77 protein-coding genes are annotated in these 100355 nt (G+C 49.4%); 44 read left to right on the top strand and 33 right to left on the bottom strand.

What is annotated here, in order from left to right:
• Window positions 1-7 precede the first annotated feature (7 nt).
• A complete protein-coding gene (locus ACXAG2_RS16905; protein WP_474868908.1) occupies window positions 8-3019 on the bottom strand; it encodes a TonB-dependent receptor in 3012 nt (1003 codons plus the stop codon).
• 543 nt (window positions 3020-3562) lie between these two features.
• On the opposite strand from ACXAG2_RS16905, the gene ACXAG2_RS16910 reads away from it, so the two are divergent.
• From ACXAG2_RS16910 to ACXAG2_RS16920, 3 genes are read left to right on the top strand one after another with little or no spacing between them, the layout of a single operon-like run.
• Complete coding sequence (locus tag ACXAG2_RS16910; RefSeq protein ID WP_474868910.1) at window positions 3563-4147, top strand: gluconate 2-dehydrogenase subunit 3 family protein; 585 nt, start codon at window positions 3563-3565, stop codon at window positions 4145-4147.
• A gap of 14 nt (window positions 4148-4161) precedes the next feature.
• Window positions 4162-5889, top strand: coding sequence for a GMC oxidoreductase (locus ACXAG2_RS16915; RefSeq protein WP_474868912.1), 1728 nt, complete (start codon window positions 4162-4164; stop codon window positions 5887-5889).
• Window positions 5886-6812, top strand: coding sequence for a sugar phosphate isomerase/epimerase family protein (locus ACXAG2_RS16920; protein WP_474843328.1), 927 nt, complete (start codon window positions 5886-5888; stop codon window positions 6810-6812). The genes ACXAG2_RS16915 and ACXAG2_RS16920 overlap by 4 nt, the downstream gene beginning before the upstream one ends.
• A gap of 86 nt (window positions 6813-6898) precedes the next feature.
• Here the strand turns inward: ACXAG2_RS16920 and ACXAG2_RS16925 are convergent, their stop codons facing one another.
• On the bottom strand, window positions 6899-7552 hold the full coding sequence (locus ACXAG2_RS16925) for an SDR family oxidoreductase (RefSeq protein ID WP_474843330.1): 654 nt from the start codon (window positions 7550-7552) through the stop codon (window positions 6899-6901).
• 389 nt (window positions 7553-7941) lie between these two features.
• Between ACXAG2_RS16925 and ACXAG2_RS16930 the strand changes: the two genes are divergently transcribed.
• On the top strand, window positions 7942-9453 hold the full coding sequence (locus ACXAG2_RS16930) for an acetyl-CoA hydrolase/transferase family protein (RefSeq protein ID WP_474868914.1): 1512 nt from the start codon (window positions 7942-7944) through the stop codon (window positions 9451-9453).
• Window positions 9454-9519: 66 nt separating this feature from the next.
• Here the strand turns inward: ACXAG2_RS16930 and ACXAG2_RS16935 are convergent, their stop codons facing one another.
• From ACXAG2_RS16935 to ACXAG2_RS16945, 3 genes are all read right to left on the bottom strand, one after another.
• Window positions 9520-10398, bottom strand: a complete 879-nt coding sequence (locus ACXAG2_RS16935) for a carboxylesterase family protein (protein WP_474843334.1) — start codon at window positions 10396-10398, stop codon at window positions 9520-9522.
• A gap of 11 nt (window positions 10399-10409) precedes the next feature.
• Complete coding sequence (locus ACXAG2_RS16940; protein WP_474868916.1) at window positions 10410-12023, bottom strand: glucoamylase family protein; 1614 nt, start codon at window positions 12021-12023, stop codon at window positions 10410-10412.
• Window positions 12024-12124: 101 nt separating this feature from the next.
• Window positions 12125-15034, bottom strand: a complete 2910-nt coding sequence (locus ACXAG2_RS16945) for a TonB-dependent receptor domain-containing protein (protein WP_474868918.1) — start codon at window positions 15032-15034, stop codon at window positions 12125-12127.
• Window positions 15035-15737: 703 nt separating this feature from the next.
• Here ACXAG2_RS16945 and ACXAG2_RS16950 point away from each other — a divergent pair.
• On the top strand, window positions 15738-16793 hold the full coding sequence (locus ACXAG2_RS16950) for a LacI family DNA-binding transcriptional regulator (RefSeq protein WP_474868921.1): 1056 nt from the start codon (window positions 15738-15740) through the stop codon (window positions 16791-16793).
• 40 nt (window positions 16794-16833) lie between these two features.
• Here ACXAG2_RS16950 and ACXAG2_RS16955 read toward each other — a convergent pair whose 3' ends face one another.
• The 6 genes from ACXAG2_RS16955 to ACXAG2_RS16980 all read right to left on the bottom strand — a co-directional run bounded on the left by ACXAG2_RS16955 (window position 16834) and on the right by ACXAG2_RS16980 (window position 24590).
• The gene (locus ACXAG2_RS16955) at window positions 16834-18030 is read right to left on the bottom strand and encodes an MFS transporter (RefSeq protein ID WP_474868924.1); all 1197 of its coding nucleotides are present in this window, start codon (window positions 18028-18030) and stop codon (window positions 16834-16836) included.
• An 18-nt stretch (window positions 18031-18048) separates the two neighbouring features.
• Entirely contained in the window at window positions 18049-19368 is a 1320-nt protein-coding gene (locus ACXAG2_RS16960; RefSeq protein WP_119502407.1) for a mechanosensitive ion channel family protein, read from the bottom strand.
• Between the two features lie 80 nt (window positions 19369-19448).
• Window positions 19449-20933, bottom strand: a complete 1485-nt coding sequence (locus ACXAG2_RS16965) for an AMP-binding protein (RefSeq protein ID WP_474868926.1) — start codon at window positions 20931-20933, stop codon at window positions 19449-19451.
• A 14-nt stretch (window positions 20934-20947) separates the two neighbouring features.
• Window positions 20948-21784, bottom strand: a complete 837-nt coding sequence (locus tag ACXAG2_RS16970) for a p-hydroxycinnamoyl CoA hydratase/lyase (RefSeq protein WP_474843346.1) — start codon at window positions 21782-21784, stop codon at window positions 20948-20950.
• Between the two features lie 44 nt (window positions 21785-21828).
• Window positions 21829-23226 carry an aldehyde dehydrogenase gene (locus ACXAG2_RS16975; RefSeq protein WP_474847430.1) on the bottom strand — a complete coding sequence of 466 codons (1398 nt, stop codon included), beginning with the start codon at window positions 23224-23226 and terminating at the stop codon, window positions 21829-21831.
• Between the two features lie 26 nt (window positions 23227-23252).
• Window positions 23253-24590 carry an MFS transporter gene (locus ACXAG2_RS16980; protein ID WP_474868929.1) on the bottom strand — a complete coding sequence of 446 codons (1338 nt, stop codon included), beginning with the start codon at window positions 24588-24590 and terminating at the stop codon, window positions 23253-23255.
• A gap of 455 nt (window positions 24591-25045) precedes the next feature.
• Here ACXAG2_RS16980 and ACXAG2_RS16985 point away from each other — a divergent pair, with 455 nt between their 5' ends.
• On the top strand, window positions 25046-25462 hold the full coding sequence (locus ACXAG2_RS16985) for a Dabb family protein (RefSeq protein ID WP_474843352.1): 417 nt from the start codon (window positions 25046-25048) through the stop codon (window positions 25460-25462).
• 148 nt (window positions 25463-25610) lie between these two features.
• Complete coding sequence (locus ACXAG2_RS16990; RefSeq protein WP_474868931.1) at window positions 25611-26483, top strand: 5'-methylthioadenosine/S-adenosylhomocysteine nucleosidase; 873 nt, start codon at window positions 25611-25613, stop codon at window positions 26481-26483.
• Window positions 26484-26535: 52 nt separating this feature from the next.
• Here ACXAG2_RS16990 and ACXAG2_RS16995 read toward each other — a convergent pair whose 3' ends face one another.
• The 3 genes from ACXAG2_RS16995 to ACXAG2_RS17005 all read right to left on the bottom strand — a co-directional run bounded on the left by ACXAG2_RS16995 (window position 26536) and on the right by ACXAG2_RS17005 (window position 30227).
• Window positions 26536-27501, bottom strand: a complete 966-nt coding sequence (locus tag ACXAG2_RS16995) for a carbohydrate kinase family protein (RefSeq protein ID WP_474868934.1) — start codon at window positions 27499-27501, stop codon at window positions 26536-26538.
• 40 nt (window positions 27502-27541) lie between these two features.
• Window positions 27542-28882, bottom strand: a complete 1341-nt coding sequence (locus tag ACXAG2_RS17000) for a carbohydrate porin (RefSeq protein ID WP_474868937.1) — start codon at window positions 28880-28882, stop codon at window positions 27542-27544.
• A 136-nt stretch (window positions 28883-29018) separates the two neighbouring features.
• On the bottom strand, window positions 29019-30227 hold the full coding sequence (locus tag ACXAG2_RS17005; protein ID WP_474868940.1) for an ROK family transcriptional regulator: 1209 nt from the start codon (window positions 30225-30227) through the stop codon (window positions 29019-29021).
• Window positions 30228-30417: 190 nt separating this feature from the next.
• Here ACXAG2_RS17005 and fucP point away from each other — a divergent pair, with 190 nt between their 5' ends.
• On the top strand, window positions 30418-31749 hold the full coding sequence (gene fucP / locus ACXAG2_RS17010; RefSeq protein ID WP_474868943.1) for an L-fucose:H+ symporter permease: 1332 nt from the start codon (window positions 30418-30420) through the stop codon (window positions 31747-31749).
• A gap of 144 nt (window positions 31750-31893) precedes the next feature.
• Here fucP and ACXAG2_RS17015 read toward each other — a convergent pair whose 3' ends face one another.
• Window positions 31894-32583: a hypothetical protein gene (locus tag ACXAG2_RS17015; RefSeq protein WP_474868946.1), complete on the bottom strand. Its 690-nt coding sequence runs from the start codon at window positions 32581-32583 to the stop codon at window positions 31894-31896.
• A 183-nt stretch (window positions 32584-32766) separates the two neighbouring features.
• Complete coding sequence (gene leuA, locus ACXAG2_RS17020) at window positions 32767-34422, bottom strand: 2-isopropylmalate synthase (protein ID WP_474868948.1); 1656 nt, start codon at window positions 34420-34422, stop codon at window positions 32767-32769.
• Window positions 34423-34577: 155 nt separating this feature from the next.
• Here leuA and ACXAG2_RS17025 point away from each other — a divergent pair, with 155 nt between their 5' ends.
• The 4 genes from ACXAG2_RS17025 to ACXAG2_RS17040 all read left to right on the top strand — a co-directional run bounded on the left by ACXAG2_RS17025 (window position 34578) and on the right by ACXAG2_RS17040 (window position 39519).
• Window positions 34578-35039: an Lrp/AsnC family transcriptional regulator gene (locus tag ACXAG2_RS17025; protein WP_119502445.1), complete on the top strand. Its 462-nt coding sequence runs from the start codon at window positions 34578-34580 to the stop codon at window positions 35037-35039.
• A 220-nt stretch (window positions 35040-35259) separates the two neighbouring features.
• A complete protein-coding gene (locus ACXAG2_RS17030; RefSeq protein ID WP_474868951.1) occupies window positions 35260-35511 on the top strand; it encodes a trehalase family glycosidase in 252 nt (83 codons plus the stop codon).
• Between the two features lie 180 nt (window positions 35512-35691).
• On the top strand, window positions 35692-36261 hold the full coding sequence (locus ACXAG2_RS17035) for a DUF2780 domain-containing protein (protein WP_474868954.1): 570 nt from the start codon (window positions 35692-35694) through the stop codon (window positions 36259-36261).
• Between the two features lie 84 nt (window positions 36262-36345).
• Window positions 36346-39519, top strand: a complete 3174-nt coding sequence (locus tag ACXAG2_RS17040; RefSeq protein WP_474868957.1) for a DUF748 domain-containing protein — start codon at window positions 36346-36348, stop codon at window positions 39517-39519.
• Between the two features lie 10 nt (window positions 39520-39529).
• Here ACXAG2_RS17040 and ACXAG2_RS17045 read toward each other — a convergent pair whose 3' ends face one another.
• Genes ACXAG2_RS17045 through ACXAG2_RS17065 form a run of 5 tightly spaced genes read right to left on the bottom strand, consistent with a single transcriptional unit; the run spans window position 39530 to window position 46016 of the window.
• A complete protein-coding gene (locus ACXAG2_RS17045; RefSeq protein WP_474868959.1) occupies window positions 39530-40981 on the bottom strand; it encodes an efflux transporter outer membrane subunit in 1452 nt (483 codons plus the stop codon).
• Between the two features lie 13 nt (window positions 40982-40994).
• Window positions 40995-42113 (bottom strand): ABC transporter permease, encoded by a 1119-nt coding sequence (locus ACXAG2_RS17050; protein ID WP_474868962.1) that lies wholly within the window; start codon window positions 42111-42113, stop codon window positions 40995-40997.
• Window positions 42114-42116: 3 nt separating this feature from the next.
• On the bottom strand, window positions 42117-43262 hold the full coding sequence (locus tag ACXAG2_RS17055) for an ABC transporter permease (protein WP_474868964.1): 1146 nt from the start codon (window positions 43260-43262) through the stop codon (window positions 42117-42119).
• Window positions 43252-45024: an ATP-binding cassette domain-containing protein gene (locus ACXAG2_RS17060; protein ID WP_474868967.1), complete on the bottom strand. Its 1773-nt coding sequence runs from the start codon at window positions 45022-45024 to the stop codon at window positions 43252-43254. The genes ACXAG2_RS17055 and ACXAG2_RS17060 overlap by 11 nt, the downstream gene beginning before the upstream one ends.
• A 2-nt stretch (window positions 45025-45026) precedes the next feature.
• Window positions 45027-46016, bottom strand: coding sequence for an HlyD family secretion protein (locus ACXAG2_RS17065; protein WP_474868970.1), 990 nt, complete (start codon window positions 46014-46016; stop codon window positions 45027-45029).
• A gap of 120 nt (window positions 46017-46136) precedes the next feature.
• On the opposite strand from ACXAG2_RS17065, the gene ACXAG2_RS17070 reads away from it, so the two are divergent.
• The gene (locus ACXAG2_RS17070; protein WP_474868972.1) at window positions 46137-46766 is read left to right on the top strand and encodes a CerR family C-terminal domain-containing protein; all 630 of its coding nucleotides are present in this window, start codon (window positions 46137-46139) and stop codon (window positions 46764-46766) included.
• A gap of 27 nt (window positions 46767-46793) precedes the next feature.
• Here the strand turns inward: ACXAG2_RS17070 and dld are convergent, their stop codons facing one another.
• From dld to cspE, 3 genes are all read right to left on the bottom strand, one after another.
• Window positions 46794-48527, bottom strand: a complete 1734-nt coding sequence (gene dld / locus ACXAG2_RS17075) for a D-lactate dehydrogenase (RefSeq protein WP_474868975.1) — start codon at window positions 48525-48527, stop codon at window positions 46794-46796.
• Window positions 48528-48583: 56 nt separating this feature from the next.
• Window positions 48584-49894, bottom strand: a complete 1311-nt coding sequence (locus tag ACXAG2_RS17080) for a DEAD/DEAH box helicase (protein WP_474868978.1) — start codon at window positions 49892-49894, stop codon at window positions 48584-48586.
• Window positions 49895-49981: 87 nt separating this feature from the next.
• Window positions 49982-50188 (bottom strand): transcription antiterminator/RNA stability regulator CspE, encoded by a 207-nt coding sequence (gene cspE, locus ACXAG2_RS17085; protein ID WP_303572635.1) that lies wholly within the window; start codon window positions 50186-50188, stop codon window positions 49982-49984.
• Between the two features lie 390 nt (window positions 50189-50578).
• On the opposite strand from cspE, the gene ACXAG2_RS17090 reads away from it, so the two are divergent.
• Window positions 50579-52666, top strand: coding sequence for a putative bifunctional diguanylate cyclase/phosphodiesterase (locus ACXAG2_RS17090; RefSeq protein WP_474868980.1), 2088 nt, complete (start codon window positions 50579-50581; stop codon window positions 52664-52666).
• Window positions 52667-52678: 12 nt separating this feature from the next.
• Here ACXAG2_RS17090 and ACXAG2_RS17095 read toward each other — a convergent pair whose 3' ends face one another.
• The 3 genes from ACXAG2_RS17095 to ACXAG2_RS17105 all read right to left on the bottom strand — a co-directional run bounded on the left by ACXAG2_RS17095 (window position 52679) and on the right by ACXAG2_RS17105 (window position 55410).
• A complete protein-coding gene (locus ACXAG2_RS17095) occupies window positions 52679-53095 on the bottom strand; it encodes a hypothetical protein (RefSeq protein ID WP_474868983.1) in 417 nt (138 codons plus the stop codon).
• A complete protein-coding gene (locus ACXAG2_RS17100; RefSeq protein WP_474868985.1) occupies window positions 53095-54297 on the bottom strand; it encodes a hypothetical protein in 1203 nt (400 codons plus the stop codon). Before ACXAG2_RS17100 ends, ACXAG2_RS17095 begins: the two co-directional genes overlap by 1 nt.
• A 72-nt stretch (window positions 54298-54369) precedes the next feature.
• Entirely contained in the window at window positions 54370-55410 is a 1041-nt protein-coding gene (locus tag ACXAG2_RS17105) for a PLP-dependent cysteine synthase family protein (RefSeq protein ID WP_474868988.1), read from the bottom strand.
• 249 nt (window positions 55411-55659) lie between these two features.
• On the opposite strand from ACXAG2_RS17105, the gene ACXAG2_RS17110 reads away from it, so the two are divergent.
• Window positions 55660-55902 carry a TIGR03643 family protein gene (locus tag ACXAG2_RS17110; protein WP_474868990.1) on the top strand — a complete coding sequence of 81 codons (243 nt, stop codon included), beginning with the start codon at window positions 55660-55662 and terminating at the stop codon, window positions 55900-55902.
• Window positions 55903-55983: 81 nt separating this feature from the next.
• Here ACXAG2_RS17110 and ACXAG2_RS17115 read toward each other — a convergent pair whose 3' ends face one another.
• Together ACXAG2_RS17115 and asd are read right to left on the bottom strand one after the other, a co-directional pair.
• Window positions 55984-56715: a 3-keto-disaccharide hydrolase gene (locus ACXAG2_RS17115; protein WP_474868993.1), complete on the bottom strand. Its 732-nt coding sequence runs from the start codon at window positions 56713-56715 to the stop codon at window positions 55984-55986.
• Window positions 56716-56918: 203 nt separating this feature from the next.
• Complete coding sequence (gene asd / locus ACXAG2_RS17120; protein WP_474847392.1) at window positions 56919-58040, bottom strand: aspartate-semialdehyde dehydrogenase; 1122 nt, start codon at window positions 58038-58040, stop codon at window positions 56919-56921.
• Between the two features lie 374 nt (window positions 58041-58414).
• Here asd and ACXAG2_RS17125 point away from each other — a divergent pair, with 374 nt between their 5' ends.
• From ACXAG2_RS17125 to cyoE, 8 genes are all read left to right on the top strand, one after another.
• The gene (locus tag ACXAG2_RS17125) at window positions 58415-58654 is read left to right on the top strand and encodes a hypothetical protein (RefSeq protein WP_474868995.1); all 240 of its coding nucleotides are present in this window, start codon (window positions 58415-58417) and stop codon (window positions 58652-58654) included.
• A 5-nt stretch (window positions 58655-58659) separates the two neighbouring features.
• Window positions 58660-59031 (top strand): Na+/H+ antiporter NhaC family protein, encoded by a 372-nt coding sequence (locus tag ACXAG2_RS17130; protein WP_474868997.1) that lies wholly within the window; start codon window positions 58660-58662, stop codon window positions 59029-59031.
• A gap of 408 nt (window positions 59032-59439) precedes the next feature.
• Complete coding sequence (locus ACXAG2_RS17135; protein WP_119502468.1) at window positions 59440-59850, top strand: hypothetical protein; 411 nt, start codon at window positions 59440-59442, stop codon at window positions 59848-59850.
• Between the two features lie 181 nt (window positions 59851-60031).
• On the top strand, window positions 60032-60970 hold the full coding sequence (gene cyoA / locus ACXAG2_RS17140) for a ubiquinol oxidase subunit II (protein ID WP_474868999.1): 939 nt from the start codon (window positions 60032-60034) through the stop codon (window positions 60968-60970).
• A gap of 2 nt (window positions 60971-60972) precedes the next feature.
• Window positions 60973-62961 carry a cytochrome o ubiquinol oxidase subunit I gene (gene cyoB / locus ACXAG2_RS17145; RefSeq protein WP_474820489.1) on the top strand — a complete coding sequence of 663 codons (1989 nt, stop codon included), beginning with the start codon at window positions 60973-60975 and terminating at the stop codon, window positions 62959-62961.
• Window positions 62958-63560: a cytochrome o ubiquinol oxidase subunit III gene (gene cyoC / locus ACXAG2_RS17150; RefSeq protein ID WP_119502470.1), complete on the top strand. Its 603-nt coding sequence runs from the start codon at window positions 62958-62960 to the stop codon at window positions 63558-63560. The genes cyoB and cyoC overlap by 4 nt, the downstream gene beginning before the upstream one ends.
• Window positions 63560-63898 carry a cytochrome o ubiquinol oxidase subunit IV gene (cyoD, locus tag ACXAG2_RS17155; RefSeq protein ID WP_070126334.1) on the top strand — a complete coding sequence of 113 codons (339 nt, stop codon included), beginning with the start codon at window positions 63560-63562 and terminating at the stop codon, window positions 63896-63898. The genes cyoC and cyoD overlap by 1 nt, the downstream gene beginning before the upstream one ends.
• Window positions 63899-63946: 48 nt before the next feature.
• The gene (cyoE, locus tag ACXAG2_RS17160; RefSeq protein ID WP_474843409.1) at window positions 63947-64843 is read left to right on the top strand and encodes a heme o synthase; all 897 of its coding nucleotides are present in this window, start codon (window positions 63947-63949) and stop codon (window positions 64841-64843) included.
• A 104-nt stretch (window positions 64844-64947) separates the two neighbouring features.
• On the opposite strand, the gene ACXAG2_RS17165 is transcribed toward cyoE, so the two are convergent.
• Complete coding sequence (locus ACXAG2_RS17165) at window positions 64948-65859, bottom strand: LysR family transcriptional regulator (RefSeq protein ID WP_474847390.1); 912 nt, start codon at window positions 65857-65859, stop codon at window positions 64948-64950.
• 120 nt (window positions 65860-65979) lie between these two features.
• Here ACXAG2_RS17165 and ACXAG2_RS17170 point away from each other — a divergent pair, with 120 nt between their 5' ends.
• Window positions 65980-67086 (top strand): NADH:flavin oxidoreductase/NADH oxidase, encoded by a 1107-nt coding sequence (locus ACXAG2_RS17170; RefSeq protein ID WP_474843413.1) that lies wholly within the window; start codon window positions 65980-65982, stop codon window positions 67084-67086.
• A gap of 78 nt (window positions 67087-67164) precedes the next feature.
• On the opposite strand, the gene ACXAG2_RS17175 is transcribed toward ACXAG2_RS17170, so the two are convergent.
• Together ACXAG2_RS17175 and ACXAG2_RS17180 are read right to left on the bottom strand one after the other, a co-directional pair.
• Complete coding sequence (locus ACXAG2_RS17175) at window positions 67165-68088, bottom strand: alpha/beta hydrolase (RefSeq protein WP_474843415.1); 924 nt, start codon at window positions 68086-68088, stop codon at window positions 67165-67167.
• A gap of 68 nt (window positions 68089-68156) precedes the next feature.
• Window positions 68157-69749 carry an N-acyl-D-amino-acid deacylase family protein gene (locus tag ACXAG2_RS17180; protein ID WP_474869001.1) on the bottom strand — a complete coding sequence of 531 codons (1593 nt, stop codon included), beginning with the start codon at window positions 69747-69749 and terminating at the stop codon, window positions 68157-68159.
• Window positions 69750-70106: 357 nt separating this feature from the next.
• On the opposite strand from ACXAG2_RS17180, the gene ACXAG2_RS17185 reads away from it, so the two are divergent.
• The 3 genes from ACXAG2_RS17185 (at window position 70107) to ACXAG2_RS17195 (ending at window position 73926) form a co-directional block, all read left to right on the top strand.
• Window positions 70107-70697 carry a porin family protein gene (locus ACXAG2_RS17185; protein WP_303572619.1) on the top strand — a complete coding sequence of 197 codons (591 nt, stop codon included), beginning with the start codon at window positions 70107-70109 and terminating at the stop codon, window positions 70695-70697.
• A gap of 290 nt (window positions 70698-70987) precedes the next feature.
• Window positions 70988-73180, top strand: coding sequence for a VTT domain-containing protein (locus ACXAG2_RS17190; RefSeq protein WP_474869004.1), 2193 nt, complete (start codon window positions 70988-70990; stop codon window positions 73178-73180).
• Entirely contained in the window at window positions 73168-73926 is a 759-nt protein-coding gene (locus ACXAG2_RS17195; RefSeq protein WP_474869007.1) for an endonuclease/exonuclease/phosphatase family protein, read from the top strand. Before ACXAG2_RS17190 ends, ACXAG2_RS17195 begins: the two co-directional genes overlap by 13 nt.
• On the opposite strand, the gene ACXAG2_RS17200 is transcribed toward ACXAG2_RS17195, so the two are convergent.
• Window positions 73902-74876 carry a LysR family transcriptional regulator gene (locus ACXAG2_RS17200; protein WP_474843423.1) on the bottom strand — a complete coding sequence of 325 codons (975 nt, stop codon included), beginning with the start codon at window positions 74874-74876 and terminating at the stop codon, window positions 73902-73904. The two genes, ACXAG2_RS17195 and ACXAG2_RS17200, sit on opposite strands and share 25 nt — an antisense overlap.
• Window positions 74877-75347: 471 nt before the next feature.
• On the opposite strand from ACXAG2_RS17200, the gene ACXAG2_RS17205 reads away from it, so the two are divergent.
• From ACXAG2_RS17205 to ACXAG2_RS17285, 17 genes are all read left to right on the top strand, one after another.
• Window positions 75348-77924, top strand: coding sequence for a TonB-dependent receptor plug domain-containing protein (locus ACXAG2_RS17205; protein WP_474869009.1), 2577 nt, complete (start codon window positions 75348-75350; stop codon window positions 77922-77924).
• An 831-nt stretch (window positions 77925-78755) separates the two neighbouring features.
• Window positions 78756-81368, top strand: a complete 2613-nt coding sequence (locus ACXAG2_RS17210; RefSeq protein WP_474843426.1) for a TonB-dependent receptor plug domain-containing protein — start codon at window positions 78756-78758, stop codon at window positions 81366-81368.
• A 152-nt stretch (window positions 81369-81520) separates the two neighbouring features.
• Window positions 81521-82342, top strand: a complete 822-nt coding sequence (locus ACXAG2_RS17215; RefSeq protein WP_119502482.1) for a sulfite exporter TauE/SafE family protein — start codon at window positions 81521-81523, stop codon at window positions 82340-82342.
• A gap of 27 nt (window positions 82343-82369) precedes the next feature.
• On the top strand, window positions 82370-83536 hold the full coding sequence (locus ACXAG2_RS17220; RefSeq protein WP_474843428.1) for a pyridoxal phosphate-dependent aminotransferase: 1167 nt from the start codon (window positions 82370-82372) through the stop codon (window positions 83534-83536).
• 316 nt (window positions 83537-83852) lie between these two features.
• Window positions 83853-85040 carry a methyl-accepting chemotaxis protein gene (locus ACXAG2_RS17225; RefSeq protein ID WP_474847384.1) on the top strand — a complete coding sequence of 396 codons (1188 nt, stop codon included), beginning with the start codon at window positions 83853-83855 and terminating at the stop codon, window positions 85038-85040.
• Between the two features lie 87 nt (window positions 85041-85127).
• Window positions 85128-85493 (top strand): response regulator, encoded by a 366-nt coding sequence (locus tag ACXAG2_RS17230; RefSeq protein ID WP_119502485.1) that lies wholly within the window; start codon window positions 85128-85130, stop codon window positions 85491-85493.
• 20 nt (window positions 85494-85513) lie between these two features.
• Window positions 85514-87454, top strand: coding sequence for a chemotaxis protein CheA (locus ACXAG2_RS17235; protein ID WP_474869012.1), 1941 nt, complete (start codon window positions 85514-85516; stop codon window positions 87452-87454).
• Window positions 87451-87951 (top strand): chemotaxis protein CheW, encoded by a 501-nt coding sequence (locus ACXAG2_RS17240; RefSeq protein ID WP_119502487.1) that lies wholly within the window; start codon window positions 87451-87453, stop codon window positions 87949-87951. Before ACXAG2_RS17235 ends, ACXAG2_RS17240 begins: the two co-directional genes overlap by 4 nt.
• A gap of 2 nt (window positions 87952-87953) precedes the next feature.
• Entirely contained in the window at window positions 87954-90881 is a 2928-nt protein-coding gene (locus ACXAG2_RS17245) for a methyl-accepting chemotaxis protein (protein WP_474869014.1), read from the top strand.
• A gap of 15 nt (window positions 90882-90896) precedes the next feature.
• Window positions 90897-91733 carry a CheR family methyltransferase gene (locus tag ACXAG2_RS17250; protein ID WP_474869016.1) on the top strand — a complete coding sequence of 279 codons (837 nt, stop codon included), beginning with the start codon at window positions 90897-90899 and terminating at the stop codon, window positions 91731-91733.
• Entirely contained in the window at window positions 91726-92340 is a 615-nt protein-coding gene (gene cheD, locus ACXAG2_RS17255) for a chemoreceptor glutamine deamidase CheD (protein ID WP_474869018.1), read from the top strand. Before ACXAG2_RS17250 ends, cheD begins: the two co-directional genes overlap by 8 nt.
• 7 nt (window positions 92341-92347) lie before the next feature.
• Window positions 92348-93394 (top strand): protein-glutamate methylesterase/protein-glutamine glutaminase, encoded by a 1047-nt coding sequence (locus ACXAG2_RS17260; RefSeq protein WP_474869021.1) that lies wholly within the window; start codon window positions 92348-92350, stop codon window positions 93392-93394.
• Between the two features lie 273 nt (window positions 93395-93667).
• Window positions 93668-94033 carry a response regulator gene (locus tag ACXAG2_RS17265; RefSeq protein WP_119502492.1) on the top strand — a complete coding sequence of 122 codons (366 nt, stop codon included), beginning with the start codon at window positions 93668-93670 and terminating at the stop codon, window positions 94031-94033.
• Window positions 94030-94614, top strand: coding sequence for a chemotaxis protein CheC (locus tag ACXAG2_RS17270; protein WP_119502493.1), 585 nt, complete (start codon window positions 94030-94032; stop codon window positions 94612-94614). The genes ACXAG2_RS17265 and ACXAG2_RS17270 overlap by 4 nt, the downstream gene beginning before the upstream one ends.
• Window positions 94614-95885 carry a sensor histidine kinase gene (locus ACXAG2_RS17275; protein WP_474869023.1) on the top strand — a complete coding sequence of 424 codons (1272 nt, stop codon included), beginning with the start codon at window positions 94614-94616 and terminating at the stop codon, window positions 95883-95885. Before ACXAG2_RS17270 ends, ACXAG2_RS17275 begins: the two co-directional genes overlap by 1 nt.
• A 55-nt stretch (window positions 95886-95940) precedes the next feature.
• Window positions 95941-97857 carry a tetratricopeptide repeat-containing diguanylate cyclase gene (locus ACXAG2_RS17280; RefSeq protein ID WP_474869026.1) on the top strand — a complete coding sequence of 639 codons (1917 nt, stop codon included), beginning with the start codon at window positions 95941-95943 and terminating at the stop codon, window positions 97855-97857.
• Window positions 97857-100205 (top strand): DNA polymerase II, encoded by a 2349-nt coding sequence (locus ACXAG2_RS17285; protein WP_474869028.1) that lies wholly within the window; start codon window positions 97857-97859, stop codon window positions 100203-100205. The genes ACXAG2_RS17280 and ACXAG2_RS17285 overlap by 1 nt, the downstream gene beginning before the upstream one ends.
• Window positions 100206-100355 lie beyond the last annotated feature (150 nt).

Genomic DNA, 100355 nt, shown 5'->3' on the forward strand with positions numbered 1-100355 from the left:
CTTAAGCTCAGAACTTCGCTCTTACGCCCACGATGTAGCGGGTTTCATAGTAGTTCTGGAAGGCGTACTGATCTTCCCATTGCAGGTAATAATCTTCGTACTCGCCAGTGATGTTCGAGCCCTGCGCATAGACAGAGAAGTTCTCATCAATGTCGTAGCTGGCAGAAATGTCCACATAAGATGTCGGGGCCTGATAAAGGTTCAAAGCTCCCCAACCACCCTGACCGGCTAAGCGTTCGCTGCGGTAGTTGTAAGCAATACGTGCTTCAAAACGGTCGCCCTGATACCAGCCGATAACGTTAAACTGACGCTCAGAGTTGTCGTTAAACATATTCTCTTCGCCGTAAATGTCAGTACCGGAACCTTCACTGGGTGAATAAGTGAAGTTAGTATCCATACCGAAGCTGGCTAACAGAGACTCACCTTCGATGAAGTCACTGAACGCGATTTTCGCACCGATTTCAAAACCTTCCAGCGTACCACCGTCACCCTGAACCAGCGTAGTGATTGGTACGCTGCGACGTACTATTCCGTCGGCATCCGGCATTTCCATGTCTACCGTCTGGTTCACAGTGAAACTGTCAATTTCAACACGGAATAGTGCAGCAGATACCATACTGGCCTGACCGGGATACCATTCTAACGACACGTCGTAGTTAGTCGAGCGCCATGGATCAAGCTGCGGATTACCCGCCAGGCTACCACCGGTCACAATGAACTGACCTTGTGTCGGGCTGCCTTCTACTGAATCTAACGCATTGCTTAACGTTAAACCTTCACCGTACTGATTCAGGTTAAGCGGTGTCATGTTTTCTGAATAAGCAAAACGTGCAATTACATTGTCCGTGATGCTGTAAGACAGGTTCAGAGTTGGTAACACATCAGTATAGTCACGGCTTGAAACCACATCGCCGGTATCAATAGCGGTACCACTGTAAGGCAGGTTATCACCGGCAATGTTCTGCTTCACAGTAAGGTCAGTTTCGATAACACGAATACCCACGTTACCGGTCAGCAAGCCGTCCATGCCTTCGAAGTTTGCCTGCAGGAAGTAGCTTAGCTCAGCCACATCAGCGCTGAAGCTGGAACCGGGAACGATTTGTTTTACCGATTCACCGAAAACGCGGTTATGGAAGGCTTCAGGATCATCGTAATCTGCAGGATCAACCGCCCAGATTGCAGGAATACCGGAAACAGGGCCGAAGTCTGTGACCTGTACCACGTTGTTGTACTGATCAAGAGGAATGCTTTCCAGAGCGGCATAAGGCATGAATTCGCCGTTTACCATCTCGCCGTCTGAACACGCTGGCGCATCAGCATTCAGCAATACGTCTGTCGCTTTCCACTGTGCCATACAGCCGGCGGTTTGTACCGGTGAAAACAGGTGATAACGCTCGTAGTCTGCGCTGCGTTTACCATAGCGGATACCGCCTTCGATGCTGGTCACGTAACCGCTGTCGAACAAATATTTGCCTTTCATGCTAAAGGCGTTGATGTCGCCTTCTGAGTTTTCATTGTTCTCAGAGCTGAAAGCGCCAATGTTGTAGCTGGACAAATTGCCCATGTAATCGGCAATAGTCGCACCGTCGCCCAGGCCGCCGGTCAGTGAACGGTCAAAGCCGCTCCACACAGGGTGCTCACCGGTAGTGTCATAAGTCAGATGCGGATTTTCGCTGTAGCCCATAGCATTAATAGCTTGCAGACAGCCGCCGTCATCGCCCACAACCACATCATCGGGTCCGCACTTGTCAGACGGAACCAGGTTAGTTGTACGGCCCAGTGTGGTTGACCCGTTGGTCATATCGCCTTCGTTATAACCGTGACGGTGTTCCTGCGAGGCACGCCCGATAATTGCACGGAACTGACCACTGAATGCGCCACCGTTATCGTAATCTAATTGCAGGTTAATGTTGGTAGAACTGTTGTTGTACACATCGTTCTGAGTGAATGACTTCAGACGTGACGGGTACAGTTCAGCCGTTTGCCAGGAATACATTTCGCCGCCGTCAATCATTGCACCGGTGGCACGTTCCTGCGTTGGCGTAAACCAGCCGCGGGGGCCCCACTTGTTGGTTGCACTTAAACCGACTTTACGGTTGTATTCTTCCTGCTCGGTGTAGAACACATCTGCAGTGAAAACAAAACCTTCACCCAAATCAACCTGCATGGATGTGTTCAGGCCCAGACGCTCACGTTCAGTGCCTTGATTCCAGGCAGAAAAACCTTGTGAACCTAAGATAACGCGGCCATCACGGCCGTCCACGCCAACTTCCGCAGCACTGGTGCGGTCGGTCCAGCCGGCATCGCCCGGGCTGCCGGTATTGATACCATTATAAGAGTTCGCCAGATTCACATTGGCGTAGGTACCGGAGATCATGAAACCCACATCGCCGTTCTGCCAGTTATACAATGCAGAAAAATTAGGATCGTTCTTTTTAGTTTCATCGCCACGTTGCATTTCTGCTGCACCGCTGAAGGTAGAGCCTTCCTCAAAATCAAACGGACGATAAGTTTTTAAGTTAACAGTACCGGTGATACCGGCATTGCCCAGATTGGCTGTGGCATTTTTAAATACATCAGCACCACGGAACAGAGGTGACGGGATATCGCTGAAGTTAGGTTGAGTGGATACAACAGAGTTTGCACCAAGATACTGTTCACCGTTCAGCTGAGTGACTACCTGAGGTAATCCCCGGATATTGAGTGAACCACCCTCACCCGCAGTACGGCGAATTTGCACACCGGAAATACGTTGCAAAGAGTCTGAAATTGTTACATCCGGCAGTTTACCGATATCTGTTGCAGCAATAGAGTCTACAACAGTGGCTGCCGTTCGTTTGTTGAAAATGGAAGCTTCCTGAGAGCCCCGGATACCGCTGACGTTAATCACTTCGATATCACTGTCATCAGGTACTTCTGTCTCTTGTGCGAAGGCTGTTACAGGTTGGATGGCCGCTAGTACGCACAATGCCAACACCGAACGTTTCACGCCATGTTTTCCGGCAAATGTCTCTTTCATCTCTGGTCCCTAATTGCGAAAAAATTTTCTTAAAAAGGGTGCAATTTCGTGTCCTCCCGATACCACACCCGTAATGTAACCGTTTTCAGGCAGAGGCAATCTATTACATTAAAACTTACTTTTCAATAACAGCAATTTTACAGCACAACCTAAATTGCAGGCAGTGTATCCTCGTAATTAACATGATTCAAAAAACCATGTAATTCTTAAACTTAACCAAAATCAGCCTTATTAAAAAGGTGGTTTTTTATGCCTCAAAATGGCGGATTAAGCCTGATAAACTTCACGATGAATGGTTTTATTTTTCAGACGAAACCACGGAACGCTATTCAGTTTAAGAAACCGTTATCAGCAACAAAAACCGCACCAAAAACTAACAAACATCTATTATTCAATAATTTAAAATTAAACCTAACAACAAAACACATAAATTATTGAAACCGGTTACATAAATACGCTAAGGTACACCACAAATTGTTAAATCAATTTACACAGCATCACAAAAATAAAACGTTCCGGATACCAGTTGGATTTTCAAGCCCCATGATGAATCGAAGACAACTTCTTAAAACACTTACCGCTGTAGGGGGCATTGGCGCAGCATCCCTGCTAAGCGGCAATGCCATCGCTGCCGCTCAACACTTCAGAGGCGATGCCACTGCGGCTTCACCGGCAATATTGAGCGTCAATGCATTAGAAACCCTGCGCCGGATTTGCGCGCTGACTATTCCTCAAACCAGCACACCCGGTGCTGCTGAGGTCATGTGTCACCACTTTATCGATCATCAGTTAAGCGTGGTGTACGACGAAGAGGAACAGCAGTCAGCTCTCGCACTGCTTGCCAGCATTGATAAGAACGCCACATCCTTTGGCGCTAAACAGTTTTCCCTCTTGAACGAAGCGTCCCAATTGCGCTTGTTAACTGCCCTGGAGAAAGCAGAAGCCCCCTTTTCTGCCGCTCAAAAGGGCACGTTCAAGTTTCTTAAAAGCCTGATCGTGTTTGGTTATTACACATCTCAGCCGGGCGCGACAAAAGAACTGACCTACCTGCCTGTACCCGGGGGTTTTAAAGGCTCAGTGCCTCTCGCCTCTGTGGGCAGCGCTTACAGCTCTAAAGCTTATTACTAGCCGGAAGTACCGAAATGAACAAAGAAATGTATATAGATGAATCTTCAGAAGTTTATGATGCCATCGTAATTGGTTCAGGCGTGACCGGAGGCTGGGCGGCGAAAGAGCTGACCGAAAAAGGCATGAAAACGCTTATGATAGAGCGTGGCCGTGTTGTTGAACACCGCAAAGACTATATCTCAGAAGCCGTACCGCCCTGGGAATATGCCAACCGTACCAAGGTGGCAAAAGAACTTGCTGATGAGCAATACAAAATTCAAAAGCAGTGTTACGCCTTCCATGACGGGACAAAACACTTCTTTGGTAACGATAAAGATTATCCTTACAGTACAGAGGAAGGGACGGATTTCAGCTGGATCAGAGCTAATCAGCTGGGGGGTAAATCGTTACTCTGGCACCGTCAGTCATACCGTATGAGTGCCTTCGACTTTGAAGCGAATAAGAAAGACGGCCACGGCAATGACTGGCCCATCCGCTACAAGGATTTAGCGCCCTGGTATGAGTATGTAGAAAAGTTCGTGGGGATCAGCGGGGCTGCGGCCAACCTGCCACAATTGCCGGACAGCGTATTTTTACCGCCGTTTGAAATGACAAAACCCGAGCTGGATTTCACCGCAAAAATGACGGAAGCGGAGCCGGATAAACCGGTCATCATCAGCCGTTGCGCCCATTTAACAAAGCCGCAGAAAATCCATCTGGAAATGGGCCGTGCACAGTGCATGGCAAGAAACGAATGTCAGAAAGGCTGCTCGCTGGGTGCATACTTCTCAACACAAAGCGCAACCCTGCCCGCTGCAGCCAGAACAGGTAATCTGTACATTGCCCCAAACAGCGTGGTGGAAAGCCTCATCTATGATGAGAAAACCAATCGCGTGAAGGGTGTACGTGTTATCGACAACGATACCCTGAAACAGCGGGAATATTACGCCAAAGTGGTGTTCTTATGTGCTTCCACTCTGGGGACCACTCAGATAATGCTGAACAGCACATCTAAACAATTCCCCAACGGTATTGCTAACAGCTCCGGCGTACTTGGCCATTATCTGATGGACCACAATTACAATGCACTGGTGACCGCCAGCATTGACGGCTATGAGGAAGAATATTATTCCGGCCGAAGACCGGCATCGCTGTATATTCCTAACTTCCATTATGAACCCGGGCGCTACCACAAAGACTTCAAACGGGGTTATGCGTTAGCTGGCAGTGCATCACGGGCTGACTGGCAATCGATGGGCAGTATGGATGGCTTTGGGAAGTCCTTTAAATCACTGTTACACAATCCTGGCGGCTGGGGAATTGGCCTGCAGGCTCAGGGAGAAATGCTTCCCCGTCACGATAATCAGGTGGCGCTGCACAGTTCCAAAAAAGACAAATGGGGTATTCCCCAGTTAAATATTAACTGCAAGTGGTCAGATAACGAAAATGCCATGATGCAAAGTGCGCTGGAAGTGGCCTCTTCGATGATGGAAAAAGCCGGCTTCAATAATATTGAACAGCGTATTCTGGGTCAGGCGCCGGGCCTGGCTATTCACGAAGTGGGAACGGCCAGAATGGGCCGGGACCCGAAAGATTCTATTTTAAACGGCTATAACCAGGCTCATGACGTACCGAATTTATTTGTGACAGACGGTGCCAGTTTCTGTTCTACTGGCGTGGGAAATCCCTCGTTAACCTTTATGGCAATTACTGCCAGAGCAGTTGATTACGCAGTAAAAGAATTCAAATCAGGACGACTATGATGACTAAAACAATGAAGCGACTCTCTCCTGTCGCTCTGGCTATTGGCCTTGGCGCAACAGCATTGCTGGGTGGTTGCAGTGAACAACCCGCTCAGAACACGCAAACTGCATCTGAACCGGCTGCACAGGTAGCAGCCCCGGAGACAGAACAAGCTTTTGTTGCTCCGCAAATCAGCGTGCAACTGTGGTCGGTAAAAGACGCATTAAAAGACGACTTTAAAGGCACGCTGGAAAAGCTTGCAGCTCTTGGTTTTGACGGTGTTGAATTCGCAGGCGACTTCGGCCCCTACGCAGAAGATCCTGCCGGCTTAAAAGCGTATCTGTCTTCCATTGGTTTAACGGCCAGTGGTGCACACGTACAAACTCCGCAGTTAACGGATAACCTGGAAGACACCGTTGAGTTTTATCAGGCGCTGGGTATTGATGCTCTGATCATTCCCTGGGATGACCGCGCATTTAACGGTGATGATGTTAAAGCATTCGCTGCGGAACTTACTGATTTATCTGAAGCGCTGGCACCTTATGGCATGAAGGTTGGTTTTCATAACCATGCTCAGGAATGGGCTGATTACGGCGATACCAGCTATTTCGACTATATAGCCAGTCATACGCCTGAGTCAGTCATTTTGCAGCAGGATGTGGGCTGGACAGTACACGCTGACAAAGATCCCATTGCTTTCGTTCGTCGCTATCCCGGCAGAACATTAACCACTCACTTTAAATCCGATGTACTGGAAGACAGTGACTTGCTGCCCATTATCGGCAAAGACGACATAAGCTGGTCTGCGATTTACCGTGCAACAGTGTTAGATGGTGGTGCTGAATGGATTGTCATTGAACAGGAAGTCTATCCTGACGGACTTTCTCCTATGGACGCTGTAGCCGCCTCTAAAGCCGGCTTCGACGCCATCATTGCAGAGTAATTAAACGCTGATGCTGTATTCTCTGCACCTGTGCATTGCTGCACAGGTGCAGAGTGCCAGCATAATTTACTACTTAGTATCCGTAATCAGTCCGGAACCAACGCGATGGCTTCCCTGACCGGAGTTTCACCTTCAGTCAGCTCGATAATTTTACGGCTGATCCCCTCGTTTTCGATAATAGCCAGCAACGTTTCAGCCACATCATCTCTTGAAATATCACCATATTTAATGGCGAGTCCGGCATTTACCTTTCCGGTTCCCTCTTCCAGCGTAAGCGTGCCCGGCCGGAGGATGACCCAGTCCAGCTTACTTTGCGCTAAGTAAACATCCGCCAGACGCTTCACCCGCATGTAGTTTTCAAAGGTTTCTGATATATGTTTGCCCCGGCCGGCATCCGGGAATACCGACACAAGAATGAAACGCTTCACACCGGCAGCCTGCGCGGCATCTACCGACTTTTCCAGTCCCTCACCGTCTACGGCATTCGTTAACTCCACACTGGCACCACCGGCACCGGCGGAGAACACCACGGTATCAGCGCCTTTCATTGCTGTAGCTAAGCTGTCGACGCTGGCATCTGTAATGCTAAGAAGACAGGGTTTCCCTCCCAGCCCGGTCAGGCTGTCGCTTTGTTCCGGCTTCCGGTGCATGGCCGTGACCTGATGGTCGGTGTCACTTAACCGCTTCACTAAACGTGAACCCACTTTACCTGCTGCACCAACAATAAATACGTTTGCCATGATTTACTCCTCTTTCAGATTATCGCCCGGCGTATGTCGCTCAGGCTTGCCCGTTTGGAAGAAGGGCAAAAAAATCATAAGTACAAGATTGGTACTCAGCGGAGTGAGGCAAGATCAACCGGTGCGATGAAACGTAGCCCTTTATTAAACATGAGCTGAAATTGTCTTCCAGCTATGCTTCACAAACCCTTACCAACAAAGGCCTGAAACCGGTTTTTGTTGGTAAAATTGCCCGTATACAACTGACGTCTTATTCCGTTCCCGTTAATTCGATGTAAAGTCATTGCTGTATTTTTTAGCAGCGGGCTTTCTTGTTCAATTGCTGCTTCCCCTCTTCTTTTTACTATCGCATTGGAATCTTTTTTGAAAAGCGATTTACCGGAGTGATCATGTTTTCTGAATCCAGAATTTTGTGTCCGCAATTAAAAAATAAAGTGATGAGTGCTGAACAGGCTGCTGCATTCATCAATGACGGTGACTCAGTAGGTATGAGCGGTTTTACCGGCGCCGGTTACCCAAAAGCCCTGCCGGGTGCCCTGGCTAAACGTGCAGAAACACAACGTCAGGCAGGCAATCATTTCCAAATCAATTTGTGGACCGGTGCCTCAACAGCGCCTGAGCTTGATGGTGCGCTGGCAGCCGTGGATGGTATTAACATGCGCTTGCCCTTCCAGTCCGACCCTGTTTGCCGCAAGCAAATCAATAATGGTCAGATGCATTACATCGATATTCACCTGTCTGAAGTTTCCCAATACGCCTGGTCAGGCTTTCTGGGCAAACTGGACATTGCTGTTATTGAAGTGACGGCTATTCATGAGGATGGCCGGTTAGTGCCTTCATCTTCAATTGGTAACAACAAAACCTGGATTGAACAGGCTGACAAGATCATTCTGGAAGTGAACAGCGGACAAAATCTGAAACTGGAAGGCATGCATGATATTTATTACGGCACCGCCTTACCGCCAAACCGCAAGCCCATCATGTTAACCAAAGCCGATGACCGTATCGGCGATGCGTATTTTACTATTCCCCCGGAGAAGATCCTTGCCATCGTAGAAACCTCTGCCCCTGACAGGAACAGTCCATTTACGCCGCCGGACGCCTGCTCAAGACAGATTGCTGACCATATTCTCGATTTTTTCCGCTTTGAAATTCAGAAAGGCCGCTTACCCAAAGAACTGCTGCCATTGCAATCAGGCGTGGGCAACATTCCCAATGCCGTATTGGAAGGCCTGGATACCGGCGGCTATAAAAACCTGACAGCGTACACGGAAGTGATTCAGGACGGCATGCTAAAAATGCTCAAGTCTGGTACGTTATCAGTAGCCTCGGCCACAGCATTTTCACTCAGCCCCACGGCGCTGGACGAGCTGAATAAAAACATGGATTTTTACCGCGAGAAAATCATTCTCCGCCAGCAGGATATCAGTAATCACCCTGAGATCGCCCGCCGTCTGGGCGTCATTGCCATGAACGGCTTACTGGAAGCAGATATCTACGGGAATGTGAATTCCACTCATGTGATGGGCACCAGAATGATGAATGGTATTGGTGGCTCAGGCGACTTCGCCCGTAACGGATACCTGTCTATTTTTGTCACCCCGTCCACCGCTAAAAACGGCGCAATATCCTCTATAGTACCTATAGTGTCTCATGTGGATCACACCGAACACGATGTAAAAGTCATTGTTACCGAGCAGGGTCTGGCTGATTTACGGGGCCTGTCACCCCGTCAGCGGGCAAAAGTCATCATCGATAAATGTGCCCATCCGGACTACCGCGACAGACTGCACGACTATTTCGAAAGAGCCTGTGCCAGCGCCCGCGGTATGCATACCCCTCACATTCTCGGCGAAGCCCTGAGCTGGCATGAGAACTACGAACAGTTTGGTAAAATGTAAGTATACCTGAGAAAGCCGGTGATTGACCTGATCACCGGCGGATGTTGAGCCGGACACACCGGCATTTTATTTCTTCTGTGAAAACAACCATGGCAGTAGTCCGGGTTCTGCCAGAGCCGGATCCCAGCTGTTATGATTCACGCCCGGGTAGGTGGTGAATTTGACCGGATTGCCCTGTGCCTTCAGCCCTTCCACCATGCGAATGTTATATTCGGGGATCACCACCTGATCCACATCGCCATGGAATGCCCAGACGGGAAGATCAGAACGGATATTACCGGCAAGTTCAGCATTTGCACCGCCACAAATTATCACTGCGGCAGCGAAGGTGTCAGGCTTTCTGGCTAACAGCTCATAGCTGCCCATGCCCCCCATAGACAATCCCATCAAATACATGCGGGATGTATCCACGAAAGGCTGCTCTGACAACCAGTCAGTTATCGCCATGACGCCTTTAAGCGCGTCGGTGGCCGGCACGTCATTTTCGCCGGTATACGGATAGTCAAAACTAAAGGGTAACTGACTGCGGTCAGCGATGGCAGCGGCCCAGTAATCTTCTGCAGGCGCCTGAGGGAAAATAACGATGGCGGGAAAGTCGCTGCGGTGCTCTGCAAACAATTTACCGCCGTTGTTCAACTGCGCCTGATTGTCGTTGCCACGCTCTCCGGCACCATGCAGAAAAAGCACCACCGGATAGTTTTTTTGCGGATCAAATTGTTCCGGCAACATCATCTGATAAGGTGTTTTTGTGCTTCCGCTGTCAAAAACATTGGCTTCATAATACTGTCGCCAGACTTCCCCGGCGGCGGACTCCTGTGCACTCACATTCTCTGCCGCAGTTTTTTTTGGCGCCTGAACAACAGGCGTATTGTGAGTGGTACACCCTACCAGCAGAACACTCAATGCCACAGCACTGATTGAAAACTTAGCCAATCTTCCCATCATCTTTTTCCCTGTTAGTGTCCAATGGACTGAATGTTCGACTGTACTTTATGGTCGATAGTAAAGCCCAGCTTTTTCAGTCCCCGCTGAACATCTTTATCCTTCATAAAAGTGTTCCACAACAGAGCTGTCCGGTAGTTTTCTATCATACCTACAATAGGCCCCTGATCGATGGCCAGATAGGTATTTCTTACCTGGGTTTCCGGATTGTCTGACACACTTAAATTAATGCCGTCGAAAAAGCCCATCCGGCCAAACATGTGGCGGCCATGGTTACGGTAAAGGTTTTTCAGTACTTTCATCGACTCAGCCGGTGTATACGGCATAGAGGATAAGGCGGCCGTTGGCGAAATAGTGCCGTGATCCCGTTCAGCGCCCGGTGCATGTGCCGTATAACCCACCGGCACCATATCACCGGCTGTCAGCCCCCAGAGATCTTCACCATAGCCCTGCCAGCCAAAGGGATTATCAATACAGTACGCACGGTTTATCAGTGTATGGCGTTTGTTTTGCTCCCAGTAATTCGTGTAGCGATCACGCAAGCCTCTCGGATCCAGCCCCATGAAGCTGTAATGAGCAAAGAACAGAGGGCCCCCCATGTTCACTTTATTACCCAGCGGTAATGTCATACCATAATAGGTTGAGTAGTTTCTGAATTCTTTGACTTCCCAGCCCCCCCAGCCTTCGTGGTAAGGTTCAGCGGAAATAGCATTAGTCGGGGATGACGCAGCAAGAATGTAGACAATCAGCGCCTCATTGTAGCCTTTGATAGGGTGATTCATTTTCCAGCCGTAATTTTTCGACCAGTGCCAGTACAGAATATCTTTGCCCTGTGTATACCATTCCCAGTCCATGTCTTCCCACAATGCAGTAATGCGATTACGTAAACGCTGCTCTTCTTTATCATCGCCGTTGAAATACTGACGGGCAGTCAGCAGACCCTGCATCATAAATGCGGATTCAACAATATCGCCGCCATCATCGTATTTACTGAAGTTAAAAGCATTCAAATCATCTGCGGTATACCAGTGTGCCCACATGCCCTTGAAACGCTCGAACTGTTCCAGGTGGTCTGTCATTTTGTTCAGTCTCGCCACAGCCGCCTTGCGGGTTACCCAACCCCGTTCCGCAGCAGTGATGATGGCAGCAATACCAAACCCTGTACCACCGGTTGTCACGATGTCACCATCCTGGTCCATGAAGGGAATGCGTTCCCGCGCCATGCCACTGGAAGGTTCAGCATGGTCCCAGAAATAGCGGAAAGTATAACGCTGCACCATATCCAGCAGCTCATCATCGGTAAAATCGCGGGTTTTGGCTTCTCCTGACGCCAGTTCTGTTTCTGTATCGCCGTTTACTTCCATAAGCCGGTATTGCAAGGTCAGATTAGTGCCCAGATCACGGACAAAATCCATGGCAAATGCACTGTTCGTTTCCAGTCGCGTGTGCCAGTTCTTGCCGTCCTGCGTTACCTGAACACGAAAGCGGGTACCTTCTTCATGCAATGATTCCCAGTTCAGTTCTACGTGACTGTCGTAACCGGTTATCTGCCATCCGGCAGCGAATACGGGCAGATTAAATAAAGTGATAATGGCGAAAATTGCGCCGGAAAAGCGTTTACTGTTCATGCTGTCTGGCCTCTGATTAAGGTCATGTTTTTTATTGATAAAGTCGGGGCAGTCATGCTGCCCCGTTTTGAATTAAAATATCTGATGTTTGCGTTGTTACATCAGAAGCGCCAGCCTGCTGACAGCTTCAACTGACGTTTTCCGCCGTTAGTTGCCGCAGTCATATTCGGCTGCTGGAAGTTACTTTCATCAGGATTCAGATAGAACGTGTTGTAGTTATTTTCGTTAAACAGGTTCTGAACATCAAAACGAATCCAGGCGACGGAGTTCTCACTGATATAATCTGTCGGGAAGTCTTTACTCAGTGCCAGATCAAAGCGTGAATAGTCACTGGCCGGTGGCTCTGCCCGGCGGAAAGCACACTGGTCATTTTCATCACACAGGGTGTATTGATAAATAGTTTCAGAAGACCAGGTGTATTTGGCAGTGAGCGCCACATTCCAGGGTAAGTCGTAAGAACCGGTAAGCACAACCCGGTGATCAGGCACGCCTACAGACTTGTTCCAGCCGTAATCGCTGACTGACTCATAGTCAAAAGCATAGACTTCACTGTAAACACGGTTTTCTTCCGCATCAGTGAAGGTGTAAGCGATGTTCACGCCCCAGCCGTCTTTATGAGAACGGTTCAGTTTAAAGTAGAGGTTATTCGCGCGGGTTTCACCGTCGTTAGTTCCGATGATCAGACTGCCCCAGCCCGGAATACCGTATCCCCAGGGTGAGCCCCAGTTGGTGCCGGGTTGAAAAAATTCGCCGTCTGGCAAGCGGTTGCCCAGCAGCCAGTTAAAGCCATTTTTACTCACCGTTCTGGCAATACTGATTTCTGAGTTCCAGTCACCGAACACACTGCGTACACCTAAACTCATTTGATCGGAGTACGGCATCTTTAAATCGTTAGGCAACAGATGACGGCTGCCCCTCACCTCTGTGCTGCTGATTAAAGAATCCAGCCCAGCCTGCGTGAGATAAACCGGGTCCCATGCCACACAATTTGACGATGAAGCATCACACTGATTAGCACTGTCACCCTGAAAGAAGTATTCCGCCGTAGCAAACGAACCGGAGCTTTGTTCCAGTTGCATAAAATCGAACTGATTACGATCATAGGAACGGCCATAGCCACCGAACAGCATATGGTTACGGTCTTCGTCCATCACATAACTGAAACCGAGACGGGGCTGCCATGCACCGGTGAAGTATTCTCTCTCGCTGCCGGTACTGATGTAATTTTCAATATCAAAATTGGCGTTCTGAATGTTCTCCCAACCCCGTAAGGCACCGACTAATTCATCCGGCGTCTGATAGTCTTTGTAGCTTGGGGTTTCTTCGTAATCCCAGCGGATCCCGATGTTCAGCGTTAACCTGTCAGTAACTTCCCAGTCATCCTGAATATAAATACCGAACTGACGGTTTTTCGCTTTTACAGCACCGCCCACTGAATCGTCTGCCGGGATCCCCCACTGCACGCGATAGGGCTGCACGATGTCGAAGTTGCCCTGACCATTAAATTCAACGTTGTAGTAATACTGCGGATTGATTGGCTGTTGCTGTATGGTGCGTAATTCGATGTCTTTGTATTTAAAGCCGGCTTTAATAACGTGATAACCGTGCCAGTCCAGATCAAGCCAGGTGAAATCGTTTTGGATCCCCCACCCTTTCTGACCTTTTTCCTGATAGTCCTGCCCGCCGCCAACGTTGATGATTGACTGCTGCGCTGCGGTCACTAAACGCATGCCGGGTTCATCAGTGAAAGCACGGGGATTCCAGGCAGCATCTTCATAAGTCAGCCGGAATTCGTTCTGCCAGGCATCGGCTGTGTAGGTATATTTCATGTGATAACGGTGGTCTTTTACCTCGCGGTCCACACCGTATTCATAGGCATTGGCGCCGCCAAATCCGGATACATCACTTTCATCCCGTAATTTCACGGACAATTCCAGCGCCTGGTCAGCATTGATCATCCAGTCAATTTTTCCGAAAAACAGATCTTCCTCAAAATCAGAAGCAAAACCGCCGATCTGAGATGCGTATTCATCGGGCAAAGTGACAAAGTTAATCCCTTCTCCACCGATCACATCCTGAGGCTGGGCAATGGTTTTCTTCTCGTAAGATGCTAAAAAGTGCAGCTGATCTCTGATAATGGGGCCGGCAAAGGTTGCACCGGCGTGACGGATGAGTGAGCGGGTTTTCCCCTGCGTTTCGTTTGGTTCTGCCTCACGGAGTCCTTCATCGGTGTAGTCGACAAAGAAGTCACCTTCAAATTCGTTGGTACCCGAACGGGTGACGGCAGTAATGGCTGTACTGCCTACCTGGTCATACTCGGCTTTGTAGTTTTGCGTAATCACCTTGTATTCGCCAATGGCACTTTGCGGGAACGGATTTCCCCGGCTGGAGTCCTGACCGGTGACACCGCCTTTAAGGACATAATCTTTCTGGCTCACACCATCAAGAAACACGTTAACACTGCGCTGGTGCTGAGCCCCGCCGCGCAGACTCACGCTGCCGTCGGAGGAGGTATTTACCTGCACGCCCGGCGCAAGATCAGCAAAGGCCAGAAAGTTTCGGTTATTCTGTGGCAGGCGCATCATCATTTCAGGGGTGATATTGGTGCCGATTTCTCCTCCGGAGAATGCCTCAATGCGGGTACCTGACACTGTGATGACTTCCATATTGTCATCTCCGCTGGCTGCCACATCAAAATTCAGTCGCGCTGTCTGCCCTACGCGAAGAGTGATTTCTTCAACATCACCGTCCACGATAACCTGATAAGTACCGGGTTTCAGACCAACAAACACATAGGAGCCGTCTTCACGGGTAGTGGTTTCACTGACATATCCCCGTTTGGTATCACGGGCCATGACCTTCTTGCCGGCCAACGATTCGGTGGTGCTCTCTACTTTACCCCGCAGAGTGGCTCTTTCAATCTGTGCCAGTGCCGGAAAACTGCTGATCCCCGCTGAAGCGATGGCAATAGTCAGGGCGCTGCGCTTCAGCCAGTGTGGTGTCTTTTTCATTGTGTCTCTCCATAAAATAGTGGCCGGCTTCATATCCACGATCCATCTGTTATGGCCTGTTGCCGGTAACGCTCACTGAGCGGAGGATCTCTGTCCTTTTTTGCTCAGCCTGGTCATGTCACTGTCGATACGCTTTCCCTGATTGCACAACTACCACCCTATGGAAACCGATTTCATCAACAAACCAATAAAACGCAGGATAGATCCAATGAAAACCAGGTGAAAAGGATACGATCCGGCGTCTGGGATCCAAATCTACATTAGCCTTTAGTCTAAAGTCAAATACAAAAAATTAACAAACCCGGTTCACTAAAGTAACCTGCAAACCCTACTTAAACATTAAAATACATGAACTTATAGAAATACGACTTTTACAAAAATGTTAATACGGATGAGGTAATAGAGAGGTTCAACAAACCGGCAGGTTGGAAGGAGAAGACAAGCGGGCACTAAGCATTGCCGGAGAGTCAGGGAATCTTGTTATGGTGGGATAAATCTGAGAATTTAAATCAAACCATTGATTTATATTAACTTAAAGAATAAATAAACAAACAATGAAACCGATTTCAATCACTTTTATTGCCTTTACAGTCCGAAACTGCCAAACTCACTGAAAAATATTACGTGCTGAAATACATAAAAGCTCAGTATCAACCGGTTTTTCCTTATCCCGACAACTCGCAGAACAAAGAGGATCAGGCTCATGAATAAACGTTTGCCGGCCCTGTCGAAAAGTGGCCATAAAGAACTGGCAATGAGTGATATCGCCATCAAAGCCGGCGTCTGCAAAGCGACGGTGTCACGGGCATTAAATACACCGGAGCGTGTAAGTGAAGCCACCCGTAATAAGGTGCTCGCCGTCGTCTCGGAAATGGGTTACACACCGAACAAACTGGCTGCCGGATTGCGTCAGGGAAAGTCGCGTAATATCGCCATTATGCTGCCGGATATTACCAATCCCTATTTTTCTCCGGTTATCCGCAGTATCGAGAACGTTGCTCACCGGCGGGGTTATTCAGTGATCCTGAACGATACGCAGGACAACCCGGTACTGGAAAAAACCTTCGCAGGTATGGTGAAGACCCGTCAGGTGGACGGCATCATCACGAATTCCAGCCGTATCCCCTTCGACATAGACCCGTCATTGCCCGTTGAAGAACAACTCCCGCCGCTGGTTAACGCATCTGAATTTACTGAAATTGACGGGATCCCCAAGGTAGGCGTAGACAATTACCGTATCGGCGTGGAAGCCACGGAACACCTACTCCGGCTGGGTCACCGTCACATCGGGATCATTGCCGGCCCTGATTCTATTAACAGTTCCCGTTTGAGAGAAACCGGCTTTCGTGATGCGATGAAGCAGGCCGGCATTCAGGTTGACGGGCGCCTGCTGTACCACGGTGATTTTTCCAGTCAGTCGGGGGTCGAAGGCGTACACCGTCTGATGCAGCAGCGCAACCGGCCTACCGCCATTTTCTGCTTCGGAGATCTCGCCGCCATCGGCGCAATGCATGCTCTAAGGGAACTGGAATATTGCATACCCGACGATGTATCCATTATCAGTGTAGACGGTATTGCTTTAAGCGAATATTGCGCGCCGCCGCTTACGACTATTGCCCAGCCAATGGAAAAAATTGGCGAAAAGATTGCACATATATTGCTGGATTTAATTGACGGTAACAGGCCGGCAGAACTGATGAATATTCTGCCCCATAAGCTGATAGTGAGGAAAAGTACCGGTCCTGTACCGCAACCCTGAAATTGTTGCTGTCAGCGCCTGGCCGGTTGTGCAAAGCAACTTATACCTGCTGAACTTTACCTGCCGGCGCAAGGCGGTTTGCAGTGAGAAACAGCAGTGCAATTACCGCTGCACCGGCCGCGACAGCGGCACTGAAATAGAAACTGGCTACCGGAGATATGGCCCAGATTTGTCCGCCGGCAGCAACGCCCGCAGCCTGTCCGCCACCGATACATACAGCACAGTATAATGCCTGCGCTTTGCCTTCATGGGCAGTGTGCACGCATTGCTTGAACAGCAGCACCGCCACCGTATGAACTGCACTGAAAGAGACGCCGTGGAGTAACTGCAACAAAGTCAGCTCTGCAACATTGCCTGCCTGCATCCCTGTTCCCAACCAGCGAAAGGCTGTCAGACACAGGCTCACCAGCAAAATGAACCGTAAACTGAAGCGGCGCATAACCCAGGGCATAGCGGCAAACATCAGTAATTCAGACGCAACAGCGACAGTCCACAGATTGCCGGTAACGGCCGCACTGATACCTTCCTGCTTGAGAAACAGACTGTAATAGCCGTAATAGCTGCCATGACTGAAGTTCACCAGAAAGAACACCACCAGCAACAACCACAGCACCGGGTTTTGCCAGATCCCGCCGGGCTGTTCCAGATTGCCGTCCGGTTGTTCCTTTACCGGCTGGTCGCGATTGACCAACGTCATCAACCATAATGTGAACAGCAAGCCGGCGACAATGTAAGGCAACAATGCCACAGAATAAAGATTGATGATCTGTCCGGTAAGCCACACAGCGCTTAAGAAACCGAAGGAACCCCACAGTCTTATTCTGCCGTAACGGTGAGGATCTTTTCCCAGGTGATTCAGCGTGATAATTTCGAACTGGGCATTCAGTCCCTGCCAGCAGAACGCACTGGCACATACTGCCAGAACCAGCGCCCAGTAATGTTCAAAAAAGGCAAACACACACAGAAAAATCAGCGCTGCCGCTAAATTTCCGGCACGGATAACACGCAGGCGGGAAGATGCGCGGTCACACACCTCGCCCCACACGTAGGGAGCAATGAGGGTTGTCACCATCTGCAGTGCGGTGAGCTGTCCGGTCTGCCAGGCGCTGTAGCCCAGCGACTCCATAAACAGCATCCAGTAAGGCAGCATTGTGCCGAGTACCGCACAGACAAAAAAATAAACCCCGGACAGCCGCCAGTAAGGCACGGCCGGTTCGGGGTTTCTGCTGGTAAACATCCTTGTTCAGACTCAGTGCTACGGGGTAGTGTTACTGAGCTTAATAGCGTCTTCGTTGATAACCCGCACTTCACGCTGCGGGAACGGGATCTCAATATCGTGTTCGCGGAGGGTTTCAAATACCATCAGCAGCAAGTCACCGCCCACGCGGTTCTGACCGTCATCCACACCTTCCATCCAGAACTCGACGAACATGTTTACGCCGGAGTCACCAAAGCTGTCGATTTCACAATCCGGCCGGTATTCAATCTCCACGTCATCGCCGCTGATCACCTGAGGATGTTCACTCACGGCATCTTTAATGATTTCAACCATTGAGCGGATATCCGTTCTGTAAGCAACAGAGAAATCAATCCGGTAACGTTGTTTGGAATCTTTGTGCGTCCAGTTCACCAGCAACGAGTTGATGAACTTCTCGTTAGGCACCAGGATATCTTTACCGTCGTAAGTCTCCAGCACCGCATAACGCATTTTAAATTCACGGACAAACCCTTTGCTGCCGTCGTCCAGTTCAACGTAGTCACCGACAGTTAAAGAACGGTCGAGCAGGATAATAATACCGGAGATAAAGTTCGACGCGATGGACTGCAAACCAAGACCAAGACCCACACCCACAGCACCACCAAACACGGCCAGCGCAGTCAGGTTAATTCCCATGATATTAAGCAGCAACAGGAAGATAACGCAGAACAGCGCCACTTCGAACAGCTTGGCGAACACTTCTTTGGTGGTGACATCCAGCTTCTTATGGTTGCGGATAATATCCTTACCCATGGAGTTTGAAGCACGGCCAAGCCAGAACAGTAAAATACCGAAAATCAGCACACGGGCGATACCGTAAGCTGATACATCAACGTTACCCACGCTGAAAGAAACGGTTTGCAGTGCGCCGATAACTTTAGGCAGCACATCAATCAGATGAAGGAAAACTATGGGGATCCCCACCCAGCGCAGAAACGCCGCAATCCCTTTATTGGAGACGAACTCACGGATGCAGGAATGAATGAAGATCAGCACAGCGATAACCACTGCGATTTCCAGCAGCCATGCATCCAGCTGATATTGTTTGCCCAGTACCGAAGTCAGTTTCAGTAAGGTGATAGTAATAATAGGAAATAATGTGCCGCCGAGACGATACACAAACATTTGCAGTGAGTGTGCGCCTTCTTTCGGCTCCTGCCGTGTCAGCACAAACAAACTGCGGATCTTCCTTGATACCAGCCATCCCACCAAATAAATCGCCAGCAACGCAGCAACCTGATACAGGAAACCGGGGCTTACCACCGCTTCCTGTACGTGCTGAAACTGACTTTGTAACTCTGCAACAAAATTTTCCATCAATAAACCTGTTTGAGGATTTTTAACGGGCTTGTTGTATCGTCATTTACCGGTGTGGTAAAGCTTTTCCTTATATTATTTCAATGTTCTGCGACCAGTGCACTGAGTTCTGATTTAAGGATGTTCTTCCTGACCTTTCCGGCACCGGTACGGGGTAATGCGTCCAGCAACCGGACATGTTTGGGTAGTTTATAACGGGCCAGCCCTTTTTCCATTTCCCGTAATAAGCCTTCCTTATCGAAAGACTCATGACTCACCGAGGGCACCACAAACAGACAACCGGATTCTCCCCACTTTTCGTCCGGTACACCTATCAGCGCACATTCCAGTATTTGCGGGAAACGCAGTGCTACAGCCTCAACTTCAGCGGGATACACGTTCTCGCCGCCGGAGATGAACATATCTTTGATGCGATCCACAATCCGGATATAGCCGTCCTCATCGCTCACGCCAATATCACCGGTCTGAAACCAGCCGTCAGGTGTGAAACTTCGTTCATAAGCGCGGTGGTTCTTCCATACATCCACAAACAGGTTCGCACCCTTGATCTGTATTTCACCGGCTTCACCAAATGCCACCGGCTGATTACCCGGCCCGGTCAGCCGCACATCGATACGGTGTGTAGGTAAACCGACGTAACCGGCTTTCTGATCGATAATACGCATATCAAAACTCATCCCGAGCACGGTGCCGGCTTCACTCATGCCATACCCGTCCACGATGGGGATGCCGTCGTTTAACCATGCTTTGATCTGTACTTCCGGATGTGGCGCACCGCCTGTCAGCAGCGCTTTTAATCCCGTCATTTTAGACGCATCAAAATGTGCCAGTTGACGAAGGGCATTGGCCATTTGCGGGACACAGAAATAATGACTGACCGCCAGTTCAGGATCACACAACCGGTTAAAGGTACGTGCCGGCTCGAATCCGTCAGAAATGATTAACCGCCCGCCAAAGTAAAGCGCAGGACGCACACAGGAAATCAGGCCGATGACATGGAACATAGGTGTTTCGCACAAAAAGGTACTGTGTTCATCCACATGCCCCAGCAGCGCCATATTCTGCGTGGTTTCCATAATGGTTTGTTCGGTATGTACAATACCTTTAGGTAACCCTGTTGTGCCTGATGTGTACAGGATAAGCGAAGGTGCAGCTGCGTTCTCGCTACTGATAGCAGAGGGTGTCAGTTCGCTGACCAGATCAGGCAATGTGGAAAGCGCCACATAGGGCAAACCGGCACGGTCAGCCTCTTTATCGCCACATACCAGCGAAGGCTCGCAATCATCCAGCAATTGCATCAGTTCTTCCTGAGACAAACGCCAGTTCAGAGGAACAAATAATACCCCTGCCCGTCCGCAAGCCAGATGCAGCGCCACGGTTTCAGCAGAATTTCTCGCCAGACAAACCAGCCTGTCACCCTTATGCACACCTTGTTGTGACAACCAGGTCACCAGCCGGGAAACGAAACCGTCCCACGCTTCATAGGTCCAGCGACGCTGCGAGGTAATGTCGTACACCGCTTCGTCACCGGGACGCAGACGGGCCTGAAAAGAGAGAAAATCCATGCTGCTCACTCCGCTTACTTCTGCTGACTCTTATCGTATGCACCCAGACCCGGCTTATAGGTCTTGTCATCAATAAACTGCTTGATGCCTTCTTTGCGGCCATCGTTATCGAAGCTGTTTGCTGCTTCCTGCGCACGTACCAGATAGTCTTCCGCATTGTCGTAAGTCATTTCTTTCACGCGGCGGATGGCATCTTTTGTGGCTTTCAGGGCGACCGGATTTTTGCCTTTCAGCACATCACATACCGTCTGTACGCGGGCTTTCAGCTCACTCAGCGGTACCGCTTCGTTAACCAGTCCCCACTCAGCCGCAGTTTTACCGTCAATGTTCTCACCCATCATGGCGTGGTACATAGCTTTACGCAGTGGCAGCAAATCAGCCACGACCTTACTGGCACCGCCGCCCGGCAAAATACCCCAGTTAATTTCACTCAAACCGAATGTGGCTTCTTCGGCCGCAAATGCGAGATCACAGCCGAATAACGGGCCATACGCACCGCCAAAACACCAGCCATTGATCATGGCAACCGTTGGCTTGTGGTACCAGCGCAGACGGCGCCACCAGCCGTAAGCTTCTGACTGCGCCCTGCGTGTTGCGCCCAGGCCTTTCGCTTCGTTTTCTCGGAAATATTCTTTTAAATCCATGCCCGCACTCCAGGAAGTGCCTTCCCCTGTCAGCACCAGTACGGCTACATCGTCGCTGTACTCCAGCTCATCCAGTACCCGCATCATCTGGCGGTTCAGCGCCGGATTCATGCAATTGCGTTTTTCCGGACGGTTCAGGGCAACCCACGCCACCCCGTTTTCGATTGTCACCGCTACGGTGTTTGCTTCCTGATTTTCTGTACTCACAATCATTCCTTACTCAAAACGATAAAATTCAATACTTTAAAAAATTAAATGGGATAGTGGCCGGGTTCAGTTTCCACAGTGATCCAGCGCAGTTCTGTAAACTGGTCGATACCGGCTTTGCCGCCAAAGCGTCCATAACCAGAGGCTCCCACACCGCCGAAGGGCATTTGCGCCTCATCGTGCACAGTAGGGCCATTCACGTGGCAGATACCTGACCGAATTTTTCCGGCGACCTTCATGCCCCGTGCCGCATCGCGGGTGAATACCGCCGCACTCAGTCCGTACTCAGAATCGTTGGCAATTCGCACCGCATCCGCTTCGTCTTTTGCACGGATCATCGCCACTACCGGACCGAAGCTTTCTTCACTGTAAATCGCCATGTCCGCGGTGACTTTATCCAGCACCGTAGCCGGCATCAGTACCGATGTAGCTTTACCGCCGGTAAGGATCACAGCACCTTTGCTGACCGCGTCGTCAATCAGCCCGTTGACCTTTTCAACAGTTTTCTGGTCAATCACCGCACCCAACGGGGTGTTCCCTTCACGGGGATCGCCGGTTTTCATGGTGGATACTTTCGCTGCCAGCTTGTCGGCAAAAGCATCAGCCACCGCATCTACCACAACCAGACGCTCGGTAGACATACAGATCTGGCCCTGATTCATAAACGCGCCGAAGGAGGCCGCTTTCACCGCTTCGTCAAGATCAGCATCGTCCAGTACCAGCATAGGGGCTTTACCACCCAGCTCCAGCAAGCAGGGCTTCAGATGTTCTGCTGCCCGTTTTGCGATAATGCGGCCCACGGCGGTTGAGCCGGTGAAGTTAATGCGTTTTACCGGTTTGGCATCAATCAGCGCGCCCACAACATCTGCGGCATCTTCCGGCGCATTGGTGACGATATTTACTGTATTTTCAGGGAATCCGGCTTCTGCCAGCGCTTCGATGATCAGCGAATGAGTGCGCGGGCACACTTCCGATGCTTTTAAGATCACTGCATTGCCGCAGGCAAGTGCCGTGGAAATGGCGCGAACACCCAGAATAATTGGCGCATTCCAGGGGGCAATCCCCAGAATGACACCAACCGGAACACGCTGAGCCATAGCAACACAGCCAGGTTTGTCAGACGGGATAACTTCACCGCTGATTTGTGTAGTCAGTGAGGCGGCTTCACGCAGCATGGAAGTTGCTAACATCAGGTTGAACATAGCCCAGCCTGCAGTGGCGCCCGTTTCTTCCATCATGGCTTTGACGAAATCGTCTTTCTTACCTTCAAGGGCAATGGCAGCCTGAGACAGGATGGCACGGCGCTGGTTAGGGCCAAAACCGGACCAGATTTCAAAGCCTTGCTGTGCTTTTTCGGCAACAGCCTGCATGTGTGCACCTTTCATTGCCGGTGCCTCACTGGCAATTTCGCCGGTGAGCGGGTTTAAGCGGGTAAAGTTCATCAACACTCCGTTTTCCGGTGGATTAGTTATTTTGTGACGGCAGACAAAGTAGAATGCGTTGCTGCTCCCCGTCCGCCCTGTTTATTGTTTAAGAAATAAATCGCCAGTGTGGCTACCAGCGCGCCGGTGCCCATGGCAATGGCAACACCCTGCAGGCTGACACCATTTGTGAAAAGTAATCCGGCAACCACCGGGCTCAGTGCCGCACCACCGCGGCCGATACCAATGACCACGCCTGTGCCGCTTGCCCGCACGTTCGCCGGGAACGCCTGTGCCATTAGTCCGTACAGCCCTACAACACCGGCATTAGTGAAAAACCCTGTGGCTGCGGAGACCAGGGCCAGCGTGCTTAAATCGCTGTAGCCAATGCCGAATACCGACACCATCACGAAAGCCAGAATAAGTACCGGAATCATGGTGAGGCGCAAATTCAGTTTGCTGGTAAGCAGTCCCAGTAAAATGGCCCCCACCGCACCGCCCAGGTTTGCCCACACCAGCACCTGACCGGCCTGTGCAGCACCAAAGCCCATGTCCACCACAATTTTCGGGATCCATTTGAGAATAAAGTAGAACGTCATGATTTGTGCAAAGTACGCCACCATTAACAGCAGCGTGAGCTTGCGCATTTCAGGCGAAAACAGTGTGCTGTAACTGGATTTTTTGGCTGATACTGCCGGCGCAGGCAATGCATCCAGCAGAGGCTTTTTCATACGCTCAAGCATATGATTGACCTTGTTCAGGGTGTTTTCTTTCGGATGGTTAACCATGTACAGCAGAGATTCAGGCAACCAGAACGCCACCACCAGCATAAACAGACCGGTAATGCTGCCGCCGAAAATAAATACGGCACGCCAGGTGTGAGTTTCCAGCAACATTGACGCAATACTGCCGCCAAGCACTGCGCCGATGGGATAGCCAGTGGCCATTATAATGACGCAAAGGTTACGGCTTTTCTTATTCGCAAATTCCGATACCATGGCGTTTGTAGAAGCCAGCATACCGCCAATTCCCAAACCGGTAATGAAGCGGATGATCAACAGTGTCATCACGCTATCGACGAACGCTGCACCAAACATACCAGCGGTCATCAGTACCAGACAAAACTGAATCGTAGGTTTGCGGCCAAACTTATCGGCAATGCCGCCCAGAAAAATAGAACCGAAGGCCATACCCACCAGCTCCATGGCCAGCACCACACCCAGCTCGGCGCGGTTAATCCCCCACTCTGCCGCAATTCCCGGCGAAGCAAAGCTGATAGCCAGAACATCAAAGCCATCCAGCGCATTAAGAGAGATACAAATGATAATTGCCACCCATTGCACAGGGCTCAGTTTGGAATCATCAAGAATTGCAGTTAAAGACATAGTGACCATCCTCTAAGTCACATACGCAAAAAGAAAACAAGGTGTCAGGCGTAAATGACTTGTGTAATCGTTAAACACGATATTAACAATTAAACACATTCTGAGAATGGCATAAAGTGACTAATTACTTTGCAAAAAGTGACGCTATATATTTTATGCAAAGAATTTAAAATTTGCTGTCAGCCAGAAGCTGTTGTTAAGGTCCTTTGCGGACTGCCCGGTGGAGACCCGGAAGGCTCAAGCGGAACCGGTGAAGCCATGATACGATACGGGCGTATCAGCGGCAGCCAGTGCCATCTTATTACAAACCGATCATTTCCATCCTAAAGTGTCATCTTACACTTGTCGCTGTAAACCTGACTTCTGTCTGCTTCGTGAGCACAGTATGATTGCATAGCATGATTGTCGCCTTTACACTCAGTGCCACTTTGCCTGAAAATTTACAAGGATTATCAATGACGGACTCTTCCCGCAGACAATTTATGACCACCGCCGGAGCATTGGCAGCCGCCGCGGCCCTGCCCGCTTCTGCACAAGCTGCCTCATCAAACTGCTCGCTGGATGCGCCCGTACTCCACATAGTGTATTTCTGGCTGGCAAATCCGGACTCAGCGGAAGATAAAGCGATACTGATTAAAGGTTTGAAATCTCTTCAGGCTATTCCTCAGGTTCAGGCGCTGCACGTAGGTGTACCGGCCTCTACCCTGAAGCGGGATGTGATTGACAATAGTTTTCACGTGTCTGAATTAATGATATTCAACTCTGTAGAAGATCAGGATGCGTATCAAACCCACCCGGTTCACCTGAAGTTCGTAGAAGAATGCTCGCACCTGTGGGAACGTGTTGTGGTTCATGACTCATTGTCAGCCTGACTTGAGCCTGACCGCTGCCGGCCAGAGTAGAAAGATCCATTTTTTTCTTTAACAGGTCACGCAGCTTAAAATGCCACCAGAAATTTGTGAGAACAATAACATACTGAGACATAGCGTTTATGACTTTCAAACCGGAAACCAGTTACCCATGAAAACTGCTTTTCTCTTTTTAATCTTTTGTTTGTTCAGCCGGATGATTTGCGCCGGCGAATTCAGCGCCGCGAATATAGAAACCACCAAACCTTATCGTGCACCGGTAATGATTCAGGGGCCTATGCCCATTGAAGCTGAATATTTTGCCAGTCTTCTCACCGGCGTCACCATTGAGAAATCAGGCACCACCACCTTCTATAAAGGTTTGCTGAATAACTACCCTGTTGTGGTCGCGCAAACCGGCAAAGGCCTTGAGAATACCGCTGCAGCCACTGCGGTAGGCATCACCCGGTATCATCCTGTAGCCATTATTAATCAGGGCACTTCAGGCGGTCACGATCCGGCTTTGAAGGTCGGGGATATTGTGCTTGGCAAACGCGCACTGAACGCAGGGAATTTTAAAACCCCTTTCAGGGAAAAGGGTGAAGGCTCTGCGCCCTTAAGCTGGAAGCCAATGGACTTACTGGCCTCGTCAGGCAGTGCCGGTGAGGGGGAGTCAGCAAAGAAATCAGAGAGGGTCCGCTATTATATGGGTGACAGTAAACTGCTGGCATCCGCCCATGCCATAAGCGACAATTACAAACGGGGAAAAGTGACGGAAGGCACTATTGCCAGCGCAAATTTCTGGAATAACGAATTAGACCGGATTGCCTGGCTCCATGAACATTTCGGTACCAGTACAGAGGAAATGGAAACCGCCGCAGCGGCGCAGATTGCTCACGCGTATGATGTACCGTTTCTGGGAGTGCGGGTGTTATCAAACAACCTGACTAACGGCGGACACTACGATCCTTCAACGGCTAAGGACTGTCAGCAGTTTGTCCGTGACCTCGTTGTTCATTACATCGCATTATTAGAGGCGAAATAAGCAGACGGATTTTGAGCCGCAGGTTGCTGCGGCTCTTTTCAGTAAAGCCGGATTATTTAAGTTCGATATCACTGCGCGAAGGCAACGCATCAAACGCACCGTACTTTGATACCGCATGGGCGCCGCAGCGGGTAGCAAAACGCAAAGAAGACATAATGCTTTCAAAGTTGCCTGCCCAGGCTACAAAAGACGCTTTATCCTGTACTTCTTCTGCCAACGTAAATAAGAACCCGCCCACAAAGGCATCACCGGCTGCTGTGGTATCTACTGCACTGACCGGTGGTGTAGGATAAATACCGTTTGTGTCGTGACTGTAAAAGGCCACCGGATTTGCGCCATCCGTAACCAAAACCAGCGACACACCGCAGTCCACCCAGCTCTGAATTTGCCCGTCGATATTCGACTCGCCATACAGTTCAATGAGTTCCTCTTTACTGGCTTTTATCACATCCACCTGTTTAGCCGTTTCGTCGATAAAATACGGTGCCAGGGAAGGCTCTGCCCAGAATGCAGGACGTAAATTAATATCCAGACACAAAATGCTGCCTGCCGCTTTGAACCCGTCAATAGCAGACAAGGTGACTTGGCGTAAATCCGGCGTGCTCACTGAGCCCGAGCAGAAACTGACAATGCGGGGTTTCTCAAATAATGCAGGCACCAGGTCTGCTTCTGAGATATCAGTATGGGCTGCATTGTCGATATAAAAATCGAAAGATCTTTCACCGTCGCCATCAAGGCCGACAAAAGCCAGAGCGGTTTTTCCTTTTTCAGAATACGTAGTGAAAGCAGTATTCACCTCAAGGGCTTCCAGTGTACGGTGCAGATAATGACCAAACTGATCTTTCCCCAGCTTACCGAACAGATAGCTTTCGCCACCCAGTTTGGAAACTGCAACAGCCACATTCGCAGGTGCGCCACCGGCAAATTTTCTGAAGCTTTCCGTTGCGTCTGTAATTCCGGGCTGTCCCTTGTCGGACAGCATGTCGATTAAGGCTTCTCCCATGCATAACACTTGCATTTGCATTCTCCTTACTGATTGTGCAACAGATAAAACCGGCTTACTGGAAAAGCAAACCTGCGAGATTGATATCAAAGCGCAGCCCCAGCACCACGGCATCACTTAAGTCTTCCTGTCTGGCTTTGTCGCCAAACTGATCGGGATTAACGATGTAATGGATGTTGGGCTGAATGCGGATGTTGTCGTTCACATGAATGCCGTAACTCAGTTCCATCATCGCCTGCATACTGGCGGGACGGCCTGAACCTTCGTTAAGGTTGCGCAAAATAAACTGGTCTTCAATGGCGTCATGACTGTAATGTTGTTCTGTATACACAAAGGCGACCGTATCTTTATCGCGGCCCGGGAATGTCCCCCGCTTCACAAAACCGGCCTTAAAATAAAAATCTTCAATCAATTCACCGGAGGTGCCGGTAAGCACAGCACCAAACAAGGTGACGCTGCGCTGAGAGTTCAGGTCAGGTCTCAACACGGTCTGTTCGAATCTTGCAAATACACCGGAACGGCCATTGCGGGTGGCGTAATCATTTCCGCTCAATGCGGCATAGTCACCGTTCTCGTCCTTTGACGGATCGGTATAATCAGCACCGTCATACCAGCCGCCCACTTCATAGCGGCGCGGATAGTCATCATTGTCCCATGTCGTCTGATACCCCAGCGTGACAGGTACCACCACCCCGGTAGAATCTTCAACTCCCCAGTCCAGGCCATGATCATCTGACGCCTGGTGAGGCGTATTTTCTTCGTAAACACCGGCATGGAAATAGGTTTTGTCGTTCAGCCAGAATTTAGCATGACCACCCCAGCTGGACACCGGCCACCAGGTAAAGTTACTGGTACGGAACACGAATGTGGGATTGCCGCACGCAGAGTTAGTCTGAAAATACTGACACAGCTCGGAACCCAGAAAACTGATATTGGCGACAGTGCGGCCGGCTTCAACCTGAAGTTGCCCGTCAAGAAAGTGCTTTTCTACGGTAAAACGGGCCAGACGACTGTTCTGTCCGCCATAAATTTCCTGCACCGATGTACTGTTACCAATGTATTTTGGTGCAAGGTTTTGTCCATGACGGTTAGTCACTGCCACATGGATTGTGGTGTCTTTCCAGTCAGATGCCTTCTCCATGTCGAAATCTGCACCCACAAAAAGCTGCCCGGCATAGGCGCTGCCCCTCTGTTTTCCGCCATTCACATTCGCTGCCGCTTCGCCGGTATAGCTGGCCTGGAAATTAAGGTAATCAGGCATGTCCTGTGCACTTACCTGCCCGAAGGCAAGAAGCAGAGCGATGGTTGCACCACAGGTTGAACCGGCCTGAGACACCTTTGTCATCAGCGGTTTACGGGAGGAAATTTCAGATATCAATGAAGGAAAAAAACGCATGCAGCATCCCCTGGCAAAGTGTGATTACAATCCACAACACGATCACACCGTGTTAACAGTGACTTCAAGGAGACGCAATTTAATGCAGCTGAATTATTAAATCAACTATATTTATTTAATAATTATTGACGAATTGTTAAAGACTGTACTGCGCGAGTAAGGGCAAATTGGCGCTGCCAAAGGACTGGGCATCCGCCCCGACCGAGCCTCCGCGTAAGATTAACGAAGATAATCCCCGGAAGTCAGCAGACTGTAACAGATGCCCGCAGCGACTGAGCAATTCTGTTTTGATGTTGTCCGGCAGAGCGCCTTCAATAACCACCGCATCAAGGTCCAGAAAGGCATGGGCACTCATGGCACTGTGCACAATGCCGGTAGCCACAGAGTCCAGCCATTCACTGATCCCGGGCACATCTTCAGGCCATACTTGTTGCCTTCCATGCAGGAATGCCGTGTCCTGCCCCGCCTCTTTCAGGGTTTTCTCCAGCAGGTATATTGATGCCACATCAAGAAGCTGGCCGCCGGCAAGACTGCCCGGATAAGGCAGAGATCCCACCGCACCGGCATTACCGTGACGACCGGTATGTAACTGCCGGTTCAGTACCATACCTCCACCGATGAAGGTGCCGACAAAGCAATACAGGTAATCGTTGAGATCCCGGTGTTCACCAAACCAGAGTTCGGCAGCACAGGCTGCGGTGTCATCGTTGCACAGATAAACTGGCAAATCGGTGATCTTCTGAATGGCAGCAGGAACATCAAAGTCCTGCCACTCCAACAATGCCTCCTCCGGCGCGCCGGCCTGCTCGCTCCAGCGCCAGATTTCAAATGGCATGGCAACACCCACACCGCTCACACGCAGTTTTTCCCCGTCACTCAAAGTAGATAACATCGCCCGTATCCCCTTTTCTGCGAAGCGGATCATGGCATCCACTGCCGGATAATCCCACTGTTCCCGAAGTGACGAGCGTACTTTGCCGCAAAAATCGATGAGGGTGATCTGAATACTCCGGCGACCAATTTTGATACCGATCCCGAAAGCCCCGTCTGCCTTAAGAGAGAAGGGTACAGTGGGTTGTCCCCGCTTACCTCTTTGGGGCTCCCCGCGCAACAACAGCCCGTCTTCTTCCAGTTTATTGATTATTACAGTGGCGGCCTGGGCTGACAGGCCTGTTTCATTGGCTATACGGGCTTTGGGCAATTCCTGATGCTGACGGATCAGCGTCAGAATGCGGCGTTCGTTCAGTGCCCGCAGACCAGACTGGCCTTTCAGCGGGGTGCTTTTTTGCCAGAATCCATGGGGTTCAACTTGCTGGCCGGAAGAATTTGCAGGCATATGAGACATCTTATTTTCATTAAATCAACAACGTATAGTAGTCCTTCCATTCCCTGCTGCCTAGTCCCCTGGCAAAATGCCTCTTTAAAGTCATCCGGGAGAAAGAAAAACAATTAAATAAATTATGTTGATTTATTGACACATAAAATTTTTGTTGTTTAAATCGCTTAACTAATTGTTTACATGCTGAGGAATGTCCGTGCAAAAACGCGCGCCACTGGTTTCTAAAGAAACGCTTGTCCCATTCATTTTGCTCACCATCTGCTTTGCAGCCTGGGGCGTTGCCGCCAACATGACGGACCCGCTGGTAAAGGTATTCAGTAAAATATTTACCATGTCGTCATTACAGTCTGCACTGGTGCAGTTCGCCTATTACGGCGCTTACTTTTGCCTGGCAATTCCCGCAGCATTCATTAACAAACGGTTTTCCTACAAAACAGGTGTGTTAACAGGCCTGGGCTGTGCTGCTACCGGCGCGTTTCTGTTCTACCCCGCCAGCCAGACCATGACTTACGGCTTCTTTCTGGCGGCGCTGTTTGTTCTTGCCGGCGGTCTGTCGATTCTGGAAACCTCAGCCAACCCTTATGTTATGGCTATGGGATGCGAAAAAAGCGCTACCCGCCGCTTAAACCTGGCTCAGGCGTTTAACCCTGTGGGCACAAACTTAGGGGTTTTCCTGGCGGCAACTCTTATCTTACCCAACCTTAATCAGGCTTCAGCGGAAGAGCGGGCGGCTATGTCGGTTGCAGAATTAAAATCGGTGATTGGCACTGAGCTCGACGCCGTTATGTTGCCTTACGTAGGCATGGCCTGTGTACTGGTGCTGGTATGGATTGCCATTGCATGTATTAAAACGCCGGTGAACGAGTCCACAGAATCCCGCAGTGAAAATGTGCAGCTGGGCGCATCACTGAAACGTTTGCTGGGTAACCGTCACTATCGTTTAGGTGTGCTGGCTCAATTCTTTAATGTAGGCGCGCAAACCTGTGTATGGACTTTCACAATCCAGTACGCCATGAAAGCCGTGGGCGGTAATGAAGTAGATGGCGGACAAATTCTGCAGTACAGCATGATTGTGTTTCTGATTTCCCGTTTTGTGATGACCTGGCTGATGCAGTTCCTTTACCCTGCCCGCCTGCTGATGATCATGTCATTAGTTGCCGCAGGCCTGTGTATCATCATGACTCAGTCACCGGATTTCATTGGCGTCATTTCACTGGTATCAATCTCTGCCTGTTTGTCTTTAATGTTCCCGACAATTTACGGCATCGCACTGGACGGACTGGGCGAAGACACCAAACTGGGCGCGGCGGGTCTGGTCATGGCCATCCTCGGCGGTGCAATTCTGCCACTGTTCCAGGCTGCACTTATCGATTCATCCGGCATCGTTGTGTCATATATCGTACCGGCCATCTGCTTCCTGCTGGTCGCCGGCTACGGATTGTTCGATATCAAGTCTCACCCTACACGGGTTGCCCATTCTGACGGTTCTGAAAAGGTTACGTCAGAAGAGCAGTTAATGGCGAAGTAACGGGCGCGGACGATTAATAAAAATGTATAGAAAGGCGACGGTTGTCGCCTTTTTTTGACAGGCATTTAGTGGCTGTGGCAGCCAACAAGCATGAAATCAAGTGCTCCGGTGAAGCAAATCAATTCGACAAAATGGCTATGTTACTCAGTGTTGCCATGCGGGCTCCAGGAACTCCTCTTTTATCCTCTCTTTATCTGTTATAAGCCCACTTTTTCTGTTCCAGTATCGATAGAACGCTTCTCTATCTTCCTGAGCGAAGATCTCAAAACTGCCCAATTTTTCTTGCTCTTTTAACCAGTTATGGAATGCATCGTAAGCTTCCATTCCTCGCTGTTGCAACAAGATGCGACCACCACCATAATTTTGATAAAAGTAAACTTGAAATTTCCTGTGGGGTAATACGAAATCAGCCATCCGCTCATCCATGGGCCGCGAATTTTCATAACTATCGGGTATTTCTTCGATGCCATGCTCTACCTCTTCATCCGAAAAGCCCCTAGCCTTAGCTGCTTCTCTGAAGCTCGATATACGCTCTAGCTCTTCTTTCTCGCTGTCTATTTGGCTGGCCAATTGTTGTTTATTAAACCAAATTTTAAATTTTTCCCTTTCTTTCGTAGTGGGCTCAAAAGATAAATGATTCCCGGCTATATACTTTTCCAACAATGTAGGAACAATTAAGCTATCCAGGCTTGTTGCCTCTCCATCTTCTTCACCCGACAGGTCAGACTGATAAATCGTTTGATCAAATATTCTGGCGACAGCCTTTTCACCTGCATGGCTCGATGGAAAAACAGATGTAAACAACAGAAAAAATACAGCATGCAAAACCTTCATTCATTAATCCTTTAACAATAATGAGTTTAATCTCAGCACCTAAAGTATCTGTTTTTAATCTATTCTTCGACTGTTCGATAATGAGCTATGAAATTTGTTGCACCTTATATTTGCGTCACTAAACAAAAAAAAGAGTGGATAACAAATACTACCCACTCTTTTCTCTGCGTCTTCAAAAAGCCGTCACATCAACCGGTTAACCCCTGACAACAGCGCTTTAATCGCGGCAGTGATGATATTGCTGTCACTGGCACAGCCGAAGGTTGAATCAGCCCCTTCCAATTTCACTTCAATGTAGCAGACAGCTTTTACGCCTGCGCCTTCCCCAACTGCGTGCTCGTGGTAGTCTGCCACTTCTACCTTTTTATTCAGAAACGTGCTGAGCGCATTGGCCGCCGCTTCAACCGGACCGTTACCGGTGCCCTCTATAGTGTAAACTTCGTTATTCAGGGCAAACTGAATACTCACCGATTGCTCCCCGCTTGCCACTGACGTAATGGTGCTGCCGGTATAAGCAAAAGGCGTTATGGCATCGAAATATTCCTGCTCAAAGACTTCTTTCATACGTTTTGCCGACATTTCTTTACCGGTGCTGTCATTTTCACGCTGCACAGTGCGGCTGAATTCAATTTGCAGTTTTCGCGGCAGTTGCAGATTCGCTTCCTGTTCCAGTAAGAAGGCCACACCACCTTTACCGGATTGGCTGTTTACGCGGACAACCGCTTCAAATCCGCGCCCCACATCTGCCGGATCGATGGGCAAATAAGGTACACGCCAGCGGCCGTCTTTACTCTGTACCGCCATCCCTTTTTTGATAGCGTCCTGATGTGAACCGGAAAAAGCGGTGTAAACCAGTTCGCCGGCATAAGGATGACGGGGATGCACAGGCAGCTGATTGCACTCTTCCACTAACTTGCGAACCTGATCAATATCAGAGAAATCCAGTTCCGGTGACACGCCCTGGGAATACATGTTCATTGCCAGAGTCACAATATCCACATTGCCGGTACGTTCGCCATTGCCGAACAGGCAGCCTTCGATACGGTCAGCTCCCGCCATTAATGCCAGTTCAGCAGCCGCCACAGCGGTACCCCTGTCGTTGTGCGGGTGCACACTTAACACTATGCATTCCCGCTGATTCAGGTTGCGGTGCATCCATTCAATCTGGTCGGCATAGGTATTCGGCGTATTCATTTCCACCGTCGCCGGTAAGTTAATGATAATTTTGTTCTCAGTGGTCGGCTGCCAGATGTTCACCACCTCATCCACGACCTCTTTAACAAAGTCGATTTCGGTACTGGAAAACACCTCAGGAGAATACTGATAAGTCCAGTTCACTTCCGGCGCGCCGGCGGTGAGTTCCTTCACCCAGCGGGTACCGGTCAGGGCGATGTCTTTCACCCCTGCTTTATCGGTGTTGTACACGATCTCACGGAAGTCCGGCGCAAGGGGATTGTACATGTGCAAAATAGCATTGCGGGCGCCCCGTAAGCTTTCAACAGTTCGCTCGATCAATTCATAGCGGGCCTGAGTCAGCACTTCTATTGTGACGTCATCAGGAATATGGTTACCTTCGATCAGTAGCCTGACAAATTGAAAGTCGATATCTGATGCCGATGGAAAACCCACTTCGATTTGTTTAAAACCAACAGACACCAGTTTTTTAAAGAAACGCAATTTGGTTTCAATCGACATCGGGTCGATAAGCGCCTGATTCCCATCGCGAAGGTCTGTACTCATCCAGACAGGTGCCTGTGTAATGGCATTATTTGGCCACTGACGTTCAGGTAAAGATACGCCAATGAATCGCTGATATTTGGTATGAGGATGAGTAAGCATGAAACGAAGACTCCGGGATGAATAACGGTTCACGTAGTGTACGCGATATCTGTTGGCAGAGGATTGCTATCGCTTGCTTACTTCACACCCTTAAAGCAATAATATAGCCCAAATTATTACTTCAATGACTTTTAATGCCAGACAGGAGAGCGAAAGTGGAATTGGACAAGACTGACAGACAAATACTGGAAACGTTGCAAAAACACGGTCGTATCTCAAATCAGGAACTGGCTGAAGCCGTTAATCTTTCTCCTTCCCCCTGCCTGAGGCGGGTAAAGCAACTGGAAGACAGCGGCTTTATTGACGGCTATGTTGCGCTGGTTAATGCGCGAAAATTGGGACTGACCCTGGTATCGTTTATTCAGATCGTCATGGACAAGCACACCCCTGAGCGATTCGAGAAGTTTGATAATGCCATTGCCACCTTTCCTGAAGTACTCGAAAGCCATTTGATCACCGGTCAGTCTGCAGATTATCTGTTAAAAGTCATCGTAAAAGACATGGATGACTTTCAGCAGTTCCTGCTTAATAAACTCACCCGTGTTGAAGGCGTCAGCGGTGTGCATTCCTCTTTTGTGCTGAAATCCCCCAGGAAAAGCACCGCAGTGCCGGTGTAAGGGTGATCTTATCGCCGGAACTGCCCGGGGCAATAAAAAGGCCGCTGCATATTCCCTGATCCCGTAAACAAAAACGGCGCAGGTTTTCATTGCGCACACCAATATGAACAGTTTAATCTTCTGTCAGGGTTAATGCCGGCAGCCTTCGGGAATGCAGCGGTGGCCTATGACGGTATGACGTTGACGGGAATATTCCTTCGCAGGGCGCCACTTCAGTGGTTTGGGGTACAGGGATTACAGTCATCTAAACAACAAACTAGCCGGTGAAGTGATGTCCCGCTGGTTAAATACGGTGGAAACCTATTACAATAGCAACCATACGCTGATGGAGAAATACAATCTGGAAGACATTGCTACCTCTGCCAGCGGCGGCGAATACGAAGTACAACATGGCTTCGGCTGGACCAAAGGTGTAACGCAGGTTTTTGCCAAAGCGCTGCGTACCGGCACGCCTGCCAGCCCTGCTTTGTAAAAGCATTTGCATTACCCCGCATTGCCCGTTAAGGTTGCCTCAACAATCAACGGGCAATGCTTCAGTGTTAACGTGATCCCTCATTAGTTAGCGTCTCTGAAGCCGGACCATGTGTCTGTCCCCCCTGCTCCTGTCATACTTTTCACTATTACACCCTCACAGGGTGACTCCGGAGTTTTTATGAAAGTACAATCTGTTGCCGCTCTGGCTGCACTGGGATTTATGTTATCGGCCCCTGTTCACGCTGCATCATCATTGCAGGATTTAAAGAAGGTGCTTACGAAGCCGGAAACCACAGAATCCGCAACAGCCAGCGCATCTGAGTCAGTAGATTTATCAGGTTTAATCAGCTCAGTCAGCAGCAATTTAGGTGTAACTGAAGCGCAATCGGAAGGCGGACTGGCTTCTCTGTTTAATTATGTGAAAGGGAACCTTTCTGGTACGGATTACAGTGAACTTGCCGGCAACATTCCCGGCCTGGAAGGGTTATTATCCAGCGTACCGGAAACATCCGGTTCTTCATCTTCAAAGTCTGATGCACTATCCGGTCTGCTGAATAAAGCTTCGGAGTACAGCAGCACGGCGAAATCCATCAACGAGCTGAAACAGCAGTTTGAAGCACTGGGTCTGACGCCGGAAATGATCAGCAGCTTTGTCTCTCAGGCCAGCAGCTATTTCAAGAGTGAAAATAACACCGAAACCCAGTCTATTTTCCAATCAGGACTGGATAATTTGCTCTCCGCCCTTTAGGGTAAAACCTCTCATTCATGCAGAGCAGACCGGCAACATCATTGTTGCTGGTCTGTCTGCCGGCTTCTCATTTAATAGTTAATCATGCATTCAAAGAACCGGATCTCTTCTTTCAGCCGTAAACCCCTGTGGCTTCGTTTCTCCGTTTACTTTCTGTTAATTTATCTCACTTACGCGCTGCTGGCGGGGGTAGTATTACCTGCAGTGCTGAAGGCCACCGTGCCGGATAAACTCACTGACATGCTGGGGCGGGAAGTCACCGTTAAAGACATCTCAGTGAACCCATTTTTATTGCGGGCTGAAGTCAGTGACTTCAGCATAAAAGAAGCTGAGCGCGACGAAAACTTCTTTGCCTTACAGGCACTGACCGTCGATCTGGGTTTCTGGCAAACGCTGACCAGCTTTACTCCCACTGTTGAAAATATTGCCTTGCATGCACCCTACGTGCAATTACATCGCTTAACTGGCGGAGAAAATACACGGCTGAACGTCTCTGACATCATCGATACGCTGGCAAAGAATGCGCAACAGGAAGAGCCTGAAACAGCCCCGGAGGAACAGGCTGGTATTCCACACATCAGGCTGAATCACTTTACACTGCAAAACGGCCACATTTTACTTAGCGACGCAGTCACCGGTGCCCGGCTGGATTACCCTGAGCTGGATATCACGCTTACCGGACTGGATACACTGGCCACTATCACTGAACAGCCCGGCAAATCAGCAAACAGCCCCGAAATAAAAACTAGCGAAACAGAAAGCAGTGAAACAGACAACGCTTACGCCTTTCAGTTAAATACGGCTGAGGGCGGCAAAGTCAATCTTAAGGGTGATTTTCAGCTTTCGCCGCTGGTATTTAACAGTAATATCCGTTTGTCGGATATTGCACTGGCCCCCCTGTGGCCACTTTCGAACGACATAATAGACGTTGAACTGACAGACGGCCGTGTTGATCTGACGCTGGCATTTTCCTTATTTGAGGATAACGCGTCACTGAATGTAACCGTGAAAGACGGCAGCTTCGGGTTACATTCTCTTACCCTTTCCCGTCAGGACGAGCCGAAGATAACCTTACCGGAACTTGCCGTCGACGGCATAGAGGCAAGCCTTGCGGATAAGTCTGTCAGCGTTGATAAGATTGCTGTAGCAGACATGCAGGTAAATGCCCTGTTCGATGATGATGGCCTGGATTTACAGCGATACCTTTTACCAAATACAGCGCCTTCAGCGGGCAACACACCGCCGGCAACGTCAACGCCGGCCGGTGAAGAAGAATCAGGCTGGCATGTTGTATTAAATGCCTTTGAATTTACCGGCGGTGAAGTCGCACTGAACGAGAAAGCCATTGCTGACAATATGTTCTGGCGGGTTTTCAATATAAACCTGACAACAGGTCCCGTTGACAGTCAGTTTACCTCACCGGTTCATTACAACTTAGCGTTGTCCACCAGCGGCAACGCAGAGGGTTTTGCTGCAGAAGATACCGGCACGCTCCGGTCTGAAGGCGACCTCGATGTAACGGCACAGCAGGTAAAAGGTGCACTGACACTGGATGATTTCCTTCTCTCGCCGCTGCAACAATATATCTCGCCTTATGCGAATGTGGTAATGGAAAGCGGACGCCTCAGCACGCAGTCCAGTTTCACTGCTGACGCATCAGGCACAGCAGACATAAACGCTTCTGTCACTCTTGCAGACCTTGCCATTCTGGATACACAAAAGAAAGCGCCATTACTTAAATGGCAGGCTCTTGATGTCGCCAATCTTGTGTTCAGTACAACGGCGAATACCTTGAGCATTGATAATGTAGTGTTGAGTGAGCCGTTTGCGAAGCTGGTTATTGACGAAAATAAACACACCAATATCAGCGATATTATTGTGAGCCGTCCTTCGGCAACAGAAGACTCCGGCGCCGCAAGCGAACAGGCTGCGCAGGTAGAGGGTGTAGAAAATGAGGAAGGCGACACGCCGGAGAATACAGCAGGTGAAAAATCACAGCTGGCTATAACGGTTAATCAGATCAGCATTGAGAACGGTAACGCCTACTTTGCAGATAACTCGCTGACGCCCCGCTTTGCTTCAGGAATAGAATCGTTAAACGGTACTGTCAGCCAGCTGGACTCAGCATCAGGGAAAGCGGCTGCCGTAGATATAGCGGGTAAAATCGATAGCTATGCGCCGGTGTCCCTCAAAGGCAGCATAGACCCGTTCAGCGACGTCCTGAACCTTGATTTAATGTTCTCAGTAAGCGGTGCTGAGCTGACTTCAGTGAACCCGTATTCCGGCACCTACATGGGGTATTACATTGATAAAGGGCTGCTGTCGCTGGATGTACAATATAAGCTTCAGGGTGATGCACTGGAAGGCGATAACCACGTAGTCATCGACCAGCTCACTCTTGGTCAGAAAAGTGATTCTGAGCAAGCCTTAAGCCTTCCTCTCGGACTTGCCGTCGCGCTGTTACAGGATCGCAACGGTGTGATTGATGTAGGCCTGGAAGTCTCCGGTGATGTTGACAGCCCTGGCTTCAGCTTTGGCTCGATTATCCTCAATGCCATTGGCAACCTCATCACCAAAGCCGTTACCGCCCCCTTCTCTTTCCTTGCCAGCTTAGTGGGCAGTGACGATACCCTTAACGAGGTGACTTTTGCTTCCGGTAGCAGCGAGCTTGATGATGAAGCCACAGCCACGTTAACCACGCTGGCAAAAGCGCTGAAAAAGCGTCCCGGCCTGCGACTGAATATTGAAGGGACGGTGAACGCAGTAACCGACGCCGGGGTTCTGGCAGAAAAAACCTTGCAGGACAGACTGCTGACGTTGTCCGGTGCCGGCGCACTGCCAGCGAACCTGACTGCCAGCAGCTATCCCCTCGAAGGCCCGCTATCTGATGCGCTGAAACAGGCGTTTACGGAGACATTGGGGATCTCCGTGGAAGAAGAACGGGCTAAAATCATCGCTCAGCTTACGCCCTCAACGAATGAAAAAGGTGCCTCTGAGCAAACGGAACAGACACCTCCGGAAGTAGACGAAACCTGGGTTCAACGGGCATTGCATATTGCCATGTACAACTCTCTGCGCAGCAATATCGACATTCCCCCGGGCCAGCTGGCAGCACTGGCAGACAGGCGCGCAAAAGCAGTAAAACGTTATCTGATTAACGATGCCGCGATAGATGCCAACCGGCTGTTCCAGTTAAACAGCCGGCACCATCTGCAGGAAGATGTGAGTGGTGCAACGCTTACGCTGGAAGCGGATTAAAGGCGTTGCACTAATGCATGCCCGGGCCTCCCGTCGCTTTGTACACGCTAAGCTGGCTTAAGGTCACATTCAACTGAGATTGAATGTGACCAACCTTAGCATCTAACCATTGTCGTTGCGCCATCAGAACAGGCAATTCACTTGTCAGGCCGGCTTCTGCGTCTGTTTTAGTCAGTGAAAGTCTTTGAGTGATGTTAGACAGCGCTTGCTGACTTTCCTCCAGTTGTCTTCCGGCGCTGTTAGCCTGCTCAATGGCACTGTCTACTTCTGTCCATGCCGATAATACTTGCTGTTGGTATTGCACAATGGTTTGCTGTTGCGTAATTGATGTGATCTCAACCTGACGATGAAGTTGGTTCCTGTTGAAAAGTGGTAAATAAAAACCCGGGCCAATTTGCCAGGTTCGTGATGACCAGTCGGATACCGCACTGCTGCTTAGTGCTTCAATGCCCACATTACCTTTTAACTGGAATTGTGGGTACAGCGCCGCTTCTGCAATACCTATGTCTGCGGTCGCCGCTCTTACTTTAGCTTCTGCGGCGCGAATGTCCGGGCGCTGGCCTAACACACTGGAAGGTACGTTGAGCGTAGAGAGTACATACTCATGAAACGCATCATGTGGCGCTTCCAATAAAGGTGTCAAAGAACCCGGTTGTGCGCCCACCAGCAGCGAAAGCTGATTGGCTAACACATGTACTTCACTGCGCTGACCATCCAGCGTACCGTTAAATTGATGAATTTGTGCTTGTAACGCCAAACGTTCTGATTCATCGCCAAGCCCTGCAGCAATCCGGGCCTCTTCTATAGACAATTGAGTATGCAGGTTTGCCAGTTTTTGTTGTTGCAACGTCAACACAGCTTGCTGGGCACGGTATTGTACATACCGGCGCATTAATTCCGTTGTTAACGACAAACGTAAATCAGCCAGTTCACTTTCTGCCAGTGTTTGCTGAGCATCTGCTGCATCAATCTGATTAGCTACTTTTCCCCACAGGTCAGGTTCCCAACTGGCATCAAAGCCCGTTGAGTAAACGGTAAAAGGTGATGCCAAGGCATCTATCAGGGCATCCTGTTGCTCTCCGGTGGCCGACAACTTGATAAACCGTGTCATACTGCCGTCTTCACTCAACCGCTGCCTTTTTACACTGCCTGAAAAGCCTGCCTCCGGCTCGCCACCGCTTCCGGCTACCTGCCGGTAAACACGGCTGCTGGCAAAATTCAGCGCAGCCACCTGCAAGCTCTGATTATGCTTTTCTAACATACTGTAAAGCGTCATCAGCGTCTTATCGTCGTTTAGCCAACGCGACACGGTTTGGTTTTGTGTTTGACCATCCATGCCTTGCAAAGTCGGCCAGCTCAAAGGTATTGCCACCTCAGGTTTTTCATACTCAGGCCCCAATTTCGTGCATCCTGTCATGGCAAGTACAGTGATGAGCGTTAGAGAAATAAGCGAAACTTTCATGTGATGAATGTCCTTATGAAGTCCTGTGCCTGAAAAGCCAGCTGGCTACCGGCAGGGTAATGGTGGCAATAATAACCAGTGGGATCATCTCCTGATAAACGTCAGCAAACGTTGCCCCTTCAAGATAAACACGCCTGACAATATCGACCGAAAAACGCAGTGGATTGATGTACGTAATATCCTGCATCAATTCAGGCATGTTGGTCAGCGGTGTGGCAAAGCCCGACAACAGCATGAGCGGCATGAGTAAAACGAAGGTATACAGCATGGCTTGCTGCATATTCAGAGAAACAGCAGAGATAGACAGACCGATCCCCACACTTGCCAGTGTAAATAAAAATAATCCTGTATAGAGCGTCGGTAACGCCCCCTGAAAGGGGATCTCAAACCAGTACCGGCTGATAAGCAACACCAGCGAAGATTGAATAAGCCCTATACACACCGACGGCAGCGCTTTGCTGATTAAGATTTGCGAAGGCAAACTGGGTGTCACAAGTAACTGATCAAATGTGCCCTGCTCACGCTCCCTGGCAACGGAAAGCGCGGTGAGCATCATGGTTTGAATCATGCTCAGCGCGGCAATCATTCCCGGCAAAATTAGCCAGCGCGTTTCCATATTCGGGTTAAACCATGCGCGGGTTTTCACCTGCACTGGCAGCTGTGCGCCGAGATCTTTTTCCGCATTATAAGACATGGTAATGGCGTTAAAGCTGCCCAAGACCGCGTTAGCTGTTGCAGAATTCCGGCCATCAACAATGAGCTGTATCTGGCTACTTTCCCCGCGGGATAATTTGTCTTCAAAGTCAGCAGGAAAATACACCACCATCAGCGCTTTTTGATTACCGACAATGTCAGCAATTTCCGTACTTCCCGACAGCGTAGCCACCTGATTGAACAGACCGGCACCTCGCAGTTTCTGCAGTACCTCATGGCTGGCCTGACTGTCACTTTGATCGAGCACGGCATAAGGCACCTCTTTCAAATCAAATGTGGCGGCATAGCCAAACAGCAGTGTTTGCATAATGATTGGCATAATCAAAATGACACGGCTTGAGGGATCTTTTAAAACAGAAAGAAATTCTTTCTGACACAAATTAAAGATAAGAAAAAAATAGCGACGGACACTTCCCATAGTTTAATCCAGTGTCTTTTTAGTGAGAAAACGGGCGAGACTGAGTAACACCACGGCGTACACTGTGAGCAGCCCCAAATCTTTAATAATTACGGGCCAGAAATTACCGGCCAGAAACACCGTTCGCAGCAGTTCAATAAAGTACGTAGCGGGCAGCAAACTACCAATAACATGTACGCCGGCGGGCAAATTACCTAAATCGAAAATAAAACCGGAAAGCATCATTGCGGGCAGGAAGCTGGTAAGGATGGCAATCTGACTTGCCAGAAACTGGTTGCGCGTCAGTGCCGAAATAAGTAGCCCGATTGCTAATGCCACCAGCATGTATATCACCGACCCAGATACCAATACCCAAAACGCCCCCTGAATGGGGACATGAAAAAGAAAAGTCGACGCCAGCACACACAACACCAGGCCGATGATTCCGACACCAAAATAGGGAATTATTTTAGCCAGAATGATTTCGGCAGGCCGGACCGGGGTAACAAAAAGTGCTTCCAGTGTGCCCCGCTCCCACTCGCGGGCCATGACGAGCGCGGTGAGAAACGTGCCCACCAATGTCATGATAAGTACGATAAGCCCGGGCACAATAAACCATGTGCTGGTGTTGGCATCGTTAAACCAAAGCCTTGGAACAACAGCCACGCCTCCGGATTGATGCGCGTTTGCTCCGAGGCGGTCTTGCTGCTTTGACGCCCACACACCGGTGAGCGTTGAGAAATAGCTACTTATCGAAGAGGCCCGCGTTGCATCGCTGCCCAGCACGATAAGTTGAATGTCTGCATTTCCGGTTTTTAATTTGCTGGCGAAAGTGTCATCGAGAATGGCAATTGCTTCAACGTCCCGCGCGCGCAACGCCTTTTCAGCCTGTTTCAAGGAGGTCATCTCACTGGGTATGAAATAAGGCGACAGCCTTATCGTTGAAACGAAATCATTTGTCTCTGGCGCAGGCCGGGTAGTCACCACGGCTAAACGAATATCTTTCACATCCAGCGTAACGCCAAAGCCAAAAATAAAAATGAGCGCGATGGGTAAGCCAATACCAATCAGTAGATTACTTTTATCACGTAGTAATTGCCGGGTTTCCTTTTTTACCAATGCCCACAAGCGAATAGCAAAGGCGCGAACAGGACGGGACTCACTTGACATCAGCGACCTCCCCGTCTCGTTTTTGTCGACTTTGCGCAATGATACTGATGAATGTCTCTTCCATGCTCATTGCCGAATCGCCGTCTATGCCAACCCGTATCTCCTCAGGCGAGCCCATGGCGAGCTTTTTACCTGCATCCTGAATCAAAATCTTGTCGCAGTATTCAGCCTCTTCCATAAAGTGGGTGGTAATGATGATAGCTGTGCCGGTTTTTGACAGTGCCGTAATACGACGCCAAAAAGCCCGGCGAGCTAACGGGTCCGCTCCGCTGGTTGGCTCATCGAGAAACAATATCTCGGGCTGGTGCATAAGGCTGGCTGCCATGGCTAACCGCTGTTTGTAACCTCCGGGTAATGATGCACTTTTTTGCTGCACATGAGAGGCTAAATCAAATTGAGAAATCACCCGGTCAATGGCTTGTTTTCGCTGCTTTCCCCACAGTCCGTATGCACCCGCGAAGAAGCGCAGGTTTTCATACACGGTTAAATTGCCATACAACGCGAATTTCTGTGACACATAACCAATGCGGGAACGTGCGCCAGCGGCGGCAGTTCGTAAGTTTTTTCCTGCGACGTCCAGCGTGCCTGATGTGGCGGGTAACAATCCGCAAAGCATCCGAAAGGTTGTTGTTTTTCCCGCACCGTTTGGTCCTAATAAGCCAAAGATATCACCGGGATAAACTTCAAAAGACGTTTTGGCAACTGCCGTAAAGTCACCAAACTGTTTAACCAGCTCATTAACAGACACGACAGGCTTACCGCGCGTTTGAGATTGCCCGGTATGTTGGTTTTGCTGCGCCAATGAGGATACATCCACTGCGGCGGGTTTGATATGGGTCTTCAAATGCATCATAAACGCATCTTCCAGGCGGGGAGGCACAGATTCAGACTGCGCGGCCTTTACCTGATGCACGATGGCTTTTATGTCTTTATCTTGATGTAACACGCAGCGTACCCGCCCCCCTTGAGGCACGGCGTCTACCACGTCTTCTTCGTTATCAAGCAGTGCGCTTTGTAAATCTCTGGGCTTTTGGTTTGAGGAAGGGGTCACCACGAAACAGCGATCCTGTGCATCCTGCTTCAACGTATCTGGCGCACCTTTAGCCAGAATGTTTCCTTCATTAAGCAAGTACACCTGATGACACCGCTCTGCTTCATCTAAGTAAGAGGTACTGACCATCACGGTGAGCGACTCATCTTCCACCAGTTGGCTGATAATTTTCCACAATTCTTGCCGTGACAGGGGGTCAACGCCAACAGTGGGCTCGTCAAGTAGTAAAAGCGCGGGCGAGCGCACCAGCGTGCAGGCCAGACCGAGTTTTTGTTTCATACCGCCCGATAAGTTTCCCGCCGGCCTTGAGGTGAAAGCAGAGAGATTTGTCATGTTCAACAGGCGCTCATACCGCTCTTTCCGGGTAGCTTTATCCACGCCATGTAAGTCTGCGTACAAATCCAGATTTTCCTGTACGCTTAAATCTTCATACAAACCAAATCGCTGGGGCATGTAGCTAATTAAATTTTGCACCTGTTGTGCGTCTGTCGCCGTGTTATAGCCAAGTACACGTAAGCTGCCATAAGACGGAACCATCAACCCTGCGACCAGGCGCAGCAGCGTGGTTTTTCCTGCACCGTCGGGCCCCACCAGAGCGGTGAGTTCCCCTTTCTTTGCTTCGAAATCTATCTGTTTGAGGGCTACGGTTTGCTGACCGTCTCCGTTGAATTGTTTAACCAGCGCGCTGGCACTCACCACCGGTTCACTCATGATTAGCGTCCGTTGTTAACGAGCATCACAGTGGCAGGCATCCCCAACTTAAGGGTATTGTCAGCATCATCAACCCTGACCCGAACCTCATAAACCAGTGAGGTGCGCAAATCCTCTGTTTGCACATTTTTCGGCGTAAATTCAGCGACAGAAGAAATAAAGCTGATAGTGCCTTTGATAGTTTTATTCAGCCCGTCAACATGAACATCAACGGCTTCACCTACCCTGGTGGTGGCCAGTTGGGTTTCATTAATATAAACCCGTATCCACTTGGGTGACGTTAACGCCAACGTGATAACCGGCCGCTGAGGGGTGGCAAGGTCGCCGGGCTCCATCAGTCTTGCCCGCACTTCACCATCACTGGGGGCGAGTAACACAGTGCGGCTAACCTGTTCAGCCAGTAAGGCTTGTTGTGAAGCCAGCACTTGTAACTGTGCTCTGGCCTGATCTATGTCTTCTTTTCTGGGACCCTCTTCAACTAGCGCTAAACTGGCCTTCCCCTGTGCAAGTGTTGCCTGCAGCGCAACTACCTGATCCCCCGCTTCATCAATATCCTGTTGGCTTACGCCCTTTCCCTGTGTTTTGCTGTCAACCGATTGCAACCTTTTAAGCCGGGCTGATGCAATATCCACATTCGCTTGTTGCTGCACCACCACCGCTTTTGCCTGCGCAATCTCCTGGGGTCTGGAACCCGCCTGCAACTTTGCCACTAACGCTTCCTGTGCGGCAATTTGCGCATTGGCCTGCGTTAACTCAAGGTTTGGCAGGGTGTCATCCAGCCTGGCAATAACCTGACCCGCTTTAACAACATCCCCCTCTTCAACATTTACTGCTGTTACCCGCTCGGACTGGGTGAACGATAAAGACACCTGACGGATATCAACATTCCCGAACAGTTTTGTTTGTTCAGCCGCGCGTTCTGGCCAAAATACATAGACGGAAACTGCCGCCGCTACCGCGACGACAATGAGTACAGCGAGCTTTTTGTTCATAGAGGGATTCACTTGTGTAAGCATCAACGTATAACACAATATGAAATTCAAATTTGAATTTCAACTAATTCAGCGGTAAAGTGCCTGATAATTTACACAAGCTATCGAGTGATGACATAAATGCACAACCGAAAAGGCCGTGCCGATGGCGAAGAAACGAAAAAGCGCATCTTCGCTGCTGCCGCCGAATTATTTGCTCAAAGGGGGTATCACAACACGTCAGCCAAGGATATTTGCAGTGCAGCCGGCGTGAATGCCGCGGCAATCAATTATCATTTTAATGGTAAAGATGGGCTGTATGAGCAGGTATTTTCTGCGGCGATAGAACATTTCCTGCACCTGGATTTTTTGCGGGCATTAGATGATAGTCACGCAACAGCGCAAGACAAGCTGGACGAACTCATTGAGCATGTGGTGGCCAACATACTGGAAGAGCGAAGCTGGCACGGAAAAGTGTGGGCGCGGGAAATTGTCACGCCGTCCCCCATGATTAATACCGTGTTAGTAAACGAAGCTCACACAAGAGCGAGCATCATCAAGAAGATGGTGATGGAAGCGAGCGATTTTAACGCACCCGACGATGACGTTACCCCAATCTACGCCTTATTCACATTATTGGCACCTTGCATGATGCTGATGATAGTTAACCCGGAGCTACCCACACCGATCCAGCCTATCTTTTCACGCCCGCAAAGCGAACTTGTCGCTTATATTAAAGGTCTGGTGAGAAATCAGTATCCTGCTAAATAGCACACAGGTCCGCCGGGGTTGGGCACATCAATCGTGGCCACCACAACAGCTGTCGTTATGCTCAGCCCAATTTTTCAATTTGGTGGTTTTACCAATGCCCGGGTTAAAGCTGTTGGTCGGGTCGAGCTTGCGATAGAACGACTTCAGCGCGTCTTTGGCAAAATACTCATGGCCCACGTTATGCTCTGCGGGGTACTCAGCATTCCGGGCATCGAAGGTCTGCAATATTTTGTTTTTCAGCACTTTTGCATCCGCGCCTTTCTTTAACACGTAGTTCTGGTGCATAACGTGGCAAAACAGGTGGCCGTAGTAGAGTTTAGTATCAACCTGCTCATCGATTTCTGCCGGCAGCTCTTCAAACCAGTCGGGATCGTTACGGCGTAACGCCACATCGATAGTCATCATCGCCCCCACATTTTTACTATTCATAATGTGGTAGCGGCCGATAGCACCACCGGCAACAAACCGGTGCAGAATCGCTTTATCCGCTTCTTCTTCGGTACATTCGAAGTAGCTGCCATCATGGGTTTTAAAGAAATTATCCAGATACGCACGGGCTTCATCTACCCCGTCGTTACTCATTTCTAAAATCCAGTGATGCTGGTACTTATCACGATACACTTCCATGCGGGCTGGCAAATGGCCGGGAAACAGATAACTTAAGTACTGCATGGTGCGGTCTGACATTTTGTTTGGCAAAAAGCCCAGTTTGTCAGTGAAGGCATCAAACTTACGTTTAAAGGCAAACAGCTTGGGGATAAATTTCGCCCCCAGTTTGCTGATGACGATAAACATATCTTTTCCGTACTTCTTCGATACGTCGTAGCAGTCGCGGTGCAGATATTCACCGGAGTCCGGCAGGTTTTTAAACGTAGAAAGAATATCCCGGCGAATTTGAGTGAACATAGCGGCATCATTAGAGCCCACATAGAACACCTGCTTTTTCTCCGGAATCGGAAAGGTATCAAGGCGTACAGCGAATACCGCCAGTTTACCCGCACAGCCACTGGCTTCATGTAAGCGGCGGCCGTCATTGTTAAACCGTGAAGGGGTATCTGAATTAACATCCCGCACACGCTCATCGTATTCGTTGTCTGATGCTCTCAGCTCAGGGAAAGCCACATCGTCTGCGGCGTAGTTTTGCTGTTGCAGATTGGTAAGAATTTCCTCCGGAGAGTCACCCAGATGAATGCCCAGATTATTCACCAGCGACAGCTTGCCATTTTCATCAATTTGGGCAAACAGGGACATTTCTGTATACGCCGGGCCACGTTTAACCAGCGCACCGCCGGAGTTATTGCAAATCCCGCCGACAATAGATGCGCCGATACAGGACGAGCCAATCACAGAATGAGGCTCACGGCCATATGGCGCGAGCTTTTCTTCCAGACCAAACAGTGTGCTGCCCGCCAGACCGACAATTTGCTTACCTTCGTCAATCAGCTGTATATCATCAATACGCATGGTGCTGATGATCACCAGCGGACGGTCGTAATCTTTACCATCCGGCGTTGACCCGCCGGTTAAACCGGTGTTGGCAGCCTGCATGATAACGGCCACATCCGCTTCCACACATAATGTCAGTACCCGCCAGATTTCCACTAATGTTGCCGGGCGGACCACGGCCAGCGCTTCACCGGAACCGAACCGGAACCCTTTACAATAAGGCTGTTTCTTTTCTTTATCGGTAAGTAAGTGGGCTTGTCCAACGACGTCGCCTAACGAGGAAATCAAAGACTGTGTATCGGTTTGTCCGCTCATAGGTCTCTCTGGCAGGTTGTACTGACGAAATTTCAGGCCACGCACTATACACTAAATTAAGAAGCGTGCGAACCCGTTGACGCCCTCGCAGGCTTTCTGCGGGCTGGCCTGCGGCGGGATGGCGAAGCCTTTAGTTGCGGCTTTTTATCCCCGGCATTTGCCTCTTTTTGCTGTTTGGGCTTCTTCGGCTTCTTAGGTTTTTTGGGCGCTGACAAGGTAGTCTCTGCTAACTTAAGATCAGGCTCAAATCCGCTTAAGGTTTCCCGTGGCAGCAACTTCTGGATAAGGGTTTCAATATCCTTAAGTTGTTGTAATTCATCAGCACTGACCAGTGACCATGCCTGACCACTGGCACCGGCACGGCCTGTCCGGCCAATACGGTGCACATAATCCGCTGCGGTATTGGGTAAATCCAGGTTCACCACCACCGGTAACTGGGCAATATCAATACCACGTGCGGCGATATCTGTTGCCACCAGCACATTGACTGTGCCGTCTTTAAACTCGCTCAGTGCACGGGTTCGGGCGCCCTGGCTTTTGTTACCGTGAATGGCAGCGCTTGGAATACCGGAATTGGTCAGACGGGTAGCAATCCGGTTAGCACCATGCTTGGTACGGGAAAACACCAGTGTCTGACGCCATTTCTGCTGCTTAATCAACGCTGTCAGCGCACCAACCTTCTTCGATTTATCCACATTGACCAGGATCTGCTGAACCTCTTCAACAGTGGTGTTTGGTGGCGCAACGGAAATCTTAACCGCTGACTGGGTGATCGATTCTGCCAGGGCTGTTACGGTAGGTGAAAACGTTGCGGAGAAAAGCAGGTTCTGACGTTTAGCCGGCAACAGCTTCAGCACACGTTTGATGTCGTGAATAAAACCCATATCCAGCATGCGGTCGGCTTCATCAAGCACAAGTACTTCAAGCTGATCAAACTTCGCCGCATTTTGCTGGTACAAATCTAACAGACGTCCCGGCGTAGCCACCAGAATATCAGTACCGCCACGCAAGCGTTTCATTTGCGGGTTGATACCGACTCCGCCAAATACCACGGTGGTCTTTAAATTCAAAAATTCATTAAAGCCACGGATATTGTCTTCTACCTGTGCGGCTAATTCCCGCGTCGGTGTCAGAATCAACGCTCTGACATTGTTACCCCGTGGCTTTTGTCCTGAAGACAGTTTTTCCATTATCGGCAGTGCAAAGCCTGCTGTTTTACCTGTACCGGTTTGCGCGGCAGCCAGTACATCTTTACCGGACAGAATGACCGGAATAGCCTGGCTTTGAATAGGAGACGGAGACGCAAACCCAAGTGCGGAAACCGCTTTTAATAACGGTGCACTTAAGCCCAGTTCAGAAAACTGCATGAAAACCTCAAAGAATGGAAAAAATGACTTACAGAAAAAACGGGCGCTACCTGTGAGCGCCCGTTATAAATAGGATTAAGCGTTTGCTTACAGTACTACTACGTCAGCAGCCTGTGGGCCTTTGTTACCTTGTTCAACAGTGAACTGAACGTTTTGACCTTCGCTTAAAGAACGGAAACCGTCAGATTTGATCGCACGGAAGTGTACGAAAACGTCTTTGCCGCCTTCCTGAGAAATAAAACCGAAACCTTTAGCTTCGTCAAACCATTTTACTGTACCAGTTACCTGAGACATAAATTACTCCAAAAAATAATAAGTTAAATTAAATACGCCTATTTACGTATGAGGTCTTTCAGGTTTGGAACAGGCGTAGATCAGTAGTTTTCCGGAAGTAATTCTGTGAAGACTTACAAAGAATATAAAGAAATAGCATTAACAAGTTTGAATAGGACCTTCAAAAGGCGCGGCGATGTTACCAGTTGTTTATCAGAATAGCCAGCTTATTTTTTAACCGGTTTTCAATGACAGAATTTTAATCTTCACCGGCCTGTTATTTACTATATTTATGATTATAAAAACGCTATGCAGGAAATTGCACAAGCAACACCAATGCGCTTTATAAATCAGTGACTATACTCAGAACAGACCAAGCATATAAGACGACACGCCATCCGGGGTTAATGTTTGAAAAGCCTTCGCACAGAAATTGCGGCTATAACGCTTATTTCTATTACCGTCATCAGCGCGCTGGTGATGTGGGTGTCGTTGCGTGTTTACGAAGGTCTTTACGAAGAATTTGTCTCTCAGGAGTTGCAGGCTCTGTCTGAGAACCTGGCGAATGACTTGCTGCCACATATGACCGCAGATGACGAGTTCCCGCTCATCAGTGTACTTCTGCGTCTAGATGAATATGACAATGTGGAATTTGCCCGCGTCTATAACACCCAAGGCGAGATAGTTAGTGCTTACATCGGCTCTGCACTTGTTAAACACAGGCAGCATTCAGGAAATGAAAGCTCTACCGAAGATGTGAGGCTACACGAACTGGACTACGGACTTCATATTGAAGACAGCCATATCCGCGTAGTTAAAATAATTGGTGACCCGGCCCTGCCTCAGGGCAAACTGGCCATTTCCTATCTTATTGAGCAGTCACTTGCAGACAGCCAGAGAAAGTTCATCGTTGCCATAGTGCCCTTTGTTATTTTCATTCTGCTTACCGCTGTTTTTCTTGTACTGGAGTTACAACGCCGTTCCCTGCAACCATTGTTTAAGCTCATCGAGAAGATGCGCCGGGTAGAAGAAACCAAAGATTACGCCATAGAAGTAAGCATTGAAGGTAAGTCGGAAATCAAAGCCCTCACCCACGGCTTTAACAGCATGATGTCAGACATCAACAAACAAACCGAACTTAACCGACAGAAAAATAAGTTACTTACCCGTCAGCAGGAGCAAATGGAAAAGCTGGCGAATTTCGACCCGCTGACCGGATTGCCAAACCGGCAGTTTTTAATGAAGTGCCTGAACATCGAACTGGCCAGAGCCAAGCGGGAAGAAAAAGATGTGGCTCTGCTGTTTCTTGATCTCGACGGGTTCAAAATGGTGAACGATTCCTTCGGCCATGATGTGGGAGACAAATTGCTTTGTAAAATTGCTGATGTGATCAGTAACAGCCTGAGACTGGATGATGTTGTCGGCCGGCTTGGCGGCGACGAATTCGTCATTATTCTTGGGGAATGCAGTTCGGTAGAACAGGTTGAAGAAGTAGCTGCACGGCTGGTTGAGGCTATCGGCAGTGATCAACTGGTCGATCAATGGAAACTGGAAACAGGCGCAAGCATCGGTATTGCGCTGGCGAAGGACTGCGACTTCAGCCTGACCATCTTAATGAGCAATGCGGATATTGCCATGTATCATTCCAAGCGCAACGGTCGGGGTCAGTACACCCTGTTCACCCGCATGATGCAGGACGACAACCACCGTATGATCCGCATCTCTACCAGTATTCACACGGCGATAGAAAACAATGAATTCTTCCTTGTCTATCAACCTAAAGTGGACCAGAGCAGTAAGGTGGTGGGTTTTGAAGCATTGATCCGCTGGTATAACCCTCACCTTGGCACGGTGTCACCGGCGGAATTTATCCCCATAGCTGAGCAGAGCAATAAAATATCAGTCATCACACTCTGGGTCATGGCGCAGGTATGCAAGGACGTAAAACACATTCTCAGACAATACGGAGAAGCCACAACGATTTCCCTGAACCTGTCAGCCAATGATTTAAAGGACGAAACGGTCACTACTTTTGTTCTGGAAAAAATACGAGAGCTTGGCGGACTGGCTGGCTCCATTGAGTTCGAAATTACGGAATCTGCCTACCTCAAAAGTTTTCAGGCGGGGAACGCGTTTTTTGATGATCTTCGCGCACTGGGATGCAAAATAGCACTTGATGACTTCGGTACAGGGTATTCTTCTTTAAGCTACCTCACCGAATTCAGCATTGATACGCTTAAAATCGACCGTCAGTTTGTCAGTCAGATTGGTGTCTCACAACGTTCAGAACTTATCACCGTCACCATTCTTGAGATGGCACGTCACCTGAAACTGAAAGTGTGCGCCGAAGGCGTTGAAACCCTGGACCAGGCAACGTTTCTGATAGATCACGGGTGTCACCTTTTACAAGGCTATTATTACGGCCGGCCAGAGCCGATTTGTGAAAATAATGAAGAGGACGGGTTATTTCCCGCCCTCGAAAGCCAGCATAGTATGTAGCAAAGCCACCTTTCAGCCCGAGGTATACAGCACTGTCAGTGTTTCCGGCAGCGTCACATCTGCAGGGAGATAGCCCACACTGCCCTGATTTTCCAGCAAGTATTCCATCATGGCATCCACAGATTGCACCTGAACAGGCGCCTTATTTCTGCCGCTGAACCGCATTTGCGCCCAGTATGACTGAATGCGTGACTCTGTGAGGCCCACAATACGTGCGTTAAAGATAAGCCTGGTTTGCGCGCCGGGGACAAGTGTCACCGGTTCAAGCCCGGACGAAGCTCCGCCCATAAACAGATTGCGCACTTCATGCTTTTGCATGGTGCCTGCCGGTTCTGCAAGATTCGCTACCACGATAATCTCGTCACTGGCTTTTGCAGACTGTGACGACATTAACAGCGCAAGGATGAGAGTAAGATTCATCAACTTCATCAGAATACCCACTCCAGTCCGAACTGATACAACACGGCCTGACGGTCAAAGTTTTCGGAGCCCGCTTTTAACTCGAACAAAGAGGTTTTACCGGGCTCACCGTCTAAAAACGTTACTTCCGCTTTCAGTGCCATGCCCGGGCGGAAGTCCCACCGCCCGGTCAGGGTAACAGAATCCAGCACATCGGTGGGAAATCTGGCCTGCAGTTGCTCCACGCCGTAGTAGAGCATATCAAGCTGAGGATCCAGACCAACGGGGATAGTGTTGTTCAGTTCCCCGAGGATCTGATTGGATTTGGCGTAGGTCACAAGTAACTGGTAATCACCGAAATAGCGTCCCAGCGTGACATAGTAGTTTTCGATACCGGCCAGAATATTAATGGTGGATTCCACGTCTACATATTCTGCAGACATAAACCAGTCCAGGCTGTCGTAGCTTATTCCCACAAGGTAGGCATCCACCTGTCCCGTTAATGAAAAATAATCAGCTAAATCATCAAATCCGGTGGCTTTCAGTCCGCCGGTCAATTCTCCCAGACCGGCAATATCCGCCTCCACGTTGGAGGAAATAAACGTGGCACCGCGCAGTTGCCAGCCCCGGTAACTGATTTCGGCGATACCGCCGTAAATCTCTTTCACCTCAATGTGAAAGCTCTCACCGCTGGCTTCAATGTCATCAGAAAAAGAGCCGTAGTATCCTTCCAGCCCTATATAGACATCGTCAATGTTGAACTGATAGCGGGCGTTCCCTCCTTCGTAGCGGGGAAAGAACAGATAGCTGCCGTACAACTGTCGGGGAGGAGATATCCAGGGATAGGCGTATCCCACGTCAAATACGTCAGAATACTGGAGATACGGTGTACGCAACCGGCCTGCTTTAAATTGCCAGTTTGCGTTGGGTTCATAGCTTAAGTAGAGCCATTCCAGCCCGGAGCCGCGATTTTCATCACTGTGCAGAAGCACCTGCCCGGAGACCGATACCGTGCCGGTCAGGGCATAATCAGCCTGTAAGCCGAGCAATGACTTCTCTGAGAAACTGACTTTATTCTCATAGCCTTCAAAGTAAGCCTGATCAGTATCCAGATAGCCGGCCACTACGCGGGCGAACCCTGAAAATTCCACGGGGAAGTCGTCACTGGCATTATTGCAGGGTGAGAACAACAATGCGGCAGTGAAGACACCTGTTAAACCTGACTGTTTCAACCTGTGAGATCACTTTATCCAAACTCATACCTGTTTTGAGTATTGTTCAAAGTGTCATTTTTACCAGCCGGTTTATGCAAATTTTTGCAACTGCTCAGTGTAAACGCTGATGTCCCCGAACATTTTCTCTACCCACTGCAGATTGTGGTAAGTATCAAGATAACGCTCACCACTGTCACACATCAATGTAACGATAGCCCCCTGCTCTCCCCGGGATTGCATTCCTTCAGCCACCTGCAATGCGCCCCACAAATTAGTACCGGTAGAGGCGCCGGCGCGGATCCCGGCAATATCTGCCAGCCAGTGAATGGTGGCAATACTGGCTTTGTCTTCCACCTTCAGCATTTTGTCGATGACATCCGGCTGAAAGGACGCTTCTACTTTGGGCCTTCCTATACCTTCAATGGCACTCCCCCGCTGACTGGTTAACGTGCGGTTTCCGGACTGATAGCTGTCGTAAAACACGGAATGTTCAGGATCCACAACAACCAGCTCTGTCGCCAGCCCCTTGTAGCGGATATAACGGCCAATAGTCGCTGAGGTACCGCCCGTACCGGCGCTCATGACCACGGTGTGGGGCACGCTGTGAGGTTCAGCCGACATCTGCCCGAAAATACTTTCAGCAATGTTGTTATTACCCCGCCAGTCTGTGGCACGCTCAGCAAACATGAACTGATCCATAAAATATCCGTCACACTCCTGCGCCAGCCGGACGGCTTCATCGTGCATATGGGTGGGACATTCCACAAAATGACAGCGCCCGCCGAAACGGGTGATCAGGTTAATTTTGCTTTGTGCCGTGCTGCGGGGCATTACCGCGATAAACGGAATACCCAGCATACGGGCAAAATATGCTTCAGATACAGCTGTGCTGCCGGAGGATGCTTCAACGATAGTCGTGTTTTCACCAATCTTGCCGTTGCACAGGGCATAGAGAAATAAGGAACGGGCCAGACGATGCTTTAAGCTGCCGGTGGGATGGGTACTCTCATCTTTCAGATAGATATCAATCCCCTTCAGATTAAGTCCTTCGAGCTTAATAAGGTGCGTATCAGCGGAGCGCTGAAAATCCGCATTAATTTTCCTGATCGCCTCTGCAACCCAGTTTTTCATAGTGAGGTCCGTTTTTTGTTTGTATGAAGTCAGTATAAAAGCATCAGCAGGGAATCTTCCCGCATTTTTTGGCTGCAAGTCCGGCGAAATAGAAAAATAATTGCAGACAGTGAACTTCAAGGAGAATAAAAATGCAAAGCAACACTCTCACCGCTGAGCCAGACATTAAATATCATTAAACCATACCGCAGACTTGTTCTGTACTGTCTGATATCCGCTATGCTAACTGCCCGTAAAACAGGAGCTCGTATGACACCGGCAGAATTGTCCCGCGTAGTAGAAATGGCGTGGGAAGACAGAACCCCGTTTGAAGCAATAGAGAAACTCTACGGACTGAATGAGTCTGCAGTAATAAAGCTCATGCGAAAGGAGATGAAACCGTCATCCTTCCGCATGTGGCGGAAACGTATGCAGGGAAGACAAACTAAACACCTGAAGTTTCGTCATCCCGGCATTGAGCGCGCTTACTGCCCGACACAGTACAAACGCTGATGGCTCTCAAAACGTTAAAGGCCTTAAATATAATGCCGCCTGAGAACCGGAAGCCCTTTTCTCCGCTTCGTTGTAGCCAGCTTACAATTCTTTTATTTTGATATTCCGGAAAGCTACCGGTGAGGTCCATTCCTGCAGCACGATGTGCCCTTTGGTAGCCTTGCCGAAATCAGCAAAGCTTTTAAAATTGGACTGAGATACCCAGTCCTTCCATTCTTCACTGCCAAGGTCAACTTTCGCGGTTAAATTGCCATTCAGGTAAAAGGCCACTTCACCATTATTTTGCTTGATTACCGACTGATTCCACTGCTCATGCACAGAAGTTTGTGTAAGTTGTGCGGAATAACCATACAGACACCCCGGATTTTTAGCCGGCTTTTTATTATCGATATGTTCAGGACCCAGAAGCTGATATTCAGGTCCGGTTTGCCAGGCAAGCTGATTTTCCGGGTTTTCCTGCACATTAATAAATACACCGCTGTTACCATCTACGGTTGTTTTCCATTCGAAAGCCAGTTCATAGTTTTCAAATTCAGCATCTGATGTCAGGTCGCCATGCTGAACACCGCTGGTACGCAGATCGACAGTAATAGTGCCGTCCTGCACTATCCATGAAGGCTTAGCATCAGGATGTTGAAATAAGTGCCATCCATCCAGTGTCTTGCCGTCAAACAGCAACTTCCAGCCCTCTTTGACTTCAGTTGTGGTCAGCACATTTTGCTGAGATGAAGATGAAGCAGCCATTGAACCGGCACTAAAGGCTGACAATGCACACACTGCCAGCAGCAATTTCTTATGTTGATTGATTTTCACAGACCATCCTTATCAATATTCCCGAGGTTCACAGATAAGTGTGTCCCTAATCTGCTGAATGACACATTATAGTAACATCTTTGTTACTTCCATCGGCTCCCGGCCTTTTTCTTCCGGTACCATACTCAGTGCGGCAGATTTCCGGACTCAATAAAAAAGGCGATGTTTTCACATCGCCCTTCCGCTTTATGCTTTTTAACGCCTTATGCGTCCAGGATAATCCGCAGCATGCGACGCAGCGGTTCAGCCGCGCCCCACAATAACTGATCACCGACAGTGAAGGCAGAAATGTATTCAGGCCCCATTGTCAGTTTACGGATACGACCTACAGGAATCGATAAAGTGCCGGTTACTTTTGCCGGCGTCAGCTCCTGCATGGTGATCTCACGGTCATTCGGGATCACTTTCACCCAGTCATTGTGCTTCGCCAGTAAACCTTCGATTTCCTCGACACTCAGGTCTTTTTTCAGCTTCAGAGTAATGGCCTGGCTGTGACAGCGCATTGCACCAACACGAACACATAATCCGTCTACCGGTACCGGTGAGTCCTGAGTACCCAGGATCTTGTTGGCTTCAGCCTGCGCTTTCCATTCTTCACGGCTTTGACCTGACGGCAGTTGTGTGTCGATATACGGGATAAGGCTGCCGGCCAGTGGCACACCGAACTGATCTGTCGGGTTTTCATCAGAGCGGATAAATTCAGCGACCTGACGGTCGATGTCGAGAATAGCTGTTGACGGGTCGTCTACTAACGCTTTCACATTACCGTACACAGCGCCCATCTGACTGAGCAATTCACGCATGTGCTTTGCACCGGAACCGGAGGCCGCCTGATAAGTCATAGGCGATGCCCACTCAACCAGATCGGCTTCAAACAAACCACCCAGCGCCATCAGCATGAGCGATACTGTACAGTTACCACCTACATAGGTTTTTACGCCGCCCTGCAGACCTTTATCAATTTCGCCACGGTTTACCGGATCTAAAATGATCACCGCATCATCTTTCATCCGCAGTGCTGAGGCAGCATCGATCCAGTAGCCATTCCAGCCGCTTTCGCGCAGGGCCGGATAGACTTCTTTAGTGTAATCACCACCCTGACAGGTAATAATAATATCCTGCTTTGCCAGTGCTTCGATGTCATTGGCATCTTCCAGTACACCGCAATCTTTACCGGCGAAATCCGGCGCAGGTAACCCTTTTTGAGAGGTCGTGAAAAAGGTTGGCTCAATGAATGAGAAATCGTTTTCTTCCTGCATTCTTTGCATTAATACAGAGCCGACCATACCGCGCCAGCCAACTAAACCAACTTTATTTTGAGACATTCTCTGAACCCTTCTTGTGTCCTTCCCGGCGCCTGTCTGACGGCAAAACCTCTTGCGGGCTCTTTATCTTTTGCCGTTATTCACCGGAAACCTGTTGTAAAGGCCGCAGTCTATAAAGAAAGTCACGGCTTTGCCAGCAGCATTTGTTATCAGCAATAGCTGTTTTTCATACAAGACGGGTAATTTCCGTTGAACAGTCAGTATTGCGCGATGTTGCGATTGCGCTGCATCGTTGATTCCGATAGGGTAGAAATTAGCCAGAAGAATAATAACCTATTGATTTAGATTAACTTACCTGCCCTCTCCGGCCACTGAGATAATAAAAGCGCCCGCTTTTATCAGCAGGAACGGAACATATACAAGGATGCAGAATCATGCAAACAGTCAGACAACCTTCTCTGCTCCAGGTCGGATTACTCGCCGGCGTAATTATTCTGATGATAATTGTTATGACCCAATACACTCCGCTTCCTATTCAGCTGGCGCTTCTGGGCGCCTGGTTTGCCACCCTCGGGCTGGGGAAATGGCTCGGTCGCAGTTATGAATCCATGCAAAACGGACTGCTTACCGGCATCTCTCAGGGTATGGAAGCCACATCGAATCTGATAACGTAACAAAATTGGGTTTATCCACACTACTGGCAGGGATCATTGGCAATATATTGGGTGGCGCGGCCTATGTATCGCTTATTACCGCCAGCACGATTACCGGTAAAAACTATGATGCGACGGGTACGGACCGGCGGGTACTGTCCCGTAATGCAGAATCCGGCGGAACGGTGGTGACACCGATGATTCCGTGGTCAGACGGAGGGGTATTCATGGCCACTACCCTGGGTGTGACCACAGCAGCTTACCTGCCTTATTTATGGTATCACCTGCTGGTACTTGGCATTGCTATTCTCTACAGTTTTACCGGCTGGTTTCATTTCAACAACGCCATCCGGCCTGCAAAAACCTTTACTAACGAACAAAAAACAACCGAACCGTAGTTACAAAAATCGCAGGTTCACGCTCCTTATCTGAATATTTCCACTATTTAACTATTGTTGCGCGATTGTTAAATCCACAACAAAATCAGGGACTATCGGTAAGGGTAAAAGGAAAAAACTACGACTTTGGTCATGCGTCCATAAGACCTTAGGAGCGATCAGGTCGGATATTGACTCTTATTGTCTTAAATTGATATGGATCAACCCCGCCCTAAATGAAAACAAAATGTTAACAGCGATCACAAGGCGTTTTCACGCCTGCCGGAAATCTGTTCTCAGTCTCTTTCACTTCACTTGAGTCCCCGGTGATTTTTCTCTACTCTCTGACGCCCGAAGACTAATTTCCTGTTGAAAAGTCGTTTCGAGACAATTCAGCATGACCGGTACACACGAGGACAGATAGTCAGCATGATTACCTCATTGCTCACCAACAATGCTTATGCGGTTTCTTTAAACCGTATGGCAATTGACAGCACCACGCGTGTTGGGGTGGTGCTTTGGCTGGCGACCCTCGTACTGGTATTCAATGTGTCTTTAATTATCAGCGGTATCATGGCGGACTCATCGGAGTTTGTTGGTGCCCTGCATGACAACCTTGTTGTCGAACCTCATTCCCTGGCAGTGATGCACGAAGCATTATCTGTGTTCTTCTTTTCAGCAGTCCTGCTTATCTGTTTATTGGGTATTCAGCTACAGCCCGCCCCGTTAGCGCGCGCCGGTGTAGCTGCCTCCCCGAAACCAGTTTTAATCGTTAACGACGATTACCGACAGCCGTTTGTACAACAATCTGGCAGTCGCGCACCACCTTCTGACAAGTGATTTTCTGTTGATTACAGACGTGCCTCAGGTACGTCTGTAATCAAGAGCGCGTCGCGGGTCACTCCTCTGCTGGTTCACGCCGTGTTCACTTGTTCGAAAACCTTCGATAGTCACTATCGGAATATTACGCGTGTCGTCTCTGACGGCAATAACGTTGAACCCGGGTTATAGGAAAATGCTTTTGTCTATTCGTAACCTTTCTAAATTAGCTTTTGCGTCAATCGTGCTGTTTCTGGCCGGTTGTAGCGGTGGCGTACTTGATCCGAAAGGACAGGTAGGTATTGAAGAAAAGAACCTGATCATTCTGTGTACGATTCTGATGCTTATCGTTGTTATTCCGGTGATTGTACTGACGCTGTATTTCGCCTGGAAATACCGCGCAAGCCGCGACTTTGAAGTCTACACACCGAAATGGGCTCACTCTACCAAGATTGAAGCCACGGTTTGGTCTATTCCAATTCTGATCATCATTGCACTGGGCATCATTACGTGGCAATCAACCCACGCATTAGACCCTTATGCACCGCTTGAAGATAAAGGCGAGCACATGACTGTTGAAGTGGTTTCACTCAACTGGAAATGGCTGTTCATTTATCCTGAGCAAGGCATTGCAACGGTTAACGAACTGGTGATTCCGGCTGACAAGCCAGTTTCATTCAAAATCACTTCTGAAGGCACAATGAACTCGTTCTTCATTCCTCAGTTGGGTAGCCAAATCTACTCAATGGCAGGCATGGAAACTCAGTTACACCTGATTGCTGATGAGCCGGGTACCTACAAAGGTATTTCTGCGAACTACAGCGGTGCGGGTTTCACTGGTATGAAGTTTGACACCATTGCTACGCCAACTGAAGCCGACTTTGATGCCTGGGTTCAGAAAGTAAAATCAGAAGGCGGTTCCCTGACTTCTGAGAACTTTACGCAATTAGCTGAAGATAGTGAAAACCACCCTGTCACTTATTACAGCACGGTCAGCGACGGTCTGTTCCACGAAATCATCATGAAGTACATGAAAGATCATGGCTCTATGGATTTCTATGGTAAGCCAGCTAATGCTGCTACAGGCGTAAAAGCCGAAGCGATGCAGCACAAAGGCCATCACATGGGGGTTGAAGAGTAAGTATGTCTTTTTTAGGTAAATTATCTATTGAGGCTGTACCGTACCACGAGCCAATCGTAATGGTTACGCTTGGGGTAGTTGCAGTACTCGGTCTGGTGATCGCAGGTCTGATCACCAAATACAAAGCATGGGGCCCGCTGTGGCGCGACTGGATCACGTCCATCGACCACAAACGCCTGGGTATTATGTATATCCTGCTTGCACTTATCATGCTTATGCGTGGCTTTGCCGACGCTATCATGATGCGTACGCAGCTTGCTGCGGCAACAAACGGCGCAGAAGGCTATCTGCCGCCGGAACACTACGACCAAATCTTCACCGCGCACGGCGTTATCATGATCATCTTTATGGCAATGCCATTTATGGTGGGCCTGATGAACATCATCGTTCCGCTGCAGATTGGTGCTCGTGACGTTGCCTTCCCGTTCCTGAACAACCTGAGCTTCTGGCTGACCGCTGGTGGTGCAATTCTTATCAACCTGTCTTTAGGTGTAGGTGAGTTTGCGAAAACCGGTTGGGTTGCTTATCCGCCACTGGCGGGTCTGGAGTACTCACCAGGTGTCGGGGTTGATTACTATATATGGGCCTTGCAGATATCCGGGCTCGGGACGCTCTTGACCGGGGTTAATTTCCTGGTAACAGTATTCAAGATGCGTGCGCCGGGCATGAAACTGATGCAAATGCCTATTTTCACCTGGACTTGTACCTGGGGTAACATCCTGATTGCTGCGTCATTCCCTATTCTGACTGCAGTGCTGGCGATGCTTACGCTTGACCGTTATCTTGATTTCCACTTCTTCACCAATGATTTAGGTGGGAACTCGATGATGTACATCAACCTGTTCTGGGCGTGGGGTCACCCTGAAGTATACATTCTGGTACTGCCAGCATTCGGTATCTTCTCGGAAATTATTTCTACCTTCACTGCGAAGCGTCTGTTTGGCTATAAGTCAATGGTTTACGCGTCGGGTGCCATTGCAATCCTGGGCTTCATTGTTTGGCTACACCACTTCTTCACAATGGGTTCCAGCGCAAACGTTAACGCCTTCTTCGGTATCATGACGATGGTTATCGCCGTACCGACCGGGGTTAAACTGTTTAACTGGCTGTTCACTATGTACCGTGGCCGTCTGACTATCACAACACCTGTGCTGTGGACGTTAGGCTTCATGGTTACCTTCACCATTGGTGGTATGACAGGCGTACTGCTTGCTATCCCTGGTGCTGACTACGTACTGCACAACAGCTTGTTCCTGATTGCTCACTTCCACAACACCATCATCGGTGGTGCGGTATTCGGTTACCTGGCAGGTTTTGCTTACTGGTTCCCGAAGGCAATGGGCTTCAAACTGGATGAGAAAACCGGTAAAGCGGCATTCTGGTGCTGGCAGATTGGTTTCATGGTTGCGTTCATGCCATTGTACGTTCTGGGCTTCCTGGGAATGACCCGTCGTCTGAACCACACTGACAACCCGGACTGGAACATCTGGCTGTACATTGCTGCGGGTGGTGCATTCATCATCGCTGCAGGTATCTTCTTCCAGTTGCTGCAACTGTTCATCAGCTTTAAGAACAAAGAAGCACTTAAAGACACTACGGGTGATCCGTGGAATGGTCACACGCTGGAGTGGTCAACTGCGTCTCCGCCTCAGTACTACAACTTCGCTGTTATTCCTCACATCAAAGACATTGATGCATGGACTGACATGAAAGAACGTGGCGAAGCGTATCAGAAGCCTGAGAAATATGCCCCGATTCACATGCCTAAGAACACCTCTGCTGGTTTCTTCATGAGCATGAGCTTCACGGTAATGTGTTTTGCACTTATCTGGCACATCTGGTGGCTGGCCGCTGTTGGTTTCATCGCCGGTATCGCAGTATTCATCAAGCGCTGTTACACCAGCGACGTAGATTACTACGTACAGGTTGATGAAGTAGAGAAAATCGAAGCAGAGCATTTATCTGCTAATGCTAAAGGAGTGAACGCATGAGCTCAGTAGCTACTGATATGCATCACGATCACGACCACGAGCATCACGAGAGTAATAGCGTTTTCGGCTTCTGGGTTTACCTGATGACCGACTGTCTGTTGTTCGCCTCGTTCTTCGCAACCTACGCAGTGTTGTTCATGAACACTGCCGGTGGCGTGTCTGGTAAAGACATCTTTGAACTGGACTTCGTTGCAGTTGAAACCGCGGCACTACTGTTAAGTAGTATCACCTTCGGCTTTGCAATGATTGCAGCACACAAGCAAAACAAAGGCGGCACGCTGTTATGGCTGGCTGTGACCTGGGTTTTCGGTGCAGTGTTCATCGGTATGGAAATCTATGAATTCCATCACCTGATCGTTCACGGTAACGGCCCTGATACCAGTGCTTTCCTTACCGCGTTCTTCTCGCTGGTAGGTCTGCACGGTCTGCACGTAACTTCAGGTCTGATTTGGATGACCATCATGATCATCGAAGTGATGCGTCGTGGTCTGAAAGATCAAACTGTTACGCGCCTGAGCTGCTTAAGCCTGTTCTGGCACTTCCTGGACATCGTCTGGATTTGCGTATTCACCGTTGTTTATCTGATGGGAGCACTGTAATGAGTCAGCACGATTCTCACGCTGTTAGCCATGCAAACGACCATGGTGATGTGAAATCCTATGTGATTGGGTTTGTACTGTCGGTAATTCTGACAGTCATCCCTTTCTGGATGGTTATGGAAGGCGACTTCTCTAAAGGCACCACTATCTGGAGTATCGTTACTTTAGGTCTGGTACAGATTTGGGTTCACCTCAAATACTTCCTGCACCTGAACTTCGTTACCGAAGATGGCCGTGCAAGCACGTTCTCGTTCCTGTTCAGTGCCCTGATTATCTTCATGGTAGTCGGTCTGTCTGTCTGGATCATTTACGAGTCTAACGCGATGATGATGTACTAGCCTCCCGGCTGGTACATTTTCTGAGCGTACGCGAGGTAAACTGGAAATATGAAACCTGTATTTCGTCGATATTTAACTGTGACTAAGCCCGGCATTATTATGGGCAACCTGATCTCTGTTGCCGGTGGTTTTCTGCTGGCATCACGGGGTGACGTTGACTTTATGCTGATGGCGGCAACGCTGATTGGCTTATCACTGGTTGTTGCATCCGGATGTGCAATTAATAACTGCATTGACAGGGATATTGATGCCAAGATGCAACGTACCCGCTCCCGGGTTACCGTGACCGGGGAAATGTCGCTGAAAGCCGCATTCTGGCATGGCATTGTGCTGGGTGTGACGGGTTTTGCCCTGCTGGTGGCGTACACCAACGCCACTGCGGTGTTTTTCGCTGCACTGGGTTATGTGGTGTATGTGGGCGTTTATAGCCTGTATATGAAACGTAACTCTGTGTACGGCACACTGGTTGGTAGCTTGTCTGGTGCAGTTCCCCCGGTTGTGGGTTACTGCGCGGTAAGTGGCCAGTTCGATGCTGCCGCTGCCATTCTGCTGGTGATGTTTAGTTTGTGGCAAATGCCCCACTCTTACGCCATCGCTATTTTCCGTTTCAAAGATTATGAAGCGGCGAATATTCCGGTATTACCGGTTGCAGAAGGTATCGAAAAAGCCAAACTGCATATCGTGCTTTACATTGCAGTATACGCGATTGTGACCATGATGCTGTCGATTGCAGGATACACAGGTATTGGTTTTCTGGCCGTCGCCTGTACCACCAGCTTCTGGTGGCTACTGATGGCACTGCGTGGTTATCGCCCTGATACCGACATGACACGCTGGGCGCGTCAGGTGTTCGGCTTCTCCATACTGAACATCACGATCCTCAGTATAGCCATGGCGGTAGACTACCACGATGTAGCACCTAAACTGTTCGCCTTAGCGCTATAGACTTGTGAATACGAAAAAGGGCCGCTCAACTGAGCGGCCCTTTTGTTTGTGCACTGCTTTTATTTCAACACAGATTTCCTTTGTTCACTTCTCTTCCCGGGGTATCACACCTCGCTCAGAATAATTTTAATTTGCTCCCTTATCCATTTTCGCAGGCCGTCTTCATGGGTACGGGGATGCCAGATCTGCTCTATGTTCACATCGGGCAGCGATACCGGCGGCTCGCAGCTGGTAAGGTGCTGACAGGTAGCGGTTGCATAATCAGCGATGGGCTTCAGGCAGGTAAGAAAGACCTCCCGCCCGGTCACAAGTCGCGGTAGCACCATGAAACCTGATGCGCCGGCTACCACCCGCCGGGTTAACCCCGCTTCCGCTAAGGCAGTGTCCACATCACTGTTAAGGTTGCCGGTCAGCGTTGACACTACATGGGGCTTGCTGGCATAAGTTCGCACATCCAGTGGCGTACCCGCGGGGATAAGGGCTTTGTCATGCACCACCCGATACGGTGTAACCATGAGTGACTGACGATAAAAATGTTCGGGAAGATCCCTGAAAAAGCCGGCAATAGCTATGTCACAATCACCTTGCTCCAGCGCCTGCACCGGCAAGCGTCCGGACGTATTGTGCATGACGATGGTTACGCCCGGCGCTTCCGTCTGTACTTTATCCAGTAAACGGGGAAGGAGTAAGAAATCCACCAGATCGGTACCATAAATATGGATTGCCTCTTCCCGCTGTCCGATGGCATCACCCTCTGCATTAACGTAGAACTCTTCCAGACACTTCACCACACAGCATACCTGTTTAGCCATCTGATGCGCTTTGGGCGTGGGTGTAAAGCCGCGTCCGGTGCGGATAAACAACGGATCATCAAACTCACCACGCAGCTTGTTGAGTTTGTGGCTCATTGCGGGCTGGCTCAGGTTCATGCGAAGCGCAGCCTTGTTCAGGCTGCGCTCTTCGTAAAGTACAGTAAACAAATACAACAGGTTAAAGTCTTTTGATGCGATATTCATAAATTGGAATTATATTTTCGAAAACATTCACTTTTTAAAATCATAAACCGCCCCTATTACTGATAGCAAGTCAGGGGAGCATTTTGTTCCCGGCCAACTCATTACCATTAAGGAAACGTTATGCCCGATTTATTCAGCCCTTACACGCTAAAGTCAGTGGAACTCAGAAACCGCATTGCTGTACCGCCTATGTGCCAGTACAGCGCAGACGATGGTCTTCCTAACGACTGGCACCAGGTTCACTATGCGTCACTGTCACGGGGTGGCGCTGGTCTTGTGATCGTAGAGGCAACCGGTGTTGCCCCTGAAGGACGCATAAGCCCGGGATGTCTGGGTTTCTGGAGCGATGAGCATACCCAGGGGCATGCCGCTATTGTTAAGCGCATCAATGAGGGAGGCGCGGTGCCGGGTATTCAGCTTGCTCATGCCGGCAGAAAAGCGTCTGCGAACAAACCCTGGGAAGGTGACGACCACATTGCAGAAGATGATCCCCGCGGATGGCAACCCATCGGGCCGTCTGCGGTACCGTTTGGCGCAAACTTACCCCGTACACCCACGGAAATGACAAAAGATGATATCGAGCGGGTAAAAGCAGACTTTGTTGCTGCCACGAAACGCTCTGTTGAGGCCGGCTACAAGTGGTTAGAGCTGCACTTTGCCCACGGATACCTGGCGCAAAGCTTCTGGTCGCCGGTTGCCAATCAACGGGATGACGAATATGGCGGCAGCCCTGAAAACCGCGCCCGTTTTCTGCTGGAAACCATCGATGCAGTTAAAGCCGTGTGGCCGGAAGATTTACCATTAACCGTGCGTTTAGGCGTTATAGAATATGATGGTAACGATGACAAGCTGGTACCTGAATCCATTGAGCTGATCAAAAAGATGAAAGACCACGGCGTCGATTTTGTCAGTGTATCGGTTGGCTTCAATACACCTGAAGCCAATATTCCATGGGGCCCTGCATTCCTGGCGCCGGTATCACAACAAATTCGCGAAGAAGCTGACATTCCGGTCGCTACAGCATGGGGTGTTGATGATCCGATGCTGGCCAATAAAACCATTGAAGACGGACAGCTGGATTTGGTGATGGTAGGGCGTGCGCACCTGGCAAACCCGCACTGGAGCTATGATGTGGCTAAAAAGCTGGGTAAAGAGTCACCTTCATGGGTACTGCCTGCACAGTATGCACACTGGTTAGCCCGTTACGCACCGGCAGATTATAAATAACAGTCTGAACAGATAGTAATCTGAAACGTTGCCCGCAGGGCAACTATGGCGCAGGTAAGTACCTGCGCCATATCATGCTCACTGATTTATCACCCGGGCAGGTATAACCCCGTAGTTTTCCATCCATTCCAGCATATTACTGAACCAGTCAGTGGGATGATTCATCCCGAATCCGTGCCCGCCATCAGGCAGCAGTAACATCTGTACAGGCACCCGCTTTTCCACAAGCCCGGCATGAAATTGCAACGCATTCCCTACAGGCACGGCTTTATCATCATTAGCATGAACAATGAAAGCTTGCGGTGTATTGGTGGTGACATTGTCTTGTGCGGAGAAAGTTGAAATTAATCTGTTGTCCGGCGATTCGCCCAGTAAATTCAGCCGTGATCCCTGATGCGTTACGTCTTCTTTCATTGAGATCACCGGATAGATAAGCACCTGGAAATCCGGACGAAGCATTTTTTTCGTATGCGCTTTATTCACCGGCTGTTTGAACTGAGTTGCCAGTGTGGCAGCCAGATGTCCTCCGGCGGAGAATCCCATTACGCCCACCCTGTCTGAGTCGATTCCCCACTCTTTTGCATGCTGACGCACCAGACTGATGGCCTGCTGCGCATCCTGAAGAGGACCATAGGAAGGGTAATCCATAATGTCTTTCAGTGGCATACGGTATTTCAGCACAAATGCGGTAACACCTGCCCCGGCGAAACGGCGGGCGACATTAAAGCCTTCTTTATCGATGGCCAGCCTTTCATAACCGCCACCGGGCAAAATGATAACAGCGGTACCGTTGCGCTCATCCTCAGGAGGCGCAACCATGGTCAGCTCAGGAGAATCCACTGCGACAACTGAGCGGTCGTTTATCACCTCCCGTCCCTGAAACTCTGTGGGTGTGTGGGCTATTTCCCCGGGGATCCCTTCAGGATAAAGTGTTAATCCGGTTATCTGAACCTGCTCTGCTGACACCGCAACTCCGCTGTTAATCAAAACAATCAGTATCATACCGGATAAACCGGCCTTGCGGCGCTGCAGCGATAATCTTTGCGACAAACATTGGAAGAGAAAGGCCCTCATACTTTTCCCGCCCGGTGAGTCAGGATCTCACCGGCATGCTGCCCGGTCATGCCTTGCGGCGTTTTCACAACAACCCCGTTCACCAGGATATATTCTATGCCGGTGGGGTACTGATGCGGTGCGGTAAATGTTGCATTATCAATCACTGTCTGCGGATCAAAAATCACAATATCAGCACGGTACTGTACTGCCAGCGTACCGCGGTCGGTCAGATCCATGCGTTGTGCCGGTAGTGCAGTCATTTTATGAATTGCCTCAGGCAACGTCAGAGTTCCCTTCTCTCTGACGTAACGACCCAATACCCGGGGATAGGAGCCGTAACTGCGGGGATGAGGATTCCCTTCACCGGGTATTGCACCGGCTGTGTCTGTGGCTACTGAGGTAAACGGATATGCCATGATTTGTGCCACATCCTTCTCGTCAATAGCATGGAAAATGCCTTGCGCGCCTCCCTGCTCTTCAATTTCCATAGCCAGTTCCGCTGCATTTGCCAACGTCTGCGCTCTGCCCTGCTGAGCCAGTACCTGACCAAACGTCAACCCGTCCCATTGCGGATTTGCAGCAAAATGGGCTATCTGCAGCCTTTCCGGATCGCCACCACCGCGGTCTTCACGAATGTTCTTTTCAATGCCGGCTTTCACTTTTGCCCGTGTTGCCGGGTCACTGAGACGTTTTAACACTTCTCTGTGACCACCGGCCAGCGACCAGGGCGGAAACAAAATACTGAAGCGGGTTGATGAAGCGGTATAGGGATACTGGTCCAGTGTCACGTCCATACCCTTTTCACGGGCCGCGGTAATCATACCCAGCGTTGTTTCGCTGTGGCCCCAGTTTGGCAGTCCCACCAGCTTATGATGACTCACATGCACGGGGATGCCGGTATCTTCAGAAATCGCAATAACTTCTTCCAGCGCTTCAGTGATGAGCGCCCCTTCATCCCGCATGTGCGAAGTAAAAATACCACCGTACTGGTGTGCGGTTCCGGCCAGAGCCTTTACTTCAGCGTAATCAGAGTAGACACCCGGCACATACTTTAAGCCGGTCGACAAACCGAATGCTCCCTCTTCCATCGCTTTGGCCACAAGCGCCTGCATGGCCTTAACTTCATCTGCTGTGGCTAGTCTGCCAGCTTCTCCCATTACTTCACGGCGCACATCATTGTGACCCACCAGCAACGCCAGATTTGGACCAAGAGGTGTCGTGGCAGCCTCTCCGAGAAACTCGCCGGTGTGAACCGGTGAAAATCCGCAATTACCGCCAAGAATCGTAGTGATCCCTTGCTGAACCAGATTTTCCAACCCTGGTTGAGTAGCCGCAGAGCGCTCGGCATGAGAATGCAGATCGATAAACCCCGGGCTGACCACCAGTCCGTCCGCTTGTATCACTTGTGCAGCATCACTGGCTGACAGCTGCCCCATAGCGATTATGATGCCGTCTTTAATACCAACATCAGCAGACACTGCCGGTTTGCCGGTACCGTCTATGACCTCTCCCCCGCGGATCAGAATATCGTACTGCGCTGCCGCCAACGGAAAACACAGTGACAATAATCCTGCCCCCAGAACTGTTTTTACTAATCTGCCTGCCATCGACGCTCCCTCTTTCTGATCATTTTTTACTGATTGTCATTGTTGTCCGTTATTTATACCCCGGAGAAAGAGCACATGCTTGTGTTGCATGATGAAGTAACCGCAGAACGGGACTGTATTCCTTACAAAGAGTTTTGAACAGGTTTCATGAGCACCCGTTGAAACGGCCAATATTTCACCGGATTTCTCCTCTTCACCCCGTTTATTGGTCAGTTTACATACAAACGTGTATGGCATGCTCTTTGAAACTGTTTAATCAGCGGGCGGCACTCTCTTCAGGTGTACTCACCTTACCGGTCTCTTTTACCGGTTTACAGGTGCAGCCCATACGCTAAACAAAGTAAGAGGAATTTTCTGATGAAAAAATCAATCACAGCATTCGCGGGTATTGCAGCGCTCACTTCTTTAACAGCTTTCAGTGCTTCCGCACAATCTCTGGACACGCCCTGGCAGGATCAACCGGGTTTCTACGTAGGTGGTAACTACGGATATCTGAAAGTAGACGGGCAGGACGATTTTGATGATGATAATGACGTCATTCAGGGTCTGGTCGGTTATCGTTTTAACCGCTATCTGGCCGTAGAGGGATCGGTTATCGACTTCGGTGATTACGGCAATAACCTGTCACGGGCCGATACTGATGGCTGGACTGCGGGTGTAAAAGGTATCTTACCAATTACTAATCAGTTCTCTGTTTATGCCAAAGCCGGACAACTATGGTGGGATACTGATTATTCAGTGAATGGTGTATCCGGTAGCTACGACGACGAAAGTTTATTCATCGGTGCCGGCGTTGCGTACAATATCACTGAGAACTTCCTCGTGAATGCAGAGTACACAGTTTACGATGCGGATCTGGATGCCAATGACCTGGCCGATGATCCCGGCGATGTGGACTTTAATACCGATTTAAAACAAGCCAGTGTAGGTGTTGAATACCGCTTCTGATTTGTAAATGTCACTCAAAGCCTCCGGCATTCCGGAGGCTTTTTTGATTCTGACAACCGGCCGGTCACCCCTGTGTACTAACTTCAGGAAAATTCTACAAACCGGCGGACAAACTTACCTGAAGGCAGGAAGCAGGCTCACACCCTCACTTTAACATCTGACAAATTTTCCAATTTAAAACAGCAAGATAACCATATAAGACGGGTATCAGGTCGTATGGAATAGTTTCTGCATTTCATATTGCATTTGTCACTTAATATGCTCATTCCGGGTTGGCATGAGGAGGAACGATGTCAGCAGAACAATCTATTTTCAAACGGGGAGAAAATTGCTGGGCGACCAGTCACGCCAGCTTCGCCACTCCACTTATTGATTGTGGTAATTACTACAAAGCTTTGCATTCGGCGATCCTGAAAGCGAAGCACAGTATATTTATCGTCGGATGGGATATCGACAGCCGGATCAGGCTGTTGCGCGGTGAAGACGAGGCGAACTCCGAAGCCCCCTCAGTGGTCAGTGATTTGCTGGCGTGGAAAGCTGAGCAAAACCCTGACATGAAAATTTACCTCCTGCGCTGGGATTCTTCTCTGGCCTTTTTTGCTCAACGGGAAATGTGGGCGAAAGAAGTATGGGATGAGAAAACACCTGACAACGTACTCACGGAACTCGATGACACGATTCCCATGGGAGGCAGTCAGCATCAGAAGATTATTGTTATCGACGATGAACTGGTATTTTCGGGCGGTATGGATATTTCGACCAACCGCTGGGATACCCGTGACCACCCCATTGAAAGTGAAGAACGCAACGGTCCTGACGGACCTTACACGCCACTACATGACGTCCAGATTGTCTCTGCCGGCCCTGTGGTAGAAAGGTTCGCCGAACTGGTGCGCTGGCGCTGGTTGCGCGTAGCCGAAGAAAAGCCTATCGCCATCCGTGAAGAAGCTGAAACAGACCTGCACAGTCCTGTTCCCGCTTCATGGCCGGACGGCTTTGAGCCCTGGTTTGAGAAGGTCGATTGCGCCCTTGCCCGCACTATTCCGTTCATGGACGAAGTTGAGCCTGTACAGGAAGTCCGTCACATGTTGCTTGACCTCATCAATGAAGCAGAACGGGTAATCTATATTGAAAACCAATTCACTTCCCGGCAGGAAATCGCAGAAGCGCTGAACCGCCGTCTGAAAGAAAAGCCTGAACTGCATGTCATTATTGTCAGCTCCTATGAACCAAAAGGTAAATTCGAGTGTGAGGCATTTTGGGCAGGTCGTATTGAATTTAAGAAAATTCTTGAAAAAGACATCGAGCCTGAACGCATCATTATGTCGTATTCGTCCATTACCGACGAGCACGGACAACATGCGACTAAGCGTATCCATTCTAAAGTGATGACCATCGATGACCGCTACGCCGTTATCGGTTCGTCGAATATCAGTAACCGTTCAATGAGTCTGGATACTGAAATCGACCTTGTTCTGTTTGGTAATAATGATGCAAACCGCCGCCAGATAGCCCGTATCCGTGACGATTTACTGGCAGAGCACACCGGCCGAACCGTTGAACAAGTTACCGCAATCATGCAGGAACCTAATCCGGCACGGGCACTAATGGAAGGCCAGCTGGCTCATGGCTATGTGCTTACCCAGGTGCGTGACGAAATATTTACCAGTCAGGAATCAGGTAAAAATTTCTTTTCATCCTTATCCGATCCGGAAGAGCCGCTGATCCCGCCAATTCCGGGATTAAACGGTGAAGCAACACCGGTACGCAATCCCCGCCGCCGCACGATCATGGTTGGTATCGGCGTTCTGGTGATTGCAGCCCTGGCGGCCACGCTGCTGCTCGCCAGTCACTTTATTCCGTGGTTATCGACAGACAATATCAATGCCTTCCTGGAGGAAAGCCGGGGCACCTATTTCGCACTTCCGACGGTTTTACTTGTCTATGTGGTTGGCGGCTTCTTCTTCTTTCCGGTCACCGTAATGTCACTGGCGGTCTCTGCCATCTTTGGACCGGTTTGGGGACCATTGTACGGCATTATGGGCGCCCTGCTGAGTTCCGCGAGCATGTTCGGTGTAGGTAAGCTGGCAGGTAACGCGGGATTGCGTAAAGTTGGCGGGCCGAAAGTTGCTGCTGTTGATGAGAAGCTGAAAACCAGTGGTATTGTTGGTGTCGCCGCTATCCGGATGTTGCCCATCGCACCATTCAGTCTGGTTAATCTGGTTGCCGGCATTTCATCAATTGGTCTGATGCAATTTTTGATTGGAACATTCCTGGGCATGTTCCCGCCGATGATAGCGAAAGGTCTGGTAGGCGATTCTATTACTCAGATTTTCCGCAATCCGTCACCGGAGACGATTTCCTATCTGGTAGGCGGCATCGTATTGTGGGGCCTGATGATTTGGGGCTCACAGAAAATTGCCAAGCGATACCAGGAAAGCAAACAGGTAGAAAAAACAAAGGGTGAAGAATGTGTCGCATAGTCAGTTATAATATCCATAGCGGTATTGGTCGCGACAATAAGCATGATTATCGCCGCATTGGCAGTTATCTTGCCGAACTGGGTGCAGATATTGTGTTGTTGCAGGAAATGGATACGCGGCCTGAACACAGAGATATTGAAACGGACATCAGAGATATTTGCGCCAGTCAGGTGTTTCAACTGGTACCTTCACCGGCTATTACAGAAGCCGGCGGGGGCTGGTACGGGAATGCAGTACTGACCCGCTTTCCCGTGCTGAAAAATGAAACCCTTGATGTGAGTCAGGATGGTTTTCAGCCGAGAAATATACAGGCTGTAGATTTACTCACGCCGTCAGGACCACTGACAGTAATCAATACTCACAAGGGATTGAAGAAAAGTGAACGTCGTTCACAATTCGCAAAGCTTCATGAATACATTGCCGGCAGAATGAAAGAGAATAAGACGCCTATTGTGCTCGGCGGGGACTTCAATGAATGGCAGTTCTTTACCCGCGCATTCCGCGCTCTGGACAGCGTGCTGAATCAGCACAAAGCGGGGGCAACGTTCCCCAGTCAGTTTCCGTTATTTTCCCTTGACCGGATCTGGACTTCGCCGGACATTAAACTACGCCGGATCCGCCGTCTGAAAAATGCCCGCACGAAAATTCTCTCTGACCATCTGCCCGTTCAGGTAGACATCCGCCTCCCCGAACAGGACGTCAGAGATTTACCGGAACCGTTTCAGGCACAGGCGATGCTTGGCTGACGATACTTAAGATCGCCACGCCAGTGATTCAACTCCTGCTCACAGGCAGTCACCCTGCGGATAACATCCCGCATTTTTATGCTTGCATCTGTGAGTGATCCGCTTCGGTTAGTGGCCATTAATACCTGACGGCGCATTTCCGGCTGCTCAATTTTCAGGGCTTTCACCAGGCCACTTTCTTCAAGATGGAAAATGGCAGACGATGGTAAAATCATCGCCCCCTCGCCCTGCAGCAATTGCCTGAGCCCTGTCATCAGCTGGCCCGAATATGCCGTGTTGTGCCTCAACGCAACACCAGTCACTTTTTCGTAATGGGCGATGAGCATCCCCAGCGCATCCCGGCTTCCGGGTGTAAGTAACTCAAACTGGCTGAGTTCCCAGAATTTGATCGTGTTACGATCCTGATATTTCTGATACAGCTCTGACTGGTCGTTCACGCCGAGCACCAGATACATGTACTCCTCGATCAGCGGCTCGCAAACCATTGAAACAGCATCAACATCCTGCTCATAGGTAATGGCGATATCAATCTGATTGGTCTCCAGCCAGCCCCGGACTGAATACGACGGGCCGGTGCTGATATCCAGTTTCAGCTTGCTAGCCGATTTTTTTACTTCCGACAATAACGACATGGACAGCACGTTACCGATAGACGGCAACATGCCAACTTTCACAGTACCTGACCGTTCTGCAACGAGGTGCTGTAAATCGGCTTTAGCCGCATTGATATCGTCAATCAGCCGTCTTGCATGCTTCGCAAAAACCTCTCCGGCTTCGGTTAAAGAAACCCCTTTGAAACTCCTTTGAAACAGCGGTGTGCCCATTTCTCTTTCAAGATTGGCCAGTTGCTGGCTGATTGCCGGTTGTGCAATATCTAACTCTCTTGCGGCTGCGGCAATACTTCCTTTTCTCAACGTGGTGAGGAAGTACTGTAACTGTTTTGAATTCATGGCATGTCTCCTGGCGCCTCCATCAAAGTTTTTCTGCCGGTGCCTGCACGCGCCTTGTCGTTTTAATTTCTTGTTAATACCTGAACGGTATTCTTTTTTGTATTCCAGAACAGCAACTTATATGCCATTGCAGCGAACATTTACAGATATCAATTGTTAACAAAAGGTAAGCATCCCCTGGATGAAAAAAAACATTTCTGGTCTGATATCCCTGCCCGGCCCGCGATTTACGGTGCTCCCCGTTTGCCCTCAACATATTTTTTATACCCTTCCATATTCTTTTTTCTTCCGCGACGCCGCTCTCATTTTTTAGTCTTTATGAACACAGTTTACAGCTACGCAGCATCGCTGTTCAAAGCTTGTGCATCTTATTGGTGCCGCTGTGAGCCATAGTTGGGCGCGGCCACCGGATCCTCCATGAGCTGCGCCCGCAAAAAGAGCAATCAGGCAACAAACCGGGAACACACACTCATGAAAATAAAAAAATTAAGTGCGTCTATTTATGCCGGATTAACCGGCATGACCATGGCATTAGCGCTGACTCCTTCTGTATATGCACAGGAAACTGATACTCCTGATGCCGAATCGGATCCTTCCCTGGAACGGATTGCTGTTGTTGGTGCGCGGGGTGCGCCGCGTTCTGTGACAAGCTCTCCCGTGCCAGTTGATGTATTGACAGCTGAAGACATGGAAGGTGTAGCATTCTCAGATATGAACGATGTAATGATGACCCTGGTGCCGTCTTACACCCTGTCACGCCAGCCAATTTCTGATGGCGGTACGTTTGTGCGCCCTGCACAGATGCGTGGTCTGCCCACTGACAAAACACTGGTTTTAGTTAACTCCAAACGCCGTCACCGCTCTCCGCTGGTGCAAATTGGTGGCTCAGGTACGCAAGGGCCTGATCTCGCAACCATCCCGACTGCGGCTATCGGTTCTGTTGAAGTACTGCGCGACGGTGCGGCCGCACAGTATGGCTCAGACGCCATCGCAGGGGTCATTAACTTCCAGTTAAAAAATAACAGTGAAGGTGGCTCACTGTCTGCCGAGCTGGGCCAGTATTACGAAGGCGACGGCGATCAGATGGTGATCAGCGGTAACAAAGGTTTTGCGTTAGGTGAAGACGGATTCTTAAGTATTTCTGCTGAAATTACTGACTCAGAAGCGACCTATCGTGGCGAACAGTACTGTGAAAGCTGGTTCTGTGTGACCGACCAGTCTGAAGAATATATCGCTGCTGCGATTGCAAGTGCTAATGCCGTTCACGGTTCAGATGAAGTACAACCCTGGGGCCAGCCAAACTCTAAAGGCACCCGTGTATTTTTTAACTCAGGTTATACGATTTCTGACGAAGTAGAATTATACGCATTCGGTAACTATTCAGAGACCGAGGGCGATGGTTCCTTCTTCTATCGTTATCCGGGCAACGGCACCATTGAGGACATCCGTCTGCAGGATGGTTCAGTCTGGAGCCCGCTGGAATTCTTCCCCGGTGGTTTTACGCCGCGCTTCGCAGGTGAAGTTACCGACTACTCACTGGCAGCCGGAGTGAAAGGGATGAGTGGTAAGTGGACGTATGACATCAGTGGCCGGTTCGGTTCCAGTGAAATTGATTACACCCTGAGCAACACCATCAATCCGTCGATGGGTAACGAGTCCCCGACTTCATTCAAGCCGGGCTCACTGACCAACGAAGAGAAGCAACTTCAGGCTGATTTCACCTATGATCTGGACGAATATATTTTCGCTTTCGGTCTGAGCTACATGGACGAGTCTTATGATATCTCCGGCGGTGAAGAAGATTCCTATACTGCAGGTCCATATGCCTCAGCGGATCCATGGGGTTTCTGTAACGATGACGGCACAGCGACGGCGGCAGGCTCAACCATTGCAGACCTGGACTGTGCAGACGAATCCGACCCGGTTTACACTGTAGTTGGCGTAGGTTCCAACGGCTTCCCGGGATACTCTCCCGAATTCTCCGGTGAATATAACCGTGACTCTTACGCTGTTTACACCGACATTTCCGGTGACGTAACAGACAAACTGTTTGCTCAGGCAGCATTACGTTACGAAGACTACTCTGATTTCGGTTCTGAACTCGTTTATAAAGTGGCCGGTATTTACCAGCTTACCGATGAAATCGCACTGCGTTCTTCATACGGTACGGGTTTCCGTGCTCCGACTCCGGGGCAGCAAGGTACAACAAACGTATCCACCCGGCTGCCTAACGGCTTCCCGGTTGCTACCGGTCTGTTCCCTGCCAGCAGCGCAGTTGCTCAGGCGCTTGGAGCCATTGCGCTTGCGCCGGAAAAATCCACCAACATTACCTTTGGTATGACGGCGGATTACGGCGACTTCACCCTTACTGTGGATTACTACAATATCGAGCTTGAAGATCGTCTGAATGCCATCTCAACGCTGGATGTCAGTTCTGATCCTGATGCAGAAGACCCGGAAGATTATCAGCGTTACCTGAGCCTGGCGAATGCCGGTGTTTCCGGTGCGGAATCAATCGGTGGTGTGTTCTACTTCCAGAACGCTTTCGACACCACAACCGAAGGGGTAGATGTAGTAGCAACATATAATATGCAGTCAGATATGGGTGACACCACCTTCACTGCATCATTTAACTACAACAAAACCACACTGGATAACGATCCTGAAAACTTCTACAACGAAGAAGATGAGTTTGACCTGGAAAACGGTACGCCGGATTTCCGTGGTACTGCCTCAGTTAAACACAGCATTGAAGACTGGATGATTGTTGCCCGTATGAACTACTACGGCGAATATGAAAATGCCGCGAGCAGTTCTCTGGATGTGATTCAAACCTTTGGTACAGAAATCCTGTTCGACCTTGAGCTGACTTATCACATCAGTGAAAGTCTGTCTCTCAGTGCCGGTGCCCGTAACCTCTTTGACGAGTATCCGGACGCTGGTACTGACGAAATGGGTGAGACCTGCTGTGGTCGTATTTACCGCTCAGACTCTATTGTTGACTGGCAGGGTGGCTATTACTACACCAAGTTAAACTATACCTTCTAAGAGCACACAGCCTCTTTAAACAGCAATCAGGGCCGGCTTTCTTGCCGGCCTCTCTTTTTTCCTGCAAGCACACGGTTTGTGCCTGCGCTTATATCCGCGTCCGTGCAGTTAAATTCTCCGCAGGCGAAGGCAGTCTCCCCTTCTGTTACTCCCGAATAAGAAGCCACTGATGTGTATTTACTCTCAGATAGAAGAATAATTTGACGGTATTTCAACCGGCAACTAACTTCATATGTACAGAGCGTGTTCCTGACAGGTAACCGCATAGCCGTATTTGTGCGGACGCAGGGTGTAAATTTTAGCTTTAGTTATCCACCTGCAACCAAGCTTAATAATGCGATAAGAAAAACTAAACAATCAAAACAAGCCTCTACACAACAAACTACAAATAAACAATGACTTAAAACTTCTTTATGGCAATTATTAATTTATTGTGACGGCCACATAAAACTTAAAAAATCCCTTTACTTTCAGCAAATTAAGATAAGGCGTATAAATACCGGCCGGCGATTAGTTGTTAAAAATTCGTTTACAGGACGCTGAAATTAAAAAAAATTTCTGCCTGACTTAGTCATTACTCCATGATTTTTATACTTTTTGTCACCCCCTCCATATTTTTCCTATAGCCCTACATATTCTTTTTTCTTCCGCGAGACAGGTCTGTTTTCTTAGTCTCGATTACACACAGCACGCCACCGATACAACGTTGTATCAAATATTCTGACCGCCAGGGGGCGGCTGTGAATTATTGTTGGGTGCAGTGTCGAGGTTTCTCCCTGGCCTGTATCCAAAGAAAAAAAGCAATCAGGCAAATTTTGGGAACACACATTAATGAAAATAAAAAGGCTCAGTGCGTCAATCTATGCCGGATTAACCGGCGTGACTCTGGCTTTCGCTCTTTCTCCTTCTGTTTACGCACAAGAAACTGATACCCCCGATGCTGAATCCGATCCGTCTCTGGAACGTATAGCGGTTGTCGGTGCCCGTGGTGCCCCCCGTTCAGTAACCAGCTCTCCGGTTCCCGTTGATGTATTCAATGAGGAAGATCTGGAAGCGGTTTCTTTTACCGATATGAACGATGTTGTCCGCACCCTTGTCCCTTCTTATACCGTTTCACGTGAACCTATTTCAGATGGTGGTACGTTTATCCGTCCGGCTTCTCTTCGCGGACTGCCAACGGATAAGACGCTGGTACTGGTTAACTCTAAGCGCCGCCATCGTGCAGCTCTGGTGCAAACCAGCGGCTCAGGTACCCAGGGACCAGACCTTGCAACAATTCCTACAGCCGCAATCGGCTCGGTTGAAGTGCTCCGCGACGGTGCTGCTGCACAGTACGGTTCAGATGCGATTGCAGGGGTAATGAACTTCAACCTGAAAAACAATTCTGAAGGTGGCAGTTTTTCTGCAGAATGGGGCCAGTACTATGAAGGTGACGGCGACCAGCTCACGCTGACAGGAAACAAAGGCTTTGCCCTTGGAGATGATGGTTTCCTGAGTATTTCTGCAGAGTACACCGATAACGAAGCCACCAGCCGTGGCGAGCAATATTGTGTATCGTCATTCTGTCTGGATAAATCCAACCCGAACTACGATCCCGACGCATCTTATAACGCTTATCTGACAGATGACTTCCTTGCAGCCGCAGAAGCCATGGGGCAGGAATCGCAGGGCGCGAACGTCGTACAGCCCTGGGGCCAGCCAAATTATGAATCAGCAAAGGTCTTCTTCAATGCCGGCTATGTTTTTTCTGAAGCAGCTGAACTCTATGCGTTCGGTAACTACTCAGAAAGCTCCGGTGACGGTGCGTTCAACTACCGTAACCCAACCAACAGTGTGAATGCCGATATTCGCCTGCCTTCAGGTGAAACATGGAATGCACTTGAGTTCTTCCCGGGCGGCTTTACTCCCCGCTTCGCCGGTGATATTACTGATTATTCACTGGCAGGCGGCGTGAAAGGTGCCTCAGGCGATCTGAGCTATGATTTCTCTGCCCGTTACGGTTCAAACGAAATTTCTTACTCCATCTGGAATACATTCAACCCGTCATTAGGTAACGAATCACAAACTTCATTTGAACCGGGCGATCTGGTGAACGAAGAAATGCAGTTACAAGCTGATTTTGTTTATGACTTTGACGGTTACGCCTTTGCATTCGGTCTGAGCTACCTGGATGAATCTTATGAGATTCAGGAAGGAGAGGAAGCATCATACACTGCCGGCGCTTATTCTCAGGCAGATCCATGGGGATTCTGTAACGATGACGGCACAGCCACTGAAGCCGGTTCTGCTATTGCAGACCTGGATTGTGCAGACAGCTCTGACCCTGTGTATACCGTAATGGCTGTAGGATCAAACGGTTTCCCGGGATACTCTCCTGAGTTCTCCGGCGAATACAACCGAGATTCCTATGCAGCTTATGTAGATATATCCGGTGATATCACCGACAGTATTTTTGCTCAGGCAGCGCTGCGTTACGAAGACTATTCAGACTTTGGTTCTGAGTTAGTTTACAAAGTAGCCGGTATTTATCAGGCAACGGATGAAATTGCTCTGCGTGCCTCCTACGGTACAGGCTTCCGGGCTCCGACGCCGGGCCAGCAGGGTACAACAAACGTTGCGACGACGTTTATCAACTCTGAGCCTGTTGCGGTAGGTTTATTCCCTGCCAGCAGTGACGTTGCCCAGGCCCTGGGTGCCAGCACACTGGATCCGGAAACCTCCACTAACATTACGTTTGGTTTAACTGCGGATTACGGTGACTTCACTTTCACTGCTGACTTCTATCACATCGAAATTGAAGACCGTTTCAACGCGATTTCAACGCTGGAAGTTTCAACAGATCCTACTGCCGGAGACGAGTATGACAACTATCTGGCCCTGGTGGCAGCCGGTGTTTCAGGCGCTGAATCCATCGGTGGCGTACGTTACTTCCAGAATGCGTTTGACACCACCACTCAGGGTGTTGACCTGGTAGCAACTTACCGCCTGTCTTCGCAATACGGTGATACCACATTCTCAGCCTCATACAACTACAACGATGTAGAGTTTGATTCTGACCCGAGCGAGGTGTTTAACCCTGAAAATATTTATGACTTCCTGAACAACACGCCGAATTCCCGCGCGATTTTGTCAGCAAGACATAACTATGACGCGTGGCAGGTTGTCGCCCGCCTTAATTACTATGGCGAAAACTCAAACTCTGATTACAACACCAACACTGAAGTACTGACTATTCAGGACTTCGACAGTGAAATGCTGTTTGACCTGGAAGGCTCTTACCTTGCAACAGAAAGTCTGCGCATCACGGTGGGTGTTCGTAACCTGTTTGATACCTATCCACAGTATGACGAAATCGAAGCGTCGAATGGCCGTCTGTACCGTTCAGATTCTATCGTCGACTGGCAGGGTGGTTATTACTACACCAAGTTGGAATACACATTCTGACCTGTACTGGCGGGTAGCTGTTTTACGGCAAGTCGACCTCGTGTCGGCTTTGCTGTGAAAGAGCCGGGGGAGTTCACTTTCGCTGCTTACAGCTGAGATACCCCCTGAGGACATACCCTCTTTAAATTAATGTTTAGCGGAGTTTTGTAGTTATGGAAATCGAGTTGGTCTGGTTTGTTGTTACGTTATGTGCTGCAGGTGCCATTGCCGGCATAACGTCAGGCCTGTTTGGCAACGGTGGCGGCTTTGTTGTCGTGCCTGCCCTGTCTATTGTCTTTCCCTTCTTTGTTCCCGATTCTGATGAAATCGTGAAAGTGGCTATCGGCACGTCTTTAGCCTCTATTGTTGTTTCCAGCCTGCGTTCTGTAATTGCCCACAAAGCGAAAGGTGCTGTGGACTTTGCCGTACTGAAATCCTGGTCGGTATGGATAGTCCTTGGCGTCATCGGCGGATTACTCATTGCAGATAACACCAGTGCAGGCGGACTTAAAATTGTCTTTGCAGCCGGTGTACTGCTTTACTCAATTTACTTCCTGTTCCCCGATTTTGTCGTGCGTCCGGGAATGTATTTCTCTATGCCCAAAGGTATCGGTAAAGCCACCCTCGCATTTGTGCTGGGTGGTTTTTCTGCCTTACTGGGTATTGGCGGTGGAACGCCCACCGTTATCACCATGGTCATGTGCCGCCGCACAATTCAGCAGGCAGTTGCCACTGCTGCAGGTGTCGGCTTTCTCATCGGCCTGCCAGGCGCGTTGGGCTTTTTGTTCATGCGCCACTCTGAAACTGCCGCCCTGCCGGTGGGTACCGTGGGATATGTCAATATTCCCGCCCTTATTGCCATCAGTATCGGTTCGATTATGACGGCCCCTATTGGTGCCAACATGGCGCATAACTTCAGTGAAAAAATGCTCAAAAGACTGTTTGGCATTTACTTAATCATCGTGTCACTCGGCATGTTTTATAAAGCCCTTTAGTCTTTTCACTTTCAAAGGAACTTATTTATGACTTACAACCCTGCACGACGTTTATTCTTAGGCGGCAGCCTGGCTGCTACAGCAGCCGGCGCAACCGGTATTATTACTCCTGCTGCGCTGGCAGCAGGTTCTTCAGTGGCGGCGCCTCACGTAATGTACGGCCCTCAGGCCGGCATCGCCAAGCTGAATGCAAATGAAAACCCCTATGGTCCGAGCCCTGCTGCTCTTAAAGCCATTGCAGAAGCCTCGTCCACCGGCGGTGCCTATTATGCTTATCAGGCGGGCATGTACTTAACTGACATGATTGCAGAAGAGTATGGCCTGAAAAAAGAAAATGTGGCAATTACCGCCGGTTCCAGTTTGATTCTGGCCTTCGCCGCTTATGCCGCCACATCAAAGGGAAAAATACTAGGTCCGGATCTTTTCTGGGACACCACATCTAAGGCCCCAATCAGCCAGGGCGGACCGGATATTGTGCGGGTACCCAACACAGCTGATCTGGATATTGACCTCGATGCACTGTACAACGCTATCGATGACAACATTGCCATGGTCCATATTTGCAACCCGAATAACCCGACCGGCAAAGTGCTCGACACGAAAAAGCTGCAGGATTTCTGTATAAAAGCCTCGAAGAAAACGCTGGTGCTGGTTGATGAAGCGTATAACGAACTGATCAGTGATGGCCCTGCACACTCAATGATCCCGCTGATCAATCAGGGCCACAATATTATCGTGGCGCGTACTTTCTCAAAAATTTATGGCCTGGCCGGCATGCGTGTGGGTTACATGCTTGGCTCAGAAGAAAATATCAGCTTTATCAATCAATATGGTCTCGGCGGCTATTCCATCAACCAGGCCGGCTTAGCAGCAGCGATTGCGAGCTTTAAAGATGAAGCCTTCAAAGACTTCTCACGGGATAAAGTGATGGAAGCCAAAGACATGATTATGTCGGCAGTTAAAGCGAATGGTTTGACGGCACTGCCATCAGCGACTAACTTTGTTTTTGTGAATCTGGGTGATAATGGCGATGCCAATGCCTTCCGTGCTGCTATGGAAACAGAAAATGTGCTGATCCGCGGACAGTACCGGACTTACAAGCCCTGGTCGCGGGTGAGTACCGGTAAAATCGAAGATGTGAAGATGTACGTCGACGCAATGCCAAAAGCGCTGGAAGCCATGTACAAGGCGTAACTGTACGTTAAACACAATGTAATCTGGTCGATGAGAGGTGCTGTAAGGCGCCTCTCATTCTGCTGCATGCCTGATAATCCCCCCTCTTAATCCGGTTCGCAATTGCGACAATCACGACATTCCTGACGATTGAGAATTTTTTTTCTACATTCCTTTCATTACTGAAATTCTTGTCTATAACTTAAATTAACGTGCGCCTGATAACGCATCAGGCAAATCCTTTTGGTCAGTAAATTTCTAAAATTTCACACAGTCTGGACCCAAAGAGACAGAAAAAGCCGACAACGTGCAGGCAGTAACAATCCCGGAATGTATTATGATGAGTGACAATCAAATTATGGTCGGAATAAAAAATACACCACCAATTGCAATGATTGGTGCAGGCGTGAGCCTTGTTGTGGGCTTTGGTTTAGTGTCAATGGGTCTTGCTTATCCGGCAATAGTCGTTTCTTCCATCGGCGTTTTTCTGGCAGCAAAAATGCAATCAGGAGATACAGAACCACAGGCCGAAACTCAGGCTGTACACGCAGAACCTGTATTTGAACAACAGGAAGTCACCGGCGATATGATGTCGGTAACTCAGGATATGGCTAAAATTATCAGTGACTGTGAGAAAAACCTGTCTGACATTTTCAATACACAAACCGATGCGGTAACCACTCTAAGTGAAGCTTTCCTCAATTTGCAACGCCTTGTAGGCGAGCAAAACACCTGTATTACCCGACTGATTCAGGCAGATTCTGACAGCGGCGAAATGTACTCAAACCGCATGCGTACCTTTGCTGATGAAACAGAGAAGTCACTGGATAAATTCCTTGAGTCTACCGAACAGATTTCAGAAGGCACCACCACCATTCTGGAAAAAGTAAACCGTATCTACGACACCATGCCTACAGTGCTTAAAGCCCTTGGCGATATTGATGATATTTCTGCCCAGACTAACCTGCTGGCACTGAATGCTGCAATTGAAGCGGCACGTGCCGGTGAAGCAGGCCGCGGCTTTGCTGTTGTTGCAGACGAAGTTCGTGCTCTGTCGAACCGCTCCACTCAGTTCAGCGGCGTTATCAAGAAACAGATGGAAAACATCGGCGTGCAAATTGATGAACTCACGCAGGATGTCCGCACACTCGCCGCCCAGGATACCAGCTATATCATTACAGCAAAGCGGGACATTCAGGGAGAGCTGGACGCGATTATCGTAAAAGCTGAGAGCGACGCGAACACAACGAATGAACTTGAAGGGATCTCCGGTCAGCTGGACAGTGCTATCGGCTCTGCTATCCGCGGCATGCAGTTTGGCGACATTAACGGTCAGAACCTCACCTATACCCAGGAAATGCTCACCATCGTTAATGAGCAACTGCCTCTGCTGGGAACCAATGATATTGCCACGGTTAAAAAGAACCTGGAAGAGCTGCAGAGCAGCATGAAAAACCGGGCTAACCTCGATCATAATCCGGTATCTGCCAGCAGCATCGATGCCGGAGAAATTGAATTATTTTAGCAACCACCAGCGCGGCTCGCTTGTTAGCCGGGATGACATGGAATCGCCGGATTCGGCGCAACACGTGAAAAAATTGTCGGGAGTATTATGAGTAAGAATATCCTCATTGTTGATGACTCACCATCAATCCGCCAGATGGTAGAAGTGACCTTAAAGTCAGCCAGTTACCCTGTAACTACCGCCGTAGACGGACAGGATGCGTTAGATCAATGCAAAGTGAAACGCTTCGACTTCGTTTTAACTGACCAGAATATGCCAAGAATGGACGGTTTGACGCTGATCAAAAACCTTCGCGGTATGTCAGCCTATGCCCGTACGCCCATTATCGTGCTCACCACGGAAGCGGGTGACGACATGAAGGCAAAAGGGAAAGCTGCCGGTGCCACAGGCTGGATGGTTAAGCCTTTCGACCCTGCCAAATTACTTGCGGTTGTAGGTAAGGTTCTCGGTTAGTTGTAACAGGAAGCGTCACTATGTCTATCGATATCGAACAATTCCACGCGGTCTTCTTCGACGAAAGTCAGGAACACCTGGATGACATGGAACAGCTCCTCATGGAACTGGATGTCGAAGATCCCGATCTTGAGCAACTCAACAGTATTTTCAGGGCCGCCCACTCAATCAAAGGCGGTAGTGGAATCTTCGGTTTTGATGCGCTTACCGGGCTCACCCATGTCATGGAGAATTTGCTCGACAAAGCCCGCAAACAAACCATTTCGCTGGACGTGCCTACCGTTGATTTGTTTCTTGAAACGGTAGACTTACTCAAGGTCATTCTGGATGCATATCGAACCAGTAGTGAGCTTCCTCAATCTGACATAGACTCCGGTGTAGCAGCCCTCGAAAAAGCGCTGGCTGCAGCCGACGGACAGGCAGCAGATGCTCCGCAACCCGCTGCAGAAAGCGCTGCGGCAGATGACGATGATATCGATGGTTTCGGCTTTTTCGATGATGATGATGACGAGCCCGCAGCAGAAACAGCGGAAGTCGCAGAAAACACAGAAAATGAAGCGGCAAAAGCAGAAACAAAAGATGACGATATAGACGGGTTTGGCTTCTTTGATGATGAGCCTCAACCTGCTGCATCACCGGAAGAAAAGCAAGGTTACGGTTTCTTCAAACCGGTTGAAGCCGTTGCAGAAGACGCCAGAGCCGCATCGGCAGAGGCGGCGAAAGCAGCCGCTAAACCTGCGGCAAAGAAAGCTGCAGCGAAATCTGCGGCTAACAAAGAAGCGTCTTCTATTCGTGTTGACACCCTTAAAATTGATCAGATGGTAAACCTGGTGGGTGAACTGGTTATTACCCAGTCCATGCTGTCGATGATTGGTGATGAAGTCACCGGAGCCATAGGTCAGAAGCTGCAAACGGCCATTGCAGAACTGCAGCGCAACACCCGCGAGATCCAGGAATCGGCAATGTCTATGCGTATGCTGCCGGTAAATATGACATTTAACCGCTTCCCCCGTGTTGTTCGGGATCTGTCTTCTAAACTCGGTAAAAAAGTTGACCTCGTTATTGAAGGCGGCGCAACTGAAATCGATAAAAGCATGATTGAAAAGCTGGTCGACCCTCTGACTCACCTGGTTCGAAACAGTATCGATCATGGTGTAGAGAAGCCGGCAGACCGGGTCGCATCAGGCAAAACTGAAAATGGTACCGTGATTTTACGGGCTGCACAGCGTGGCAGTTCGATTGTCATCAGCATTATTGATGACGGGGCAGGACTCAGTCGTGAACGCATTCTGTCCAAAGCAACAGAAAATGGCCTGCCGGTGACACCGGACATGCCTGACAGCGAGGTCTGGTTACTGATCTTCCAGCCCGGATTTTCCACGGCAGCGGAAGTGACCGACGTTTCGGGTCGTGGTGTTGGTATGGACGTTGTCCGCCGGAATATTGAAGCGATTGGCGGCCGCATAGAAATCGATTCACATAAAGGTCTCGGGTCAGCCTTTCATATCCACCTGCCCCTGACGCTGGCTATTGTAGACGGTATTTGTGCTGCCGTGGGCGACCAGATTTTTGTCATCCCGCTGGTCAATATCATCGAATCGCTGCAACCGGTAAAAGAACAGCTCAAACTGATTAAGAACGAACATCTGCTGTGGATAAGAGAGCAGTACTGGCCTCTGGTACCGATTCACCAGATGATGCATGTGGACCATGCTGTTACGAACCCCACGAAAGGGATTGTTGTACTGCTGGAAAGCAGCAAACGTCGCTTTGCTATTCAGGTCGATTCTCTGCTCGGCCAGCAACAGGTGGTGATCAAGAGTCTCGAACAGCACTACCGTAAAGTGCCCGGCATATCCGGTGCCACCATCATGGGAGATGGCCGTGTTGCCATGATCCTGGATGCAGATGCCATCGCAGACTTGTGCAAACCTGTTCATGAAGAGGAAAAAGTATTATGAGTGCCCATGCCAGAGACCATCTCGCATCTAAAGATGTTCAGGAATACTTAAGTTTCATTTTAAGCTCTGAGCAATATGCCCTCGATATTACCTCAGTAAAAGAAATTCGCGGCTACGAGAAAGTCACCCCCATCGCCAATGCGCCCAAATTTATCAAAGGCGTGCTGAATCTTCGCGGTGACATCGTCCCCATCGTCGACTTGCGGATTAAATTCAATATTCCGGATCCGACCTACAATGAATTCACCATCGTCATCATGTTGCATGTTCATAACCGTGTTGTGGGCATAGTCGTTGATGGCGTCTCGGATGTTGTACGCCTTACGGAAGATGAAGTCAGGCCACCACCTGATTTCGGGGTGATTTTCGACAGCCGGTTCCTGAAAGGGCTGGCAACTGTGGATGACCATATGGTCATTCTGGTTAACATTGAACAACTAATTTCCAGCGAAGAAATCGGTCTTGTTGCAGAGCAACTGACCGGTGAGGGAGAGTAATTATGGGTATGTTTGACTGGATCAACAGCGAAGCTTCGCGTGATCAGAAAATTCAGATGCTGCGTAAATCGCAGGCTGTCGATGCTTCTACCTGCTGCATCATGATGGCTGACGCAGACAGAAATATTGTCTACGCCAACAAAGCCGTCGTTAAGTTATTAAAGGATAACGAAGCAGAATTACAGAAAGTATTGCCGCATTTTTCAGCAGACAATCTGATTGGCGAGAACATCGATCAGTTCCATAAGAATCCCGCTCATCAAAAAGGCATGCTGGCAGAGCTCAAGCGTCCGATGTCGTCAAACATCGTTGTGGGCAAAGTTAATTTTAAACTCACCCTCACCCCGCTGAAGGACGAAGAAGGCCACTCAGTGGGCACCATGGTGGAATGGGTGGATCAAACAGAACTTCTGCTGAAAAGCGGCATGCTGGAGGCCCTTCACCGGGTTCAGGCTCTGGCCGAATACACAGCAGAGGGTGAACTCATCGACGTGAATGAGAATTTTCTGAAGCTCACCGGCTATAGCCGGGCGGAAGCACTGGGAAAACATCAAAGCGCTTTCGTGAAACAGGAGCTGGTTCACAATCAGGTATATAAAGACTTCTGGGATAAATTACGGCGCGGCGAAATTGACTCCGGGGAATATCAACGCTTTGGCAAAGATGACAAAGAGTTCTGGGTGCAGGCTTCGTATAACCCGATTTTCGACACTGCCGGCAAGGTCACCAAAGTGGTTGAGTTTGCTATCGATATAACCAGAGAAAAACTGAAAAATGCCGATTATTCAGGCCAGATTGAAGCAATTGGTAAAGCTCAGGCCGTTATTGAATTTGATACTTCCGGCAACATTCAGTGGGCCAATGACAATTTCTTAAGTGCCACCGGCTACAACCTGGATGAAATAAAGGGCCAGCACCACAGCATGTTTGTTGAGCCGTCTGAAAAAATCAGTGCTGCTTACAGCAATTTCTGGAATGAATTACGGGGCGGCAACTTTAAGTCAGGGGAATATAAACGGGTTGCCAAAGGCGGCAACGAGATCTGGATTCAAGCATCCTACAACCCGATTATCGATATGAACGGCAAGGTTTTCAAAGTCGTTAAATACGCCACGTTGATCACTGAACAAAAACTGAAAAATGCCTATTTTGAAGGACAAATTAACGCCATCGGGAAATCTCAGGCGGTCATTGAGTTCAATGTGGACGGTATTATCCAGTGGGCTAATGATAACTTCCTGAACACAGTGGGTTACACCCTTGATGAAATAAAAGACAAGCATCACAGAATGTTTGTAGATAAAGAAACCCGGGGTTCAGAGGAATATTCTCAATTCTGGGCTGACCTGAAGAAGGGTAAGTTCTTCTCCGGTGAGTTTAAGCGAATTAATAAAGCCGGTGAAGAAATCTGGATTCAGGCCTCCTACAACCCTATTCTGGATATGGACGGCAATGTTTTCAAAGTAGTGAAATACGCGACCAACATTACCGAAGAAAAGTTACGTACCGCTTATTTCGAAGGCCAGATTTCGGCTATTGGTAAATCTCAGGCTGTGATTGAGTTTGATGTGGATGGCATGATCCTGAATGCCAACGATAACTTCCTGAACACAGTGGGCTATACCCTTGATGAAATTAAAGGTAAACATCACAGCATGTTTGTGGACCAGGAAACCCGCAACAGCAATGATTACCGTTCGTTCTGGGATCAATTGAATCACGGTGTCTACCAGTCTGGCGAGTACAAACGTTTTGGCAAGGGTAACAAAGAAATCTGGATTCAGGCTTCTTATAACCCCATTCTGAACCAGAATGGCAAACCTTTCCGCGTGGTGAAATACGCAACCGATGTCACCGCCCGTACCACTGCAGTTTACGATATTAAACAAGTTATGACCCAACTGGCGAAGGGCGATCTGACTTGCGAGATTGAACACGAGTTTGAAGGCGAGTTCAAAGTGCTGGGCGAGTCTATCAACCAGTTTATCCGTGATATGCGGGTCACCATTTCACGCATCAACCACGCTGTTGAAACCATCAGCAGTGCGTCCAGTGAGATCGCCAGCGGAAATGCAGACTTATCCAGCCGGACAGAGCAGCAGGCGTCCAGTCTGGAAGAAACGGCGTCCTCAATGGAAGAACTGACCGGTACTGTGCGTCTGAATGCAGAGAATGCCGAGCAGGCCAACAGCCTTGCATCACAGGCTTCATCTATCGCCGTAAACGGCGGCAATATGATTCAGCGCGTGGTTGAAACCATGGGCAGCATCAACGAGTCAGCCCAGAAAATTTCAGACATTATCGGCGTAATAGACGGCATCGCCTTCCAGACCAATATTCTGGCACTGAATGCCGCCGTAGAAGCCGCCCGTGCCGGTGAACAGGGACGCGGATTTGCGGTAGTCGCCTCAGAAGTAAGAACGCTGGCACAGCGCTCTGCAGAAGCTGCAAAAGACATCAAAGAGCTGATTTCAGACTCGGTAGATAAGATTGGCAGCGGCAACACGCTGGTGAAACAGAGCGGCGACACCATGGGCGAAGTGGTTACCTCGATTAAGCGGGTTAACGACATTATGTCAGAAATTGCTGCGGCGTCTTCTGAACAGTCCAACGGCATAAACGAAATCAGTAAAGCCGTTACGCAAATGGATGAAATGACGCAGCAGAACGCGGCGCTGGTCGAAGAAGCCGCAGCAGCAGCGGAAAGTATGCGTCAGCAGGCAGCACAACTGTCAGAGCGTGTGGCCACATTTAAATTAAGTGATAAAGACCGCTCAGCAGACCCGATGGAAGACTTACCTGCCATTAGTGCAAGACCGAAATCTCAGTCCCGCAAGCCGGCAGCAGCAATCGGATCAAACGGGAAAAGCAGCAAACCTGCAGTAAAGGCAGCGGCCCCTGAAGATACGGAAGAATGGGAAAGTTTTTAAAGGAGATGGGCCGGTATGAGCCAGAGCGCCCGGCAAGAATTTGCGTTTAATAAAGAGGATTTTGAGAGAGTCAGACGAACCTTATATCAAAAGGCAGGGATCAATCTTACAGATACAAAAGATTCACTGGTGTACAGCAGACTCGCCCGCAGACTGCGGGCGTTGTCGCTGAACAGCTTCGATGACTACCTCACATACCTGAAACGTACGCCTGAAGAAGACGAGAACTTCATCAATGCCCTGACGACAAACCTGACTTCATTCTTCCGTGAGGCCCACCACTTTGATGCGCTGGCAAATTACCTGCGGACGCATCCTGGCCAGCGGACAATCTGGTGTTCAGCCAGCAGTACCGGCGAAGAGCCCTACTCCATTGCAATGACAGTGGCAGAGGTGTTCGACAGTTTTGATAATCCGGTTTCGATTATTGCATCAGACATTGACAGCCAGGTACTGGCGAAAGCCAGCGCAGGCATATACAACAGCGAGGCAACAACCAAACTGACACCGCACCAGTGCAAGAAGTTTTTGCACAAAGGTAAAGGCAGCCAGAAAGGTAAAGTGCGGGTAGTACCGGAACTGCGAAAAAATGTCAGTTTCAGACGCATCAATCTGATGGATGTGACCTGGCCAATACGGGGACCCATTGATGTCATATTCTGCCGTAACGTGATGATTTATTTTGATAAGCCCACCCAGTTGAATATTTTGAAACGCATGGTGGCACTGTTACCGGATGACGGTTTATACATCGCCGGACATTCAGAGAACTTCAATAAGGATTCACAGATCGTTACGCCAGTGGGGAAAACCATTTACAAACCAGCCCGTGAAGGCAGACGCTATGGCTGAAACCTTCATGGACGGCGTGGGGCACGAAGCCAACACATATTACGATCCCCGCTTTGTCCGGCAGGCTGTAAAAATTCTGCCGGGTGAGTATTTTTCTACCGGCAATGACACATTGATGGTCACGGTTCTCGGCTCCTGTGTGTCTGCTTGTCTGATGGATTTGCACAACGGCGTATGCGGCATGAATCACTTTTTGCTGCCCTCAGACAGAGGCTCTGAAGGGGAATTTTGTGAAGCCTCCAGATATGGCATGTATGCCATGGAGTTGTTGATTAATCAGATGATGAATTTAGGTGCCGATAAGCGGCACCTGCAAGCCAAAGTATTTGGCGGCGGAAATGTGGTTGCGGGTATATCCGTCACCAATGTCGGCCAGATGAACTCTGAGTTTGTAACTGCTTACTTACGAAGAGAGCATATTCCAATCGTTGCCAGCGATTTACTGGAAGACTACGCCCGCAAAATATATTTCTTCCCTGACTCAGGACAGGTACTCGTGAAGCGGATACGGAAATTCAATAATTCAACGATCATGGACCGGGAAAGTGCTTACCGCATTAAGTTGAAAAAAGAGCCTGAACAGAGTGAATTTGAACAGTTTGATTAGGTGAGCCATGACGATAAAAGTACTTGTTGTAGACGACTCCGCGTTAATCAGAAATCTGCTTGGCGAAATCGTAAAAAGCGAAAGCGATATGCAGCTGGTTGGTGCCGCACCCGATGCCTATGTCGCCAAAAAGATGGTGCAGGAGCACAATCCGGACGTCATCACTCTGGATATTGAAATGCCCAAGGTCGACGGCCTGCGTTTCCTCGATGTACTGATGAAAGCACGTCCCACACCGGTGGTAATGATATCCACCCTCACGGAAGCAGGCGCTGATGCCACCATCCGTTCACTGGAGCTTGGCGCTGTTGATTTTATTCCCAAACCCAAACTGGGAGTTGTGCAGGGAATAGAAGAATACCGCGAATTGATTTTATCAAAGATACGTATGGCAGCCCGCTCACGGGTGCGTCAGCAAAAGCCGGCCACAGTTAAAGCAACGACAGCCCTCACCTATTCAAGTACTGAGAAAATCATCGCCATCGGCGCTTCTACCGGCGGCACGGAAGCGATAAAAACCATAGTCAGTGCGTTACCGGCCAATGCACCGGCGACGGTTATCACCCAGCATATGCCACCGGGTTACACCAGCACCTTTGCAAAACGGCTGGATGCCTGCAGCCAGTTAAAAATTGTGGAAGCCCGTGGTGATGAGCGTTTACTTCCCGGCCACGGCTATCTGGCTCCGGGCGACAAACATATGGAGATCGTCCGCAGTGGAGCCGATTACCGGATCAGGTTAAATGACGGGCCCCGTGTCAGTGGCCACAAACCCTCGGTGGATATGATGTTTACCTCGCTGGTTGAATCTGCCGGCAGTAACGTGGTGGCCAGTTTGCTGACAGGTATGGGTAAAGACGGCGCAGACGGGTTGCTGGCGCTGAAAGAGAAAGGTGCATTCACCATTTGTCAGAATGAAGATACCTGTGTGGTATATGGTATGCCTAAAGTTGCCGTCTCGCTGGGGGCGGCAGAAAAGATATTGCCACTTGAGAATATCGCTCAGGCAATGGTTTCTCAACTGGAGAAAATGAAAGCAGGCAGCCGTTTGTAACGTTCTTAAGTATGACGGCTTATATCAGATTATGGCGTTGCATCCGGTAGCTCAGGTGAGAAGTTAGCTACACTGGATTCGGGAAGGTTTTAGTGACATTTGTGCAGAAAATTCCACCTAAAGAATAACACGCAAATGTCACAAAAGACCTATACTCAAAATGACGTGATATTAGCAAATAGTCGAAATTGAAAGATTTTTTTTCAGGTGGACTTGCAGGAATGAAAATATCGCAAATACTCATGATAGGTTCGAAATTGTCTGGAGGTAAGAATGACAGTTCCGCTACTTGTGGCCGATGACTCGCGTCTGTCACGAAGAAGTGTACTAAAAGCGCTTCCGCCTGAAATCGAGTTTACTGTCACAGAAGCTGCGAATGGCAGGGAAGCAATAGATCTGCTCGAAAAGAACGGGTTCAGATTACTATTACTCGACCTGACTATGCCCGAGGTGGACGGTGTTGGTGTGCTTGAATACCTCGCGGACAAAGAAGAAAGACCGGATGTGATTGTGATCAGTGCTGACTTCCAGCCTGAAAAGCAACGCATTGTTATGGATCTGGGGGCGCACAAATTCATCAGAAAGCCTCTGGATAAAGAAGAATTAGCCATGACATTGTTTGAGCTGGGGTATCTATGAGCAGTGTTATTTCCCTCACAGAAGATCAACGTGACGCCCTTCAGGAGCTAATGAATATCTCTATGGGGCAAGCTGCTAATTCGCTGGCGCACCTGATAGAAACCAAAATAGGTATTTCCATACCTAAAATATCAGCCGTTACGCCAGCTGAATTATTTACACTTATTAATCGCAGTGAAAATGCGTTTTATACCAGACAATCTTTCCTTGGAGATATTCAGGGTGAAGTGATGGCGGTAGTATCAGAGCAGGGTTTAACCGAAGTGGCCAGCCTGCTCGAATACGAGGCACCGCTCAGCCAGAGTGATATTGAAGAAACCATACTGGAGCTTTCAAATATTCTGGCCGGCGCTTGTCTGGCCGGTTTATCGAACCAGCTTGAACTGGCAACCAACCTGAATATGCCGACGCTGTTTTCTCCGAATAAGGCATCATTCACCGAACTTAACTGGCAGCATAGCCTGGTAATGGAAGTGCAGTTCGATATTGAGCTCTCTTCATTTTCCATGCGGGTAGTCTTTTGTCTCGACCGTGCGTCACTGGTACGGCTAACCGAAACTATTGATGAATTGCTGGGTTAATGTTCGAGCAACTTTTTGGCAAATTACCGGTTGGGATCTGCATTGTAAATGAAGATTACCAGGTCATTTTCCTCAACGACTTTTTTATCGACCGCATGGAAACCGGACTCCGTGCTGACTACATGGAAAAGCCGGTAGCAGAGCTCTTTCCTGAACAGGAAAAGTTTCTGCGCCGCAGAATCAAATCTGTCTTCGTTCTTCAACATCCCAGTTTCAGCTACTGGGAACAACGCCCGCATATTTTTCCGTTTAAAAGCAGCCGCCCCATTACCGGTGAAGAGACACAGATGTACCAGAATATGGAAATCGTGCCTTTATCTTCTCCGGAGCATGGCAAGCTGGCGTGTATTTTCCTTCAGGATGTTACCGCCCAGGCAAGTTACTTCATTGCCCAACAGGAATTATCCAAAGCACTGAAACGTGAGCATGAAGAACAACTTAAACTCATCAAGAAACTCGACTCAGCGCAAAGCCAGCTTATCCAGGCAGAAAAAATGGCTTCTACCGGACAACTGGCCGCCGGCATTGCCCACGAAATCAATAATCCCATCGGCTTTGTCTCAGCCAATCTGGACACTTTAAAGCAATACGGCGAACACCTGATAACCTTGTGCGACACGCTGGCAGACAATATTGAAAATACCGATGAAAAAACACGCACGCTGATCACGGGCCTTCTGGAAGAGCATCATTACGACTTATTAAAAGACGATATGACTCCGCTGATTGATGAGTCCAGAGACGGCCTTATCCGTGTGCGGGATATTGTCGAGAATCTCAAGCGGTTTGCGCTGGAAGATTCAGCCGGTTGGCAACTGATGGATCTGGATGAAGCGGTAAAGCAGATGGCTGAACTGGTATCAGTCCAATACAAAAAGCCCACGTTTAAAGTCACCTGTGAACCCGCCGCCCTGAAAATCTATTGTGAGCCGGGCAGCCTTAAACAGGCTTTGATGAATATGGTGATCAATGCGGCCCAGTCAATCAATCATAAAGGGTTTGTAAAAGTAGATGTGCATGGTGATGGCACGACGGTCCGCATCAAGATCATCGACAGTGGCGAAGGCATTGAAGAAAAACACGTTAAGAAGATATTTGACCCGTTCTTCACAACCAAACCGGAAGGCCTGGGTCAGGGGCTAGGTTTATCAGTGGCCTATACAGCCATAGAACAACATGAAGGCAAAATTTCAGTCAGTAGTAAGGTGGGTAAAGGTACCGTATTTGAAGTCACTTTACCGGTACTGACCCCGGACGACGAGGCACATTAATATTCCCGGGCTGAACTGTTGCAGGTTATGTTTGGCCTCCCGCCCGCATCAGGCTATGATACACCGTCTTTTTCTTATGCTGACAGGAACAGTGATGTATCCGGCTTACCGGTTTAAAAGATACCTGGCAGGCCTGCTTGCTTTCAGTATTCTCAGTTTCAACGTATTCGCGGACTTGTGGACAGGTGATGCCGCCGTGCATCTTGCTGGCGTAAGAAACTCACCGCAGGACGTACTCGATGCTTTACCGGCTAACAATGATGAACTGTCATCAGAACAGCGAGCCCTGCACTTTTACCTCATCAGCCGTGCAAATGGCGCGCTTGCTTTGCATGAAAAAGCGCAAGAAGCCGCTTTAGCAGGTCTGGCACTGGCTCCACCTCCCCCTTTACATGACTATCTGACGCTGGCGCTGGCAGAAGCCAGAGACGGACTGGGTCTTGCTCAATCCATGATCTCTGCTGCTGCGGAATCGCTGGCCCGCGCCATAGAAGGGGATGACGAAGCCCTGTTGTTCTATGCAATCAGCGTAAACGGCTATATCAATGTGACTTTGAACCAGTACAGCGAAGCCCTTGCGTTATTCCAGGAAGGCTACCGCCGTCTTGAATCTCCGGGTGCTTTTTTCAGCCGGGCTGATTTTGCCAGCATGATTGCCCTTGTATACGAATACCAGCAGGAACCTGAAATGGCTTTGCGTTTCTACCGCGAAGCTGAAACCTGGTACCGGCAAAATAATGTGCGCCTTGAACTGGCGAATACCCTGTTTGGTTTAGGCAAGGCCACTATCCAAACCGGCGATGGTGATGAAGGCATGACCCTGCTTCTTGAGTCTGCAGATATTGCCCTTAACATCCGCGATTTACAGGGTGCTGCATTCAGTTATGAAGCTATTGCATCTGAGCTGATTGACCGGGGGATGACCGCCGATGCATCGCCGTTTTTAGATGATGCCCTCAGTCTGTTTATGCAGGCTGGCAATCCGTTTATGCAAATTAAAGTCTTAATTGAAAAGGCACAAATTGCCGTTGATCAGGGTCAGCCGGAAGAGGCTTTACGCAGACTGGCCAGAGCTGAGGAAATGGCCACGGGTGAATCCTTTTTGTCACAACGAATTGCCATTGCAGATACAAAAGCCCGCGCTTTTGCCGCCAAGGGTGAGCACCAGTCTGCCTATCTGGTATTACTGCAAAACAGGCAGAACCGCGCTTTGTTACAGAAAGAAATTAACACCAGGCGAATTCTGGAATTACAGACCCGTTTCGATGTGGAAAAACAGCGGGCGCAAAATGCCCTGCTGGAAGAGCAAAATTTACGTCAGCAAAACCAGTTAAAGAATGAACAGCGCCTTCAGCGCTACACAATTGCACTTATCGGATTGCTTATTGTGGTATGTGGCCTGCTGAGCTGGCTGTATTTTAATGGGAAACGTCATCAGAAACGCCTTGAACAACTGGCAAACTATGACGGCCTGACTGGTTTAATGACACGCCGGAAAACCATGGAAGATGCTGAGTTACAGTATCAGATGGCCCAAAGACACAAAACGCCTTTGACAGCAGCGGTTATTGACCTCGATCATTTTAAACAAATTAACGACAAGTACGGCCATCAAACCGGGGATGATGTGCTCAGGGCCTTTGGCAGAAAGGCGCAAAAGCATTTCAGGAAAACGGATATTCTGGGCCGTATTGGTGGAGAGGAATTTCTTTTCCTGTTTCCCCATACCGGGACGGACGACGCGCTGGACATGCTTGAGCGTTTTGCCGGCAGCGTCCGGAAAATTCCTGATGAACTGAAAATCAAAACGATGCAGGTCACGTTATCCGTCGGCCTTGTCGATGCCACTTCGTTTTCCAATATGACCAGAGTAGTTGCTGTCGCAGACGAAGCGTTGTACGAGGCAAAGGAAACTGGCAGAGATAAAATAGTGACCGGTCAGCCCTCTGCTACGGACGGACAATCTCAATAGTGACAGGCAAAGGCTTCATTTTATCCCGCCGGACCATTCGCAGGGATAGCCGCGAATGCGTTGAATTGTGGATTTCCACTGAGAATGGTCCGGTACGGCTTATCTCTGAGCCACAAACCAGCGTTTGCTTCATCAGAACATCTCATCTGGAACAGGCTCAAAATCTGATCCGCGCGAAAGGCCTGGAGATCACCCCGGAAGCGGTCAATTTCAAAACCCTGGAACAGGAAGAAGTCATACTACTGCGGTGTGCTGACGACTTCACAAGGCACAAATTACGTCGCGGGATGCAGACCGCCGGATTGCCGCTGTACGAGGGAGATATTAAGTCTGAAGACCGTTTTCTGATGGAGCGTTTTGCTTACGGAGCTGTGAGTTATTTCGGGACGCAGGTTAATAATGAGGTTGTGAACGCCAAAGTGAAAGGGGCACAGTTTCGTCCGCAACTGACCAGTGTTTCTGTTGATATTGAGTGTGATGAAAAGGAAAACCTGTATTCCATCGCCGTTGCTTCTGAGACCATGAACCGTGTATGGCTGAATACAGCAGGAACCACGCCGGTCACTGACGAATTTGCAACCTTTGATGTCATTAATATGCCCGGTGAAAAAGAAGTCCTTACCGCTTTCTGCAAGGCTGTCGCAAAGCTGGATCCTGATGTCATACTGGGCTGGAACATCAAACAGTTTGACCTCGCAGTGCTTAACAGAATGGCACGGCGACAAGGCATTCCGCTGACATTGGGCCGCCAGGGAGAAACCCTTACCGTACGGGAGTGGGAAGACGGCTCACAGGTGATAGCAGAGATTCCCGGCCGCTGTATCATTGATGGCATTGATGCGCTGAAAACCATGACCTGGCAGTTCGAAAGCTTCGCACTGGACTTTGTTGCAAATGCCTTGCTGAATAAAAGAAAGCTGATTACCGGCGGGGATAAACTTGAAGAAATTAAAACCTTATACCGCGAGAATCCTTCTCAGCTACTCGCATACAATCATCAGGATTGTGTTCTGGTAAACGACATCGCGGAACATACACGTTTCATTGATTTTCTCATATTACGCAGCACCCTTACCGGACTGGATATGACCCGGCCCGGCGGCTCAGTTGCAGCGTTTATAAACGTATATCTGCCTAAGCTGCACAGACAGGGATATATATGTGGAATACGCCCGGAGAATGGCGGTCTTGCGAGCCCGGGGGGCTACGTGATGACGTCCAGACCCGGGTTGTATAACAATGTACTGGTGCTGGATTTTAAGAGCCTGTATCCCTCTATCATAAGAACTTTTCTTATTGACCCCCTTGGTCTGGCTGAAGGGTTACTGCACCCTGAAAACGCCATAGAAGGTTACAGAGGAGCCATGTTCTCCCGCACGGAGCATTATCTGCCCGATATCATTGCAGGACTTTGGCAACAACGTGATGAAGCTAAACAGCAGCAGGATGCGCCGCGCTCTCAGGCGATAAAAATTTTGATGAATTCATTTTACGGTGTGCTCGGTAGTGGCGGTTGCCCTTTCTACGATCCCCGTCTTGCCAGCTCGATCACTATGCGGGGACACGACATCATGCAAACCACTGCCGGCTGGATACAAGAAGCCGGCTACGAAGTGATTTACGGCGATACGGACTCTACATTTGTATTCACAGGTGATGACTGCACACCCCGGCAAGCTGAATTAATTGGTACGCAGTTACAGGACATGATCAACCGCCGCTGGCGTGAGACGTTAAAACAGGATTTTGATTTACACTGTCATCTTGAAATTGAATTTGAAACCCACTTCCGCCGCTTTTTTATGCCCACAATCCGTGGTTCAGAAGAAGGTAGCAAGAAGCGTTATGCCGGCGTGGTGGTAAAAGAGGGTAAGGAACAACTGATTTTCAAAGGGCTGGAAAATGTCAGATCAGACTGGACTGCGCTGGCACGTCAATTTCAGGAAAAGCTTTACGCCCTTGTCTTCGCAGAACAGTCTCCTATGGATTACATCAGAACATTACTCAGTGATATCCGCGCCGGTAAACTGGATGACTTTCTGGTGTACGCAAGGCGCCTCAGAAAGCCTCTGAATGCTTATACACGCACGCAACCGCCTCATGTTAAAGCTGCACGTCAGGCTGATGAGATGAATCTGGCAACAGGCAAACCTCTGCAATACCAGCACAAAACTACAGTGCGTTATGTTGTCACTATAGCAGGACCGCAGGCTGTCGGGTATGTCACTCAACCACCTGACTATGAACACTATATTGAAAAACAAATCAGACCCATTGCTGAAAGCATCCTGCCGGCAACAGGGATCAACTATGATGATATAGACAACCAGCAACTGGGTTTATTTTAACCCGTTAGCCGCCCCTTCCGGTAATTCAACGCAGAGCCATTTCACTGGCACACTTTATCCGATATAACGTTTACATCCCTTGCAGGACGGCCTTCAGGCGCTGACAGGGAGCTTCGACTTAGTCACCGGATAGGAGGAACAGTGTTTAAC

It is taken from the genome of Alteromonas sp. ABH4_456, from assembly GCF_056160645.1.

Coding starts and splice junctions, on each gene's coding strand:
- ACXAG2_RS17195 (WP_474869007.1), top strand. CDS start 73,168: ATGTGTCGCATAGTCAGTTATAATATCCATAGCGGTATTGGTCGCGAC.
- ACXAG2_RS17190 (WP_474869004.1), top strand. CDS start 70,988: ATGTCAGCAGAACAATCTATTTTCAAACGGGGAGAAAATTGCTGGGCG.
- ACXAG2_RS16920 (WP_474843328.1), top strand. CDS start 5,886: ATGATGACTAAAACAATGAAGCGACTCTCTCCTGTCGCTCTGGCTATT.
- ACXAG2_RS17035 (WP_474868954.1), top strand. CDS start 35,692: ATGAAAGTACAATCTGTTGCCGCTCTGGCTGCACTGGGATTTATGTTA.
- ACXAG2_RS16925 (WP_474843330.1), bottom strand. CDS start 7,552: ATGGCAAACGTATTTATTGTTGGTGCAGCAGGTAAAGTGGGTTCACGT.
- ACXAG2_RS17215 (WP_119502482.1), top strand. CDS start 81,521: ATGGAAATCGAGTTGGTCTGGTTTGTTGTTACGTTATGTGCTGCAGGT.
- ACXAG2_RS17040 (WP_474868957.1), top strand. CDS start 36,346: ATGCATTCAAAGAACCGGATCTCTTCTTTCAGCCGTAAACCCCTGTGG.
- ACXAG2_RS17250 (WP_474869016.1), top strand. CDS start 90,897: ATGAGCCAGAGCGCCCGGCAAGAATTTGCGTTTAATAAAGAGGATTTT.
- ACXAG2_RS16955 (WP_474868924.1), bottom strand. CDS start 18,030: ATGTTTACCAGCAGAAACCCCGAACCGGCCGTGCCTTACTGGCGGCTG.
- ACXAG2_RS16950 (WP_474868921.1), top strand. CDS start 15,738: ATGAATAAACGTTTGCCGGCCCTGTCGAAAAGTGGCCATAAAGAACTG.
- ACXAG2_RS16985 (WP_474843352.1), top strand. CDS start 25,046: ATGACGGACTCTTCCCGCAGACAATTTATGACCACCGCCGGAGCATTG.
- ACXAG2_RS17080 (WP_474868978.1), bottom strand. CDS start 49,894: ATGCAGTTTTCTGAACTGGGCTTAAGTGCACCGTTATTAAAAGCGGTT.
- ACXAG2_RS16975 (WP_474847430.1), bottom strand. CDS start 23,226: ATGAACTTTACCCGCTTAAACCCGCTCACCGGCGAAATTGCCAGTGAG.
- dld (WP_474868975.1), bottom strand. CDS start 48,527: ATGAGCGGACAAACCGATACACAGTCTTTGATTTCCTCGTTAGGCGAC.
- ACXAG2_RS16935 (WP_474843334.1), bottom strand. CDS start 10,398: ATGATGGGAAGATTGGCTAAGTTTTCAATCAGTGCTGTGGCATTGAGT.
- ACXAG2_RS16940 (WP_474868916.1), bottom strand. CDS start 12,023: ATGAACAGTAAACGCTTTTCCGGCGCAATTTTCGCCATTATCACTTTA.
- ACXAG2_RS16990 (WP_474868931.1), top strand. CDS start 25,611: ATGAAAACTGCTTTTCTCTTTTTAATCTTTTGTTTGTTCAGCCGGATG.
- ACXAG2_RS17245 (WP_474869014.1), top strand. CDS start 87,954: ATGGGTATGTTTGACTGGATCAACAGCGAAGCTTCGCGTGATCAGAAA.
- ACXAG2_RS17055 (WP_474868964.1), bottom strand. CDS start 43,262: ATGTCAAGTGAGTCCCGTCCTGTTCGCGCCTTTGCTATTCGCTTGTGG.
- ACXAG2_RS17135 (WP_119502468.1), top strand. CDS start 59,440: ATGATTACCTCATTGCTCACCAACAATGCTTATGCGGTTTCTTTAAAC.
- leuA (WP_474868948.1), bottom strand. CDS start 34,422: ATGCTTACTCATCCTCATACCAAATATCAGCGATTCATTGGCGTATCT.
- ACXAG2_RS16980 (WP_474868929.1), bottom strand. CDS start 24,590: ATGTCTTTAACTGCAATTCTTGATGATTCCAAACTGAGCCCTGTGCAA.
- ACXAG2_RS17180 (WP_474869001.1), bottom strand. CDS start 69,749: ATGGCAGGCAGATTAGTAAAAACAGTTCTGGGGGCAGGATTATTGTCA.
- ACXAG2_RS17060 (WP_474868967.1), bottom strand. CDS start 45,024: ATGAGTGAACCGGTGGTGAGTGCCAGCGCGCTGGTTAAACAATTCAAC.
- ACXAG2_RS17235 (WP_474869012.1), top strand. CDS start 85,514: ATGTCTATCGATATCGAACAATTCCACGCGGTCTTCTTCGACGAAAGT.
- ACXAG2_RS17280 (WP_474869026.1), top strand. CDS start 95,941: ATGATACACCGTCTTTTTCTTATGCTGACAGGAACAGTGATGTATCCG.
- ACXAG2_RS17200 (WP_474843423.1), bottom strand. CDS start 74,876: ATGAATTCAAAACAGTTACAGTACTTCCTCACCACGTTGAGAAAAGGA.
- cyoE (WP_474843409.1), top strand. CDS start 63,947: ATGAAACCTGTATTTCGTCGATATTTAACTGTGACTAAGCCCGGCATT.
- ACXAG2_RS16945 (WP_474868918.1), bottom strand. CDS start 15,034: ATGAAAAAGACACCACACTGGCTGAAGCGCAGCGCCCTGACTATTGCC.
- ACXAG2_RS16960 (WP_119502407.1), bottom strand. CDS start 19,368: ATGGAAAATTTTGTTGCAGAGTTACAAAGTCAGTTTCAGCACGTACAG.
- ACXAG2_RS17175 (WP_474843415.1), bottom strand. CDS start 68,088: ATGATACTGATTGTTTTGATTAACAGCGGAGTTGCGGTGTCAGCAGAG.
- ACXAG2_RS17270 (WP_119502493.1), top strand. CDS start 94,030: ATGAGCAGTGTTATTTCCCTCACAGAAGATCAACGTGACGCCCTTCAG.
- ACXAG2_RS17265 (WP_119502492.1), top strand. CDS start 93,668: ATGACAGTTCCGCTACTTGTGGCCGATGACTCGCGTCTGTCACGAAGA.
- cheD (WP_474869018.1), top strand. CDS start 91,726: ATGGCTGAAACCTTCATGGACGGCGTGGGGCACGAAGCCAACACATAT.
- cspE (WP_303572635.1), bottom strand. CDS start 50,188: ATGTCTCAGGTAACTGGTACAGTAAAATGGTTTGACGAAGCTAAAGGT.
- ACXAG2_RS17005 (WP_474868940.1), bottom strand. CDS start 30,227: ATGTCTCATATGCCTGCAAATTCTTCCGGCCAGCAAGTTGAACCCCAT.
- ACXAG2_RS17050 (WP_474868962.1), bottom strand. CDS start 42,113: ATGGGAAGTGTCCGTCGCTATTTTTTTCTTATCTTTAATTTGTGTCAG.
- ACXAG2_RS17065 (WP_474868970.1), bottom strand. CDS start 46,016: ATGAACAAAAAGCTCGCTGTACTCATTGTCGTCGCGGTAGCGGCGGCA.
- ACXAG2_RS17230 (WP_119502485.1), top strand. CDS start 85,128: ATGAGTAAGAATATCCTCATTGTTGATGACTCACCATCAATCCGCCAG.
- ACXAG2_RS17110 (WP_474868990.1), top strand. CDS start 55,660: ATGACACCGGCAGAATTGTCCCGCGTAGTAGAAATGGCGTGGGAAGAC.
- ACXAG2_RS17165 (WP_474847390.1), bottom strand. CDS start 65,859: ATGAATATCGCATCAAAAGACTTTAACCTGTTGTATTTGTTTACTGTA.
- cyoC (WP_119502470.1), top strand. CDS start 62,958: ATGAGCTCAGTAGCTACTGATATGCATCACGATCACGACCACGAGCAT.
- cyoD (WP_070126334.1), top strand. CDS start 63,560: ATGAGTCAGCACGATTCTCACGCTGTTAGCCATGCAAACGACCATGGT.
- ACXAG2_RS16930 (WP_474868914.1), top strand. CDS start 7,942: ATGTTTTCTGAATCCAGAATTTTGTGTCCGCAATTAAAAAATAAAGTG.
- ACXAG2_RS17185 (WP_303572619.1), top strand. CDS start 70,107: ATGAAAAAATCAATCACAGCATTCGCGGGTATTGCAGCGCTCACTTCT.
- asd (WP_474847392.1), bottom strand. CDS start 58,040: ATGTCTCAAAATAAAGTTGGTTTAGTTGGCTGGCGCGGTATGGTCGGC.
- ACXAG2_RS17070 (WP_474868972.1), top strand. CDS start 46,137: ATGCACAACCGAAAAGGCCGTGCCGATGGCGAAGAAACGAAAAAGCGC.
- ACXAG2_RS17260 (WP_474869021.1), top strand. CDS start 92,348: ATGACGATAAAAGTACTTGTTGTAGACGACTCCGCGTTAATCAGAAAT.
- ACXAG2_RS16965 (WP_474868926.1), bottom strand. CDS start 20,933: ATGGATTTTCTCTCTTTTCAGGCCCGTCTGCGTCCCGGTGACGAAGCG.
- ACXAG2_RS17205 (WP_474869009.1), top strand. CDS start 75,348: ATGAAAATAAAAAAATTAAGTGCGTCTATTTATGCCGGATTAACCGGC.
- ACXAG2_RS17045 (WP_474868959.1), bottom strand. CDS start 40,981: ATGAAAGTTTCGCTTATTTCTCTAACGCTCATCACTGTACTTGCCATG.
- ACXAG2_RS16995 (WP_474868934.1), bottom strand. CDS start 27,501: ATGCAAGTGTTATGCATGGGAGAAGCCTTAATCGACATGCTGTCCGAC.
- ACXAG2_RS17125 (WP_474868995.1), top strand. CDS start 58,415: ATGCAAACAGTCAGACAACCTTCTCTGCTCCAGGTCGGATTACTCGCC.
- ACXAG2_RS17170 (WP_474843413.1), top strand. CDS start 65,980: ATGCCCGATTTATTCAGCCCTTACACGCTAAAGTCAGTGGAACTCAGA.
- ACXAG2_RS16915 (WP_474868912.1), top strand. CDS start 4,162: ATGAACAAAGAAATGTATATAGATGAATCTTCAGAAGTTTATGATGCC.
- ACXAG2_RS17015 (WP_474868946.1), bottom strand. CDS start 32,583: ATGAAGGTTTTGCATGCTGTATTTTTTCTGTTGTTTACATCTGTTTTT.
- ACXAG2_RS17275 (WP_474869023.1), top strand. CDS start 94,614: ATGTTCGAGCAACTTTTTGGCAAATTACCGGTTGGGATCTGCATTGTA.
- ACXAG2_RS16905 (WP_474868908.1), bottom strand. CDS start 3,019: ATGAAAGAGACATTTGCCGGAAAACATGGCGTGAAACGTTCGGTGTTG.
- cyoB (WP_474820489.1), top strand. CDS start 60,973: ATGTCTTTTTTAGGTAAATTATCTATTGAGGCTGTACCGTACCACGAG.
- ACXAG2_RS17240 (WP_119502487.1), top strand. CDS start 87,451: ATGAGTGCCCATGCCAGAGACCATCTCGCATCTAAAGATGTTCAGGAA.
- ACXAG2_RS17220 (WP_474843428.1), top strand. CDS start 82,370: ATGACTTACAACCCTGCACGACGTTTATTCTTAGGCGGCAGCCTGGCT.
- ACXAG2_RS17210 (WP_474843426.1), top strand. CDS start 78,756: ATGAAAATAAAAAGGCTCAGTGCGTCAATCTATGCCGGATTAACCGGC.
- ACXAG2_RS17000 (WP_474868937.1), bottom strand. CDS start 28,882: ATGCGTTTTTTTCCTTCATTGATATCTGAAATTTCCTCCCGTAAACCG.
- ACXAG2_RS17225 (WP_474847384.1), top strand. CDS start 83,853: ATGATGAGTGACAATCAAATTATGGTCGGAATAAAAAATACACCACCA.
- ACXAG2_RS17095 (WP_474868983.1), bottom strand. CDS start 53,095: ATGAAGTTGATGAATCTTACTCTCATCCTTGCGCTGTTAATGTCGTCA.
- ACXAG2_RS16910 (WP_474868910.1), top strand. CDS start 3,563: ATGATGAATCGAAGACAACTTCTTAAAACACTTACCGCTGTAGGGGGC.
- ACXAG2_RS17105 (WP_474868988.1), bottom strand. CDS start 55,410: ATGAAAAACTGGGTTGCAGAGGCGATCAGGAAAATTAATGCGGATTTT.